Source organism: Candidatus Neomarinimicrobiota bacterium, assembly GCA_021734025.1.
GTDB lineage: Bacteria > Fidelibacterota > JAANXI01 > JAANXI01 > JAANXI01 > JAANXI01.
The window spans coordinates 1-115,343 of the sequence record JAIPJS010000010.1; the positions used below are offsets into that span (position 1 = coordinate 1).

Sequence of the window (115,343 nt, forward strand, 5' to 3'; positions counted from 1 at the left end):
CTCTGATATGACAGTTCGACCGCGTCCCGCTTGAATTGGGCAGTGAAGTGCCGGCGTGTGCTTGATATCTTCATTGGACAACCTCCTCACAAGAAATATCGCTCTTTTTGGGGTGTCCACCAAAACATAGCAACTCCACAATAGGGTCATTAGGGGGGGAATGGGTACTTCGAAATTGGCTATTGGTTATGCCTTGGTTGGATATTTATTCCCCAAACCGCCGATGTTCCTTCAGCATACACCGGTTCATCACGACGGTCAATCCGGCGTTTTGCGCCTTTTGAGCGGCTTCTTCATGTACCACCTGCTCCTGGAGCCAGAGATATTTGGCGCCGATTTCGATGGCTTCGTCAACAACCGGCATCACGTATTCAGGGTTACGAAATACATTAACGGTTTTTACCGGCTCCGGGACATCGATCAGGCTCGGATAGCAGGTTTCACCGAGCACCGAATCGTAATTGGGATTCACCGGAATAATTCTGTATCCCCGGGACTGCAAATATTTTGATACGCCATAGCTCGGCCGATACGTCTTCTCAGACAGTCCCACCACCGCGATAGTTTCGGTTTCCTGCAGAATCTCCTGAATATCGTCATCCCTGGCAAAGTCGTTCATGGCCTGCTCCCGCATTAATTCCCTACCGTCTGTTAATTTGTTAAGTGTTTTTTAGAATCCAAAGGATTAAGATAGTGTTAAAGTGTTCGAGTGTTCGGGTGTTTAGGTTAAAAACCGTGTTGCAGTGTTATCGTGTTACTGTGTTAAAGTAAAAACTGTCACGCGTGTTGCGTCCCAATTCCGTTGTCTGTTGTGCAATGTATGTTTGTAGTTGCTGGTATAGGGGGTGATGACGCTTGTTGGGCTCGCTGATTCTCTTCCTAGCAATGCCTTCGTGGTCATATTTAGCTGTTTCTCGAATGAGAAATTTTGGTTTTGTTTTAAAAAGATAAGAATAGTTTGCCGAGGTGAATAGGAGTACGACTATGATTCAGCGCTATATATACCACTCCTCCGACACTTCGCCATGACGAAGGAGCGGCGGATCCGCTGGTGTCCCTTATACCCTTTACCTCTTCCCCTATACCTTTATACCCAATTACAAACCTCAACCTTTCCGGTCGGTATGCAAATACCTTCCGGGATTGTCGGGCGATAGTGCTTGACAATACTTCACCCCCACGGTATTTTTTCTCCGAATTTGACAGGATAGCAGACACGAGAATTCGCTAGGACACAACTGCATGTATTTTAACTTTCTGACTGTTTTTTCATTCCTGATTATTGGTGCTGTGCTGCTATCGGTATTACTCTATGTCGCCAAACTCCTTCGGCCGGAAAATCCCCAGTCTCAAAAATACGAAACCTACGAATGCGGCGAGGAAATCGAGGGGCCGTCCTGGGTTCAGTTTAATATCCGGTTTTATGTAATAGCACTTATTTTTATCATCTTTGATGTGGAAATCATTTTTCTCTTTCCCTGGGCTGTGGTATTTAAGAACCTCGGCCTGTTCGCATTGATCGAAATGTTGGTTTTCATTGGAATTTTATTGGTTGGACTGGCCTATGCCTGGAAGCGAGGCGATCTGGAATGGGTACGGCTGAATCTGCCTTACGGCATCGGCCGGTATGCACGTCAATCTATGACGCTAATCGAAGAGGACTAATCTGTGGGAGTGCTTGAACATAAATTCAACGATAATGTCATCGTCGGCCAGATGGATAAACTCATCGGCTGGGCGCGGAGTAATTCCCCGTGGTATTTTCAGTTTGGGCTGGCTTGCTGCGCCATCGAGATGATGTCCACCGCTGCGGCGCGCCACGATTTCGATCGGTTCGGCGCTATGCCCCGGTCGTCACCCCGGCAGGCAGATGTGATGATCGTGGCCGGCACCGTAACCATGAAGATGGGGCTGCGTGTCAGACGTCTCTGGGAGCAGATGGCCGATCCCAAGTATGTAATTTCCATGGGCAGCTGCGCCACTTCCGGCGGCCCGTACTGGCAGCACGGCTACCACGTGCTGAAGGGTGTGGATCTTGTAGTCCCTGTGGATGTGTACGTTCCCGGTTGTCCACCGCGGCCGGAAGCGCTGCTGGAGGGCCTGATGAAGCTCCAGGAAAAAATTAAAAAGCAGAAAACACTGGCCAAAGTCGAAGAGTAAATGACCCGCAACGAAATCTACACCCGACTAATCGACCAGTTCGGCGAAGAACCGTTCGACAAAAGCGACGAAGAATTTAATGAGTTTATCGCTGTTGATACGGGACAGTGGTACCAGGTTGCGAAATTTCTCCATAATGATCCCGATCTCTATTTTGATTCGCTGATGTGCATAACCGGGGTAGACCTCGGTCCCAAAGATGACGTTATGGAGGTAGTCTACGATCTGCATTCCATGCGGCATCTCCACAAAATCACCATTAAAGTTATTGGTCCCAGGGAAGAAGAATTCCGGGTCCCGTCCGTTGAATCTATCTGGCGGATTGCCGACTGGCACGAGCGGGAGATATACGACCTGTTCGGTATCCTCTTCGATGGCCACAGGAATTTACGGCGGCTGCTGCTACCGGACGACTGGGAAGGACATCCGCTCCGCAAAGATTACGAAGTCCAGGAATATTATCACGGTATCCGCGTACCGAAAATTAAACCGAAAAAGCTGACACCCTAGATGCGCGACCTCCGAACCGAAGAAATGACCATCAATATGGGGCCACAGCACCCCAGCACACATGGTGTGCTGCGACTGAAGCTCCGGACTGACGGGGAAGTGGTGACCAGTATCCAGCCAGTGCTCGGCTATCTGCACCGCTGCTTTGAGAAACACGCGGAAAATCTGGAGTATCCCGGCGTTATACCGTTCGTGGACCGTTGCGATTATCTGGCATCAATGAATAACGATCACGGCTATTCCATGGCTGTGGAAAAACTGTTGGGCATTGAAGTAGCGGAGCGCGTCGAGTATCTCCGGATTATTTTTGCCGAACTCCAACGGATTGCCAGTCATCTGGTGGCATTTGGTACCTTTGGCCTCGATGTCGGAGCCTTTACGCCGTTTCTCTACGCCTTTCGCGAACGGGAGATGATCCTGGACTTGTTTGAGATGACCTGTGGTGCGCGGCTGCTATACAACTACATTTGGATTGGCGGACTCTCGCATGATATCCCAGAGGGATTCGTGGAAAAAACTTATGAATTTCTGGATCACTTTGAGCCGCAGATTAAGGAGTACAATGACCTCCTGACTAATAACAAGATCTTTATCGAGCGAACGGCCGATGTAGGGGTATTGCCGCAGGATGTGGCTATCAGCTACGGCGTCACCGGGCCGCAGCTCCGGGCATCCGGCGTGGATTGGGATCTCCGGCGGGATGAGCCGTACAGTATCTATGACCGGTTCGACTGGAACGTAGCGACTGGCGTTGATGACGTTGGCGTGCTTGGCGACTGCTGGAACCGCTATTACGTGAAAATTCTGGAGATGCAGGAGAGCGCCAAGATTATCCGGCAGGCGCTGGATCAGCTCCCGGTGGAGGGGGACGTACAGGAGGCGATACCCCGGAAAATTCGTCCGCCGAAGGGGTCGCTCTATTTTCGGAGCGAAAATCCCCGGGGGGAACTGGGATATTACATCGTAAGTGACGGCAAGACCAAGCCGTTCCGCGTAAAGATGCGCTCACCGGCGCTGCACAACCTGAGTGTTATCGACGAGATCGGCAGTGGCTGGCTGGTGGCAGATGTTGTAGCCATTCTCGGAAGTCTGGATATCGTACTTGGGGAGATCGACAGGTAGATCATGGACGCACTTATTACATTTTTTCAGGATCTCGGGATGGCCACAGGATGGGCTTCGGTGGTTTCCATTCTGCTCTACACGTTATTTGTTTTTGGCTTTATTGCTATTTTTGTACTGGTTGCCGTCTACCTGGAACGAAAGATTTCCGGACACATGCAGGATCGGCTTGGCCCGATGCGCGTCGGCTTCCACGGGATTCTACAGACTCTTGCGGATACCCTGAAACTGCTTTTGAAGGAAGATATCATCCCGGCCAACGCCAACCGGCTGCTCTTTATCCTTGCGCCGTTCGTTCTGTTCCTTGGAACATTTATGGTCTTCGTAGCGCTGCCATTCGGGCCGGGGGCAATCGGTGCCGACCTGAATGTCGGGCTGTTCTATATCATTGCTATCTCCTCTCTGGTGGTCATCGGGATTATTATGGCGGGCTACTCGTCCAATAACAAATGGTCGCTGTACGGCGGAATGCGTGCCGCAGCACAGATCGTGAGTTACGAGATTCCGGTTGGGCTCTCGTTGCTTATCGGCGTGATGATGACCGGCACCCTGAGTATCACCGGAATTGTTACGGCGCAGGAGGCTGGCATCGGAGGGCTCAGCGGGATCCTTGGATGGAATTTTATTCAAAACCCGTTCGCGTTTATCGCCTTTTTTATCTACCTGGTAGCCGGTACGGCGGAAGCCAACCGGACGCCGTTCGATCTGCCGGAGGCAGAGTCCGAACTTGTTGCCGGTGCCTTCACCGAATATTCCGGCATGCGCTGGGCGTTCTTTTTCCTGGCGGAATACGCCAATATGTGGATTGTGGCCATTCTGGCCACCGTGGTATTTCTCGGCGGATGGCATTCCCCCATTCCGGGCGATACGTTTATCCCGGGATTCGTCTGGCTTTTTCTGAAGGCATTTGGTGTTATCTTTGTCCAGATGTGGGCGCGGTGGACGTTTCCCCGTCTGCGCGTGGATCAACTCATGGTCACCTGCTGGAAGTATCTGACTCCGATCGCGTTTGTAAATATCATCGGAGTGGGGCTCTGGCTGGTGCTGATAGGATAATTCAAAACTTACATAAATAAATGAAACAATATTTTTCAAATATAAAAGACGCGGTTGTGACCACGGCCATCGGGTTCGGGGTGACGTTTCGCCATCTCTTCACCCGGTCGGTGACGCTGCAGTACCCGGACGAGCGATGGGATATTCCCGAGCGCTCCCGGATGCGGTTGCACATGGACTGGGAGGACTGTATCGGCTGCTATAAGTGTGCCAGGGCCTGCCCTGTGGACTGTATTCACATCACGACCACCAAGGTGCCCAAGGATTTTGATCAGCTGGGCGAAACCAAAAACGGTACCAGCAAGCGGCTTCTGGTGGAACAGTTTGACATCGACATGTCCGAATGCATGTACTGTGCCCTCTGCGTCTATCCCTGTCCGGAAGACTGTCTCTACATGACGCGGGAATACGAATTCTCCGTCTACGACCGTGACGAACTGATCTACGACTTCGCTCTGGTGCCGGAGCAGCTGAAGGAAGACGCCTACGAGGCCATCGAAGAAGAGAAACAAAGGAAAGAAGAAGCCCGCCGGCGGAAGAAAGCCGAGCGCGAGGCGAAGAAGGCGCGGGAAGCGGAGGACTCAGACAATTCGGATGAGGAGGAATAGAACGCGGGTTTACGCGGAAGCAACGAATTTATACAGATAGAAGATAAAAACTTTACCGCAGAGGCACAGAGGCCGCAGAGAAAAACAAATTTATTGGCCGCGAAGAACGCAAAGAAGACGCGAAAACGGAACTGGATTTTAACAACAAACAACTAACGACGAACAACCAAAAAAGCTATTAAGGTTACGATTAGGAATAAGATTAAGAAATGACAGAACTCGAACACATTAACACACAAACACCGTAACACGGTTTTATAATTTTATAACTCAAACACATGAAGACCGGAACACTCTAACACTATGCTTGGCGAAATAATCTTTTACATCTTTGTCGGAATCACCGTGCTCTCCGCCGGAGTAGTGGTGTTCAGCCCGAAGCTGATCTATTCCGTATTTGCGCTGTTGGGGACGTTTTTCGGTGTGGCCGGGCTGTACGTCTTTCTCGAGGCCGATTTCCTGGCGGCGGTACAGCTGCTGATTTATGTCGGCGGTGTGCTGGTACTGTTGTTGTTTGGGGTGATGCTGACTAACCGGATTGCGGATATTAATATTTCACAGGGGAATACCAACCGGATCGTTGGCGGCGTGGCATCGCTGGGCGTACTGCTGATTTTGGGATATGTTCTGTTGACTACGGTCTGGAATCCGGTGGCAACACAGGAGATTGACGAGACTGTCGGCACCATCGGTGAACTGCTGATGACCCGATGGCTGTTGCCGTTCGAGGTGGCGTCGTTATTATTGCTGGCGGCACTGGTGGGCGCTGCCATGCTGGCCCGTCGAAGCGGGGAAGGGGAGAGCGTATGACGCATCTGGAAGTCTACCTCGTGGTGAGCGCCATCCTCTTTTCGCTGGGACTGTTCGCGGTGATCTCGCGCCGGAATGCTATCGCTGTCCTCATGGGTATCGAGCTGATTCTGAACGCCGCTAACATCAACTTCGTAGCGTTTGCCAAATTTTCTTCGGTTACGCTTGACGGCCATATCTTTGCCATCTTTGTGATTATCATGGCAGCGGCTGAGGCGGCTGTTGCGCTGGCCATCGTATTGAACATCTATAATAATTATAAGACGATTAACGTTGACGAAGCATCATCGCTGCGAGGGTAATTAGAGACTGATTATGGCACTGTACGCATATCTCATCATATTATTGCCGCTGCTGGCATTCGCCATCCAGATGTTCTTCGGCAAGCGGCTTCCCCGTGGCGGCGATTTCGTCTCCGTGACCGCCGTCCTGTTGACCTTTGCCATGTCCCTGGCCATGATGGCCATGATGTTTGTACTCTACGATCCGTCGTTTACCCTCGAACACTCCTTCCAGTGGATTGACATCGGCGAATTCAGGGTCGATATGGGTGTGTTTATTGACAACGTGACCATCATTATGCTGTTCGTGGTGGCACTGATCAGTTCGCTAGTGCACATCTATTCCATCGGCTATATGGAAGGCGACAAAGGGTATCATAGATACTTCGGCTTCCTGTCCCTGTTTACCTTTTCTATGAACGGCCTGGTCCTCTCGTCAAGTTTCTTTTCCATTTTTATCTTCTGGGAACTTGTTGGTCTGAGTTCCTACCTGTTGATTGGCTTCTGGTTTGAGAAGGATTCGGCATCGGATGCCGGCAAGAAGGCGTTTCTGGTCAACCGGATTGGCGACATAGGAATGCTCATTGGGATTATGCTGATCTGGTCGGTTATTGGATCGTTCAACTTTCAGGACGTCTTTAGTGCGGTAGAGGGCGGGGCGCTCCAAGGCTCGCTATTAACCATCGCCGGGATAATGGTTTTCCTGGGCGCTATCGGCAAATCTGCACAATTCCCGTTGCACGTCTGGCTGCCGGACGCCATGGAAGGTCCAACGCCGGTGAGCGCACTCATCCACGCCGCGACTATGGTGGCTGCCGGGGTCTATCTCACTGTTCGGATATTTCCGATACTTACGGTGGATGCGCAACTGGTCATTGCCTACATCGGCGGATTTACAGCTATCTTTGCAGCGATTATTGCCGTGACCCAAAACGATATTAAACGGGTGCTGGCATACTCAACGGTTTCTCAGCTGGGATACATGATTATGGCGCTGGGTGTCGGACACTACGTGGCTGGGTTCTTTCACCTGGTGACGCACGCATCGTTTAAGGCGTTGCTGTTCTTGGGCTCCGGAAGCGTAATTCACGCCATGCACCACGGACTGGATCACGCCGGTAAGCACAATCTCGATCCCCAGGATATGCGAAATATGGGGGGCTTGCGCCACAAGATGCCGGTGACCTACATTACCTTTCTCATCGCGACACTGGCCATCTCCGGCATTCCGTTTACCAGCGGATTTATCAGCAAAGATGCGGTGCTTTCGGGATCGCTGGCGTTTGCGCTTATGAATCCCGCACATTTTCTGCTGCCGGTTTTCGGTTTCGGTGCCGCCATCCTGACTGCGTTTTACATGTTCCGGCAGGTCTTTATGACCTTCCACGGCAAGCCAGCGCACGCGGGTGCCCATGAGCATATTCAGGAGTCACCACAGACTATGATGGTTCCGTTGGGCATCCTGGCTACGCTGAGCCTCTTTATGTTTTACGTCTTTCCGTCCATCAACCCGTTTTCGTCCCACGGATGGTTCGAAGCACTGGTGGTGAAACCCGGCACTGTGGCAGGAGAGCACGCCGCGGCGCTGGCGGAGCACTTTGACCACGCACTGCATACCGCACATCTGCCGGCGATTATTATTTCCATCACCGTGGCGCTCACCGGTATCCTGCTGGCGTGGCTGTTCTACCAGAGAAAAAAACTGAGCGCAGCCGAGTGGGCAAAGAAGATGGGCCCGGTCTACCGGCTGAGTTTCAACAAGTTTTATATGGATGAAATCTACAGTAAGGGTGTGGTCAAGCCATTCCTCCGGGCGTGCCGGGCTTTGGCTATCTTTGATATGGACTGGTACGACAAGGTCATCATCGACGGATTTGCCTACGTGACCCGTGCTATTTCGCGACTTTCCAGATGGATCGATGATAAGATCGTGGACGGCTTTCTGGTGAACGGAGTGGGAAAAGTTGTTCTGTTTGCTGGTTCGCTGGTTCGGCTGTTCCAGACCGGGCGGCTTCAGCACTATGTGATCATGACGCTGTTTGGCATTATAATAATTTTTGCATTTCTCGTGTTTTAACCGAGGCGAGTGACGAGGAAAGGTAACTACAGATGCAAGGACACTTACTAACCTGGGTAACATTTATCCCGGTCATCGGGACGCTGGCGATACTGTTCGTCCCCAAGGATCAAAAAGATGTGGTCAAGGTGGTCGCCGCTGTGGCTACCGGTATCCAGCTCTGGATCGCACTGATGATCCTGTTTGCGTTCGACAGTAGCCAGTCCGGCATGCAGTTCGTGGAGCAGTACGACTGGATAGAGACCTTCAATATCCAATACTTTATGGGTATTGATGGCTTGTCCATGCCACTGGTACTCCTGACAGCGTTGCTGAGCTTTATCGGGGTGTTTGCATCCTGGAATATCAATAAGGCGAGCAAAGGCTATTTTGCCCTGTTTCTGCTGCTAGATGCCGGGATGATGGGCGTCTTTGTGTCGCTGGACTTTTTCCTGTTCTATATCTTCTGGGAAGTAATGCTCCTGCCCATGTACTTCCTCATCGGCATGTGGGGTGGCCCTCAGCGGGAATACGCGGCCATCAAATTTTTCCTCTATACCTTTGCCGGAAGCATCCTGATGCTCCTGGCCATGTTGGCGCTCTATTTTACGCAGGATCCGCATACCTTCAATATGCTGACGCTGATGGGTGGCACTTACGGGCACACCTTTCAGATCGTGGTTTTCCTGGCGCTGTTTGTGGCATTCGCAATCAAGGTGCCGGTCTTTCCGTTCCATACCTGGCTGCCGCTGGCCCATGTTGAGGCGCCGACGGCGATCTCCGTCATCCTGGCTGGAGTCCTCCTGAAAATGGGAACCTACGGATTATTAAGAATATCATTTCCGATTTTACCTGAGGGGACGCTTTGGTTCGCCCTGCCTATGGCCATCCTCGGAGTCATTAATATAATCTACGGGGCGATGTGCGCCATGGCGCAGAAGGATATTAAACGCCTGGTGGCGTATTCGTCTATTAGTCATATGGGGATTGTGCTGCTTGGCATGGCGGCCATGACCAAAGCCGGCATGAGCGGCGCCATCTTCCAGATGTTCAACCATGGCACCATCACGGCCATGTTGTTCCTCAGCGTCGGCGTGATTTACGACCGGGCGCACCATCGCGAGATTGACGGATTTGGCGGACTAGCTTCTAAAATGCCGGTCTATACCGGAATTGCCGGCGTAGCCTTTTTCGCAGGATTGGGTCTGCCAGGACTCTCCGGCTTCATCAGCGAAGCAATGGTTTTCATCGGAGCGTTTCCGGTGTACACCACGCTGACCATTATCGCTACTATAGGTATCGTGCTGAACGCCGGCTACTTCCTCTGGGCATTCCAGCGGATCTTCTTCGGCGAACTGAATGAAAAGTACAAAGATATCGCCGTTATCAACGGCCGGGAATTGTTCACTCTGGTGCCGCTGGTGGTCATCGTGATTTTTCTCGGCGTCTATCCCATGCCGATGCTGGATCTCTTCACCGCCACCGTGGATAAACTGCTGGACGTGCTAAATTTCGGCGCCAGCATGGCAATCAATTAGGAACCGCAGAGAGCGTCTGGATCTATGGATTATCAGAGTAACATAACGAGCCTCCAATATTTCATTCCCGAACTGATTCTGGCGGGCTCTATCCTGTTGGTGATTATTGCGGATCTGATTCTGAGCAAACGGGATTCCTGGCGGAGTGCGTATTATGCGTTTGCCGGCGTTGTGGCTACATTTATAGCAGTGATAGTTATGGACAACTCGCCCAGAGGATTGTTCTTCGATACGGTGGCCGTTGATCCGTTCGGAACGTTTTTCAAGGTGCTCATCCTGATTGCCACGGTGTTCACCATCGGAATCTCCATGCGCACCAAAGAACTGGAGCGCTATCGGTTCGGCGAATATTACGGCCTTATTCTCACCATGGTGCTGGGGATGTTTTTACTTGTGAGCGCGGTGGATCTGCTGATGATCTATCTGTCGCTGGAAATGGTAAGCATCCCATCCTACATCCTGGCCGGATATCTGAAAAATCGACAGCGCTCAAACGAAGCGTCGCTGAAATACGTGATTTACGGCGGCGTTGCTTCCGGTATTATGCTGTACGGGTTTTCCATCCTGTTCGGCTTGACGGGCAGCACCAACCTGACGGTAGTCCATCAGGCACTCTTGGGCGGAAATGTCAGTACCGTGACGCTCACCGTAACAATACTGCTAATTTTGACGGGATTTGGCTTTAAGATCGCCAGCGTACCGTTTCACTTCTGGTCTCCGGATGTGTACGAAGGTGCGCCGACGCCGATTACCGGTTTTCTCTCCGTTGCCCCGAAGGCGGCAGGATTTGCAATACTTATCCGATTTTTTAACGTGGTTTTCGTCGGGAATACCACGCCGAACATGACCGAATGGTTCGTGATGTCGTCTCTGCCGTGGCCGGAGATCCTGGCGGCAATTTCCGCCATGACCATGTTCCTAGGGAATCTGGTGGCTATCAAGCAGGAGAACATAAAGCGCATGCTGGCGTATTCCAGCATCGCCCATGCCGGATATATTCTCATGGGTGCGGTGGTACTGACCCAGCAGGGCGTCTTCGCCATGCTGTATTATCTATTTGTCTACTTGTTCATGAACCTCGGCGCCTTCCTGATTGTTATCATCATCTCGAACAATTACGATACTGAAACCATCGATGACTACCGGGGACTCGGATTCAAGATCCCGTATATCGGTGTGGTCATGGCTGTCTTTATGTTTGCACTCACCGGCCTGCCACCAACGGCCGGATTCATCGGAAAATTTTATCTGTTCAGTGCGCTTATCGAGGCGGGACAAGAGTTCTACTGGTTGGCCGTGGTCGGGATTATCAATTCCGTAATTTCGTTTTACTATTACGCCAGAGTCGTCAAAGTCATGTTCTTCGAAGATGCACCAGATTCACTTGAGACGGTGAAGCCCCGGGCCTGGATGACGACGCTTGTGACCCTTTTGGTAATTCCAACGATTATTCTGGGCCTCTACTGGAACTCCATCGCCGAGTTTACGCTCAAATCATTGCAGTTTTTCTAATACTTCCTCAAAAAAATTCTGATAGCACACTGACCGCCTTGGGCGGAACGCTGTAACGACGGATGACCGCGGATAGGACAACGGCTCTATGTTACCCCGGTAAAAATGACCCTTTCAGGGTCGGTGACTCCTGAAAGGGTTGTTCTCTCCAGCTGAGAGTCATTCCGACCGAATGGAATGAGCGGAGGAATCCGGTTATTTCAAGGCCCGAAAGTGAAATAACCAGATCCTTCGGCTTCGATTCTGGCGAACCTCCGCTCAGGATGACTGGTGATTTTTTTAGTTGAAAAGCTAGCTTCGACGCTTGAAGCGATCTCCATCTCCGGCAGGGGGTGTTGTTTGGAAAATCTTCGGAGATTCCGTTTGCCGGGACTCCATTCGCATTTCTCAGTCATTCCGAGCGACCCGGTGTTCAGGGGAGCCGAGGAATCTCGTAAAGTAGCCTCCGGAGTAAAAATAAAGAGATCCTTCCCCGGAGGGATCCCTTTGGGACGACTCGCTGCACTCGCTCAGGATTCCCGGTAAATTTTTTTTAGTCGAAAAATTGCCGGGGACCCCGCCACGACGGGAGGCACCGACAGGGGGGGGGACGGCCCCTAATGCGAGCAGCCCGCAAATAGTGCATCGGATTACGGGGGAGATCACTACGAATTTCCAGTTTTGTTGGCTATTACGATTATTCCGATAAAATCTCCACCGGTTTTTTAGTATCTTCCCTCAAATTGAACTTGCCATAAATTGAGGACGCCAATGAACTCAAAACCCGTCTCCGAATCCCAGGTAGAAACGATAGAACTGGTTCTCCCAAACGATACCAATCCGCTGGGGAATATCCTGGGTGGACGCGTCATGCATCTCATCGATATCACTGCGTCTATTGCGGCGATGCGCCATGCCCGTCAGCGCGTGGTGACCGCCCAGACAGACGAACTAAGTTTCCATCATCCCATTAAACTGGGACACTTTATCATTTTACGGGCTTCGGTGAATTACGCCGGAAAGACATCGATGGAAGTCGGTGTGAAGGTGTTGTCCGAGGATCCGGTCTCCGGTGAGCAGAAACACACCAGTTCAGCGTATCTGACGTTTGTGGCGGTCGATGAGGAGGGGAATCCGACTCAGGTACCGCCGCTTGAACTGGAAACGGATGAGGACAAGCGCCGCAACCGCGAAGCGAAACAGCGTCGGGAGGCCCGGTTGGAGGATCGAAAAAATATTTGAATTGCGACCCCCGGTTCAATACCTTTCTAACTGTTTTGAGATCTATCACAAGAGAAGGGACGCCAAAGCGGCATCAATATGGTTAATTTGAAAGATAGGGTGGGGGAGATGTCGCAGGAGATCCGGTGTTCTGGATTTTATCTTCAATTGGCTACTATTAACTCAGGATTATCATTCCATTCCCAGCATTCGAAATTTTTCAGGCAGTCTGATTGCGGAGAGCGGACAATTCCGTGCGAATTGGTGAAATGCGTGATATCCGGTACAAACGCAGGATGAGGTCAATCATGAGACGGTGGTTACGGAACGGTTTTTTACCGGTAATAACCCTGGCAGTACTTTTCTGGAGTATCGCGCCGGTGATGGCTACGGCACAGGATCACTCGGAAGATACGGTTGTAACCGAGCAGCAGCATGCTGACGAAGCACACGGCGAAGCAGGTCATGGCGAATCGACAGATCACAGTGCCGAAGGAGCGCACGGTGAGCATAATATTGGTGCGGAGCTGCCGGTCTGGAGTGTGATTCCATTTGTTGGAATCCTCCTGAGCATAGCGATTTTCCCGCTGGTGGCACCGCACTTCTGGCACGAACACTTTCCGAAGGTTTCCGCGTTCTGGGCAATTATCTTTGCCGTGCCGTTTTTGATTGCTTATCAGGGGCTGGCATTTTACGAGATTGCCCATATCTACCTCCTGGATTATATCCCATTTATCATTCTGCTCTGGGGATTGTTTACGGTATCCGGCGGGATTTACATTCAGGGCAATCTGAAGGGCAAACCGATTATCAATACTATCATGATTGGAATCGGAACCATCTTCGCGTCCTGGATCGGCACCACCGGGGCCGCCATGGTGATGATCCGGCCGCTATTGACGGCCAATGAAGACCGGAAGCACAAGGTACATACTGTGGTTTTCTTCATCTTCCTGGTAGCCAATATCGGCGGTTCGCTGACACCGGTCGGAGACCCGCCGCTGTTCCTTGGATTTCTGCACAACGTCCCGTTCTTCTGGACATTGACTCTGCTGCCGGAATTCGCATTTGTCGCCGTCATACTTTTAGCCGGGTATTATCTCTTCGATACGATTATGTATAAAAGAGAAGAACCCGAACTTGAAGTCGAAGAAGATCATGTCCCACTCCGGATTTTGGGATGGCACAACTTTCTCTTCCTGCTCGGCATTGTGGGCGCGGTGATTATGAGCGGTATCTGGAAGCCGGGCGACGTGACTATCCTTGGAGTACACGTAGGAATCCAGAGTCTGACCAGAGATGCTATCATCATTCTGATGGGGATTTTTTCACTATATTCGACCCGGGAAGAAATCCATAAAAAGAACGAATTTGGCTGGTTTCCCATCCAGGAAGTCGCTTATCTATTCGCCGGGATTTTTATGACTATTATTCCGGCGCTGGCCATACTGAAGGCAGGGGAACAGGGAGCATTCGCCTTTATTATGGAGGCGATGCGGTCCCCGGTGCATTACTTTTGGATTACCGGATCCTTGTCAGCCTTCCTGGATAACGCGCCGACCTATCTGACTTTCTTCAACACCGCACTGGGGAATTTCTATGCCGGCGTACCGGAACCAGCTGCAGTAGCGCGGTTGATTGCAGAGCACGAAATTTATCTCGTCGCTATTTCCATTGGGGCGGTGTTTTTTGGAGCGATTACCTATATCGGCAACGCGCCGAATTTTATGGTAAAGTCGATTGCGGAAGAACGCGGGGTGGATATGCCGAGTTTCTTTGGATATATGTTCAAATACTCGCTCATTATCCTGGTACCGGTCTTTGTTCTGGTAACGTTAATATTTTTGACTTAAATCACGGGAAGATATTGATATGAAACTCTATGAAATTGTGGTCTCCGGACAGGAAGATTTTGTTCACGGTTTGCTCCGTGGCTTTGCTTTGGGGCGCGAGAAAAACGAAAAGGTCTATCGATGCAGTGAATACAATATCGCGTCTAACCATCATAAGGCTTCAATCGCAAGTAAAATAGGCCTCGGTAAGAAATACTCGAACTATGTGATCGAAGAATCGATGCTTCAGGCTGCGACAGAGGTGCTAAAGTCATTCGAGGAAGATCTGGAATTTACCATAGAAAAGGTCCACGAAATCGCGGGGCTCACATTCGGTTTTTCGATGCAGATCTATTCAGAGAAATTCGGGGAACAGGCACTCGATATTATTCAGGAACGGGATGAGAGTATTGAACTTTCGGACTACGAATCGGAAGAGATTATTAATGAAGGGGCGGAAGGTACCGAAATGTATGCACCGGAGCACGATTACGTGCTGAAGGGAAGCGGGACGGCCGCCGGTCCATTCGGAAAAATCCTGTCATTCTATTACCGACTGCAGCAGATAGAACAGGTTGATCTCGAAATGATGCAGATACAGGTAGCGGAATAGCGCCTCAAAGACGCTTTTCCGGTGAACTTTTTAGAAGAAGATCTGTTGTAACAACCTGGAAGAGGAAAATGCACAAGTTCATAGAAAACAAAAGGGTATGTCAATGGGGCTAGCCGCAACCAGTGTAGATAACCTGTATGACCAGATGTATGAGAAGCTGAAGAAAGTAGTTCCGGAAGCGGAGCTGCAATACAAGGCGGAACTGGCATACGAAATTATTCAACTCAAGAAAGAAAAGAACGCCGTCATCCTGGGGCATAATTACATGGAGCCGGCGCTGTTTCACTCTGTACCGGATATCACCGGTGATTCCCTGGGACTGAGCCGTGAAGCGGCTAAGACACCCAAAGATACCATTGTCTTTTGTGGCGTGGAGTTTATGGCTGAAACGGCAAAAATATTGAATCCGGATAAAAACGTTTTGATTCCGTCGGATAAGGCCGGCTGCTCCCTCGCTGAAAGCATCACTGCCGAAGATGTGAGGAGTCTGAAGGAAAAATATCCTGGGGTACCGGTTGTGACTTATGTGAATACCTATGCTGATGTCAAGGCGGAGACCGATATATGCTGTACGTCGAGCAATGCAGTGGCAGTCGTAAATTCTCTGGATTCGGATCAGGTGATCTTCCTGCCGGACGAATACCTGGCAGGGAACGTGGCGCGGGAAACCGGGAAATCGATCATTTTCCCAACCAAGACCCCGAAATCCGAAAACGGGCAGTCTAACGGTCTGCAATATGATCTCGTTGGCTGGCACGGCCGGTGCGAAGTCCACGAACAGTTCACGGTAAAAGACATCGAAAACGTGCGGAAGCAGTTTCCGAATGTGGTGGTGCTCGCCCATCCGGAATGCAGCACCGAAGTCTGCGACGCGTCCGATTTCTCCGGAAGCACCTCGGCTATGATAAATTATGTCCATGACGTGGAAGCAGAGCAGTATCTGCTGTTGACCGAGTGCAGCATGGGGGACAATATCGCCGCCGAAAATCCGGATAAAGAGATGGTGCGCCTTTGCAGCGTGCGCTGTCCCCATATGAACCAGATCACCCTGGAGATGACCAGAGACGCGCTGCTGTATAACCAGTACCAGGTTGATGTGCCGGAAGATATACGCGTCCGCGCAAAGAGAGCGGTCGACAGGATGTTGGAGATCGGGTGATTTCGGCGCCAAATACTTAAATTATCTCCTTTATTCTTTTTATTAACGATATCCGAGTTTGAATAATATTTGCCCCTTTCAGGGTCGCCGACCCGTGAAATAGGGCTAGCAGCAAGTCATTCCAGGTGGAGTCCGGTGACTGCCTGACGGAGCCGAGGAATCTCGTAGAGAATCCTCCGAAGGGGAACTTGACGAGATCCTTCCCCGGAAGGGATCCCACTGGGACGACTTCAGGTCCGGTGAAGCTTCGCTCAGGATGACCTGGCTTTTTGATAGTACGCAAGCGGAGACGCAGAGAGCGATTACCGGCAGTTTGGCTACTCACCCGAAATCCCTGTAAACCTAAACTCCTTGACTTTCACGGGGCGGCCATCTACATTTTTCGTTCTTTTTGAGAACTGTATTGTCTGCTCGCGGGCTCGATCGCCGGTGACAATGCATTCAATCCTATATAAACGCGAAATCTAGTTAGGTAGTGTAGAATAAATGACTGTAAACTGGCAACCCATAGAAGAATGCCTGGAAGAGGCGAAACGGATTGTACTAACTACCCACGCCAGTCCGGACGGGGATGGTGTTGGCTCTGAGATCGGGTTATTCCATTTTCTGAGAGCCAGAGGAAAAACGGTCCACATCCTCAACCCGTCGGCTATGGGACAGGAATACCAGTTCCTCGATGAGGGCGGTAATGTTCGTGTATATAAGCCGGTGGAGCACCTCCATCTGGTACAGAACGCCGATGCGTTTATCATCCTGGATATCGGAGATTATGCCCGGTTGCAAAAGGTCGGTGATCATATCAAGCAGTCACCCGGTAAGACCATCTGTATTGACCATCATCCGCAGACCAAACACGATTTCGACCATGAAATTATTGATGTTGAATCTGCTGCCACCGGCATGATGGTATATCATCTGATTCAGCACATCGATCCGGATGCCATGAACTTCAAAATCGCCCAGGCACTCTATTGCGCGCTGATGACGGATACCGGTTCATTCCGATTTAGCAATACCACCTCGAAAACCCACCGGATGGCGATGAAATTGCTGGAATTCGACGTGGAGCCTCATAATGTGTACCGGAATGTGTATGAATCCTCCTCCGTTGAGCGCATGAAACTCCTCGGTAAAGTTATCGAAAATCTGGAGTTTTCCAGCGATCGGCGGATTGCGTATTTTCCAGTCACGCTGAAGATGCAGGAACAGGTCGGAGCCAGCCACCAGGACGTGGACGGCTTTACCGATTTTATCCGGACGCTGGGTGAAATTGAAGTCGCAGTCATGTTTCACGAACTCAATAAACAGCAGACCCGCATCAACTTCCGGAGCAAAGGAAGTGTGGTAATAAATCAGGTGGCAAAACACTTCGATGGTGGTGGACACGAATTCGCCGCCGGAGCGGTTATTGACAAGCCGTATAAAAAGGCGATCCCCATTGTCATAGAAGAGGTGGAGAAGGCAATAGACGACTACCTGGATGAACAGTATCGAAAAGAAGTGGAGCAAGCCATATCATGAGTATTAAACCGGATCACTGGATTGAAAAAATGGCCGAAGAACACGGGATGATCGAGCCGTTCGTGAAGGAAAATATCTCTGAGAGCGTGATTTCATACGGACTTTCTTCGTATGGCTATGATTTACGGGTGTCCGACGAGTATAAGATATTCACCAACGTGAATAACTCGGTCGTGGATCCCAAAAACTTCGATCCCCAGTCGTTCATTGATTTCAAGGGCGATGTCTGCATTGTACCGCCCAATAGTTTCGCCCTGGCGCGGAGCGTGGAGTATTTCCGGATACCCCGAGAAATTCTCACCATCTGCCTGGGGAAATCCACGTATGCCCGGTGCGGGATTATTGTCAACGTCACCCCGTTCGAACCGGAGTGGGAAGGCCACGTCACATTGGAGATTTCCAACACCACGCCGTTGCCCGCCAAAATCTATTCCAATGAAGGATTATGTCAGGTGATCTTTTTTGAGAGTGATGAAGTCTGCAACACGTCCTACAAAGATAAAAAAGGCAAGTACCAGTCCCAGCGCGGAATTACGCCAGCGCAGGTCAGATAGACTGAATTTCCCCTTTTATTATCCCTGAAATTCCGGGCAAGAGAACACTTGAATCGGGCGGGGAGAACACCTAATTTTCTATAATGAATCGGACTACGAGAGGAAACACAGGCAGTCATAGTGTGCGCATAACTCTGGCGAAACATGCCGGGTTCTGTTTCGGGGTGCGGGATGCAGTCGAGGTCGCCCGTGAGGCCGCCAGGGAGCACGGAAAACTCTACATGCTTGGACACATCGTGCATAACGAACGGGTGGTTCAGGAATTGGCTGACTTCGGTGTGACCGTCGTGAATTCAATTCACGATGTAAAAGGTGCACCGGTATTGTTTCGCGCCCATGGAACGCCCCCGGCAGTCTGGGAAGAGGCCAAAGCCCGTGGACTGGAGATCATCGATGCAACCTGTCCGTTGGTACATGAAATTCATGCTGAAGTCCGTAAAATGGAACAGGATGGCCGGCAGATATATATAATCGGTGATAAGGGACATGATGAAGTGGTCGGGATCCAAAGCCAGGTAGAGAATCCTATCATCATCTCCACCCCGGAAGAAGCCAGGCGACTCCGGAAAAAGAAGCGCGGCGGCGCGGTCTCTCAATCTACCCAGGAGGTGGAAAATGTGCAGGAAATTATTTCGATATTGATAATGAAAGTGAAAGATTTACAATTTGTCAATACAGTCTGTCATCCCACCCGGCAGAATCAGGTGGAACTGAAAGACCTGGCAAATTCCAATGATGTGATGATCGTCATTGGTTCGTATACCAGCGCAAATACCAAGCGGCTGACGAGTCTCGCCCGGCAGATAAATCCCAACTCGTATCAGGTGGAAACTGCCGGCGATATAGATCCGGGCTGGTTCCGGGGCACAGCCTCGGTGGGAGTCCATGCGGGAGCATCTACACCGGATAACACAATTGATGAAGTAATGCAAAAAATTCAATCGGTAACTTCGGACAGAACAGCCGAAGTGATATAAGGAGTGATATCTATGGAAAAGGGATCATTTGAAGTCAAAATCGGCCTGGCAGAGATGCTGAAGGGTGGAGTCATCATGGATGTGACCAACGCCGAGCAGGCCAAGATAGCTGAAGACGCTGGTGCGGTCGCCGTGATGGCGCTGGAACGGATTCCGGCGGACATCCGGGAGCACGGCGGCGTCGCCCGAATGTCCGACCCACTACTGATTCGGGAGATCCAGGAGTCGGTCTCCATTCCGGTGATGGCGAAGGTCAGAATCGGTCATTTCGTGGAGGCCCAGATTTTGGAATCCATGGAAATCGATTTTATCGACGAGAGCGAAGTTCTGACACCGGCGGATGAAGCCAACCATATTTACAAGCACGATTTCAAAGTGCCGTTCGTCTGTGGCTGCCGGAATCTCGGCGAAGCGCTGCGGCGCATCGGCGAAGGCGCGGCACTAATTCGAACCAAGGGCGAGGCCGGTACTGGCAACATCGTCGAAGCTGTGCGGCACATGCGCTCGGTGCAGAATGATATCCGGCGTCTGACGACTCTTGGTGACGATCAGTTGATGGCGGCTTCCAAAGAACTGGGCGCGCCGTATGAGGTCGTGAAACAGGTAGCCGACGACGGTAGACTACCGGTTCCGAACTTTGCCGCCGGCGGTATCGCTACTCCGGCAGACGCTTCGCTGATGATGCAGTTAGGCGCTGAAACCTGTTTCGTGGGATCGGGCATTTTCAAGTCCTCCAATCCCAAAGAACGGGCGGAAGCCATCGTTCGGGCCGTCACCCATTACGACGAGCCGGAAGAGTTGGCGAAAGTCTCCGAGGGACTCGGCGAAGCCATGGTTGGCATTAACGTCAGCGATATTCCGGATGGCGAACGGCTCGCCGATCGCGGATGGTAGGAAATAGATGATCGTAGGTATTCTTGCCATTCAGGGCGCATTTCATAAGCATCAACAGGTGCTGGAAAGGCTCGGCGTCCAATCCCGGTTAATCAAGCACCCCGGGGAGCTGGACGAGGTCGATGCTTTAATTATTCCCGGCGGCGAGAGCACGACTATGACTAAGGTGCTCCAGTCGGAAAAGTGGTCAGACGTTATCGAACTCTACGCCAGGGACAATCCGGTGTTCGGTACCTGCGCCGGAGCAATATTATTGAGCAACCAGGTGGACAGCGACAAGGTCAAACCGTGGCATATTATCGACATGTCAGTCTCACGGAACGCCTTTGGACGGCAAATCGAGTCATTCCTGGCAGACATTGACTGGGGAGCGGCCGGAGAGTCGGTTAAAATCCCGGCGGTATTCATCCGGGCGCCACGCATTAACAAAATCGGTGATCGCGTGGAAATTCTTGGCAGATACGAAGGCGAACCGGTGGTGGTCCGACAGGGAAACGCCATGGCCGCGACGTTTCACCCGGAACTGACGAACGATATCGCGGTTCACCGTTATTTTATAGATGAGTTATGCCGGAAGGCGCAGGCTGCCTGAGAATCCGGCACTTTTTTTCCACTCCTGGTTCAATGGAGTACACAATTGGATTATTCAATTCTTCCGAATATCGATTCTCCCAAAGACCTAAAATCGTTGGAGCGTTCTGAACTTCGGCAGGTCTGCGACGAACTGCGCGATTACGTTATAGAGGTGGTGGATACTGTTGGCGGGCACCTGGCGCCAACCCTTGGTGTCATTGAATTGACGACCGCGCTCCACTACCTGTATGATACGCCCAGAGATAAAATCGTCTGGGACGTCGGCCATCAGGCGTATGCGCACAAGGTCTTGACCGGTCGTCGGGATCGTCTCAATACCATCCGCCAGCTGAACGGGTTGGCGCCGTTCTGTAAGCGTGAGGAGAGCGAGTACGATCCGTTCGGAGCAGGCCATGCCAGTACGGCAATCTCTGCGGCGCTCGGTATCGCCACGGCCCGGGATCTCCAGAATGAAGACTACCGGGTAGCCGCTATAATCGGCGACGGCGCCATTACCGGCGGGCTTGCGTATGAAGGTCTGAATAATGCCGGAGCCATGCGCCGCCAGATGACAATCATCCTGAACGATAACGAAATGTCTATCTCACCGAATGTCGGCGCTATGCACCATCTGCTAACCAAGATGGTGACCAACCCGTTCTATAATAAAATCCGTGACGAGATGTGGAACCTCACCGGGAAGATCCCAGGCGGTTCCCGGTATGTCCGGTATATCGTCCGAAAGATGGAAGAAGGGCTGAAAAATTTCCTGACGCCGGGTATGCTGTTCGAGGAACTCGGGTTTCGCTATTTTGGTCCGATTAATGGACACGATTTGGACGAGGTCATCGAGACCTTCGATGCGGTAAAAGATCTGAAAACGCCGGCGCTGGTCCATGTCTTAACGGAGAAAGGGAAAGGATATCCCGGAGTAGAGAAAAGCCCTGTTCGCTTCCACAGTATTAAGAGCAAGGCCTCCAGAGAATCCAAGAAAGAAGACCAATTACCGTATTTCTACGAAGTGTTCGGGAATATCGTGACCGAAATGGCAGCGGATGATGAGAAATTGGTTGCCATTACGCCAGCCATGCGGGAAGGATCCGGATTGGTGAAATTCAGCGACACGTATCCTGAGCGGTACTTCGACGTGGGCATTGCGGAAGGCCATGCCGTGACCTTCGCTGCCGGCCTGGCAGCCGAGGGAATTCACCCGGTAGTGGCTATCTACTCTTCTTTTCTACAGCGGGGCTACGATCACCTGGTGCATGATGTGGCGACACAGGAACTTCCGGTGATCATTTGCCTGGATCGCTCCGGGCTGGTCGGGGGGGACGGTGCAACCCATCAGGGGGCATTCGATTATTCATATATGTTACATATCCCGAATATGGTGGTGACGGCTCCTATGGATGGTAACGAACTCCGGGATCTCATGTATACTGCGCGGCAATACGGGGCGGGGCCGTTCAGTATCCGGTATCCCAAGGATCGGGTAGTGGAGTGGAGCCCGGAAGGCGAGCCACACTTGTTGGATATTGGCTCCTGGGAGGAATTACGAGAGGGTGACAAAATCGTCGTTGTCGCTGCTGGTTCTATGGTTGATATTGGTGAACGCGCCATCGAATCCCTGGCCAAAGAAGGGTATCAAATCGGCCTCGTTAATGCGCGCTTTCTGAAACCGTTCGATACGACGATGTTGAGTAACCTCGTAAAGAGCTGTTCGCATTTGGTCATCATGGAAGAAAACAGCGTTATCGGTGGATTCGGATCGACAATTCTCGGATATGTGGAGGATAATTTCCCGGGGACGGTCAGGATTACCAGAATCGGCATCCCGGATCAATTTATTGAGCACGGTTCCAGAGAAGAGGTGCTAGCACTTGCCGGACTCTCTCCTGCTAAAATTGCGGATCGGCTCCGGGAGATCGCCAGGATGCACTATCAGTCTGCTGCAGAGGTCTCTTAAACTTCCTGGTGGAAGCATTGTATTCATAGCAGGGAAATTGTATCCAACGTGTCAGTAAACGATCAGCAGATCTTGATATAAGAAACATCCCCGGTGGATATCGATAATCTGTTTCGCCAAAAAATGGTGTAAGCCACATAACTGATTTCATCTCGCTGTACTCGTACCCTTACCTACAGATTGGTTGAATATCTCCGATGAGAATTATTGCTGTCGGAAGAGCCGGAAATGAAGCATACGGCGTGAAATAGTTGCTATGGAGTCGGTTAGTGTCAAGTCGCCGGAAATGATGAACGCAATCAGGGAATCCCGGTGAAAAATCCGGGGCTCATAAACGGGTGACCCAGACCCAATATTACATGAACCGGAAAGTCAATTGCGACAATTCCGGCAGATCTTTCTTGTCGCTAAAAATGTATGGAACAGTAATCGAGGACAGTTTTCCCTGAATGTTTTTCCCTTCACAAAAGATATGCTGGCTTTCATTTTGAATATTTCCCGGTTACAATTAACTTCGAAATTCAAATGAAGAGATAAGGACATTAATATATGAGTAAAAATAAAAAGTCTGATTCCGGGAAAGCAGGATCGGATGTAAAGCGGTCTTATCAGGAGGCAAAAAAGCAGTGGAAAGATTCGGCTGAAAGTAGTCCGGCGAGGGATTACAGTTTTGAGACCGTTTCGGGTGTCACCAACAAGCTGGTGTATGGTCCCGAGGACTTTGATGGAGATAATTTTATGGAGGACCTGGGAATGCCGGGCCAGTATCCGTATACCCGGGGCATTCATCCGAACATGTATCGGGGGAAGCTCTGGACGATGCGCCAATTTGCGGGATACGGCACTCCGAAAGAAACCAACCAACGCTTTAAATACCTCTTGAACGCCGGTCAGACCGGCCTGTCGGTGGCATTTGATATGCCAACGCTCATGGGATATGACGCCGACCATTCCTTATCCCAGGGAGAAGTCGGGAAATGCGGCGTCAATGTTACCTCGCTCAAAGATATGGAAGCGCTTTTTGACGGGATTCGCCTGGATGAAATCTCAACATCCATGACCATAAACGGGCCAGCGTCGGTATTGCTGGCATTTTATATCGCGGTGGCGAAAAAGCAGGGCGTCGATTTGGCTGATCTCCGGGGCACCCTGCAGAACGATATCCTGAAAGAATATATTGCGCAAAAGGAATTTATCTATCCGCCGGAGCCGTCCATGCGGCTTATAGTAGATACGATTGAATATTGTACCGAGAATATCCCCAAATGGAATCCGATTTCCATCTCCGGCTATCACATCCGGGAAGCGGGATCCACTGCGGCACAGGAATTAGCGTATACCCTGGCCGATGGTTTTACCTATGTGGAGTGGGCACTGGAACGCGGTCTGGATATCGATGATTTTGCGCCGAGGCTTTCGTTCTTTTTTAACTCGCACCTGGACTTCTTCGAGGAGGTTGCCAAATACCGGGCAGCCCGGAGAATCTGGGCCTGGCAAATGAAGGAAAAATACGGGGCTAAAGATGAACGCTCTATGAAGTTGCGGTTTCACACACAGACCGCAGGATGTACGCTCACCGCCCAGCAGCCGGAAATCAATATTGCCAGAACAGCATTTCAGGGACTGGCCGGCGTACTCGGCGGTACCCAGAGCCTCCACACTAATTCCATGGACGAAACTCTGGGATTGCCCACAGAGAAGGCGGCCGAAATCGCGCTCCGTACCCAGCAGCTGATCGCGTACGAAACCGGCGTGCCCAATGTGGTTGATCCGCTGGGGGGCTCGTACTATGTCGAGAGTTTGACCGACAAACTGGAAGAGCAAGCCGAAGACATCTTTGCAGAAATTGAGTCTTTTGGCGGTGTCATCGAAGCGATTCGCCGGGGGTATTTTCAAAAAGAGATTGCCCGCTCTTCGTATGAATACCAGAAGAAGGTGGACTCCGGTGAGCGGATCATCGTTGGGGTGAATGAATTTGTGAAAGAAGGGGAAGAGCTGGAAATACCGATCCTGGAGATCGATGAACAGGCGGAAAGGCAACAGCGCCAGTCAGTTCGAGATCTAAAAGATACCAGGGATCAGGCGGCGGTTGATCGGGCCCTGGAGAAACTCCGGACGGTGTGTGAAACTGATGAGAATACCATGCCATACATCATAAACGCCGCTGAGCAGTATGCCACGCTTGGCGAGATTACGGATTTGATGAAGGAAGTGTTTGGCGAATACACTGAAGAAACGGTCTTTTAATGGGATATACTGCCATATGACGCCGCATCACCACCCCAGAGCTGACTTGCACATCCATTCGCACTATTCGGATGGGACCTATACGGTGCCGGAAATTATCGAGCGCGCCAAAACGCTCGATCTCCGGGTAATCAGTATTACTGATCATGATTCGGTGAAGGGAATAGACGAAGCAAAGGCGCTTACAAAATCGGACAATATCGAAATTGTCCCCGGGATTGAATTCAGTTCCGAACTCGGTGATATTAGTGTGCACCTTTTGGGATATTTTATCGATCATCATGATGCGGAATTATTGGAGTATTTGAGCCTGTGTGAAAAACGCAGGTTGATTCGGACAGAAAAGACGGTTGACGAGCTCCGGGAATTGGGATACGACATTACGCTGGAACAGATTCTGAACATCGCCGAAGGCGGCAATCTGGGACGGCCCCACATTGCAGAAGCGCTGGTTCAGGTAAGCGAGTTTAAATCTGTCCAGCAGGTCTTTCGGAAATTATTAGTCCGTGGTAAGCCGGGATACGTGGAGAAACCGACCTTCCAGGTGGACGAAATTATCAATTTGGTGCACTCCGCGGGCGGGATTTGCAGTCTGGCTCATCCTAAAACCGTTGGGGACGATACCATTATACCGAAACTCGTAAACCGGGGCCTGGATGCCATCGAGGTTGTGCACTCGAGTCATAATTTGCATGATGTGGAAAAATATTCAGCGCTGGCGGATCAATACAATCTGGTGTTGAGCGGTGGCTCGGACTGTCACGGCAAACGGCTCGGCAGGGAAGTTATAGGCAAACACACCATCAGCACAGAGCAGGTAGAGAGATTACGGAATCGCGTACCAGATACTACGGTTAAAAATACGACTATTGATTTGCAGGAGTAAAGGAGCAGCGCAGGTTTATGCACGAAGAAAAGTTTGAAGATAATTCCCCTCTGACACTTGGGGTTGAAGAAGAATTCATGTTTTGTGACACGACGACTGGCGACCTGACCCATGTAGCGGAAGATTTTATGAATGAGGTTGATCCGGAACTCCGGGATCGATTCAGTTACGAATTATTATTAAGCGAAATCGAGACAAATACCGATGTGGCCCGCGATGTGGATGAGTGCATGGATCGGGTGATTGCCCTCCGGAAAAAGGTCGCAGAGATTTGTGATAACCTCGGGGTAATCATGGGAGTGAACGGAACGCATCCGTTCGCCGACTGGCGGGATCAGCAGTTTGTCCGCGATGAAACGTACCAGTGGGTGGCAAATCAGCTCCACTACTATGCCCGGAGAAATATTACCTATGGGCTGCATGTACATGTGGGAGTGAACGATCCGGAGCTGGCGATTCACATGAATAACGGTTTGCGCCGTTGGTTGGCGCCGCTGCTGGCACTGTCAGGCAATTCACCGTTTTTTGAAGGGCGTCCCACCGGGATGTACTCAACCAGAACCATGCAGTTCGGGGCATTTCCGCGAACAAATATTCCGCCGGCATTTCACGACTTCGCCGAATACGACGCGCTTATAAATAAAATGATCGAGTCGGGAACCATCCAGAAACCGCGGCAGATTTGGTGGAAAATTCGCCCACATGTGGACTTCGGGACTATTGAATTTCGCGTCTGTGACGTACAGAACTCACTGGAGCGTACCCGGTTTTTTGTGGCGCTCTCCCAGGCACTGGTCGGGCAGACCCTGAAAGATTTCCAGGCAGGTCAGATGGAGCCGGTACTCCAATCGGAATACCTGAACGATGCACTCTGGAAGGCCAATCGGTTTGGCCTGGATTGTGATATCATCGGCCCGAATACCGGTAATATCCTGTCGATGCGGGATGCCGTGGAGCACATGGTGGAATATGCCTCTCCCATGGCAGAGGAATTGGGGACACTGGGTTATCTTGAAACTGTCGAGGAAATTCTGGAGACCGGAAACGAAGCCCAGTATCAGCTGCGGCTCTATGAGGAGCTGGGACAGGATGTTCGGCGGGTGCACGAGAAAATGCTGCAGGACGTGAAACTTGACTTTACGGTGCCAGTATAAAATGCGATTTCAATCTCTGGGATACAGAAGTGTAAAAGGATTGACATGATAGCAGAGTGCAGCTATATTTAGCCAAAATAAGAGACTATTTTTGTCACAATTGAGGGAGTATCATGACCGGGAAACAGAAAAAATTTTTAATAAGCGGACTTGTTATTGCAGCAGCGCTCGTGCTGATTATTGCCACCGGATTCCAGGGAAATCAGGTATTCTATGTGACGGTGGACGAGTTGTACGCGAAGGCGCCTGATCTGTACGGCGAACGAATCCGGATGGCCGGGAACGTGAAAGAGGGGAGCATTGACAAGAGTGAAAATCAGCTGTTCACCCGATTCAAGATGGTGCAGGAAGGCAAGGATTTGACTATCGAATACGAGGGTATTACCCCTGATATGTTCAAAGATGGTGCAGAAGTTATTGTCGAAGGGACGTATTCCAAAGAAGGTGTGTTTCACGCGGATAATCTGATGGCGAAGTGTGCTTCCCGGTATGAAGCCGATGTGACAGACATGGAAGGGATGAAGGAGTACAAAGAAAAGAATCAGGGATATTAGCCTGTCGTTGATCTCTTGCGTATCGTATCAAACAGAATTTATTATTTTTCCGTTCTAATTATTTCCTATTAAAAAGAGGATTGAAATAATATATGGCGACACTGGGTAGCATTTCACTGCAGTTGGCCTTCATTCTGGCAATCGCCGGAGTCGGCGTCGCTATTTATGCCCGGCTGCAGCGCCGGGAAGACCTGATGGAAACCGCGAACCGGGCGGTCATCGGCGTTGGTATTCTAATAACTGTGGCGGTCGCCGTGCTGCTTCGGGAATTATTCCTCAGTAATTTCCAAATCGAATATGTAGCCCAGTACACCAGCCGGAATACCCCTTGGAATTACAAGTTAACGGCACTCTGGGCCGGGCAGGACGGTTCCCTGCTGTTCTGGAACTGGATTCTGTCCATATACGCAGTCGTCGCCGTTATCCAAAACCGGAAACGGAACCTGAACCTTCTGCCGTATGCAGTTGCGGTTATCTTGGTCGTCCAGGTTTTTTTCCTCATCCTAAATAACTTTATTGCAGATCCGTTCCAGCCGGTGCCGCCGGGATTCACTATTCCTGACGGCCAGGGATTGAATCCGCAGCTCCAGAATCCGGGGATGATGATCCATCCGCCAATGCTCTATCTCGGGTATATCGGGTTTACAATTCCGTTTGCATTTGCCATGTCCGCGATGCTGACCGGCAAACTGGATAACCTCTGGATTACCTCGACCCGCCGGTGGACGCTGTTCGCCTGGCTCTGCCTCAGCATCGGGATTACCCTCGGTGGCAAATGGGCCTATGTTGAGTTAGGCTGGGGTGGATACTGGGCCTGGGATCCGGTAGAAAATGCGTCATTTATGCCATGGCTGACCGGTACCGCATTCCTGCACTCGGTGATCATCCAGGAGAAGAAAAACATGCTCCGGGTGTGGAATATGGTTCTGATTATGCTCACCTTTTTTCTCTCCATATTTGGAACGTTTCTCACGAGGAGTGGTGTAATCTCCAGTGTACACAGTTTTACCGCATCATCCATCGGGCCGTTTTTCTCCGGATTTCTCGTCATCATCATACTGTCATCGGTTTTCCTGCTTTACAAACGAATGGATATACTGAAGACCCGGAACAAACTGGAATCGCTCTCATCCAGGGAAAGCAGCTTTCTTCTGAATAATCTCATTTTTATCGGTATCTGTTTTTCGGTACTCTGGGGGACTATGTTCCCGCTGGTCAGCGAAGCGGTACGGGGATCAAAGATTACGGTGGGACCGCCATTTTTTAACCAGGTGAATGTACCCATCGGATTGGCACTGCTGCTGTTAACCGGTATCGGGCCGCTGCTTGCGTGGCGCCGGACATCTTTCGAAAGCTTCAAGCGTAACTTTATGACTCCCATTGTCCTGGGGGGCATCGCGGCAATTGTTCTCTGGATCGTCGGAGTGCGCGATCTCTATCCGTTTATTTCTGGTGTTCTAATAGTGTTTGTCAGTTCGTCAATAATCCAGGAATTCTGGAAGGGAACCACGGCCCGGCACCGGATGACCGGGGAGAATTACGCCCGGGCTCTGGTGAATATAGTGCTTAAAAATAAGAGCAGGTTCGGCGGATATATCGTGCATCTGGCCATCGTCTTTTACTTTATCGGCTTCACTGGATCGGCGTTTAATGTCGAGGTGGAGAAGACCATTGAGCCGGGTGAGGCAATTGAGGCGGGTATGTTCTCGTTTGTCTACTCGGACTTCCAGCAGATTGACAGACCAAATCACGTAGCTCAGATAGTGGAGCTGAAGGTCCTGAAAAACGGTAAATCCTACGGGAAACTCTATCCTGAAAAGCGGATGTATTTTCGGTCGAATCAACCGAATACGGAGGTCGATATTATCCAAACCTGGCGTGAGGATCTTTACGCGACGCTTGCCGGTGTGTCCGGAGGAGAAAACAGTGCTACGATTCGAATCTTCGTCAATCCGCTGGTTCAATGGATTTGGATAGGGGGGGCAATTCTGGCCTTCGGGACGATTATTGCCATGCTGCCAACTAAACCCCGGACTATACGGAAAACCAATGATTAAAACCTATATATATACGGTTTTCACTGTTGGGATCGCCACCCTGTTTTTCATTGGAGTAATTCCCGAACAAGTGCATGCATACGACTCGGGCACTTATAAAAAGATTAACAGCAAACTGTCGTGCCAGTGTGGATGTGGTCTGTTGGTCTCCGTTTGTACCATGGATGGTTGCATGTGCGAAGGTGTCCGCAAACAGGTCGGAAATATGCTGGATCAGGGGAGATCCGAGCAGGAAATCACACAGACGATGATCAGCATTTACGGGGAACAAATTTTGGCTGCTCCGCCAAAATCCGGATTCAACCTATCGGCGTATATCCTGCCGTTTGTATTTCTGGTGCTCGGCGGAGGAATTGTGTACAGTATAGCCTCCAAATGGATGTCCGGTGACGATGAGAGTCGGGAGACAGATCCAACGCACCCAGGCAATACTGATCCCGCTACCAATTCCAACTCATTGAAACACCGGGATCAAATAGAGCAGGAACTGGAGAATATGGATCTGTGATGCTGGAGCCGATACTGACATTTATCGTATTTGTAGGAACACTCAGTTTTGTGGTGGCACCGCTTGTCAATAAAGCGGGCATTATTCGTCGCTTTACCGATGATACGGTTCTCAAAAATCTGGAGCAGGAAAAGTTTAACATCTACGCGCAGATAAAAGAGGCGGATTTCGAATATGAGATGGGGAAATTGTCCTATCGTGATTATAAATTACAGCGTCAGGAACTGATGGAGAAGGCTGGACAGGTACTCGATGAAATTGAATCGCAACAGAACGGTGAGATGCATATTTCCGGAAAGCAGACACCACAGACCGCGTCTGCGACCTGCGATTCATGTGGAGCAACCTTGCCAGCCACTGCAAAGTTCTGTAGTTCCTGCGGACAAGCCACCAGTCAACCAGCCAATGCCTGTACCGAATGTGGTACAACCAATCCGCCGGAAAGCCAGTTTTGTGCGGAATGCGGAACGGGATTGGCGCTAGCCTGAAAATTTTCACTCTGTGAATTCAGCTCTCCAGGCCGAAGCCGTTAGTAAATCGTTTAATCAGCGTCCTGTCCTGCGGGATATCACACTCGACATTCCTGAAGGCGCCTTTGTCACTCTTGCCGGGGGGAACGGCGCCGGTAAAACCACTCTGCTGAAAATCTTGGCGAAACTCATGAAGCCGGACTCCGGATCAATTCATATCTATGGAAAGGATATCTGGAAGGAGTCGGATGCCGCCCGGAGTAACATCGGCTTTCTTTCCCATCAGATATTAATGTATAATGACCTGAATGCGCTGGAGAATCTCCGGTTTACTGCCAGGTTGTTCGGTATGTTGAATTACGACGACCGGATCGTTGAAGTACTTAAACAGATGCACCTGTATCATCGCCAATATGACCCGGTGAAGACCTACTCCAGGGGAATGCAGCAGCGTCTGTCTCTGGCGAGAGCCATTTTACATGATCCGGATATTCTGATTCTGGACGAGCCGTTTTCCGGGCTGGATGAATCCGGGATAGATATTTTTACGGAATACATTGAGTCAATCAGAACTCAACAGAAATCGGCCATCCTGGTGAGCCATAATTTGCAGATCGGCTATCGTCTGGCGGATACGGTGTACATCTTGAGCAAAGGCCGCATTGGATTCCGGGCGGAAACCAAAGACGTCCCGTACGAAGTCTGCCACAGGGAGTATCGCCAGCTGCTGGAGGCCGAAGGATGAGACAGATCTTTGCCATCCTCTGGAAGGATTTGCTGGTTGAGTTCAAGAGCAAAGAATCGCTGCTCTCCATGTTCATTTTTGGCCTGCTGATTCTAGTAATATTTAACTTTGCGCTGGAGCCGACGCCTGCCATGAAGCAGTTGCTGACGCCAGGATTGCTGTGGGTGACCTTTCTCTTTACCGGCGTACTTGGCCTCAACCGATCCTTCGCGCTGGAAAAGGAAAATATGGCCATACAGGGCATGCTACTGGCCCCTGTGGATCGTGGCTTAGTCTATTTTGGCAAGTTCGGCGCGAATCTTATTGTCCTGCTGCTTGCGGAAGTCATGACTCTGCCGTTTTTTATGCTATTTCTGAATATGCCGCTCCTCCAGCATTTCTGGTTGATTATGGCCATAATCTTCCTTGGGACCTTTGGCTTTGTGGCCGTTGGCACGCTGTTTTCCGCAATGGCGACGAACGTAAAAATGAGCGAGGTCATGCTGCCGCTGTTGTTGTTTCCTGTGGCAACGCCTATATTACTTGCCTCGGTGGCGAGTATCCGGGAAATTCTGGCCGGAGAACCGTTTGCAACCTACCAAAACTGGTTCATGCTGCTGGTGGGGTTTGACCTGATTTTCATCGTGGTGCCATCGTTAATCTTTGAATACGTAGTTGAGGAGTGACCGTGGAAAGTCCGAATAAACAGGTGTTTTTGAAAGACCATCTTGGCGTAAAAATTTTGGGATATGCGCTGGTGTTTTTGATGTTTGTTTCCTTTCTGCTCATCGCGTGGTATGCCCCGATAGAATCGACCATGGGACTGGTGCAGAAAATTTTTTACTATCATGTTCCCTCAGCATGGGTAGCATTTCTGGCCTTCGGGGTGGTCTTTGTGTGTAGTATTCTTTACCTCACCTCCAAGGATCCCAAATGGGATACGTTTGCTTCATCGTCGGTGGAGATCGGTGTCATCTTTGCGTTGATTGTGCTGATTACCGGACCCATATGGGCACGGCCGGTTTGGGGCGTCTGGTGGACGTGGGAGCCCCGGTTAACCACAACGCTGATCCTGTTCCTGATTTATGTGGCGTATCTGCTATTACGCTATTTCGGCGAGAAGAACGAGCAGACGGCGAAATTCGCTGCAGTGCTCGGAATTATAGGCTTTATCGATGTGCCGCTGGTTTACCTGAGTATCAATTGGTGGTCGGCTGAGGCGCAGGTGCATCCGCAGCGTATCGGGATGGGGCCAGAGATGAAGGTGGCGTTCTTCGTATCGTTGTTTACCTTCACACTCCTGTACATTTATCTGCTTATCCGTCGGGTGCAGGTGGCCGACGCCGAGAAGGCGGTGGACGAGCTTAGAGAAATACGTGACGAATAACGGGGAGTAATGATATATGAAAAATTTCGGATTTGTGCTGGCGGCATATACGATTATCTGGGGGCTATTGGCGCTGTATCTGGGACGGCTTACTGTTCGGTTTAGCCAGTTGAGAAAAGAATATCGGCATATTAAGGAATATCTGGAGTCACGCTAGATAGTGTTCAGGTGTTTAAGTGTTTCCCGAGGGGATCCCTTCGGGGCGGGTATTCATGTAACGGCGTGTTGGTGTGTTTTCGTGTTATAGTGTTATTGGTAGAAACACGACAAGTTGAGCGCCTTTAGGCTCCAGTCTCGGGTTTTTCCACTTCTTCACTCTTCATTTTTCATTTTGCATTTTTCAATGGGGTATAGATAGGCAGGGACTTCAACATTGAAATTGGATATTCTGCGGTTCATAATTCCATTTACTTTCGTTTCAAGTATTCAGTTTTAAAATGACACAACCGTACGCCAATTTTATTGTCGATCCCATTGGAAAATTGATTCGTGAAAGAGTATACTATCCCATATGAACATAACCATACATAAACACACCGTCGGCCCCTTCGAGGAGAACGCCTGGATTGTAGTCAATGAGGATAGCGAAGAAGCGGTACTTATCGATCCCGGTGATCAGCAAGAGGTGTTCGACGCGGAGATCGAGGAATTGAGAATAACGCCAGTGGCTATTGTCAACACGCACGGCCACCTGGATCACATCGGCGCGGTGAAATACCTGCAAGATCAATATGATTTGTCGTTTCATCTCCATGCGGAGGACGAATTTCTGCTCGATCAGTATCCGCAACACGCCCAGATGTTTGGGGTGCCGATGCAAGGGATTCCGAAGGTGACAGATTACCTGAAGCCGGGAGAAACTCTATACTTGGCCAATTTGAACTTTCGCGTGATATTCACTCCGGGGCACACACCGGGAGGCGTATCATTGCTACTGGGAAACCATTTGTTCGCAGGGGATACCCTGTTTGCGGGTTCCATCGGTCGCACTGATCTGCCGGGTGGCGAGTATGACACCCTCATGCGTTCAATCGTTGAAAACTTGTTGCCTCTGGATGATGAAGTAATCGTGCATTCCGGCCACGGACCGGACACCACTATTGGTGATGAGCGGGAGAGTAACCCGTTTATCAGACAGTGGTTGGCGAAGAATTAGGTGATAAAGGGTATAGAGAAAGACCATTTGGTCGTTTCTGCTTTAGCCGGTGTTCGCATTATTAAAAGAAAAAAAATGAAGAATGCAGAATAAAAAGTGAAAATTGAAGAAGGAAAAGGTAACCACCGACTGGAACCTCATAACTCCCGGCATAGATTATACGCTGTTTATCGAATGCTTAGTTCATATGTACCATGCTCAACCAGTTAAAACAACATATCAAAGATCGCGGTTGGTTGCAGGCGGGCGACAAACTGCTCTTGGCTTGTTCCGGCGGAATCGATTCCATGGTAATGCTTCATCTGTTTTCCGGAATGGCCGAGGAGATGAATATCAAACTCGCCCTGGGGCACGTTAATCATCAATTGCGGGAGTCGGCCAAAGATGATGAGCGGTTTGTCCGCCGGCAGGCGACGAAGCTCGGCCTGGAGTGTTATACTGCATCCGCTGATGTACAGAAACGAAGTGACAAACTCGGGATTTCCATGGAGATGGCCGCCCGGGAACTTCGATATTATCATTTGGAACGAATGCGGGGAGAAATTGATGCTCGATATATCTGTACTGCCCATACAAAATCCGATCAGGCGGAAACGGTTTTAATGCGGCTGGCTCATGGCACTGGGATCCACGGGATACGGGGAATTCATGAACAGCGGGATCATCTTCTTCGTCCACTGTTGACCTTCAGCAGAAGTGAAATCCAGGAGTATGCCGTTTCGCACGCAATTGATTACCGGGAGGATCCTACGAATACAGACGTAACAATTGAACGCAATTGGATCCGCCATAAACTTTTTCCCATGTTACGGGATAATTTGAATCCTCGAATTGAAGAGGCACTGTTCCGGTTTTCCGCGGCTCAATCGGAGGTGTCGGAGTACCTTGAACACCAAGCCGCTGAGGCTATGGAATCCCTTCTGTTACGGCGTTCTGAGCGGGAGATTGTGCTTGATATTCGGGGGTTCCGGGACTACTTTACTGCACTTCAAAAACAGATAATAATGAACAGTATGGAAGAGTTGAATCCCTCGTACCAGTCCCTGACCTACCCTCAGATGCAACAATTATATCAAATATTGACCGAAGGCTCCTCGGGACAATCAATAGAATTACCGAACGGGATTTCGGTGATGCGCAGTGCTGGGAGAGTTCTCTTTTCCATGGAAGATTTGAGCGGACAGAAATCGGTAGATTTTAATCCGACAAGGCAAATACGATTCGGTCCTTGTGTAATTCACAAGGCGGAAACCCATAATGTAACGGATCAAGCGTATACGGTCTCCAACGAGTGGGAAGCTTTTTTTGATAAAGCGGTACTGATGGAACGTAATTTGTGCTGGCGAAATTGGAAAAACGGCGATAAAATGGTGCTGGCGAACGGTTCAACAAAAAAAGTGAGCGACATTTGGATCGACAATAATGTTCCGGTCTGGGAAAAACTTCGCCGGCCGCTCCTGGTAGAGGGGGACAAAGTCTATTGGATCCCGGGAGTCAAACGATCCGGGTTTGCGTGGATTACGCCGGAATCGGACTCGGTAATATATATAAAGGTGGAATCGGTATTATGAGTTTGGATTATCCCAAACAATTTGTGGTAGATATGAATAGCAAATACGACGGGTGGGTACTCGAAGAGCTGATAAGTGAGGAGGAGATAAAAAACCGCCTCAAGGAAATCGGCAGGGAAATTACCGACGCATACAAGGACAAAACACCGATTTTAATTGCGGTGCTCAACGGAAGCTTTATCTTTGTGGCTGACCTGATCCGGGAGCTGGACATCGAATGTGAGATTGATTTTATCAAGCTCTCGTCCTACATGAACGAGACCAAGTCCAGCGGCACGGTCCGGCTGGTAAAGGATATCAGCGCGAATATTACCGATCGGGATCTGATTATTATCGAAGATATTGTGGACTCCGGTCTGACTGTCAAATTTTTAAAAAGTCGGATGGAAGGAAGTGGTCCATCATCCGTGGCATTTGTCACGCTGCTCCACAAGGCAGAGATTTCGGAGATCGATTTTGAATTGGATTATGTCGGATTTACCATACCGAACAAATTTGTGGTCGGATACGGTTTGGATTTAGATCAAAAATACAGGAAACTCCCGGCAATCTATGCCGTTAAGGAGACTGTCGAAAAAGGGAGCGATTAAAAAGGGAAACTATGGCAATATTTAAAGATCAGGATGATAGATCACGGGATGAAGAGTCCAGTCGGAAAAACCGGCATCGTGATCAGGAATCCGCAAATAAAAACGACGATCAGGACGACAACGATAGATTTCAGTGGAAAAAGGCCTCCAGAACTTCACTCCTCTGGATAGCGATTCTCATCGGAACCATCATCATCGCCCAGGTCATTTCTATGAGTCAGGGGACCGAACAGGAGGTGACCTATTCTGAATACAAGCAATACCTGTCCAGCGGGCGTATTGCCGAGGCTACGATTATCGATAATGAATTTCACGGTACACTAAAAACTCCTGCCACCAAGATTGTAAACGGCCGGGAGGTCCAGTTTACTGACTTTGTCCTTATTTTGCCCTATGTGGACGAGACCATGCTGGAGTCATGGAATCAGGCTGGAGTCGACTACACATTCGAAGAAGAGTCGGTCGATTGGTTCGGTTACCTTTTGAATATGCTGCCGTGGATCCTGCTTATATTCTTTTGGTTCTATCTGATGCGCCGGATGCAGGGCGGTGGTAGCGGAGGAGGGATTTTCTCCTTCGGTAAGAGCCGCGCCAAGATGTTCGACAGCGACAATCCGCAGGTAACGTTCAAGGATGTGGCCGGCGTGGATGAAGCCAAACAGGAGATGACCGAGATCATCGAGTACCTGAAGAATCCCACCAAATTCCAGGGGCTTGGCGGTAAAATTCCGAGAGGTGCGCTATTGCTCGGCCCTCCCGGTACCGGGAAAACCTTGCTGGCGCGTGCCGTTGCCGGTGAAGCCGGAGTACCGTTTTTTAACCTGAGCGGGGCTGACTTTGTGGAAATGTTTGTCGGAGTGGGAGCATCACGGGTGAGAGACCTGTTCGAGCAGGGTAAGAAAAATGCTCCCTGTATCATTTTTATCGATGAGATTGACGCCGTTGGTCGCCATCGTGGTGCTGGCATCGGAGGTGGCCATGACGAGCGGGAGCAGACATTGAATCAGCTTCTGGTTGAGATGGACGGTTTCGATACCAACGACAGCGTCATCCTGCTGGCCGCAACCAACCGTCCGGATGTCCTGGACAACGCGCTATTGCGTCCCGGCCGGTTTGATCGCCAGATTGTGGTGGACGTGCCGGACTACCGGGGGCGCCACGGTATCCTGAGAGTGCACACAAAAGAGATACCGCTGGCGGATGATATCGACCTGGAGGTTATAGCCAAAAGTACGCCCGGCATGGTTGGCGCTGATCTGGCGAACGTGGTCAATGAAGCAGCGCTCCTGGCCGCACGCCGTGGCGCTGACAAGGTCCACCAGGAAGATTTCGAGGAAGCCAAAGACAAGGTCACAATGGGCATTGAGCGGAAGAGTCGGGTGATCAACGAGAAGGATAAAAAGGTGATTGCCTATCACGAGGCCGGACATACGCTCGTGGCGAAGTTCATGCCACATGCTGATCCGGTGCACAAGGTGACGATTATCCCGCGAGGTCAGGCGTTGGGCATTACTCATCAGCTCCCGCTGGACGACCGGTATAATTATTCCCGTAGCTATCTGAAAACCCAACTGGCCATAATGATGGGCGGCCGGACTGCGGAAGAGATCAAGTTCAACGAAATCACTACCGGGGCCGGGAACGATATCAAACGCGCAACGGACATGGCCCGGAAGATGGTCACCGAGTGGGGAATGAGCGATAAACTCGGCCCGCTGACATTCGGCGATAAAGAGGAGGAGATTTTCCTGGGACGGGAAATTGCCCAACACCGGGATTTTAGCGATGAAACGGCAATGGAGATTGATCGGGAAGTCCGGGGGCTCATTGATGAAGCACACGAAAACGCCAAGCGGATTTTAACGGAGAACCTGGAAATACTCAATACCCTGTCAGAGGCATTGCTGGAGCACGAAACGCTGGATCAGGAAGAAATCGACATTATCGCCTCCGGTGGAAGCGTCAACGGAAAGGACTCTCCCAAGGCCTCTGAAACGGAAGAGGCCGAGGAGCCTGTGAGGGAATCCCGGGATATTTTAGAAGCAGAGACCGATGATGAGGAATCGGTGACTGCCACAGATAATCCTGTTGAAGAAACTGAAGTCGCAGAATCTTCGACAGGGGATGATGGGGAAGAAGAAAAACCCTCAGAATCGTAAACCGTAGGTAACTCTGCACATTCGACAATTATAAACAGCGAAGCCCCGAACTCATCGGTTTGGGGCTTTTTTCCAATGAATATTCATTCTGATTTGCTAGCAGACGGGCATACCGCCATAATAGGGATAATAAACGTGACTCCCGATTCCTTTTCCGATGGTGGCGAATTTCTCGACGCAGACAGCGCTATAGAACACGGAATTCACCTGGAGCAGGAAGGGGCTGACATCCTCGATGTCGGTGCGGAATCCACCAGGCCTGGTGCTAAACCAGTGTCGGCGGCGGAGGAAGTCCGTCGCCTGGAGCCGGTTGTCCGCGGGTTAGCAGAGTATACGAATGCCTGGATTTCTGTGGATACAACCAAATCTACTGTTGCCAGGAAGATGCTGGACGCCGGAGCCCATATAATCAATGATATTAGTGCTCTGCAATTTGATAAATCGATGGCGGAAGTCGTGTCTGCATATGGATGTCCGGTAGTCCTGATGCACATTCAGGGTACCCCAAGAACCATGCAGCAAAATCCCACTTATGATGATGTAATTGAGGATATATTGCAGTATTTTACTGAGCGAGTTACGTATGCCAGAGATAAGGGGATCGAACCGGACCAAATTATTCTCGATCCCGGTATAGGATTTGGCAAAACCCTGGAGCACAATTACCGCATTATTAACGAAATCGCACGATTTACCGAGTTGGAATACCCGGTCTTGTTAGGTGCTTCCCGGAAATCTTTCATTGGACAAACACTGGATCTTCCGGTAGAGGAGCGTCTTGAGGGAAGCCTTGCAGTCGCTGTTCTCGGAGCTCGGGCCGGAGTCAGGCTTCTTCGTGTCCATGATGTAAAAGAAACGGTGCGGGCAGTTCGTATGGTAGATGCAATTCAAAACAGATTAAAAGCTGAATAATGGACCTCTTTCGCATCGGTTTTATCACGGTTACGCTCATAGATATCATCGATATCCTTGCGATAGCGTGGCTTTTTTATCAGCTCTACCAGATATTTCGGGGAACCCGTGCGGCTCAGATGCTGGTTGGACTAGCAGTCATTATGTTTGCTTCGTTCTTGTTTCAGGCCCTGAACTTCAGCGGAATGTCCTGGTTACTCAGGCATATTCAGACCATCTGGGTGATAGCTTTCGTGATTTTATTCCAGCCAGAGCTGCGCCGGGTACTCATATATATAGGACAGAACCAGCTGTTCCAGAAGATTATCCCATCTCAGGTCTCCAGGACGGTGGATGAAGTGGTCCAAGCAGTAGTAGATCTGTCCAAACGCCGCTGGGGCGGGTTAATCGTGATGCAGCAGGATGCCGGATTGAAGGGTATAATTGAGAAAGGCGTTCCGATTAAGGCGAACGTCTCCAGCAATTTAATTGTCTCGATATTTAATCCCAGTTCACCACTCCATGACGGTGCGATTATCATCCACGAGGATACCATTGAGGCAGCCAAATGTATTCTGCCCCTGTCAGAACGATTAGAAATCGATCCGAACCTTGGCACCAGGCATCTGGCCGCCCTGGGGTTATCAGAGGAATCCGACGCGATGGTCGTGGTCGTCTCCGAAGAAACCGGCCGGGTTTCTCTGGCACACGAGGGGATTCTGAACCGTAACCTGGATGAGGATCTCCTAAAGGCCAAACTCTCCAAAACGTTGATAAGTGAGGGTTCCTCGTAGAAACACTTTTTTATCGACTATCAAAGCAGTAGCATTACGAGACACCTTGTTTTTTTGTAGAAGACGCATCTGAGAATAAATGGCCGAAGATTGTTCCTCTCAGATCTTCGGGGGGCCAACGGAAAAGTCTGCCAATAGGAAGAACATCTTCTGTAACTGATATTGTGTCGGTTAAGATATGGAGTTGTACGAATCATCTATGCAGCGACTATTTCATACCAATCTCTGGACGATGTTGTTGGTTCTTATCGGATCATTTTTTGTCCCCCATCCAATACAATCGCAGAAAAAAAATCAACCGAAATACCAGCATGTCGATTCAGCGCCGGAATCATGGTTAACTGAGGTCACGTCCGACAGAAACCTGTACCGAATTTACAGGAATGGGAACGAGTACCGGATAGTTGTCACTGTCGATTCCATTGAGTGGAAGCAGTTTAACGCTGAAGAACGCAAAGCATACCCCGGAATACCCGGTGCCGCAATTACAATGGACGAGGGGAAGCCCGTCCTTCCGGTAATCTCATTGCCAATCGCTTTACCGCGGAATGTCCTTCCGGAAGTCCAGTTCAGCCAGGGGTCGATTCGCTCGGCAAAATCACCGGGATCCCCGGCGGTTTTTAGTGATATACCCAAGGGTATTTCCAGAAAGGATGTGAAATACGTCCGTCCGGATTTTTCGTATCCGGCAGAGAAAGTATTCGTGAAACGAATCGGGTCCTCTGCTTTCGGTGTTGTAAAAATTTTCCCTGTAACATGGAATGGTTCGAATGACAGATATGAGTGGAGCCAAAAACTCGAACTGACACTTACGTTTGCTGAATCCCATAAATCACCCGCAGGGAAAACGATCTCCAAGCATCCTGCAATACACTCGGTGATAAACCCGGAAATGGCCGAATTCACACAGCAGACAAACGGGATTCAAGTGAACCAGCAGAATGAATCGGGTAGCATCCCAGGGAATTATTATGAATCTGTACGGCTCACTGTTTCTGAATCGGGTATGTATCGGATCAGGGCATCGACATTGATGGACAGCCTGGAAGACCACACGTCCATAGATCCGCAAACACTGCGTCTTTTTCATCGCGGGAAAGAGCAACATATCTACGTAAAATCGACAACGAACAACCGGTTCCGTGGCACAGATTACCTGGAGTTTTATGCCGAAATTCCTAGGGGGACCTCTCCCGGCCAGTATTGGGATCCGTATAACAGTGAGGGTGTTTACTGGCTGGTTTGGGGGCACGAGCAGGGGAAGCGGTTCGCTGTCCAATCTGCCGAGCCGGCCGAGCCGAATCCGTATTATGTCCGATCCTACTCTCACACTATTCATTTTGAGGACGAGCGATATTTCGAGCGACTCGGGGACCTGAACACCAATCTCAACTCATACACACTGGACAATTGGTTTCATAGCAGTCCGTTGTCTGCCGGTACGATCTCGGAGTTTCCGTTTTCGCTTCCCGGAGTGGATAACAGTTCTCTCAGCGATGTCCGGTTCGTTGCTGAGTTTCGGGGTCTATCGACAGAACAGGCGGCAAATCATCAGGCGGAATTATATCTGAACGATCGGTATCTGGGTCGTACATCCCGGTTTCAAAATAAACAGACGATCACCTTTACCGGCGACTCAGGCTATCCAAATCAATATTTAGTTAATGGTACAAACAGACTCGGTATTTCTGTAACGGAGATCAGCAATGAGTTTGAATCGCTGGCATTAAACTGGTTTGAGGTAACCTATGACCGGCTGTTCGAGGCCCATTCGAACTTCATCGAGTTCACAGCCCCGGAAGATATTGTATTGAACAGGGTTTACGAGTACACCATCGAGAATTTTGCCGATCCAAATATTCATATCTATAGAAATGATGGAGTTCGGTTGGTCGACTTTCACACTAATTTCGATGAAAATTCCGGGAGCTATCGCGCGGTGTTGCAAATGAACCACCGGAATCCAGTTGCCCGGTATTATGCCGCGAGCAATACAGGTGTCAAGCCCCTGGAAACCTTGGAGTACGTCAATCTGCAGTCTGAGCAGGATGGAAGCGGCACCGCCAATTATCTTATAATTATGGCGGAAGAATATACAGAATCTGTGGACGAATGGGTAGCATACAGAGAAAGTCAGGGTTGGCGAACGAAAACGATATCATTGGAAACCATTTACCGGGAATATAACTACGGTTATCGATCGCCGAGAGCTATCCGGGAGGCCATCTCCGTCGCATATCGAGCGCTCCCGCCGGGCGAATTATTACACGTGCTCCTCATCGGTGGGACTAACACAAATCTCCGTACGGCCGGCCGCAGCGATTTACCGATGCCATTTTTCCAGACATACAAGTACGGTGCATCGGCCACCGACTATTACTATGCAAACTTAGATACGACCGATTTGTTACCGGAAGCTGCCGTTGGACGCATTCCGGTGAGCAGCAGTGAGCAACTCGAAGCAGTGTTCGCAAAGATACAAGCCTATGAAACGGAAGCCCCGTACAGCGAATGGCGTAACAAAAGTCTGTTTATCGCCGGCTACGATCAGGTATTCAAAGAACAAACGGAGGATTTAATTCGTTTCCAGGCCGGCGAAAAGATATTCCCGGAACGACTGCTGATCGACCTCACGTCGACACAAAGCCGGTTTTATGGTGGTTCGGCTGAACTCCTAAGTTACTTTAATTCGGGCGTGTACCATGTGAATTTTATGGGACATGGCGGCGGTGCCGTTTGGGCGGATCGCTCGCTGTTTCTCCGGGAAGATATTTCGCAACTCCGGAATGAAACTTTATACCCATTTGTGACCAGTATGACCTGTTTTACCGGGGCAATCGAGTCCGGCCGCGGATTAGGGGAACTCATGCTCAGAGAACCCGAAGCCGGTGCCATCGGATGGTACGGCTCATCGGGGTTAGGCTGGATCTGGAATGATTATCTGCTGATGTACGATCTGCCAAAATATCTTCAGGAAAGTCGCTATACCCTTGGAAACATTGTTAACCTGTCGCGTATCCACTATATCGCCCGCGCTCCGCGCTCCGGGTACAGTTACCTAGTCCCGACAATGATATACCAGTACAATCTAATTGGCGATCCGGCAACTACACTTGCAGTCCCGGAAAACACCGAAGATCTCACACTGGAATCGCATAATATTGAACCTGGAGACCCGCTCAGTTTTTTATCCACAGAAGCTTCGCAAACGATCATACAAATTTACGATAGTGACAATATCCCATTGTTTGAGGGCACCAGACAGATTACCTGGAACAGCACAAATGAAGGATTCGAGGCTAATATTGAAATCCCCGCATCCTTTCAATCCGGCCAGGGGCATGTCACCTACTACCAATTCAGCGAGAATGGCCAACTGAATCAACACGGGAGCCTGGCATTCTCCACCAATGCGCCGGTCGTTGATGAGATGACCACTGTACCTGCCTTTCCGCGCACCGGGGAGTCGATTCAATTTGAGTGTCGTATCCGATCGGACGCTGATATCGACAGTGTTGTTTTGGCTACGGATCGTAGTCAACGCTCTATCCCAATGGTGAATGTGCAGGATGAACTTTGGAGAACTGCGGAGTCAATGAATGGTTTTCCCGCGGGTACCCAGATTCAGTGGTGGGTGGAATTATCCCAGGCAAATGGTACGGTTATTCAAAGCCCCAGGGAAAAATTTCAGGTGGGGTTTTTGCCCGATCTATATGTGGAATCCTGGAGGATACAGCATGGAATGCAACCGACGCTCGTTGTTGTAGTTCAATCCTCTGAACCGCTCCAGTCACAGCCATCCGTGTCGGTTCGGGTCCAAGATTCAGGCAAAGTGTTGGCGACACACGAGGCTCTCATGAGTTTCGGCGAGAGTCTTCGAGATACGGTCCTTGTCCCGTTCATTAATCCGGGTAATCAACTGACTGTGGAAATTCAGGTCGACTCCTCCAACGATGTGCCCGAGGAGATTGAGACAAACAATACCGTTCATCAGCAAATTACCTCACCGATTTACGCGGTCACTCCGTCCAACGGCTTGACATTAACCGGCAATGCCACGTCTCAGTTAAATATCGATTCTGTAAAGATTTCAGTGCCCGGCGGCTCGGTTACCGAACCGAATACCGTCTCAATCCTCCCTGTTGAGATTACATACGATCCACAACAGTGGCAGATGGTAGCGTCCCTGAACAGGGAAAAACAAGCTAGAGGATTTGAAATCGATTATCCTCCGGGGACGCAACCGTTCCCGCTCCATCTTGATTATTCCGGGCTCACTACTGATTCAACCGGAAGCTGGTATGTTCGTCAGACAGGTGAGGAGGAACCGTGGTTGTATCTGCAGGAGGCCGGTGAAATTGTTACAGTCCGTGCTGGCGGTGTGTACTCGCTCTTTCGAGCCTGGGATTCGTCTCTGCCGGTTGTCTCGTCTAGTGTCGGGGAACAACAGTATCTTCCCGAGATGTACGTCGGTCCGCAGCCTGCAGTTCGGTTTATTGTTGAGGACAGCGTCGGGGTAGATGCCCGCCGGGAAACCCTGAATATTCTTATTGACGGTGAATCTGTGTCATTGGACGGCCCAGCAGTGACTGTTGATCAAAATAGTCTTCGGAATACGAATATTACGATACAACCGGAACTGACACCGGGGTCGCATACTATCGAATTCAGCGCCTCGGATATCCACGGAAACCGGAGTGAGCCAACAATGCTGTCGCTCGTCGTGGATGCGGATAACCGACTTATCGATTATGGGAACTTTCCAAATCCGTTTGGGGCAGAGACCTGGTTTTACTACGAAATTACCAGCCAGGCGAGTGCTATGACACTGGATATATTTACTGTCGATGGACGGCGAATTCGCCGGTTCTCGCCGGAAAGTGTCATATTAGATCAGGCACTGACGACACCCGGGTTTCATAAGATCCGCTGGGACGGCAGAGATCGGAACGGCCGGTTTATTTCGAATGGGGTCTATTTCTATAAAATTACCGTCAAAATGGGATCAAAAAACCACGAATCGATTGGAAAAATTGCCAAAGCCCGTTAAGCATATCATCATTCTGTGTTGTTTCCTGATCACAGCTACGCAGGTATTCGGGGGCCGGTATGCCGGTAGTATGTTCCAATTAGGAATTAGTCCCCGAACAAGCGCTCTGGGTAACGCAAGTGGCGTCTTGGTGGAAGATGGGACAGCCTTTCTGGCTAATCCGGCGAATCTGGCATATGTGACAGAGACAGAGTTCCGCGGGATGTATATCTCGCAGTTCGGCCTGGCTGATTTCAATACACTGGCGATAACCGCCCCCGTGTCCGTCAATACGGTGATGAGTATCAACTGGCTGCGGCTGAGTGTGGATGACATCCCACTTCGGCCGAATCTCAATAATTTAACGCTTTTGGCACAGCGGGACTCCGCCCGGGTACTGCAGGAAAACGGACTCGGGACATTTCAGGACAGGGAGGACGCGGTTTTTATATCTCTGGCCCAGATGTATCGCTGGGATTTAGATCTGGGGTTCCGGTACTTTAAACTGCCGGTAGAGACGCCTATTGGTGTGAACGTAAAGTACTTGAATCGGGAAATTCATACGGTAAAAGGTAGTGGGATAGGATTGGATGTGAGTGCTGCGATAAAGTTCAGCCTCAGTGAATTATTGGACGTAGATTGGATGGGTAAGCTCGGCAACGGTTTGATGATTCAGGACGTCACCGGTACGCCCGTCTCGTGGAATACGCGATCCCAGGATGTAATGCGTCCGGCCATTCTTTGGAGCGCCTCGTATGAACAACCTATCGCCTGGGAAGAGAGCCAATTGAATTTCGTCTATACCCGTTCCACCCGGTATGAGCTGGGTACGGGATACGGCATTGAATTTATATACCGGGATGTGCTGGGCCTCCAGCTCGGGCACGCCAGAAACCAATTAACCGGTGGCCTTTCCTTCCACACCCTCCTCTATGATTTTCCGCTCTCAATTGAGTACGCATTCGGGAGTCATAATCTTGGAAACACCCATAGACTCGGATTAAGTCTTTCCCTGAAATAACGTACAATTATTCTGTGATTGGGTGTTGTGCTTAGAAAACTAAATAGTTACATTACTCCAATCGGAAATATATTAATTCAGGAAAGCGGAAAGACGAAACTTTTCCTGCGCGGGTAAGTAATAAGGGGCAAACAAGGGAAAAGTGGTAAAAACGAAATGAAGAAGATCGAAGCGATCATCAAGCCGTTCAAACTGGATGAGGTCCGGGAGTCGCTGGCGGAAATCGGGATTCATGGTATGACGGTGAGTGAAGTGAAAGGTTTTGGACGACAGCGTGGACAGACCGAACTGTACCGGGGAAGCGAATATCATATAGATTTCCTCCCCAAGGTGAAAATAGAAGTGGTTGCCACCGATGGCCAGTACGAAGAGATTGTGGAAACTATTATGCAGCGGGCATCCACCGGGAATGTGGGTGATGGAAAGATATTCATCTATGAAGTTGAGGAAGCCATTCGTATCCGGACAAAAGAAGCCGGCGATGCAGCAATTGAATAAACATATAAAGAATTTAACTTAACGCGTAGCAGGAACGGAGGAATGAAATTATGGCACGGAAATTAGATGATATAAACAGAAAAATACTCACTTTACTGCAGAAAGACGGACGAATGAAGCGACAGGATGTTGCCAAAGAAGTTGGGTTGTCAACTCCGGCAGTCAGTGAACGGATGAACAAACTGCTGGAGCGTGGAATAATCGAACGCTATACAGCGGTGGTTAATCCCGAGGCAGTAAACAAGGGTATTACGGCGTATATCACCATGGGAATTGAAAACGGCACCGTCAGTAAAGATCTGGAAAAAAAGGTGGCGAACACCGCCGATATTCTGGAATCCCATGTGATTACTGGGGTCGCATCCCATCTGCTGAAAGTGAGAGTCTCCAGCATTAGCTCGTTGAATGACCTGATTAACGAGATTAAATCCTGGAAATCGGTCAACAGTGTTGAGTCTAATGTGGTACTCTCCACGATGAAGGAAACGAATATTCTGGATACGGAAAGTACTGAAGACTGACTGACAGTTACCCCTGATTACTGAACTCCGGAGTTACCGCCACCATGGTACTCCGGAGTTTTTTATGTACCTGAATTGCCCCCGGATTTACGGCTTGTTGGAGATAGGTTACATTGACAATAGCCCGCCGGTTGAATACACTTAAAGTTTAAAGAATTGAACAGGGTTAAAGTTTATGTATGACGATATACGGAGTGAATTCACGGATTTGGAGGAGCGATTTCAGCACCTCCGGAACGTGTTTGATATCGATTCGCTCCGGGAACAGAAAAATGCCCTCCAGCAGGAGACCACAGCTCCTGATTTCTGGGATGATCAACATAATGCACAGCAGACACTCCAGAAGATTAGCCAGTTCGATGAGCAATTGGACCAATGGGAGAATGTCCGCAGTGCCAGAGAAGAACTGGAAATAATGCTGGAACTGGCGGAGGAGACCGGCGACGAATCGCTGGGAGGCGAACTGGCATCGCTGCTGAAAAAGTATCGCTCAGCGCTGGGACAACTCGAATTGCAAGCCATGCTCAGCGATGAAGATGACGCCAATAATGCAATAATGACCATTCATCCGGGGGCCGGTGGCACCGAATCGCAGGATTGGGCATCAATGCTGTATCGCATGTATACTCGCTGGATTGAGCGCAAGGGATGGCAGTATAAAGTCATTGACTATCAGCCCGGAGAAGAAGCCGGACTGAAGAATGTCTCCATGGAAATTCTCGGCAATTTTGCTTACGGCTACGCCAAAGCCGAGGCGGGTATTCACCGATTGGTTCGTATTTCACCATTTGATTCTGACTCCCGGCGGCATACCTCATTTGCCAGCGTGTTCGTCTATCCGGAAGTGGATGACGAAATCGAAGTGGATATCGAGCAGGGTGATCTCCGGATAGACACCTATCGCGCCAGCGGCGCCGGCGGCCAGCATGTAAACAAGACCGACTCGGCGGTTCGGATTACTCATGAGCCGACCGGCATTGTCGTCCAGTGCCAGAACGAACGTTCCCAGCATAAAAACAAGGCGAACGCAATGAAAATGCTGAAGGCCAAACTCTATCAGAAAAAGCGGGAAGAGGCTCAGGCCGAGCTGGACGAAATGGAGGCAAATAAAAAAGACATCTCCTGGGGAAATCAGATCCGGTCATACGTTTTTCATCCCTATAGCAAAGTCAAGGATCATCGCACTGATGTGGAGACCGGCAACACCCAAGCCGTCATGGACGGCGACATCGATGAATTTGTGAGAGGTTATCTGTTGAATACAATGGCACAACCGCAATAAGGAGTTTTCGTGGCTGAGAATACACAAAACACAAGTACGCTTGAAGAATTAATCGCAACCCGCACAGAGAAGCTGAAACAGCTCCGGGAATTAGGCATTAATCCGTATCCCTACGATTATAATGTCACCCATTATGCAGAGGATATTGTAGAGAATTACGAGGAGTACGAGGAAACCGTTGACGTTCGTCTGGCCGGTCGGCTGATGGCCATTCGCCGGATGGGGAAAGCTAGTTTTGCCCATATTCAGGACTCTACCGGGAAGATTCAGATTTACGTGAAGGTGGATAATATCGGCGAAAAGATGTACGAAGCGTTTAAACTGTTGGATATCGGCGACTGGATTGGTGTGGCCGGGAAAGTGATGAAGACCCGTACCGGGGAAATCACGATTTTCACCGAGGAACTCACCGTGCTCAACAAGAGCATCCGGCCGATTCCGGTGGTGAAAGAGACCGACGACGAGGTTTACGATGCCTTCTCGGATAAGGAGCAACGCTATCGCCAGCGATATCTGGATCTCATCGTGAATCCGGAAGTGAAGGATATCTTCAAAACCCGGAGCGCGATTATAAAGCAGATTCGCCGGTTCATGGATGACCGGGGATTCATTGAGGTGGAAACCCCGGTATTGCAGCCCATCTACGGTGGCGCGTCCGCCCGGCCGTTCGTGACGCACCATCATTCACTGGATACGGACTTATATCTGCGCATTGCCGATGAACTCTATCTGAAACGCCTGATTGTCGGTGGATTTGAGAAAGTGTACGAGATCGCCAAGGATTTCCGCAACGAAGGGATGGACAGGAACCACAATCCGGAGTTTACTATGCTGGAGTGGTATCAGGCGTTCGTGGATTACAATTTCGAAATGGAGATGGTGGAAAATCTCATCGGGGAGGTGGCCTCCGAAACCGGTAAGACTGAAGTCATCTTTGGAGAGCATACCATAGATTTAAGTCCGCCGTATGCGCGGAAGAAAATGTTCGATCTGTTTGAGGAATATTTGGGCACAGACATCAGCGATTTCGATCGGGATCAACTGTTCGGGTTCGCCAAAGAGAACGGAATTGACGTAGATGATGACATGAATTACGGCAAGATTCTGGATCGAATCTTTGGTGACAAGGTGGAGCCGAACCTGATTCAGCCAACCTTCGTTATCGACCACCCCCGGGCAGTTTCGCCGCTGGCGAAAGTCAAACGGGATGGCAGCGAACGTCTAGTGGAGAGGTTTGAACTGATAATCTCTGGAATGGAGGTTTCCAACGCCTTTTCTGAGCTGAATGATCCCATTGATCAGCGGGAGCGCCTGGAGGATCAGGCCAGACTCCGCTCTGAAGGCGACGACGAAGCCCAGGTGGTGGACGAGGATTTTCTCACTGCCATGGAGGTCGGCATGCCGCCGACCGGTGGAGTCGGCATCGGCGTTGACAGGCTGGTGATGCTTCTGACAAACCAACATTCCATTAAAGATGTAATCCTGTTCCCGCAGATGCGTCCGCGCACCTCTGACTAGTGCCCGTGGGATTCCCCTGGTACATCGCCAAGCGGTATTTCATCTCCCGACACCGGTTCGGATTTATATCGACTATCAGCAGGATTTCCATCGCGGGATTGGCAATTGGAATTGCTGCGTTGTTACTCACCGTAAGTGTTCTATCCGGGTTTCGCAGTACTCTCGAAGAAAATATCATCGGTTTCGACGGCCACATCAGACTGCGACTGTTTCATAAGACGGCTATGTCGAATCTGCCCGATATGACCAGCCAGCTCAAGAGTTTTTCCGAGGTTAAGCAGTTTGCACCATACATCTCCCATGAGGCGATGATTCGTGCAGGCAGCAGGACTGATGGTGTGGTGGTGGAAGCCATGCCCGACTCGGCACTGAATTCGCTCCTGCGGGTCGGCGAATATATCACCGAGGGCTCCATTGAATTCACTGAAGTCTCAGGTCTCCCATCGCTAGTGGTGAGTCGCCGGCTGGCGCGGAAATTGGATACGGAAATCGGTGATAAAATTACGCTGTTCAGCATTGACGGGATCCCCGGCCCCCGGAACCATCCCCGGGCAAAACAATTCCGGCTTGGCGCGATCTACCACACCGGGATGAGTGATTACGACGACGTGTTCGTCTATACAAGCCTCGCAGCCGGCCAGGATCTGTTTAAATTGCCGGATCAGGCACACGGCATGCTCCTGATGCTGCACAACTCGGACCTGGTTGAACCATTTTCGGTGAAACTGCAGGAAGACCTGGGGTATCCGTACTATCCGGTGACCTGGTATGAGCGCCACGCCAGTCTATTTGCATGGCTCCAAAGCCAGCAGATGCCAATTATTATAGTCTTCGGACTTATTGCAATTGTGGCGGTTTTCAATATTGTCAGCACCTTGATGATGATTGTACTGGAGAAGAACAGGGACATTGGTATCCTGAAGGCGATGGGCAGTTCCCGGGGAAAAACATTGCGAATATTCGTCTGGAATGGGCTCATAATAGGGTTGCTGGGTGCCGTGCTTGGCACCGGACTTGGGCTTGGGCTGGGCTGGCTTCAACAGGAATTCGCGCTTATCCATATTCCGGCAGATGTCTATTTCATGAGTAGCATGCCAGTGGAATTTCATTGGGAGCATATCGTAATCATTAACGGAATTGCATTGATTCTCTCGACGCTGGCAACGGTCTACCCAGCGCTTCAGGCGGCAAAGAAAAAGCCGGTGGAGGCCATTGTCCATGAATAGCAAAGCCTTCATTAAAAAGGTGGCGTGGCGGTATTTCCGATCCCGACGCTCCGGAGAACGCCTGATAAGCGTGGTCTCTACGATTTCTGTGGTCGGAGTCGCCATAGGCTGCTTTGCGCTCGTTGTGACGCTCTCCATCCTGAACGGATTCCGTGCTGAGATTACCGAACGCATGATGCGATTCGAGCCGGCGCTCATATCAGAGCAATTTCCGATGAAGAAAGCGACAGTAGACAAACTTGCCGGGATTGCCGCGAATGACTCAGGGATTCGGAAAACGGTACCGCTCATCGAACGCAAGGCAATGGTTACCAGTGAATCCGGCACCGAAGTGGTTTATATAAAATCGCTTCAGGTAACCAACGAGCAGTACCCCCTGCGGTCAGAAATCATAGGTGGAGAATTTGATCTGGGCACGGCAGAAAGTCCCGGTGCAGTTCTGGGATTCCAGCTCTCCGATAAACTCGGTGTGACCGTCGGTGATACAGTGGCCATGATCAGCCCACTGGAGATGTCCGGGCCGTTTTATACTCCGCCGGTTGTACAGGCTGAAGTCACCGGTATTTTTCGTGCGGAACTGTTTCAATACGATCAAACCTATGTTTTTACTAATATCGCGGCAGGTCAGTCATTGTTTCGATTTGATGACAATTATACCGGCGTGGAATATTTTCTGTCGGATTTTGAGTCCGCCGGGGAAAAAGCAGCCCTGATAAAAAGCGAAGTCGGAGACGATTCGGTAATGACATCTACCTGGTATGAACGGCATCAAACTCTCTACGGCGCCATGCGTATGGAAAAGTGGGGCAGTCTGATTGTGTTAACGTTAATTATTCTTGTAGCAACGTTTAACCTCATTAGTTCGCTGGTGATGTTGGTGCTGGAGAAGATACGGGATATCGGGATACTGAAAACGCTCGGAGCAAGCGATGTCTCGGTGCGACGAATATTCTTGCGCCAGGGATGGTACGTGGGAAGTATTGGTACGGCAGTGGGCGTGGTAGTAGGAATTGCACTCGTGCTCATCCAGGAATTTACCGGAGTAGTTCCGCTTCCCGGTGATGTCTATTTTATTGATGCCGTTCCCGTTTTACTGAAGCCTCTTGATGTTGCACTCGTGATTGTGATATCAATTGTGCTGAGTGTCGTGTCAGCGGTTTATCCGGCAAAGCAGGCGTCCGAACTTCAACCGATCGAGGCTATTTCATATGACCGATAAATCTGTGCTTTTACAGGTGGTCAATCTCAGGAAAGTGTATATGTCCGGCCCAAATGAGCTGGAAGTGCTATCCGGCGTGGATTTCTCAGTTGCCCCCGGAGAGATTATTGCCCTGATGGGCCCCAGCGGTGTTGGAAAGACGACGCTTTTAAATCTCATCGGGGCCCTGGATGTGCCGACTTCTGGTAACATCTTTCTTCAGGATAAAAATTTGGCGGATATGTCACGGAACGAACTGGCGCGGGTGCGTAATCGATCGCTGGGATTTGTGTTTCAGTTCCATCATCTGCTTCCGGAATTTACTGCGGAGGAGAATGTCCTCATTCCAGGGATTATCCAACAATCGCCGACCAAAATACAACAGGAATATGCCAGAGATTTACTTGGGAAATTCGGCCTCTCCGGGCGATTGCATCATTATCCCCACGAACTGTCCGGCGGGGAAAAACAGCGGGTGGCTTTAGGCCGGGCACTGATGAACAAGCCGGCGCTGGTATTGGCGGATGAACCGACGGGAAATCTGGACAGGAAAACCGGAGCCCGTCTCCTTGAAGCCCTTATAAGTTTTGCCCATGAGGAAAACCAAACCTTCCTGATTGCAACCCACGACGAGGAGATCTCTCAACGAGCGGACCGGATCCTGCTCCTGGAAAATGGCGCTGTCCGTGAGACTACAATCACATCATGATTTCGGTGAAGTAAGTTTGCGTTGATCGTCGAGCACCACGTTTTTATATTGATTTTGAAATCAGAGGACCAGCACAACGGGGCCATGAAGAATAATTTTTCAAAACAGGTTCAACTGGTGATACAGTATGCCAAGGAGGAAGCTATCCGCCTGGGGCATAATTACATCGGCTCCGAGCACCTGCTACTGGGACTTCTCAGAGATGAAGACAGCAGTCCCGCACAGCTTCTGATTTCACTGGGGGTCGAACTGGAAGAATTACGTGTTGCACTGCAGCAAGCGGTTCAGACTTCCACCAGTACTATCACGCTTGGGCATCTTCCACTCACAAAGCGTGCGGAAAGAATTTTGAAACAAACACGTGAGGAAGCGCATTACTTTAATATGGATACGGTAGGGGGGGAACATCTCCTCTTGGCAATTCTCGGTGAAGAAACGGGAGTTGCAGCAGAAGTACTACTGAACTTTGGTGTCAACTACGAAACGATAAGAAATGAGTTGGAAGATCATATGGAAGGAAAACAATTCACAAGCAGCAGCGGAAGCGGCTCCAAAAAGAAAAAATCCAAAACGCCTGCGCTGGATCATTTCGGAACCGACATAACGGATTTAGCCCAGAATGATGAACTGGATCCGGTAATCGGGCGTGAGAATGAGATTGAACGGGTCGCACAAATATTATCACGAAGAAAGAAAAACAATCCGGTCCTCATTGGGGAACCGGGGGTCGGGAAGACGGCGATTGCCGAAGGGCTTGCAATGCGGATTGTGGAGCATCATGTCTCCCGGGTACTCTACAATAAACGAATTATTTCGTTAGACCTGGCTGCCATTGTTGCCGGGACGAAATACCGGGGGCAGTTCGAGGAGCGGATGAAAGCCATAATGTCCGAACTCCAGGAATCGAAAGGAGAGATCATCCTCTTCATCGATGAACTGCATACCATCGTGGGCGCCGGCGGCGCATCAGGTTCGCTGGATGCGTCAAACATGTTTAAACCAGCGCTGGCCCGGGGAGAGATTCAGTGTATCGGTGCCACCACAATGGATGAATATCGGAAATATATTGAAAAAGATGGCGCGCTTGAACGCCGGTTCCAGAAGATCGTGGTGAATCCGCCATCAGTAACGGAAACGGTGGACATTCTCCATGGGCTGAAGGACCGGTACCAGGAGCACCATGGCGTAAATTATACGGATGAAGCGATCCGGGCGTCGGTCCAACTGAGTCATCGGTATATTTCGGATAAGTTCTTGCCGGACAAGGCCATTGATGTGATGGACGAAGCCGGTTCGAGAATTCACCTGAAAAATATCGTTGTGCCGGACGAAATCCTGGAGCTTGAGCAGCAGATTGAGGATGTTCGCAAAGAGAAGGAAGAAGTCGTCAAGGCGCAGCAGTTCGAGGAAGCGGCCGAGTACCGTGATCGGGAACGGCGGCTCCGGGATGATCTGGAAGACGCCCGAAAACGTTGGGAAGAGGCGGAACAGGAAAATATCGTTGAAGTCTCTGAAGACGATATTGCGGACGTGGTCTCCATAATGACCGGAATTCCGGTGAACAAGGTGGCCGAGTCCGAATCCCAGCGGCTTCTGAAAATGACGGACATGTTGAAAGAACATATTATCGGTCAGGATCAGGTGCTTGAAAAATTGACCAAGGCAATCCAGCGGGCCCGTGCCGGATTGAAGAATCCGCGCCGTCCCATCGGATCGTTCCTGTTCCTTGGACCGACCGGTGTCGGAAAAACCGAGACAGCCAAACAACTGGCCAAGTACATGTTCGACAGTGATGAAGCCCTGATCAAAATCGATATGTCCGAATACATGGAAAAGTTTGCCGTGTCAAGACTGGTCGGTGCCCCTCCGGGATACGTCGGATACGAAGAAGGCGGTGAACTCACGGAGCGGGTACGCCGGAATCCATATGCGGTTGTGCTGCTCGATGAAATCGAGAAAGCACACCGGGATGTCTTCAATATCCTGCTACAGATTCTGGAAGATGGTGTCCTGACCGATAGTCTCGGACGAAAGGTCGACTTTAAGAACACCGTGATCATTATGACCTCCAATGTGGGGACGAGTCGCCTGCAACACCAGACCTTCGGATTCGGAGGATCGGACGAAGAATCGGTCTACGATTCGATGAAGACCAAGGTGAACGAAGAGGTCAAGAAGATGTTCAATCCGGAATTTCTGAACCGGCTGGACGATACGATTATTTTCCGGCCGCTTTCAAGGGAAGATCTGCTGAAGATTGTGGATAATCTCGTGGAAGAAATCCGGCACAACACCCAGTCGAATAACTTCGACGTCCAGTTGTCCGAAGATGCCAAGGAATTCCTCATCGGCAAGGGGTACAATTACGATTACGGCGCCAGACCGTTGCGGCGGGAAATCCAGCGCCACATCGAAGATCCCATCGCCGAGCGGATTCTGAAGGGTGAACTGAGCGATCACGGCACCATCAAGGTTGATGAGGAAGACGGTGAACTTGTATTCACCCAGGGATCTTTTGACGCTGAAAAGATTGCCGAAGATAAAAATCTGATGAACTGATTACGTCATTTCATCAGGATTCAAGGTATTGCCCTGCCATCGTCAAGGTGGCAGGGCTTTTTTATTTCTCTGCGTTTGTGTCATGAACTGACACATTCGCCGGTTCCTCTCCCAAAATTCTGCCAGATTGTTATACTCCGGCTTCCTGAATTGAATTGGTATAGTCCTTGTAAGTTGCATTAACAGTAATGAGAAAAAAATTTTTGAGAGGCAAGAGGAGGTAAATGAACTATGGGAAAAATTATTGGAATTGATTTAGGGACCACCAATTCATGTGTTTCAGTTATGGAAGGTGGTGAACCCAAGGTAATACAAAATGCTGAAGGGAACCGGACGACACCATCTGTGGTCGGTTTTACCAAAGATGGTGAGCGGTTGATCGGTCAGGCTGCAAAACGTCAGGCCGTGACGAACCCCGATAAAACCGTGAGCTCGATTAAGCGGTTCATGGGCCGGAAATACAATGAGGTCAGCGAAGAAATTAAGGAAGTCGCCTATAAGGTCGTAAAGGGCGAAAATAACCTGGCCCAGGTCGAAATTGATGATAAGTCATATACACCCCAGGAAATTTCGGCGATGGTGCTTCAGAAAATGAAGCAGACTGCGGAAGATTATCTCGGTGACAAGGTCACGGATGCCGTGATTACTGTCCCGGCCTACTTCAACGATTCGCAGCGCCAGGCCACCAAAGATGCCGGAAAGATCGCAGGTCTGAATGTCAAACGTATTATCAATGAGCCGACAGCCGCCTCACTGGCATACGGTATGGATAAGAAAGACGACGAAAAGATCGCCGTTTTTGACCTGGGTGGCGGAACGTTCGATATCTCCATCCTGGAACTGGGCGACGGTGTCTACGAAGTGAAGAGTACCAATGGTGACACTCACCTAGGTGGCGATGATTTTGACCAGCGCGTCATCAACTGGATTACCCAGGAATTCAAGAAAGACGAAGGTGTGGATCTGACCAAAGATCCCATGGCGCTTCAGCGTCTGAAGGAGGCGGCAGAAAAAGCAAAGATTGAACTTTCTGGCACCATGAAGACGGAGATTAATCTGCCGTTTATTACCGCTGACAACTCCGGTCCAAAACATCTGAATCTGGAACTCACACGCGCGAAATTCGAGCAGTTAGTCGAAGATCTGGTCGAACGGACCAGAAAGCCGTGTCAGGATGCTCTGAGCGATGCCGGATTGAGCGCCAGCGACGTCGATGATGTCATATTAGTCGGTGGATCGACCCGAATCCCGGCGGTCCAGGAGATCGTCCAGGAAATCTTTGGAAAAGAACCGCATAAAGGTGTGAACCCCGATGAAGTTGTGGCGATTGGTGCTGCAATTCAGGGCGGAGTCCTTGGCGGCGAGGTCGAAGATGTACTGCTGCTCGATGTCACGCCATTAAGCCTCGGTATCGAGACGCTTGGTGGTGTTTTCACGAAACTCATCGAACGGAATACGACTATTCCGACCAAGGCACAGGAAATTTTTTCAACTGCTGCAGATAACCAGACATCTGTGGAAATCCACGTGTTGCAGGGCGAGCGCGAAATGGCGCGTGATAACAAGACTATCGGACGGTTCCATCTGGATGGCATCCCGCCGGCGCCGCGTGGTACCCCTCAGATTGAGGTGACCTTTGATATTGACGCCAACGGCATAATGAACGTCTCCGCTAAAGATAAGGCGACCGGTAAGGAGCAAAGTATCCGGATTGAAGCCTCCAGCGGACTGGATGAGGACGAAATCGAAGATATGGTTCAGGACGCCAAGCAGCATGCAGAGGAAGATAAGAAGCGGCGCGAACTCATTGAGGCGAAAAACCAGGCGGACAATCTGGTGTATCAGACCGAGAAAAACATTAAAGAGTTCGACGACCAACTGTCCGAAGATGACAAATCCAAACTGGAAGACGCCAAAGATCGCCTCGCAGAAGTCAAAGACAGTGACGATCTGGATAAAATTAAGGAAGCCACTGAAGAGCTCAACGAAACCTGGAGTGAAATCTCCAGCGGTATGTACGATCAGGCAAAGGCCCAGCAGCCCGGAGCCGGAGCACAGCCGGGGGCCCAGGAGTCTACTGAAACCAGCGCCAACGGTGAGCAGCAGACGGACGATTCCGAAATCGAAGATGCGGACTTTGAAGTGGTGGACGACGAGGAGAAGTAGGAACTTCCTCGGTTAAACCACAGGTAACACAACGGAGTACAATGGAAAGGCGGCGGAAGATATTTCCGCCGCTTTTTTTTATTCAAGCGCGAAAATTATCATTAGATTCATCTGTTGATGTTTCCTATTATACGTTAATTCGATTGAATATAGACTGAATCGACGCATGAAACGCAGACTTTTATTCATCACATTCGTTCTTTTTGCGATATTTGTATTCGCAATGTTAATTATTATGCGGCCGACATTGTGGACGAACCAACTGTTATCCTACTTTAATTCCCAACTCGAGACCCGGTATAAATTGGAAATTCAGGCGGAACGGCTGACGGGAAACATCCTCAATCAATTGTCCGGTGATAACGTCTCCGTAACCACGGTCCAGGATAGTGTTCTTTTCACTGCCAACAGTCTGACGCTCCGGTACTCGCTCTGGAAGGTAATTATTGGCGAATTTGCCATTGATGCCGTCCATATTGATCAACCGGTGGTTTACTATAACGAGGGCTTGGATCTGTTGACTCAGCAGGTTGCATCCGGGGATCTCGGGCAAGCGACGCAGCGACAACCCTTTACTATTGAGCGTCTGAGTATTAATGAGGGACAATTTGTCTATGGGACAGGCAGCCAGCAGGTGAACGTGAGTAAAATCACCGGGAAAATGCATATCGATCAGGATGATGAAGCCCTCGCGATAACCGGTGACTTTAGCTCCATAGAGGCAATCCGCCCGGCGCAACAGCTGCGGAGTATTAAATTTTTAATCCATCAATATCCGGATTCAATCCAGTTTAATAACGTCGAATTTATGTATGATTCGGCCTTTGTGCTGCTCAATGGGCAACTGGATTTGGACCCCGAAACCCACCTGGAATTGAATTACCAAACCTCAAATCTGTCATTGGGATCAATCCTGCCTCAATTTGGCATTACCTATCTCAGCAATGACGAGTGGGATATAAAAGGCCGACTCGATACTGATTTCACCGAATTCGATATTACGACGGAATTTGACGGGAACCTGAATGCAAGTACACCTGCCAGCGGATTTTTTGATTTTACCGTAACAAACCAGGCTATATCTGTTCCGGCAGGTACCCTGAATATAGGAGATGGGAGCCTTCAATTTGCCGGTCAATACAATTTTGACTCAGGGGGTAATGCGGAGGTGCAGGCGGAACATCTTAATCTCCAATCGTTTCGACAGGATTTACCAACAACCGATATTTCCGGCGTATTTGACCTTAGGGAGGAGGCCGGCTCATTAACCGATCCTGCATTGTATAGTAACATACGACTCACTTCTTCAAGTGTTAAAAATTATACCATCTCAAATCTGGAAGGAAGGCTAGCATTATCCAATGACACCCTGCGCTTTGTGGACAGCCTTTCCGTGGGCTATAAAACAGCAGAATGGCTTCTCCATGGATGGTATGCACTAAATGGCGAGCTTAACCTGGAAATCGATGTCTCGACAGATCGTTTTGATTATTTGGCCAAGAGTTTGAATTTGCCGGTGATCTATGGGGAGGCAAACGGGAATTTTTCTATCGATGGCACCATTGATACCACCTCGATCGACGGTCGACTACAGCTCCGGAACTTCGGATTCCGGGAATTCCATTTTGATACCATTGCCGCGTACATCCAACTGGATGATATCCAGCGCCGCAGGGATGGTGAGATGTTTGTCGAGGCCCGGGAAGGAAATGCCTGGGGGAAAGAGGTTGCCTACGGAAACTTGTCAGCGATAAGTCAGGACGATTCCGTTGTGATCCGAAACTTTGAACTCTCGGATGGAGATGACCATCTCTATATCACGGGTGGTATCTCTGAGGCACTGCGTGGTGAGGTCAATAAACTGGAGCTACGCTACCGGAATACCTTTATACACAATAGAACGCCTCTTCCTTTCCAAATTGAAAATAATCGGCTCGCAATTTCCCAGGGGGTTATTGGTGTAAATGACGGATTGGTTACGTTTACCGGAAACGTACGGTCCGGTGATTCCCTGCGGACCCACGCCGAATTTACCAATATCGATTACGGACCGTTGAATCAACTCTTGCAGGATCCGCTTCCAGTGACAGGAGTGCTCAATGGCTCTTTTACCTATGCCGGGGCCGGAGAGCGACAGGTGATATACAGTGATCTGGAAATAGCAAACGTCGTGTGGCGAGATCTGCATTACCAGAGAATTGGCGCGGAAATCGAGTACGAAGATCAAGTACTAACCGTAAACAACGGAAAAATCCAGACGCACGAAGAGGGGGCGATATCTTTCACGGGGCAAATGCCCATTGATATTATTGGAATGGTAAAGGGGGATACCATTGACTTCACAAAAAATTTACAATTCTCCTCCAAATTAGATCTGGAAGGTATATATCTGGAGGATTATACCCAGTTTATAGATATTAATCAGTCTATGTCGGGATTAGTTTCAGGTACAATAAACCTGGATGGGATTACCGCGGATCCGAATATCACGTTTGACCTGTCGGTCCAGCACCCGGTCTTTGACCGAATCGAGGGTTATCACCTTGAAGCCAGCGGTGGATATGATTCCGGCACGATGGAGTTTACGCGACTTTATCTTGAGGAAACACGGGAAGGTGGCATATACCAGGGAAGTGGGACTTTGCCTCTAACAATCGATCTGTATACTCCGGTCATTGAATTGCGCCGGGACGATCCCATGGATCTTAAATTCCATGCGGAAACGCCCCAATTACAATTCTTAAGTAAATATATGGGGAAAGTCGATGCCGTAACAGGCGTGTTTACCCTGGATCTGTTGGTATCCGGGACACCGAATAATCCGGAACGGAATGGACAGATAACTATTGACAGTTCGACCGTTGAGGTGGCGACACTGGAAAATGAAATTACCGGTATATCCGGACGCGGGATCTTGCGCAATAACAGGATGCAACTCCGGGATTTTACCGCAAAGATGCATTCGCCGCAAGATCGGGAGATCATTGAAGGGGTCTTTCAACGGTTCCGACATTGGGTGAGTAACCTGTTCGATCGGGAAGTAGCGCAGCGAAAGCCTAACCTGGCTGTTAATGGATCGCTGGATTTCGCTCATTTTTTTCAGCCCGGGTTAAATCTCCGGATCAAAGGAGAAGATATATATATCCGGACCCTCCTTGGAGAAATTGAAGGAATAACAGGTGCCGATATGACACTAACTGGCCGGGATTCCCTGGTCATTGCCGGTGATTTGCAACCGGAAGAAGTCGTATTACGAATGAGTTTCTCCGGGAATAATATTCCACAGGAAATAGCACCGAACAGAGGTGAGGGGCGGTACGTCGAGTATAATCTTCATACGACTTTTCCCGGCAATTTCTATATCAGAAACGATCAGGTCAGCGCCGAATTTGAAGGCGATATCTGGATTGTCCGGCATGGCGACGAACCCGTGAATTTTTCCGGCCAACTTAACGTTATTCGCGGGAAATACTATTATTATGACGACACATTTACAATCCAGGAAGGGCAGATCTATTTTGACCCCGTGGAGTTTAATCCGCGATTAAATATTGTGGCAACTACGGAAATCGAAGATCAAGTGGAAGTGCAACTGACACTCTCCGGGGAACTGGATAATCCGTCTATTAATTTGGAGACTCCGGGTGAGGGACAGCGATATACCGAACAGGAAATATTAGAAATACTCACCTTTAACGAAAGAATTGAGGAAGGGATAAACACACAAGCCCTCGGGCAATCCATTTTTACCAGTTATCTGGAGCAGCAATTAGAAAACTATGGCAGCCAGCTTATCGGTCTGGAAACCTTTGATGTGGAAGCCGAAGGCCAGGGGCTCCAAAACCTGGAAAATGTCACTATTACAATGGGGCGGCGGGTAGCACCAAACTTGTATTTTACATACGGCCGGGGATTTTTTGCAGAAAATCCCACCAATACAGTTGGGCTTGAATATCAATTAAACCGATATATGTCTCTTTTGGGGGAAGTTGATGAAGAAGGGTTGTATCATTTCAAATACCGGTTAAAATACAATTATTAATATTCCCGTGCGATTCCGTACCCTGTGGATATTATTGTTTTTCTGTGCGTATCTGTTTCACCTGAATCACGGGTATGCCCAGCAGATCCTCCCGACTTCAACTTACCGGGTGCAAAGTTTGACGCTCTCCGGAAATGAGACATATGATTCGGAGGAACTCAAGGACAAGTTAAATCTCCATACCGGAAAAGTCACGACGCTTGGTATGGGAGCGGAGTTTAATAAACGGGTTCTCCGGTTGGATGTCATAACACTGGAGTCGTTCTATAAAGAACGCGGATTTATCAATGTGGCGGTACGGGATTCTTTCTATGTGAAGGGGAACCGCCGGGTGGAGGTATTCCTCTCCATTCAGGAAGGGCAGCGATTTTTTCTTAGAAAAATTGATATCCGTGGGAATTTGGCACTCTCGGATCAGCAGGTTTATAGTTATTTCAGCGACCTGGATACGGGGGCTCCGTATAACCCCTATCTCTTTCAGGAATCTATCGAACAGGTACAGCAAGCATATGAAAATACCGGGAAGCCGTTTGCCGATATCCAGTACCGCATCGATGCCGAAGGTACGAATGTATTCGCCACGATTGTCATTGAGGAAAACCAGACCGTCTATGTCGAAGATATTCGGATTAACGGGCTCTCCGGAGTAAAGCCGGACGTCGTCCGACGCGAACTGACCCTGGTGAACGGAGACCGGTATAGTGGCGAAGAGATTGAAGAAAGTCAGCGTCGGATTTTTGAAACGGGATTATTCGCTGATGTAAATATTCGGCCGGTTCCGAGTACTGTCGATTCAGAGCGAGTGGACCTGCAGGTGACTCTGCGAGAGCAGGATTTTCATACAGTCCGTTTTGATTTTGGACTAGGACAATATGAAATTACCCCAAGCGCCGAACCGACGACCGGGCTAGAGTCTTCTTTGGAATGGATGAATCGGAATCTTGTCTCATCGGGAAGACGCCTGCAGGCGTCCACCGGTTTGCTGTTTGACCTAATTAACCTGAACCCCTGGCCAGACGCTTCAATCAGTTATACTGAGCCGTGGCTCTGGAAATTCAGGGTACCAACCACCCTCCGTTTCTTCTATGAGCTGCGGACATACGATATCACGGGAAATCCAAAACGAGAATGGGGAACTGATCTTACATTCCTGCATACTCGGCGCAGACGGTTAACGTTGCGTTCAACTCTTACCTGGCAGCAGGTGACACTAATGGATGTTCCATCGGAGAGCGCGGAAGAACTGCTACGGTATCAGGATCGCCAGGAACGAAGCCTTGAGTTTCTATACCGCAGAGATGCGAGGGATAACTTTCTGTATCCGAAGCAGGGGTTCGTAATTCAGGTTGAACCGAAATTGTTCGGTGGTATTCTAGGGGGAACAGCAGATTTTTATAAGGTTGAAGTATCTCTCAGTAAGTATTGGGAGAGCTATTTTAATGGGACGCTTGCCGGACGCATTAATATTGGCAGCCTCCATAAATATAACCCGAATGATCCCGTAATCCCTGATGATGAATTATTTCGACTGGGCGGAGCTACCAGTGTCCGGGGTTTCCAGACTGATATGCTGGCTGTTCGCTATAATCAGACTGACTCGGTTTGGGTTCCCCAGGGAAAGCGGGTCAAGACAGTATTTAATCTGGAATACCGGTTCCCGCTCTTCTGGCAATTTGGTGGCGAATTGTTCCTGGATGCAGGACAGTTATGGACTGACTATTCTAACCTGGATATCCTGTCATTGCGGCATACCGTCGGCATTGGAATAACCTTTGCAACTCCTTTAGGGCCGGCACGGATAGACTTTGGAAGGAAACTGAATCCCAGGGCACACAGGGATGAAGAAACCGGCAGAATTTACCGTGACGATCTCTGGAATATTAACCTGGGATTGCAATATGCGTTCTAATGGAGATGATTTACGATGATATCGTTTGACAATATGACATTAAAGGTTCAGGAAGCGCTGAAAGGTGCGGTCGAACGCGCTGAAGAACGAGGGAACCCTGAGATACAAATCGGTCACTATCTCGATTTTGTTCTCAGTCAGAGCGAAAGTGTTATAGGTTCACTATTGCAGAAAATTGGCATTGATAGCAATGCCGTTCAAAAAGAAGCCCGAAGTGAAATCGATGGTTTGCCGAAACAACACGGGGGTGGTATCGGGCAAGCGCGCCTCTCCAATGACCTGAACCAGGTGTTTGATACTGCCCAAAAACAGGCCCGGCAGCTCAATGATGAATATATCAGTAACGAGCATGTATTATATGGCACCATTTCGGCCAGCAAAAGTAAGGTCGCTCAATATCTGAAACAACAAGGGGTGACGGAAGATGCCATTCTCAAAGCCCTCAAAGATATCCGGGGTGGGCAACGGGTGACTGACCAGTCTCCTGAGGATAAATACGAGTCCCTGAAGCGTTTCGGTAAGGATCTGAATGATCTCGCACGGCGTGGAAAACTTGATCCAATTATTGGCAGAGACGAAGAGATTCGCCGGGTTCTCCAGGTGCTGTCACGACGGAAGAAGAATAACCCGGTGCTCATCGGAGAGCCCGGCGTCGGAAAAACCGCCATTGCGGAGGGAATTGCGCAGCGCGTTGTTGAGGGCGACGTCCCGACAAATATGCAGAACAAGCGCATTGTGGCACTGGATATGGGCGCCCTGATCGCCGGTGCGAAATTCCGGGGTGAGTTTGAAGATCGCCTGAAGGCAGTGCTGAAAGAAGTGAGCGAGTCGGATGGTGAGATTATCCTCTTCATCGATGAATTGCATACGGTGGTTGGGGCAGGCGCCGCGGAAGGCGCCGTGGACGCATCTAACCTGTTGAAGCCGCAGCTCGCTCGGGGTGAACTCAGGGCCATCGGCGCAACGACTATCGACGAATACCGGAAACATATTGAGAAGGATGCTGCCCTGGAACGACGATTTCAGCCAATCACTATTTCTGAACCGTCGGTCGAAGATACCGTCTCAATTCTGCGTGGCCTGAAGGATAAATACGAGGTGCACCACGGTGTTCGCATCCTGGATGAATCGATTATAGCCGCGGCCGAATTATCCGACCGGTACCTTACCGAGCGGTTTCTGCCGGATAAAGCAATTGATTTGATTGACGAAGCCGGAAGTAAGCTCCGAAGCGAAATCGACAGCCTTCCTGCGGAACTGGACGAAGTGGAACGGCGGATTCGCCAGCTGGAAGTAGAGACTCGCGCACTGCGGAAAGAAGAGTCAACCGGGGCGAAAAAACGCCTGGAGCAGGTGCAGCAGGAGATGGCAGATCTGAGAGAACAGTCCGATGAGCTCCGGGCACAATGGAGCCACGAAAAGGAAATAATTGAGGACGTCCAGCGACTGAAAAAAATTATCGATGAGACCAAAATGGCAGCAGAACGCGCCACCAGAGAGGGTGACTGGGAAAAAGCAGCCGAGCTCCAACACGGGAGATTAGTTGAACTGAAGGAGTCACTGGAGCAGAAGACCAGGGAGCTGGATGAACTCCGCGAGAGCGGCGAAACGCTGCTGAAAGAAGAAGTGACTTCCGAAGATATTGCTGAGATCGTATCAAAATGGACCGGAATTCCCGTGACCCGCATGATGGAATCCGAGCGCGAAAAATTGCTGAAAATGGAAGAACGGCTGCACCGCCGGCTGGTGGGGCAGGACGAAGCTATTCAGTCCGTGTCCAATGCGATTCGTCGGGCCCGGGCCGGGTTGCAGGACGAGAACCGCCCTATCGGGACATTTATTTTTATCGGATCCACAGGCGTGGGGAAAACCGAACTGGCGAAATCTCTGGCCGAATTTCTGTTTGATGACGAACACGCCATGGTCCGGCTCGATATGTCCGAATACATGGAAAAGCACTCGGTCGCACGACTGGTTGGTGCGCCTCCGGGATACGTTGGCTATGACGAAGGGGGACAGCTGACCGAAGCCGTTCGGCGGAAGCCGTATTCCGTGGTATTGCTGGATGAAATCGAAAAAGCGCATCCCGATGTATTCAATATGTTGTTACAGGTACTCGATGACGGCCGGCTGACGGACAATCAGGGCAAAACGGTAAACTTCCGGAATACGATAATTATCATGACGTCCAACCTCGGATCCCAGTTCATCATGCAGAAAATGGACGCCATGACCGAGGACAATCGGGAGCTTATCTATGAAGAGATGCGGGAAGAAGTGCTGAAGCAACTGAAGCAGAACGTCCGGCCGGAATTCCTGAATCGGATTGACGACGTGATCGTGTTTGAACCGTTATCAAAATCCGACATCACAGAGATTGTGCGATTACAGTTTGGCCGGCTGCGCCAGCGGATAAAAAATATGAACATCCGGGCAGAACTCTCCGAAGAAGTAGTCGAACGGATAGCAGATCTGGGCTACGATCCGTCGTTTGGCGCCCGGCCGATTAAGCGCGTCCTGCAGAAGGAAATTATCGATAAATTGGCGACCGAAGTACTCGCGGATGAGATCCATCCCGGCGACTCCATAGTAATTCACTGGGATGGCGATGCCTTTGTGTTTCAAAAGCAGGATTCCGGATCTCCTGGAGAATCGGCCGATACAATCAATGCCGAATTTGAAGAAGTTAAGGAACTCGAATAGACTGTTAGCATTAAATGCATTTGATGCGGGGATTGTAACTGAAGACAGGCCGGATGACGGTTGTGACATCAAGAGAGGTTCACTATATTACAAACCTTTGTAAAATTTTCCATTTGGAAAAACAGGAGGATTGAATGGTTAAACGGTATGTACTGTTAACGCTGCTTTTGACGGTTTTTATTGCCTGCGGAGGGCGTGAAACGCCACAACAACTGTGGGATAATGCCAAGGATTTGACAGAACAGGAAAAATACGAAGAGGCCATGGATTTATACCAACGAGTACTGGCCCTTGAAAATACGCCTGATTCGCTGCGCGCAAAGACGATCTTCACAATGGCCGACCTTCATCTCAATCATTTCAAAAGGACCTCAAAGGCATTGCAGACGTATCAGACGGTGACGGAACAGTATGGAACCACGAACTGGGGAGCAAAAGCCCAGTTTATGATCGGATATGTCTACGCGAATCATGTCAACAATTATGAAAAAGCAAAGTCGGAGTACCAGCGGTTCCTGGAAATCTATCCTACCCACGAACTGGCTGACGCCGTTCGGTTTGAAATGAAATATATGGGCAAAGATCTGGACGAGGTCGACGATCTCGGATTCATGCAGCAAACTATGGAATCGGAATAGCGGAGACGGATTGCGGGTATGACACACGATATTGCAGAACTAAACGAACAAATTCAACGTGAGAGCGCCTTTGTAGAGGATCTGTACAACGAAATAGGCAAGGTGATTGTTGGCCAGAAATATATGGTGGAACGATTACTTATTGCTCTGTTGACGAACGGACATATCCTCCTGGAGGGCGTACCTGGGCTGGCCAAAACATTAACGGTCAACACGCTGTCTCAATCCATCGATACCCGGTTCCAGCGGATTCAGTTTACCCCGGATCTTTTACCGGCCGATCTGCTTGGTACCCTGATTTATAATCAAAAAGAGGGTGAGTTTACCACCAAGAAGGGGCCGATTTTCGCCAATATTATCCTGGCAGATGAAATCAATCGGTCACCGGCAAAGGTGCAGAGTGCACTCCTGGAGGCCATGCAGGAACGCCAGGTAACTATCGGGGAACAGACATTCCCCCTGGACGATCCTTTTCTGGTATTGGCGACGCAAAATCCTATAGAACAGGAAGGAACGTATCCGCTACCGGAGGCACAGGTCGACCGGTTTATGCTGAAGATTACCGTCGACTATCCAAACAAGGATGAGGAAAAGGAGATCCTTCGGCGGATGGCGCACACCACAGCCAGGCCTGATATCGAAGCTGTTATCGAGCCGGAGAAAATTATCCGGGCCCGGAATGTGGTCAACAACGTCTATATGGACGAAAAAATCGAGAATTATATCATAGATTTGGTATTCGCCACCAGGAATCCGGGCGAATACGAAATCGACGAACTTACTCCGCTGATCCAGTACGGCGGTTCGCCGCGCGCCTCTATTTATCTGGCGCTGGCCGCAAAGGCACATGCATTTCTGCGCAACCGGGGATACGTTACCCCGGATGATATCCGCGCTATCGGTATGGATGTATTGCGCCACCGGGTAATTGTGACTTATGAGGCAGAGGCAGAGGAAATCACCTCGGAAGATGTGATTAATCAGATCTTCGCCGAGGTAGAAGTACCATAGTAAACGATTTCGAATTAATCATGAAATGCCCAAAACGGCATTAAACCAAATTACATTACGATGAATCAGTGAACGTGTGGAACGGGTGAGTCGAGACTAACGTGATTTCCAAAGAAGTACTCCGCAAGGTTCGCCGGATTGAGATAAGAACACGGCATCTCGTTAACGATGTCTTCAGTGGCGAATACCACAGCGTCTTTAAGGGCCGGGGGATGGAGTTCGCCGAGGTCCGGGAGTATCAGTTTGGCGACGATATTCGATCCATCGACTGGAACGTCACGGCCCGGAATCAACGGCCATATGTGAAGGTATTCGAAGAGGAACGGGAACTGACCGTGATGCTGCTGGTGGATGCCAGCGCGTCCGAAGCCTTTGGCTCCGTGGAACAGATGAAAATAGAGATCGCCGCGGAATTGGCTGCCTTACTTTCTTTTGCCGCCATTAAAAATAACGATAAGGTCGGGCTCATAATGTTTACCGACCAGATCGAAAAGTATGTCCCCCCGAGAAAAGGGCGGACACACATCCTGAGACTTATCAGAGAAATTCTGGCATTTGAGCCGGAATCCACCGGGACCGATATCTCCCGGGCAGTGGAGTATTTGCTCAACGTCCAGCGGCGCCGTTCTGTCGCATTCCTGATCAGCGATTTTTGGGATAAAGGTTTCGAACAGCCGCTCCGGGTTGCCGGGAAAAAGCACGATATGATCGGCTTTTGGTTGGTTGACCCCAAGGAAGAAGCATTACCTGATGTGGGACTCCTTCGGGTACGTGATCCGGAAACCGGCGAAGAGATGGTTGTGGATACCAGCGATCGGGAACTGCGGACGTTGTTTGTTTCTGCCATGCAAAACCGGCGGGAATCGCTGAATAAACTTTTTACCTCTATGAGCCTGGATACAGTCCGGATTAATACGGCCGAGTCCTATGTGGAACCGGTGATGAAATTCTTTAAGATGCGTGAACGCCGGATGCAATAACACCAGGTATAGGGTATGAGGTATAAGGGGTGGGATTGAAAAGCATGTTGGTTTCTTGCTGGATGGAGAAATGAGGAAAAGGAAAAGGAAGAATTGAGTATTATGTAGTGCGTAATTCTAACCCCGAAATTGTATGGTACGTAGTACTCAATACTATTTCATTGGAATATGAAAAAATTCCGAACAATTAAATTTAAATACAGGTTCGTAATTCTTACGGCATTCGTACTTCTTCTGCCGCTGACCTCAGGCGCGCAGGTCCGAATGACTACGACCGTCGACACCACTGCAGGACTCATCGGAGACCTCTTTCATCTGGAGTTATCTGTGGAGCATCCGGAAGGTGCGCAAGTTTCCCTCCCGCAAGATATTCAGACGCTGGGAGAATTCTCCGTTCGGGATATTGAGACGAATCCCGGTAAAACCACGACAGACATTACTTATTCTCTGGCGGTATATGATACCGGCAGGTACACTATTCCTTCCATAAAAGTCAGCGTACAACCCCCGGATACGGGCGCGGCCCCCATTTCGCTGGAATCCGCAACCCAAGAAATCATGATTTACTCCACCGTTCCACCCGATGCTCAGGAACTCCGGGATATTAAGCCCTTGATGGATCTGCCAGCCCGGATTCCATGGCTCTGGATCGGAATTGGATCTGGATTACTCATTGCGGGGATCCTGGGATGGTTCTGGTGGCGTCGTCGGGAAACTGAAGAAGAACCGGAGATGACTCCCGAAGAGCGGCGTCAGTCGGCACACGAGCGAGCATATAAGCGGCTCCGGGAAATCGAACGGGCCGACTATCCTGGTAAAGGCGCCATGAAGCGGCACTTTAGTGATATTTCTCAAACCATCCGTGCCTATTTTGAAGATCGATATTTTATCCCCGCCCTGGAGATGACCAGCACCGAAGTACTTCGGGCGTTCCCGGAAAATCAGCTGACACCGGAAATCTACAACGAAGTGTCGGATCTTCTGACAACATCTGATTTGGTGAAATTCGCCAAATACCAGCCGTCCAAAGAAGAAGCCGACCGGGTGCTGGAAGAAGGATTTGATATTGTGGACCATACCAAGATTGAAATTTCTGAAATGGAAGAAGTAGAAGACGAAGAAGACCCGGAAGTATCAGAGAAACAACAAGATAACACTACTCAACAGCAAATCGCAGAAGTAAACAAAGGAGAGTCACCGTGATTGAAGTGCAGAACGTTTCGAAGCGTTATGGTCAGACTCTTGCCGTCGATGATGTCTCCTTCCGCGTCAATAAGGGGGAAATCGTCGGGTTTCTTGGCCCGAATGCTGCGGGCAAAACCACGACCATGCGCATAATTACCAGCTTTATGCCTGCGACCTCCGGCAAGGTAACGGTGGCAGGTTACGATGTATTTGAAGATGCAATGGAGGTGAAGACGCGAATCGGATATCTCCCGGAAAATCCGCCGCTCTATGTGGATATGAAAGTCGAGGATTACCTTGGGTTCGTCGCTGCGATCAACGGAGCGGATAAATCCGATATCCCCAGGCAGATCGACCGGGTGATGGACTTGACATCGCTGGGAACCTACCGGACTTCACTCATCCGGAAACTGTCCAAGGGATTCCGGCAGCGAGTCGGCCTGGCCCAGGCGCTGATCCACGATCCGGAAGTCCTTGTGCTGGATGAGCCGACAGTCGGACTCGATCCCAAGCAGATTATCGAGGTCCGTGAGCTCATCAAGGAACTCGCAAACGATCATACAATTATCCTGTCGACGCACATTCTGCCGGAAGTGAGCATGACCAGCGAGCGCGTCGTGATTATTAATAAGGGAAAAATCGTTGCTGAGGATACACCCGGGAATCTCATGAGCAGCCTCAAAAGCGGTGAGACCCTGCAGGTGCAAGTCGACGGCCCGTTCGATGATATTCAGCCATCGCTGGAACAAATCGACGGGGTAACGAGTGTCACGCTGGATTCCGGTGTGCAGACTGAGGGAAATATCTGCGCTCTCCGGATAGACAGTGAACCGGGACACGACGTCCGGCGCTCCGTTGCCGACACTATCGTAAAGCAAAGTTGGGGGCTCCTTGAGTTAAAACAGATTTCGCTGACACTGGAAGATATCTTCCTTGAACTCACCACGGAAGAAGATGTCCAGGAGGAGGTACAGGCATGAGAAAGACTTGGGAAATATTTAAACGCGATCTGAAATCGTACTACTCCTCGCCAATTGCCTATGTAGTCATCGCACTCTTTATCGCGGTCTCCGGGGTGTTCTTTTACGCGCTGCTGACGCGCTTCCTGAACATCCAGATGCAGGCTATGTATCAGGCACAGCAGATGGGAAGGAGTATTACCGTCAATGTGAATCAGATGATGATTCGGCCGCTATTGGCGAATATGAGTATTATTGCGCTGTTTATGATTCCAATGATTACCATGCGGTCATTTTCCGAGGATAAACGTTCGGGGACCATCGAACTACTCCTGACCTCGCCGATCAGCAATACCCAGATGATCCTGGGGAAATTCGGTGCGGCTTTCGTACTGTATGCATCAATGGTCGTCGTGGCGTTTATTTACCCGGTGGTACTGATGTTCTACGGTAATCCGGAAATTGCGCCGACGCTAATGGGGTATCTCGGACTGCTCCTAATGGGTGCAGCGACGGTCTCAGTGGGGGTGCTGATTTCCTCGTTTACTGAAAACCAGATTATTGCCGCTATCGGTACATTTGCCGTCATGATGCTGTTTTGGACCATCGGCTGGCTCGGCACGGGAAATTCCTTCTTTGCCGATCTGGCATCCTACCTGTCAATCATTGAACATATGGGCGACTTTACGAAGGGCGTCTTTGATACGAAGCACCTGGTGTATTACGCCAGCTTTCTGTTTGTGGCGCTCTTTCTGACGTATCAGTCCATAGAATCAACGAAATGGAGGGGCTAAGCCGATGGATTTACTGAAACGTTTCGGAATTTGGGTCGGTATTGCGCTGATACTGGTTGGTTTTGTGCTCAGCTGGATTCTTGGGACCTGGGGAGCACCCGTACTAATTCCGTTGATTCTTGGCGCAGTGCTGGCTGTCACAGGTGTAGTTTTCAACTGGTCGTATATCCGGGAAATTTCCGGACGACAGACGACGAAATACGGGGTCAGCAGTATTATCGGAATTGTGATTGTGCTGGTGATAGTGGTGATCGCAAATCTGATACTCAATGAGTTTAACTGGCGCGTGGATACCACCGCAGCCAAGCAGTTTTCGCTGGCGGATCAAACGGTTAAGGTACTGCAAAACCTCGAACAGGATGTAGAAGCTATTGCGTTTGATGTGGAAAGTAATCGTTCCCGACTGGAAGACCGCCTGAAGGAGTACGAGGAGCAATCTTCGAAATTTTCATGGCGGTTCGTCGATCCGGATAAAAAACCAGAAATCGCGAAGCAGTATAATATTCGGAATCTCGGGACGATCGTGGTGGAGGCCGGAACCAAAACTGAGCGAATTGACAGCTATTCCGAGCAGAACCTCACTAACGCCCTCATCAAGGTTACGCGGACCGAGACAAAGAAGGTCTATTTTACTACCGGACATGGTGAACATGCTATTGGCGATGATGGCGAATCCGGCCTCCAGTCAGCATCGGCTGCAATCGAAGAGCAAAACTATGTGGCGGAGAAGCTGTTCCTCGCCAATTTGGATTCCATTCCAGGGGATGCGTCTGTTGTCGTAATTCCAGGGCCGCAGACGGAATTCTTTGATAAGGAATTCAACATGCTGGCCCAGTATATCGATAAGGGCGGTAATGTTTTCTTCATGCTCGATCCCCAGGGATCGCCGAGGATGAAGGATTTCCTGGCCAAGTACTACTTCGAACCGGGGGATAACATCGTTGTGGACGCATCCGGAATCGGACAACTTTTTGGCGCTGGTCCGACGGTTCCGCTGGTAAATAACTACGGTGATCATACCATCACCGAGGGATTCGGACTAATGTCATTTTATCCGCTGGCGCGCTCCATGGGAGTGAACGTGCCTTCGAACGCATCCGGGTATTCCGGGAATGTTTTGGCACAGACCAGTCGTAACAGTTGGGGTGAAACGGATCTGGATCGCATCAGTAGTGCCAGTCAGGCAGAACAGGATCCTGAGGATATGGCCGGGCCCGTACCACTTGCATCAGCAATGGAAGTTCCGAACAGCAGCGGTTCGGTCAAGGGACGGTTGGTTGCCTTCGGCGACTCCGACTTTGCTACGAACCGATATTTCAACGCCCAGGGGAACGGCGACCTGTTTATGAACAGCGTCAACTGGCTCCTGCAGGATGAGGACCTGATTTCCGTACGCCCGAATGCGCCGGAAGATCGCCGCATTCAGATGAGTCAGAGTCAGGTGCGGACCGTTCTCATTCTGGTTGTGATTCTGCTACCGGTATTGATTCTCGTAGTTGGCGGAGTCATGTACTGGACGCGTCGGAGATAGGCACAATTCGAGTGATTACCGTCGTTCGGAAACGGGCGACGGTAATCCACAGATGAAAATTGAATACAGAACCTGAGTGACAAAGGGATTTTGTGATGAAACCAAAAACCACACTCACACTACTTGGTCTGTTGGCTGTGCTTGGACTGTTCTACTATTTCTGGGGTGTAAAAGGCGCCGCCGAACGGGAACAGCAGGAACAGATAGCCAGCCGAATTATCAATATTGAACCGGATTCGGTATCCCGCGTCACCCTGACCCAGGGTGAAAACATCCTTCAATATGAACGTATTGGTGGACAATGGAAAATTACGGAACCGGTCGAGACAGGAGCCAACCAGAGCCGGATCAATACGAATCTGGATGTGTTGACATCGGTGGAAAAAAACCGGACTGTGGCCACAGATTTAACAGACCTGCAACCCTACGGATTGGATTCCCCGTCAGCGAAGGTACAGATTGTCTATAATGACACCGGAAGTACGACGCTTCTGGTGGGGGACCAAAATCCGACCCAGTCCGGAACATTTGTGAAACTCACAGATGCGCCGGGAATATACACCACAGCAAATGCGGTGCGGACCCAGGCGCAAAAGACGTTGTTCGAACTCCGGGATAAAACCATTCTGGACTTTGAGCGGAGTAACATTACAAAGTTTATAGTCTCCAGAGATGATGGCCGGGATCTGACGTTTAATAAATCAGGATCGATGTGGCGGCTGGACGAGCCGCAAATACGAGTGAATTCGTCCAAGGTCACCGGGCTGTTGTCCAGCGTGGATAATGGAACGGCACAGGAGTACTACGAGGAATCGCCGGAAAATCTTCGGGAATACGGGTTAAACAACCCGCAAGCTTCGTTATCCGTATTCAGTAACGATTCCACCAGAGATGCCGTGCTTGCGGTGGGAGATCAGGTGCCGAATTCTGACCCGTTGCAATATTATGTCAGAGATTTGTCCCGACCAATGGTGTTCTCGGTGACGAGTACCATCGTGGACGATTTCTTTGATTCGGTGTTCGAATTCCAGGATAAGAAGTTGTTTGAAATGAACCGAAATCAGGTCACCGATGTGGAAATTATTTGGAACGATACGACCTACCAGGTGACCAAGATCGACACGACGTGGCAGCTGAACAGTCCTGTGGTCGCCCCGGCAAACGGGAAATGGGCCACAACGATTGCCAGGACCATATCAAACCTGCGGATGGATTCCCTCGGTAGTTATACCAATACGAATCCGGCACGGTACGGACTGGATGACCCCTGGCTGCGTATGAGGTTCAATATTGCCGGGAGCGAATTCGACGGCCTGACAGTCGGAGACGAAACCGGCGAGCGGTTCCGCTATATCAAGATGGACTCCTCCCCGTACATCTATGTGATACGGGAGAGCAAACTGAGTGCATTTCAGGTGTCCCTGGATGAACTCAGAGCAAAATCAGCCGACATGACGCTGGAATCGGAATAATAGAAAATATATTGGAGATGCCATCTTGCAAAAGATGGCATCTCTTATCCAATTCGTATCCAGTATATGTGATAAGTAGAAGTGCTCAAGAATATCACTATTTCACAAATTTTGATTCCTATAGCCCGATTTCCGGGATTTTGGAACTCTCCGGCCTCACTCGTATTATAATCACTGATAACGGAGAAACTAAGCACGGGCACGATATATGAATTATTTCAAAACGACAATTTTACTGGCTGCACTGACAGGACTGCTTATCGTAATTGGGAACACACTCGGCGGAACCAACGGTGCAGTATTTGCCTTTATTATTGCTATCGGAATGAACTTTTTCAGCTATTGGTTCTCGGATAAAATGGTACTCAAAATGTACAAGGCGAAGCCGGTAGACGAGAGCCAAGCGCCTGAGCTTTATAGAGTCGTCAGGCGACTCACCCAGCAGATGGGTATGCCGATGCCGTCGGTACACATAATTCCCATGGAAGCGCCGAATGCCTTTGCCACCGGACGCAATCCGGAACACGCGGCTGTCGCAGTCACCGAAGGGATTCTGGATATACTGGACAAGGATGAACTGGAGGGAGTGCTGGCGCACGAACTTGCCCATGTTGAGCATCGCGACATTTTAATAAGCTCCATTGCTGCTACTATTGCCGGGGCGATTACGTTGATCGCCAGTATCGCCCGGTTTGCTGCTATTTTCGGATTCGGCGGCAGGGATGGGGACAATAACCTCATTGGGACCTTGGCGATGGCGTTCCTGGCGCCAATTGCAGCTGGCTTGATCCAGATGGCAGTATCCAGGTCCCGGGAATACCATGCAGATGAAGGTGGCGCCCGGATCTCAAAACAACCGCTGGCACTGGCAAGTGCGCTGGAAAAACTTGAACAGTATTCCAAGCGAACACCTATGAAAGCTGCCAGAGAAAACACAGCTCACCTGTTTATCGTGAATCCGCTGACCAAAAAAGGTTTTGCAAACCTGTTCCGAACGCATCCTCCAACAGATGAGCGGGTAAAACGGTTGCGGGAGATGGCGTAAACTAAACTGCAAATACTGAATAGGGTAATGCAAAACATCGAATGTCGAAATTCCTGCCGGCGCAACTCCCCTCAAATGAAAAAATAAAGAATCGCGAAGCCCAAATGATGGAGTTGTGCTGTAACCATCCGTCACTCTGACCGACAAATACACAGCAATAATCTCCCCATTCAAATGGGGTTGCTAACCAAACGCTGTTTACACTAGCCACCTTCCGGGAAAAACTAGATACCCGGAAGGTGTGTTTTATTGAAGCGTAACACCCAGGGTCCGAACTCCCGTTGCACACCATCGGGAAAGTATCTAATTTACGTGCGCTTCAACATATCCAGAGAATGATAATTTTATCCGATTAAGCAAGTTGAATCCCAATGATTGAACTAATTACCGGCCCGGCGGCAAGTGGTAAAACAGAATTCGCAGTCAACAGGACAGCGGAGCGTCTTGCCACGGGAGAACAGGTCGCAGTGTTATTGCCGACTCAAGCTCTGGTCAATGACTTTCGGAATCGCCTGTTGTCCAAAGACGGGTTCCGGGGATCTCTTCGTTTGCATTTTTATACGTTTTACACACTGGTAAAAGCATGTATAAAAGGTTCAGACATTCGCTACGGAGAAATAGACGACGCAAGCCTGCATCTCATCCTTGAAAGTTATCTCGAGGCGCATGCCGGCCAATACCCTGAACTTTTACATCCCGGGATTACTACTGGGCTTTTACATGCGATTCTCGACTATTTTGGGGATCTGGCAGATGGCGGGATTACCACGGATACGGCGGGTGACATCCTGCATAAAACGAGGTCATTTTCAAACAGGAAAAGGCTCCGAGAAATTCATCAGCTCTACCGGGATTTCACCGGTTTTCTGGCGAAAAACCGCGTTGCCACCAGGGAGCAATTATTCCTCAAGGCACTGGAGTCAATCCAAACCACGAATGACTTTTCACCCCCCAATTACACCTTCGTCATCGACGGATTTTACGACTTTAATCCGATTCAGCGTCAGTTTATTGAGACTATACTCGACCAATCCGACAATGCGCTCATAACGCTGTTACGGGGTGATGAGCCTGTCTTCGGATTTGTTGAAAAAACAGAAGACTGGTTACGCCGAACCCTCAAAGGCAAAGAAGTCTCCGTGAACTCACTAGAAAATAATTCCAAAACATTTCAGGGATTTGAATCGCTTTTCCACCGGGAGACGGAGAATGCTCCCGTTCATCTGGATTTTATGGAGGCGGACAGCCCGTACCTGGAAATCCAGGATACCGTACGAAGTATAAAAAAGGACATTCTCACAGGGGAATATGACCCTGAGGATATCTGTGTCCTTTTTAGGAGCGGGGACGACTATGTCACGGGGATTGCTGAAGGATGTCGGCGTGAGGGAATCCCGATAAGTGGGAATCGCGATAAACCACTGGATACCAACCCGGCAATTAGAGCACTAATGCAATGGTATGAGGTGTTGTTTACCAATTTTGAGCGGGAACAGACGATCCAGTGGCTGCAATCTCCATACATTTGTCCCCGGGGATTTGAAGGAAGAGATACGATCGGCCGGTTGGATTCTGCTTCGGTCGCCGCTCAGGTTGTGGAAGCTCCATCGGAGTGGATTCAACGATTGACAAATGCACGGAAGCGTGCACAGAATGAAGACTCCTGGAAGGGGACAACGATTTCCGGTACGGATATCGATTATCTGAAAGAATTATTCGACGGACTCCCCCGAGAGAAGACGACAAGCCTCGATGAACATCTTGTGGATCTCCGGCAGGTAATTAGGATCGTCCACTTCCGGAAAGCGATTTCAGACTTGTCAAATAGCCGCGATCAATTGGCGGGACGGGATATCCGGGCATTTCAGGTTTTTGAAAGACTCCTGGAATCCGTTGGATCCATTGGCGCTGAATTTGATATTTCCGATATGAATTCCCGGAAATTTGTGCGGATATTACGGGAGTTATTGCGTGATTCAGAATATGCGGATGAAATTAGTGAGGAAGCCGGAATAACAGTTACGAATGTCGAACAGGCCCGGGGGCAATTCTGGAAAAAGGTATATCTGGTTGGATTATTAGACGACAAATTTCCGGTTCGGCACCGTGCGCACCCGTTGGTAAAACTCAGGGACAGGCAGTCAATCAACGATGTATTGCAGGGCGGACGGGAAGTCATTGAGCACCGTGCGGATCTCCGGGAGGAACAACTCCTGTTATACCTTGCGCTCACCAGGGCAACGGAGTCGGTACAGGTCTCAACTGTGGTCGGTTCCGAGGAGATGCTGCCATCGCCATTCTATGAAGAATTGCACCGGATTTACGGAACTGTAGATTCTGAAAACGCTGTACCCGTGCGAAGAAGTACCGCAATTGGTCTGGAATCACCCCAGCCGGAAAATTCCTGGCTCAATGTGGATCTTCTGCAGCATCTGAAGTACTTCGACGATTTCCCGGGCGACCAGATATTGGACTTCGGTCAATTTCGTCACTGTCTGGATGTCACCAGGCTCCGCGATGGCAATCGCTTTACCGAATACGATGGGCAGGTTTCTGATACAACCCTGCAGGAGGAAATCAACAGTACTTTATTTGGTGGCAATGTAAGCGCCAGCAGATTTGAGACTTTTTATGAGAGCCCTTTTCAATATTTTGCCCGGTATCAACTGGGACTGAAGGAGCCGGAGGAGGTCGTCGAAGAGTTGCCGCCGGATGTCCGGGGATTGGTTCTGCATAGAATTATGGAGCAGTTTTACCGGACGTTGCCCTCGGCGTTCAACGGGAAGGTCACCGCCGGAAGCCTGGAAGCCGGTCTAGATCATCTCGAAGCGGTGATGGCCCGGGTATTTGAGGAAACGGAATCTAAAGGATTGCCGTTGCCGGAGATGCTCTGGAAACGTGAAAAATCGCTCATAGCTCAGTACAGTCGCAATGCGGTGGAATACTTTGCGACAAATTATCCCTGGGGAACCGGCGGACTCCGCCCGGATCAGTTTGAGTTTGGATTTGGCTCTGATAAGCCGGAAAGCCATCCCCCTTTTCATCTGAAATTGAATGACAGGGAACTCCGGTTTAGCGGACGGGCGGATCGACTCGATTTGGAGCCGGAATCCGGTGTGTTTACGGTTGTGGATTACAAGACATCCCGGGGAAAACGGGTAAAGGACTTCTGGAATGGCAGGGCTCTCCAGTTACAGCTCTATGCCATGGCAGCTCAGGACCTGTTGGAGAATTACACTGAACCGCAGCGGCTCTCCTATTATTCGTTTCGGTCAGGTGAGGAAGATAGTAAAATCGATCTTACGCGAACTGAGCCTGAACAGCTCTTCCGGGTGACGAAGGAGCGGATTGGGGAAGCCGTCGAGCGGATGGAAGCCGGTGATTTCCATCCCGTGGCAGGAGAATGTTCCCGGTATTGTCCTGTGAAACAAATCTGCCGGTGTGAGGAAAATAGAATCCGACGCAAAATGGCACATTAAAGCCTCCCCGAGTGATCTTTACAATTTGGATTGTCCTGCCCAGCGTTTATATTTACAGTATCATGGATCTTTTGCTTCGCGTTTTGGAAAAACTATTTATTATCTATTTCGTCCTCTATCTATTAATAGATGTGGGACTTTTCCTGTATTCTTTTGTTGTGTTTCGGCTCTTACAGCGCAGGAAACACGAAAAAATTGATGACTGGACCAGTCACCCCGTTTCCATAGTTGTCCCGGCGTACAATGAGGAGGTTTCCATTGCTCAATGCGCCGAGATGCTGCTGCAACTGAATTATCCGGCTTACGAACTACTTATTGTCAATGACGGTTCTTCGGACCAGACTTTAGCGTCACTGCAAGAGAAGTTTGAACTGAAAGTGACGGAAGTATCAAGCTCGCTCCCGTTGGTAACAGAAGAGATCAAGCAAGTTTATCGGTCCGAGGACGGATCTCTGATAGTGGTAGATAAAGAAAACGGCGGGAAAGCCGATTCCCTTAATGCCGGGATAAACCTGGCATCAGGGAAATACATCTGTACAATAGACGCGGATTCCATCCTGGATAAGGAGGCGCTGAGGTCCGTAGTAAGACCGTTTGTTACGGATGACAGAACTATGGTCTCCGGGGGGCAACTGGCAGCCTCTAACGATGTTGTATTGAGCGACAACCGCGTCGTCAGCTCCGAAATTCCCCGCAATATCTGGGTACTCTGGCAAATTCTTGAGTATATCAAATCATTTTTGGTCGCACGGATCGGGTTGAGTAAGGTGAATGCCCTGCTGCTGATGTCTGGCGCGTTTTCCATGTTTCGCCGGGATGAATTGTTGGAAATAGGTGGATTTTTAAGTCCCCGGAATGAACATCCGTATATCGCAGAGCATGTTGGGTTGGGTCGGCAAACCGTGTGTGAAGATATGGAGATTGTGGTTCGGTTGTTTAAATACCGCCAGGACAAAGAGAAAAAAGCAAAAGCAGTATTTTTGCCTGGACCAGTATGCTGGACAGAGGTTCCGGAAGATGCTTTGAGCCTTTTTAGGCAGCGTGCCCGGTGGCATCAGGGGTTAATAGAATCCCTGAATATTCACCGCTATATGATCTTTGAACCGCACTATGGTGCAACCGGCCTGGTAGGGATGCCGTACTACTTCTTTTTTCAGATGCTTTCTCCGGTGATTAAGGTGCTTGCTATCGTCTTTATCATCGTTGCTATCTCTGTGGGAATGATACACCCCGAGTGGATCGCCCTGATGCTTGCGGTTATTATTCTCTTAACGGCAATTATCACGACGACGATTACGGCTATTGTTGAGTTCTGGAGTATGGGCGAGTCGAAAACGAACAGGGATGCTCTTCGATACAAGACTTTCTGGGATTGGACTCAACTAATTGCCGCTGGTATCCTTGGAGAATTCTCCTATTCCTTTTTTAAAATGATTGCCCAGCTCAAGGGATTCCTCAACTTCTTTGGGCGGAAGAGTGAATGGACGAAGATTCACCGGAAGGGGATCACGAAAGAGTGAGATTCATTTTATCGGCACTAGTTGTATTGGTTGGAATACAGGTATCCGCTCAGGTTTTGGATAAGGAGGCATACCGGAGCCGGGGATATGAGGCCATGGTGAATGGCGAACTGCAAGAAGCCATCGACAATTATTCGGCTATATTGGCTATAGACAGCAGCGACTATGACGCCCGGCTGGCATTGGGACGTCTACACTTCAGGAACGGCAATTGCGACTCATCCATGTATTACTACAGGATGATCTATCGGAATGACCGTACAGACGTCGAAGCCCTAAATGGATTTGTCCGCTGTTTTATTAGGCATGGAAAGATGGACTCGGCTATTCATTATGCTGAGAGAGCGGTGAACTTAATGCCAAACCACGTTCCGGAATATCTGCAGTTGGCAAAAGCCTTGAGCTATGACGGCCAGTTGGATAGGGCGATCGAGGTGTATCGGCGGGCTAACAAAGTAGATAATACCTGGTCACAGGTCTGGGCGGGTTTAGGACGGATGCACTACTGGAAGGCACAGCCCGCCACGGCGATACAATTTTATGAAAAGGCCCTTGATCTGGATCCGAAAAACACCAGCATACGTGAAGAGTACGAAAATATCAAAAACGCATTGGCGTACAATACTGATGCAACATTCCAGTATATTCAGGAAACGGAACCAAGCTACCAAATCGATGCGATAGTGCAGCAGTATAGCGCGCAGAAGCGCGTGACTGATCATATCCACATATCTGCGAATATCCTGTTCGATTATTCTTCACGGGATTATACAATAGGCTCGGACACGACCAGATGGTACGACAATTCCTGGATTAAAACGAGCTGGATAACAGACAATAACCGAGTCATCCTTAATGCGGGGGCCAGCAGAAGTGACAGCCGAATCACCTCCTATGGCCTGAGCTGGCAGTATCATACCAATATCAAAAGTGTGAAGGTGAGAAACATCCTAAGCGGCGGCTATAGTTATTTTTACTATTGGAACGAGGTCGGCCGGAATAACTTTTCCGACAACCTGAGTCTGGAATATTCGGATCTTTCCCTCTCTGTCGGCGTAAATACGGGGACGGTGGACGAGAAACAGGTTCGGGTGTATTCTTCTGATCCTTTTCAAACAGCCACCAATCCGTATTTTAATTACAGCGTATCATTGACCTGGCAAATGATTGATAATCCCCAAATTAAACTGGGAGCCAATCACTCCTATTACGATTATAAATACAATTCCCCGGCATACTATACCCCCACTGAGCGGTTACTGACCGGTCCGTCGGTAACGATGTATTACGATTATAAAAAATTGTATACCTATGGACGGTATGCAATCAACTTCGGGAGCGAGAAGTATTACTATGTATCAAGTGCGACTCCCGGACAGGGAGGGCAAGTGATAAACAGCGGCAATATCGATACCGATAACTGGTCTGCGTCGCTCGAAATCGGATACAGCGGAGAAGCCTTCTCGCTTGCCGCTGGCGCGAGTCGGTTTTACAATCCCTATTATGAAAACCTGTCAGCATTTATCACCTTGTCAGCAAAGTTCTAAATTATGAAGGGTAAAGTTCTAGTCATTTTGGGTCTGTTGGCGTTGCTGGCGTTTACCGTCTATAAGATGATACAGCACGAGACAGAAATACGGGAAGAACGCGTTGTCAGAGAATATATCTCCGATGATTCAGGCCCGCTGATTGAGCGAAAATCGTCGGAAACATTGCGCCGCATTGCGAACAGAGCGGACTATCGGTTTCGGACCTCGGGGGATTATTTCAGTAAATTGGAGGAAAATTACCCGCAAAGTGAACCGCAGTGGAATACCTTCCTGGTGAAAGGAGTGAACCTCGGATTCGCACTGCCCGGGCAGTTTCCCGCGGAGTTTGCCATGACTTACGATCACTATATGGACTGGCTGAAGCAGATCGGCCAGATGAATGCCAACGTGATCCGGGTATACACCATCCTTCCGCCGGTTTTCTACGAAGCATTCGCTAATTACAACTTACACCATCAGGACAAACCGCTGTACCTGTTTCAGGGCGTTTGGGCTACCGAACCAACTGCGCACAATTATACCAGAGAGAGTTATACGCGAAATTTTAAGCGCGAAATTATGGACGCCATAGATGTCTTGCACGGAAACGCGGTATTGGAAGAGGAGGTGGGAAAAGCATCAGGAGCCTATGCCATAGATGTCTCTGACTATGTCGCGGGAATAATGCTCGGCAGGGAATGGGAGCCGAACGGAGTACATACGACCATTCAGGAAGATTCGATTAATTATTATTTTGGCGATTTTATTTCTATGCCCGATGGAAATGCCATGGAAGCATGGTTGGCAGAGGTCATGGATTTTACCGTGTTGTATGAAACGCAAACATACCAATCCCAGCATCCAGTCTCCTTCGTCAACTGGTTGCCGCTGGATCCGATGTACCATGATACGGAAATTATTGAGAGTGAGGAAGTCAGGGAATATGACAACGATCTGGAATCCGTCGATTTTACCCGGTTTCACAGCAGCGAGTTGTTTAGACCCGGGGTTTATGCCACCTATCACGTTTACCCGTATTATCCCGATTTTATCTATCTGGAAGACCAATATGCCGGGGCAGAAATCCGGGCCGCGGAGCCGGATAATTTTATCGGATATCTGAACGATCTAAAATCTGAACACGAGGGAATGCCGCTTGTTATTGCGGAATATGGCGTTCCCAGTAGCCGGGGCGTCAGTCATATCAATCCCTATGGGCTTGATCAGGGAGGGCATTCGGAGTCCGAACAAGCGGAGATTTCGATGATGTTAACCAGGGATATCTATCACGCAGGCTGTGCCGGGGCCATATTTTTCGAATGGGCCGATGAATGGTTTAAGCACAACTGGCTTGTGATGGGGTTTGAAACCCCCTTCCATGATCGCAAACTCTGGCATAATATGGAAAATCCGGAGCAAAATTTTGGGATTCTCGCCATGGAATCCCGCCAGCGGACCATTGACGGGAATTTCACTGATTGGGGTGACGCCTGGAAGTCTGCCGGAACGATGAGATATCAGTTTCATGCAGATCCCTCATACTTCTATATGGCTATGGAATTTGACAGTCTGGACTTTACCAGGCATAATCTGCGCATCCCCGTTGATACCTATGACAGGCAAAGAGGAGATCACCGACTCCCGTTCACGGATCAGCGATTTGCGCGTGGATTTGAATTTTTGACAGAATTCTTCAGTCCCGACAGTGCCCATATACTTGTGGACGAACCCTACAGTGTGTATTCGGGGATGGAGGACGACTCGGGATTAGTCTTTACATCTGAGCCAAATGAAAACGGGTTGTTTATACCGCAAAAGCTCCTGACCAACCGTGGACGAATCTCACTGACGGGGGAGAAATTCGACTCAGTGATTGTGAACAGGAGTCCGCTACAGTTTGGAAAAAGTAACGAGCCTGAAACCTCCAATGCGAGCTGGTACTGGAATGCGGAAACCAGGCAACTGGAACTACGGCTCACCTGGCATCTGCTGAACGTGAGTGACCCCGCAAAAAACTATGTCCTGGATGATACCCCGGGAACACCGGCAATAGAATACACCGAAACCGACGGGTTCAAATTTAAGGTATTTGTTACAGACAAGAAGGAAAGTGTGCTCAAACATATCCCGGAAGATGGCTATCTGTTCTATCTCTGGGAAAAGTGGGAATCCCCATCCTGGACCTCCCGGCTGAAGCCATTGTATGACAGCCTGAAAACATACTTCGGAGAAGTTACTTCAGAAGATATCGCGAGTACTGGTTCTCAATTAACCTCCGGAGAAGAGGAATTTACGATTTGTGAATTTTACGGAAATCATTCGGGTGCTGTCTCGTTCAGTTTTCAGGGTGCGGATTATTCTCAGGTGAAAATTGGGAAGCCGGTCCTCGAGAAATACGGTACAACGGCCTCATTTGGCGTCATTCCTGGCTTTGTAAATTCGACGCCGGCACGATATCAGCTGGACAATGCCGGACAGCGAAGACGACTCACGACTCAAAATATTCAGATGCTCAGAAATAATGGCCATGTGCTTGCCCTTCAACTGAGAGAGCAGGAAGAAAGCGCCGTCTCTCAGCTCCGTACCGAACTCCGGCAAAATACGGGGATGGGGTTTAACCTGCTGTTCACCCATGATTCGGAAGTAGAAATACCGGATGGGATAGAATTCGTCCGAAACGTATCGCCCGGAATGAAGAAGTATTCAGGAACAGAATTTTATAACATAGATGGGAACTCATACTCAACAAATGCACTCGATTCTGTTCTCAGAAATAGACCTGATGAATGGATTATATTAAATTACAGGTATTTAACGGAGGATATTGAATCTACCCGTGCGCAATCCTTGTTTATGACCGGGAAACAGTTTGAATGGCATGTCAGGCTCGCGAGAAATAAACGTTTCTGGCTCGCAGACGAGTGGGATGTGTTTCGGTATCGGAAAGAACGCCAGGCATCGGATATTCGGACGTTTCGTCACAACGATAATGTATTCCTCAATATAGATACCCCCTTAAATACGACCATTTACGACCATCCACTGACAATACGATATACAACCGATGCGCCATATATACGTGTCAAAAATGCAACTGAAGAATATACGCTGAGAAACAGGACGGGAGAGGTGTATTTCAACATCATCCCCGGTAACGAAATAACGCTCACGCAGGTGCGATGATGAAAAAATACTCGATTCTATTAGTAATTATTACTGTCCCTCTTTTCCTTGCATCATGTAATAGAGGAATTGAGGCCAACCGGACGGCCTCCACTCCTGATCACCAGTTTCCTAAGGTGGTAATCCTGACAACTGGTTTTGAGGGGGAAAACGCAACGTTACCCCAGGGAATTGTCATAGCACTACAGGCGTTTAATCGGAGTGGCACTACAGTGCGGCTTGAGCCCCGGGATATATTATATAAGCCCGAACAATTGAACAATTACAATGTGATGATCCTTTCCACCGCGCCGGGATACCATGATGCCGATCAGGTATATTCGTTGTCGTACATGTCAGATTTTGAGCTTCAGAGGATTCGTGAATTTGTCGAAAAAGGCGGTGTAGTGATTGCGGGCGATAATGTCGGCCGGAACAGGCCAGACGGAACCGATAGAATTACGCTGTATAACCAGCTTGATGCAAACAATTACCCGCTCTCTGCCGCTTTTGGTGTCCAATTGGTCGAGCGGAATATGAGCGGATTTCGCATTTACGGGAATCTATCCGGTGGAAAGGAGATGAATTATATGCGTCCGGAGACCGGCGAAAATTTCTATGCGCTCATCCCCGATACCATCACCGGGAACTCCAGCGAAATTCTTGCCCGGTGGGTGAGTGAGAAAGATACCGTCCCGGCAGTAGTGAAAAACCGTTACGGAAAAGGGACGGCCTATCTGCTTGCCTCATCAGGACTGTTGCATCCTGCCAGCGAGGGCGGGTTTTTGAGCACAGCGCGGATATCGGAGTTTTATGTGTCGATTATAGAGGATTTTACCCGGCGGAACGATATTCCATTTCGATTAAACCCATGGCCTCACGGATACGATTATGCGTTTTGCGTCACCCTGAACGCAAATGGAGAACTGGAGCAGTATCAACGGGTGCTGAGGATGCTAAAAAAGTACAAAATTAATCCGGATATATTTGTCAATGGCCAGGTGGGGGAAGATGTAAGAGAATATTTAATGGAATCTGATCTGCAACTGCAGAGCAGGGGATATTCTTTCAGCAACTACCGGCAATTTAATTATTCGCAAGCCATTCGGGATATTATGCGAAATGAGCAAATGTGGGACACTGACTTTTCCGGATTCCGGTTCCCCTTTACAATGACTGGATTTTGGGGGTTTGTGGCACTCTTTGAGATGGACTATATCTTTGAAAGTGGAATTGGCGCCAATAATCTGGAGTTTATCCATGGGAGTGTTGTCCCGCACAATATTGTCGCTTCTGACCGGGGATATTATCAATCTACCGACATGATGGAAATTGCTCCGACCTATCATGACGATTATTTCTTTTTCAAAGATTTGGATGAAGAGACCGGAAACAGAGATCCGCGAGCCGTCGAAAAACAGGCCAGGCTCTATCAGAAATATCTGGAGAACTTCCTGGAATACGCGATAAAACCGTATCACGGTGCTTTGGTATATCAGGGACACCCAGCGTACGTTGCCAGGAATGACACAACGCTCGAAGCTTTGGAGAACCTGATTTCCATGGTGAAGAGTGAAAATAGCTGGATAACGACCATCGGAGAGATCGCCGACTTTCGCAGAAGCCTGCTTCGGTTACGGTTTTATGCTGAACAGAAGAATGATGCATCGATAATTACTGTATATGGTCCGGATAATACAAAAGTGGATGGGATTACCGTTGCCATCGATTTTCAGCCGGAATCCGTGCAGGCGGCACGGGGTGGTGCGGAGATGCAATCGGATTCCACCGGATACTACATCACCTTTGATGCTGAACCGGGACAAAAAGTAACCGTTTATCGGTAAGCCGGACAAAAGTCACTTTATTCCGGGTTTATGCCAGCGCCGATCAGTAGCGCGTTTTTGTCTTATACCAGGAATATTACTGCTAATGCCCCCGCCACCGTACACGCCAAATTTACTACGTCATTATTAATCAAACGGAAGCCGCGGATGTGATGGAGCGGGTTATTCCCGCAGTGCTCGGTTTTTTCGGTGATTTTATCGCAAGTTGGACATTTGTACTGCGCCTGAACGGTGGCACCCAGGATGCTGTCGACCATTGAACCGACAAGTCCTGCGAGAGTGACTATCCCGAGTGATCCCAGGGAGAATTGCGGAGAGACAATCCATCCGGAGAAGCCGAGTACTGCTGCGCCAGCGGTAGCACCCAAGGTACCAAACAGGGTGATCCCGCCAGAAGTACCCATGGCGACTGGCTGGAGTGTAAGGAGGCTTCTGGGTTGTTGACGTGAAAAGACACCAAGTTCCGTGGCCCAGGTATCGGCGGTGGCCGCAGCCAGTCCACCGAGAAAAACAAAATACAGCAGATCAGTCTGCGTATAGTGCCATATGATAGCCAGGAGTCCCGCCAGTCCACCGTTGGCCAGCACCTGCATCATATCCCGGTTGCCGGTTTTTTCATAGACAGAGTGCAGAATGTCCTTCTTCTGTTTGCCAAATTTGGATAACAGGCTGGACAGCACGAAAAATGCGCCCATGGGAACCACCCACCGGAGTCCGCCGATGCCAAAGACAAAAGTACCGAGCAGGAATGCCGCCACCGTGCCACTTAAATTCAGGACCCGCAACCGATATGCACCGAATGATAGCAGAAAGGCCACGAAAATCCAGCCCATAAACATCAACTGGGATGTAACAGGTTGCCCCAGAAGAATATCCATCGCAAGCGCCGCAGACAGCGGCAAAGTCAAGTTGTCTGAACCGCCCCAGGAGATAGACTCAGCGAAGGTGCTTACCACGGCGACAGCGATACTGACAATTATGAGGCTTCCGATCCCTGGCATAGGATGCCCGTCTATCAATCGAAGAATATACAACCCGGCGAAGGAGATAATAAAAGCCGAGATAAGCAGAGCCGAACTGCCCTGTACCGATTTCCGGTCCCGCCAGACGACAAAATTACGGGGCTTGGAAACCGTTTCTCCGACCTGAGCCGCGATGGGATCGCCGAGAGCGAGGATGAGGAAACTCACCAACAGTATCGCCGGATCCCGATACCAGAACATGACGACCAGAATCAGGAAGGTCAGCGGATAAAATACTGTTCCCAAAGATTGCCGGTCCGTCGCGTGCATACCTTCAAATCCCCCCGCAATGATGGCGATAAGATTCAGTATGATGAATACAAGGGCGATAGTAACAGCCGGAACGGGCGAGTCAAACAGAAATCGCGCCCAGAAGATCATCAGTCCGACCAGGATGTGGACTATTTTTCGGGAAGCTTCCGCCGACCACGCCAGCTTGGCTCTGGCGAATTCGGCAAGTCCGATAGCCAGCATGATGCCCAGAAAAAAAAGAGCAAACGTGAGCCATTCGCTGGCAAACGGCTGATAAACAGGGAATTCCGTAGACTCTGCAAACATATTGGATTATTTTAGGGCGCCGACCCGGTGAAATCAACGAGAATAATCATTTTTTTAAGTGAATGTATTGCGATTAATCACCGATGCCTGATAACACTCCCACTAGAGAACAAAAATTTGCCATAGCGGAGATCGACCAATCCATGCCGGTGACGGCTGGTGCGGGTTCGGGGAAGACATTCGTCCTGACCCACCGGTATTTCCAGATCCTGGCAGAGCAAAAGGCCGGACTGGACGAGATTCTGACCATTACCTTCACCGAGAAGGCTGCCAACCAGATGCGCAAAAAGATCCGTGATTTGATACGGACGCATACGAAAGGGATGGCCGACACCGGCTTTCCGCCGGTACAGAAACCGGGACTGAAGTTACCGGATCGGGAGTATTGGGGGCAGCTACTGGATGATTTCGAACAATCCTATATCAGTACTATCCACGGTTTCTGCTCCCGGATGCTCCGGGAGTCGGCCATCGAGATGGGGCTGGACCCGGATTTCTCTATCATGGACGAGCACACTACTGCTCTCCGGCTGCCTGAGATTACACGCCGGATCGTGTTCCAGATGATTCGAAACGAGAATGAGGCCGTTGGCCATTGGTTGCGGTATTATTCCGCCGGGCGGATTATCGATACTATGAAAAAAATGATCAGGAAACGGGTACAGTATCAGGGCCTGGAGGATCATTATCTTGATACCGACGGAAATCCAAAAGATCCGGAGGAGCAACTCCTGCATCTTAAGAACCACTATAAAAGAGAAGTGGAGCCGTTACTCGACCAATTTCGAAACCATCCGCTTTGGAAGGAATTGCGGACTCTTTTACAGGGATTAACTCCACTCGATAGGTCTGACGCGTTTTACCCGCACTATGAAGCCTTACTCGATATGATAGAGCAAATGGACTCCGTCGATGATCCCGTGAGGTTAGCCAATCTCTGGGTGCAGCTCCCGGACGAGTTGAAGAGCAAGGGAAGCAAAAAACGATGGGAGGGTGATTTCAGTCGCGTCAAGGATCTCTGCAAGAAATTCCGGGATACTGTTCTGGAGCCTGAACTCGAGGGTATTTCGCTTTTCGACCCGGAAATTGAATTAGAAGGGATCAGGCTGGCACAGTCCGGGGCTCAGATTTATTCGAAGGTTCTGGATCGGTACCGGAGATGGAAGCGGGAACAGAATTTTCTGGATTATGACGATTTGCTAATTGAAGCGGTCCGTTTATTACGTAATTTCCCCGATATCCGGCAGCGATACGCGCATCAGTTTCGCCATATCCTGGTGGATGAGTTCCAGGATACCAACCCGATTCAGTACGAATTGGTAAATCTTCTCCACACAACGGATGAGGATAATTCAACAAAACTCTTTGTGGTCGGTGACCCAAAGCAGTCCATTTATCGATTCCGGGGGACGGAGGTCAGTCTGTTCCGCCAGGCTGAACAGGCGCTACCGCAGGGAGAAGCGCAACTCACCACCAGTTTCAGGAGCCGACCGGCACTGTTGCAATGGTTCGACGCATGCTTTGCACCGGTTATGGGCACACAAGAGGAAGGCCGCGACGAATTGGCGCCGTATGAACAGCGGTACCAATCTTTAGAAGCATTCAGGGGTGAATTCGACGAAAAATCGACGTCGGTCACAGCCCAAATTGTTGAGACCCAGAGTGACGCAGATGAAGATTCAGTGGAAAACCGGATTCAGCTGGAGGCAGCCCATATCGCCAACTGGATCCAGGAGACCGTCGGGACGATTACCGTTGAGGAAGACGGCGAAAAGCGTTTGGCGCGTTACGGCGATATTGCGCTGCTATTCCGTCGCACGACCCACATCAAACAGTACGAGTACGCTTTCCAACTCACCGGTATCCCGTACTATACCGTGGCGGGGAAAGGACTCTTCCAGGCCCAGGAAGTCAGGGATATTCTCACCCTGCTCAAGACATTGGTGTATCCCAGCGATCAGATTTCCGCGGTGGGAACGCTGCGTTCTGCCTTTTTTGGCATGTCTGATGAGGGACTTTTTCGCCTGGCACTCAATGGCTATACTAATCGCTGGGATACGTTGTTTGCAAAAAAGGATGTGCCCGAAGAACTGGCTGAGAGCGATAAGTCAGCGTTACAATCTGCCAGAGATGCAATTGTATCGTGGCGTGACCTTGCGCAGCGGACATCTCCAGGCCGGCTCATCGATACAATCTGCAACGAGACCGGGTATCTGGGTATCGTTGGATCAGGCAGGCACGGGTTACAACGGCTGCGAAACGTGGAGCAGTTTTTGGAGTTTGCATATGAGGTCGGACGCTCACAGCAGTCATCCCTCCGGGGATTTGTGGAGTATGTGGAAACGCTCCGGGATGAAACGGAGATGGAAGAAGCGGTACTCCACACGGGGGAAACCAACGCGGTGCAATTGATGACCATTCACAAGGCGAAGGGGTTGGAGTTTCCCATTGTAATTGTGCCGAATATTGACAATACGGGCGCTTCAGGGATGCAGCAGGATTTTTATAGCACCTTTGGCTGGGCGCTGGCCTGGAACGATCCCGGCCGTCCCGCAGACGATCAGCGGGTAAAGCCGTTTCTATACCATCTGATTAGTACGGAAGAAGCCCGCCGGGATCTGGCTGAGTCCAGGCGCCTGTTTTACGTGGCTAATACCCGGGCCAGAGATAAACTGGTGCTGTCCGGAATCGCTAACGGCAAAAATGCACTGGAGAAGTCGATTGACAGGATCGATTTCGAGAAAGATAACTGGCTCCGATGGACTCTCGGGGCGCTTACGAACCTGGGCTGGTCGCCGGGAGAGGATTCAGTCGCCCTCGGCGAAGGGACGGTAACCGTACTTCATCATCAGCATATGGACGGAGAAAAACTGCCGGGGGCCGATGAAATCGTGAAATTTGATGACCCCGAAAATGGAACAACCTCTGAAGATTCCGGAAGTATCCTGTCAGGCGACGAAATTATCAGGCGATGGCGAATTCCGGAGCCCAGGAAAGTACTCAGCGAGATGAAACCAACCATGTTTCCGGTCTTCCGGAAAGATCCTGACCGGTTTTACCGGGAATACATTCTAGGGATTCCGGAACTCACCCCGGAAAATGTGAAAGCGGATGGACTCAAGGGCCCTGAGTTTGGTTCGCTGGCTCATGAAATTCTGGAGCGGTTTGTCAAAGAATCAATGCCTGAGCCTGAGCAGATGCTGGTGCAAATTCTCCCGCAAAGACAACTCGCAGGGGAGTCGGAGACAGAATCGGCCTTACGTTCCATGCTGGAGCGTTTGCAGGATTCGGAGTTAGGACAATTAATCCGTGACCATAACGCCCGGACTGAAGTAACCCTCCTGACCAGCGTGCTCGACATCCCTATGACGGGGCAGATCGACTTACTTCTTCAAACTGATGAGGATCGGTACATTATCATTGACTATAAAACCGATGCTGTAGATGAATCCGGAATTGAAGAAAAGGTCAACTATTACACACCGCAAATTTTGGCGTATGCGTATGCGGTTGAGGAATCCCTTGGGAAATCGCCGGAATGGGCCGGATTGTATTTTACACGGTTAAATGTGATACATCGTATCGATCTTCCGGATAATATCACTGGGGAAATGGAGAGACTGGTACGCGAGATGATAGATTTTCTTGAGAATAAAAAACCGTAGCGGGCAGGTTTAACATCGTGGGACAGTGTTATCGTGTTACTGTGCTATAGTTAAAACCTGCGAGTCTTGTGTCCTGAGAGCAGTCACCAGTTATCAGTTTGTGAGATGGGAGCAAAACAGTGAAAGTGTTCGATCTTTTTGATAGAACAGAATTTAGTGAAATCGATACAACGAACTACGAACAACAAAACAACAAACAGCCCCCCCTACTTTCACCATTCCCCCTATGCCCTTTACACCATTTGTTTCCGCATTAATCCGTGTGCAATTTTTATCGGGATTTAACTTTTTCCGAACTAATGTGTCTAAATAGGTGAGAAAGGGATACATGGAACCGGAACAACTCCAAAAATATCATGCTGGTGACCACAAAACCTTTAATCGTATTATGGCGGAATACCAGGAACCAATCTATTTCTTTCTCTTGCGAATGGTCGGCAACGAAGAAGATGCGCAGGATTTGACACAGGAGACATTTGTGAAGACCTACACGGAACGGAAAAAATTCAAAGGGAATTCGGCAGTAAATACCTGGATATATCGTATCGCTGCGAACCTGGCGAAGAACCATCTCCGGTGGCGATCCATCCGTAATTTTATCCCGGTTGATCATGCCGGGGACGAACTGGTGAATATGACCAATGACGAAAGCGCCGACGAATTGGAAGCAAGGGAGCAGGAACTGTTGATGCATCTGCAGTCGTTATCCAAAACCCAACGGAGCGTCTTTATCCTCCGCTATTTCAATCAACTGTCGCACAGGGAAGTGGCGCAGGTGATGGGGGTTTCGGAAGCATCATCAAAAACCAACTTCCATTATGCGGTCACTGCTCTGAAAGATCAGGTGCAGGGAGGAAAGATTTCATGACGAACCAATGTTCGGAATTTCGGGAAAAATACGTGAGATGCTGGGATGACGACGGGAACCTCCAGGCGTTCTTGACGGAGGCAACCCATCCGGAGAATTGTTCCGATTGCCGGCAGTTTCTCAGTGAATTCGGCGAATTGGATGCCTTGATGAACTCGGTTCCGGAAAGCAAGACTCCGAATTTTGGAACGATGCGTGTCAACGTGTGGGATGAGATCGAGCGGCGAACTGCCCGCCCCGGATGGCGAGAATGGGGATTGCGGGATGCGGTGGTCATTCCGGCGATTATCGCAATACTCGCGGTCTCGCTCTATTGGTTGTGGCCCCGAAACGGAGTGGAGCAGTTATCCAACACAGATACCCTCTATTCATATGTCCTGGATGAACTGGCGCCGAACGAATTGCCAGAAGAAGTAGTGCATATTATTGCAAAACAGGAAATGGGAGAGGTGGCCGGTGAGTATCTCCTGGAAAACGACGATTACGAAATCATTAACGAAGTATATCAATCCCGGGACGGATGGGATGAGGTCCTCGCCGACCTGACGGAAACAGAATTATAGGAGGTTATAATGCGAAAATATATCCCAGTGATGGTGATGGCGCTCCTGGTGGCCCATGGCATCTTTGCCCAGCCCGGCGGACCGCCGCACATGAGAAGGGGACAGACCCCGGAGCAGCTGGAAACGCTGCGCATCTGGAAGATGACGGAATTTCTGGATCTGTCCGAGGAGCAGGCCACCCGGTTTTTCCCGGCGTTTCGGAATCACAGAGAGAAGATGGGGCAATTGGATTCCGCTGTAGCCGATCTGCAGGGATCCATCGGCGACCAACTGGGACAAAATGGCGTCGATCAAAAGTACGTGGATCAGAAGCGAAAAGAGCTGAGCGATTTACGGCAGCAACAGTTGAAAGAAGAGATCCGGTTTCTGGAGGAGCTGCCGGAGTATCTGACCCCGGATCAGCAGGCGAAATTCATAATCTTTGACCGCCGGTTCAGGAGGGCACTACGCGATGCTGTCCGCCGGCACGATATGCAACCATTCAATCAATAACAACAGAAGGAGTCGTTACAATGAAGAAATCACAATGGTTTGTCACAGGTGCATTTGTTATGTTCCTCCTCCCGGCGATGGTGCTGGGCCAATTCGGCCCGAGGCACGATATGAAGATGGAGGCGCTGGATCTCTCTGCTGAGCAGCAGGAACAATTGGAATCATTGGCCGTGGAACACCATAAGGAAATGATTGCCGCCCGGGCCGATCTGAAGATAGCCCGGCTGGAACTGCAGGAACTACTCGTATCCGGGGTATCGGAGAAAAAGGTGAACAGCCAGGTTAACGCGGTTGCTGAAGCAGAGAAAGCTATTTTGCAGAACCGGATTGCTCATCAGCTGGCAGTCCGCGAAGCCCTGGGTGAGGAAGCCTTTGGAACCTGGATGCGGATGCATCACAGAGGGCAGTGTGGGAATTGCGGCCCTGGGAAACACCGTGGTATGCAGGGGCGTTCCGGAAAAATGGGCGGTCAGGGAATGCGTCAGGGTATGCAGTAGAAATACCCAGGATATACACAACAGATCCGGGGTATCAGATAAGGTATCCCGGATCAATTGTGCAACGGAAGGAAGGTATGGACGGAATCAATGTTGACAGTCTGAAGGAACGCATCGGGCTGGCGCTGGAAGAAGATATTGGCCTGGGCGATATCACAGCTGAGAGTGTAGTGGAGTATAATCCGCATGCACAGGCACAAATTATTGCGAGACAGGATGGGGTTATCTGCGGCCTGGATATCGCAAAAATGGTTTTCTCTCATAATGGTCCACCATTGGATATTCAGATCTTTGCTGAGGATGGCGATCTCGTGGAATCAGGCCAACAGCTCATGACCATCGCCGGGAGCGGTCTGACGATTCTGTCGGCAGAGCGAACCGCGTTGAATCTGCTGGGACGGCTCAGTGGTATTGCGACGCTTACGGCTGCATATGTCAGAGCAATCGATGGCACCAATGCGAGGATTCTGGACACCCGGAAGACTACGCCACTCTGGCGTGATATCGAGAAATACGCAGTCAAATGCGGTGGTGGTGTGAATCACCGGATGGGGCTCCACGATATGGTCCTGATAAAGGAGAATCATATCCGCTGGGCTGGTGGGTTGGAAAAAGCCGTGTCCCATTGTATTGGCGAAATCGGGGAAGACCGGCAGGCAATTAAGATTGAGGTGGAAGTAGGATCACTGGATGAGTTGGAAAAAGTACTGGAATTCAGTGTTGACCGGATCCTGTTGGACAATATGTCGCCGGTTACGGTGAGCCAGGCAGTGGATATGGTCCGGCATAAAATCCCGCTGGAGGTATCCGGCGGAATTACTCTGGAGACTATACGGGAATTCGCAGAGACCGGGGTGGAGTATATTTCGGTGGGTGCACTTACCCATTCGCCGGAAGTTTTCGATGTCTCACTATTGTTTGAGGATGAACTCAAGGCACCAGGCAAATCGGTGCACTAAATAAAGGAAAATGTTTATGAAGAAAATACTGATCCCCGCCATGGTTGTATTGGCAGGGTTGATAATAATAGAGTGTGATACCGTCACCGAGCCGACGGGCGAAATTCAGGAAGAAATCAGCGCTATCATCCAGGCTGAAGATTCGCTTTTTTCCATGGATGGGCTTAATGATGCAACCGGGGACTCACTGTCGCTATTCGGTGGGCCAGGCCAACGCCATCCAGGATTCGGTGGGCCGATATTCCCCCGATTTGTTCGCCGGACTATCGAGAGCACACATCGTTCTATCGATGTGGAGATCCTAACCGGCGATTCTGCTATTGTAACCGTCACCCATCAAATCGTTGGAAAAATTTTTATCGGAATCGACTCCGATACCACCGATTCCGTGCGGGTTGATACCGTGTGGGAAAAACCGTTCGATTTTACCTCCACACATAAGGCACAGATGGTAAATCGTCCATATCCGGAGGATACACGAATGCGGATGGGGAGTCGGCACAACGGATGGCGCGTCGCCGGGATGACGCCAATTGTCACGACAACCGCCGGGAGTGATCTTCTTGTGGAATATCTGCGTATACGGAATGTGACTTCCGGGGAAAGCGAGACTATCGAGGACCCGCTCAACGACTTTTTGACCTTACGCACCGCCCCCCTCTTTGATGTAGGAGATTCAGTAGTGGTGGAGATATCGGTGGAAAACGGAGACAACTCCGGGACAACGATCCTATCTCAATTCCGGATGCCACGCATGGCAGGGAAACAGGTGAACCGTTTACTTGATGACGGCATTGCTCCGGATGAAACAGCGGACGATGGGGTGTTTACCGATGGTTGGAAATTCGATCGCAGACATGGGATGCAGCACGTCACAGTGGATGTTCTGGATAACGATTTGCTCACCGTGGAAGAGACTCCCTATAACGCGGTATTCTGGCGGGTACCATTTATGGTGTTACGACGAGGCCACGGTGGTATGGGTGGGGGAATGTAAAACTCAAAAAATCACAATCGGAGCTATTACCCCCTCCGGTTTGATAGGCGCGGGCATTCCGGATAATACCGGGGTGGCCGCGTTTTTTCTGTGCCGTAGTTAATCCAGGGAAAACCACAGATTTTATCATTGATGCAAAAGGATAATACTTTTCCAACTATTCCAGAGAAATATATACCTGCGAAACCTTTTCTTCTCCCTTGGAAACAACAATCGGGAAGACCTTCCCTTCGCCGTTGACTGAATATTTTTTCCATGTTAACTGGGAAGTATCGATAGTATAGTTGCGATCTTCGCCGGTATTGACATCGGAAGGGGGAACATAGCCCTTCAGGTTCACTGTAAAAACATCACTGGAAGTATTTTCGAAGGCGATTTCCACGATTTTTAATTCATCCCCGCGTTGCAGGTGTAGCGTTTGGTCATGGAGCACCGACCTTCGGTGACCGTTGACCTCGAAGATATACGACATCAGTTCGTAATTTACCGACTCTACCTGAATATTGACCGTGCCAATGACAGTATTGTCCTTTCGGGCGAGGATAGTGGTCGGCGAATGGATGCGAAAGGCTGTCTGAAAGTCGTTCTCGGTTCCAATCCCCTGGATATCGCAGCTGAGTCCGCGGGGGTAGTTGGATTCGATGTGGGTAACCTCAATGGCATCACCCGATTTAATGGTGATGGATTTCCCTTCATCCACCATCTGGGGTGGCCCGTTATTGATGGAAACCAGCATATAGACCATTGAGGGCGGTTCATACAGGATGGCCGGATGCTCTGGTTCGATATTCATCAGCGTCAGGAATTCGTTGATGGCATAGTTGTGATAGCGGATTTTCATCTCCAGGCTGGGGAGGTTTTTGGAGGACTCGATGCCAAAAGCCGGGATTCCGAAATTCGTTAACGCAAAGCACGTCGCAGAATTCAACTGTTCCGGGAATTCCGTGTCCGGGTTCAGGGTTTGGGTGTTCATAAAGCGATACTTATGCTCTTCGACGGTAATTTTTCTGTTCATCCGGTCGATCACTTGCTGCGCCATACGTTCGAGGTCAAGTGTGTCATCCTCAGCCGAGTACTGCGCCACATCCGCAATAATAGACTGCCCAAATCGATGCGGATTGTGCATCTCGTCAATATACTCATGACGATAATATCCCCAGCCATCGTGCAAGTTTAGAAAGAGATCCGATTCTGCCATCAGGGTTTTGATGATCTCCACAATCTGATCGTCGATATCTTTTGGCTGGTCATCGTCGAACCGGCGATTCATGTCTCCATTGACGCCGCGATGGTTATGAATAATGGATTTGAAATTTGCCCGTGGAATCACAATGAGATTGCCGCGCTCCAGAACCAGGTTCGGATACAGATCTGCGGAGAGAAACCCACCGGGCTCGTCTCCCTGGATACCACCGAGAATAAATGCTGTGTTTCCATCAAATCGGCCATAGAGGCGATAGACATTCAACTCGTTCGGTGTATTTCTGAAGTACACATTATGTGTTCGGGATGGCCGCTCCACGGGATCGGCGGACAGAACCATCGCCGGGATAAGTAAAAGGAAAAGTATGGTGTATTTATTCATTTTGCGCAAGAGGTCTCCAGTCTTCGGCAATTATCTTGAGATTGTCAGGATATCCGTAAATCCGTAAGGTCTTCCGGCCGTAATCGGAGTAGTCTGCGGCGCGGTAATCCTGCTTGAATGAGACCTCCCATTCCATATCACCCGAGGAGCGATAGGTCAAATCTGAAATATCGACGGAAATATCGTCCGCTTCGCTGAGTACGGACTGTTTATAATCATACCATCCCTGATAATCATAGTCTTTATTGTGGAATGTGGAATCATACAAAGTAATGTAACGGTTAAAGTTTCCGGACTCCCATTTCCGTTCCCATTCCCGAACAAAGGCACTGAGAAATGCCTCTTTCCGCAACGTTGGTGCCGTTCTGGTATAGTCTTCTCCAATAATTTTCCAATGATGATCATTCGGGATCATCGTGAGTGTTTTAACGCCTTCGCTGTAGAAGTTCGGGCAATAGTATTCCTGGAAAAATGAGATTTTGGTTTCCGTTTCGGAGGAAAGTACAACGGCATCTTTAACATTGACTCGTTTCCAGTCATAGGTGCGTTCCAGAGATCGTTTTTTGCGCTTAAAGCCCTCCAGGTCCAATTCACCGTCCCGGAATATCGGGGAGTAGAATGAAAAATACTGTTCCGTATCTCCGGATTCCCAGGCGTCAGCCCAGGTGTCGATCTTGGACTCCCATTCCTTGATTTGCCGCTCGTATCCGCTGCTATCAAGCGGTTGCAGGGAATCTTCGATAACCACCTGGGTTTCCCTGAGCGTGATATACTGCTGCAGTTCGAGAATTTGATCATTCCGGAGTGAGACACATCCCTCAGTCAGAAAGTCCTGGATTTCCTCATCCCGACCATGTATCCAGATACCCCCACCGGTGCGACCAAATTTTCTATCAGCGAAATTGGGATAGTTCAGGACGAATGCAAGCGGGCCGTATTTCGGTAACAGATTTTCGCCGGGTAACAGGTCAATAACCCGATAAATCCCCTCGGGAGTTTTTAAATCGCCTTCGACCTCCTTATTCCCATTCACCCGGCCAGTAGTGACCCGATACGTTTTGATAATTTCCAATGCACCCGGTCGGGGACTCTTAATGAGATGCATTTCCTGATCAGTTTTATCAACAACCAGGATGTAGGAGGTGGAATCGGCAGAGAGATTCATCACGGCTGGGAAATATGCTGGCTCAGCCTGCAAGGGTATCCACGCCAAAAGTACCAACAAACTCAGTCCAGTGTGCAGTTTATTCATCGCTTTAGAAAATTAACCTATTTGTCATTATTGATTTGTCCCAATCAGTCCAAAATTATACAATAGAACCTGTAGGCAGGAAAGGAATAATTGTGCCACAGAAAAACAATCTTCATTTGAATGCATTCTCCCATTTTTTTCCGATAAAAATGTACATATATTCGTGACGTGTGTTGCAATTAGTCTCATTCGCCGATAACTTTATTGGATTTATGGATAAAATACAATTTTCCAGCATCATATTTGATTTTGACAACACTCTGACGGGGATCGAAGGGGTAGAATATCTGGCTGAAATCCATGGGGTGGGCGACGAAATCCGGGACATGGTTGACAAAACATTAAATACGTATACCGTCAGTCCGGCAATGTATGAGCAGCGTCTCGATCTTATTCAACCAACCCGTGAAGATGTTACTTCTTTAGCTGGGGAATACAAAAAGCACTTGTTGCCGGGAGTGAAGGAGACCGTTGAATCGTTGGCCAAAATGGGGAAATCCATGTATATCATCAGCGGTGGTGTCCGGAAGGCCATTGTGCCGGTTGGCGAATATCTGGGTATTCCGGCGGCCAATGTTCACGCTGTCGATGTTTATTTTGACCTGGAAGGCGACTATATCGGATTTGACAAAGATTCATCTCTGGTCACATCTGCCGGAAAGCAACAGATGATTAGGACGATTGCCCCGGAAAAACCGGTTGTTTTTATCGGAGATGGGGCAAATGATATCGCCGTTCAGGATGAGGTGGATCGGTTTATTGGTTTTGGTGGAGCGGAATATCGCCCGCCTATCGAAAAAGCCTGTGAATATTACGTGAAAGAGGAAAATTTTCAATCTGTATTACAGTATATTTTAACGACGGAAGAGTACAACACAATTGAACAGAACAACTAAACTAATGTTGCATAACTTCAGCCCAATGAGGTGACCCATGAAAAACGTACCGAGCTTATTTATCCCCGGCCCAGTAAATGTTCGGCCGGAAATTTTTGAAGCGATGTCGCAACCGATGATTGGACACCGGGCCCCGGAATTCAGCGATCTGTACCGGGATGTGGTCGAAGGTATCCAGTCTGTGCTGCAAACCGAAAACAGGATTTATCTGAGTACTAGTACTGCCACAGGACTGATGGAATCGGCGGTGCGAAATACGGTTAAAAAACGGTGTCTCAACCTGGTTTGTGGTGCTTTCAGCTTGCGGTGGCACCAAATCACTGATGCGTGCGGTCTTGAATCCGATTCCGTTGGTGTAGACTGGGGGAACGCCGTAAAACCGGACGATGTGAAAATGGCTCTGGATGAAGCTGACTACGACGTTGTAACAGTAGTGCACAACGAGACGTCCACGGGGGTAATGAATCCGTTAAAATCCATTGTGGAAACCATCAGGGAAAACTCTGATGCTCTGATCCTTGTGGATGCGGTGAGTTCTATGAGCGGCGTGAATATACCGGTGGAGGACTGGGGAATCGATATCGTGCTTGCCAGCGTGCAGAAAGCGTGGGGACTGCCTCCCGGTTTCGCAATAATGAGCGTGTCAGATCGGGCGCTGGAGCGATCCAAAAGTCAGCCCAACAAGGGCTACTATTTTGATTTCGAAGTGTTCGAAAAATACCATCAGCGAGCACAGACACCCTCGACGGCCTCGATCCCGCACCTGTATGGTCTGCAGAGGCAGCTGGAACTCATCAGCGACGAGGGATTAATGAACCGTTTCGATCGACACCTTTCGATGGCAAAACGCACCCGGTCGTGGGCTTTGGAGCACGGATTCGAGCTCTTTTCGGAGGATCCGTATCACTCCAATACCCTGACCTGCATCGAGAATACACTGGATATTGATGTCGCGGGGCTCTCCAGTGAACTGGTCAATCGTGGCTACCGGATTTCCAACGGGTACGGTCAGCTAAAGGGTAAAACATTCCGGATTGCTCATATGGCCGATACCTCTATGAATGAACTGGACGAGTTGCTGGCCACTATTGATGATATCCTGGAGACGTAATCGGGCATTCAATTCAGCAAATCTTAACTTGAAACGGCAGGTGCGTTATGTATAAAGTACTTATATCGGATGCGATTGATGAGCAGGGAATTGATCTCTTAAATGAGACTGGTGAGATCGAGGTGATTTATAAGCCCCAATCGACCGTAGAGGACTATCTGGATGTGGTTGGGGAAATCCACGGCTGGATTATCCGGAGCGGCACGAAGGTTGGTAAGGAATTACTGAACCAGGCGGATAATCTCCGCGTCATTGGACGCGCCGGGGTCGGGGTGGATAATGTAGACCTCGAAACGGCAACACTCCGGGGCGTCATTGTTATGAATACGCCAACCGGGAACACCAATGCGGCCACCGAACAGACCATGGCATTGATGCTCGCTGCCGCCCGGAAGATCTCTCCGGCACACCAGGCCCTCAGGGAAGGGCGCTGGGATCGTCAGAAATATATCGGCCGGGAACTGCGGGAGAAAACACTGGGTATCATCGGTCTTGGCCGAATCGGGCAGGGCGTTGCAAAGCGGGCTGCCAGTTTCGAGATGGATCTTCTGGGGTATGACCCGTTCCTCTCGGAGGAGCAGTTTGATGCGCTGGATATCAAGAAGGTGGAACTGGAAGAGATTTTTACCCAGGCGGATATCGTCACCGCGCATGTTCCACTCAGTGAGCAGACCCGGAATCTCATCGATACGGAAGAGATCGCAAAGATGAAGGACGGAGTTATCCTGGTCAATGCGGCGCGTGGTGGGGTGTATAATGAAGATGCCGTAGCCGAGGGCCTTCGCAGCGGGAAAATTGGCGCTATCGGATTCGATGTGTTTGCCAGCGAACCGCTAGAAAAAGATCACCCCTTCCTGGAGTTTGACAACGCGGTATTGACGCCGCATTTAGGTGCATCAACCCGAGAGGCCAAAGAGAATGTGGCGCTGGATGTCTGTAAGCAGGTCAGAGATTTTCTGCTGAGTGAAAAGGTGAAAAATGCTGTGAATATCCCGTTTGCCGATTTTAGCAAAATCAAGCAGATGGAACCGTATATCGATCTGGCGGATCGTCTGGGCTTACTCCAGATTGTCCGGGCAGATGGGGCTCCCAAAGAGGTGGAGATCCGGGCGAGTGGTGATTTTAGTGATCTGAAACCGATTACCCTCGCGGCACTCAAGGGTTTGCTTGGCCCCATAAGCGGCGATAAGGTTAACCTGATGAACGCAGCGCTGCTTGCCAAACAGCGGAATATCAAAATCCAGGAATCTTACGAATATGACGATTCCGGATATACGAACCTGATTGAAGTGGTGGTGACTACGGAGAATGGAACCAAAAAGGTCTCCGGTTCGCTCTTTGGAAAGATGCATCCGCGGATTGTACGCATTGACGAATTTCATATGGATGCCCGGCCAGTGGGCACAGTACTGATGATCCGAAACAATGATGTGCCTGGCGTCATCGGGAATGTGGGAAGTTTCCTTGGATCCCGGAATATTAACATTGCCGAGTATCGTCTCGGTCGCCAAGAGCAGGGCAATACAGCGCTGGCGATGGTAAACCTCGATGGGCCACTTTCCGAGGAAGATCTTGCTTCTCTGGAAGAGGAACCGAATATTCTTGATGTGCAACAGGTAACGTTTCCAAAGGAATAGGCGACAGATTAATCTATGCAATTTGAACCGGTTATCGGATTAGAAGTCCACGCACAGTTAGCGACCCACACCAAGCTGTTTTGCAGCTGTCATTATGAATACGGGGCGGCTCCGAATACGCAGACCTGTCCGGTTTGTCTTGGGATGCCGGGCGTACTCCCGGTCCTGAACCGGCAGGCGGTGGAGTATGCCATCAAAATGGGACTGGCCACGGATTGCACTATCCGGCCGTTTTCCCGGTTCGCGCGGAAAAACTACTTTTACCCCGATTTGCCCAAGGGATACCAGATTTCTCAATACGACGAGCCGCTCTGTTATGACGGTGGTGTGGATATCGAATATGATGACGGTGAGATTAAACGTATTGGTTTAACGCGGATTCACCTGGAGGAAGACGCCGGAAAGTCCATCCATACAAAATCCGGCGGGACTCGGGTGGACTTTAACCGATGCGGCGTCCCACTCATCGAGATCGTGAGCGAGCCGGATATCCGATCGCCGGAGGAAGCCCGGGCTTATCTCAATAAATTGAAACAGATACTCCTGTATCTTGGCGTCTCCGACTGCAATATGGAAGAGGGCAGCCTGCGGTGCGATGCGAATATCTCTATTCGACCGGTAGGACAAGAGGAGTTCGGCACCAAGACCGAAATGAAGAACATGAACTCTTTCCGCGGCGTTGAGCGGGCGCTTCAATACGAAATTGAGCGCCAGACCGAAGTTTTGGAATCCGATGGCACGATCACGCAGGATACCCTCCTATGGAACGAAACCGAAAACCGTGCCGAACGGATGCGCACCAAGGAAGAAGCCGAGGATTATCGGTATTTCCCCGAGCCAGACCTTCTGCCGCTGGAGGTCTCGGAGGAATGGCTTACCGATATCGAATCCAACATGCCGGAGCTCCCGGGCGAAAAACGGCAGCGGTTTATCGATTCCTACGGACTGCGGGATTATGATGCCGGTGTGCTCACCGACAACAGGGCCGTTGCTGCCTATTTTGAGGATGTAGCGAAGGAGTCTGGTGAGGCGCAACTGGCGGCCAAGTGGGTGATGGGCGAAGTACTCCGGGTGCTCAAAGACCAGAGCATTGCGATGGAGGAGCTCTCCCTGGAGCCCCGGCGCTTTGCTGGACTACTGGAGCGTGTCGCAGACAAAACCGTCAATAATACGGTTGCCAAGCAGATTTTCGATGATATGCTGAACAGCGCCAAAACCGCCGATGAAATCATCGAGGAGCAGGGCCTCAAGCAGGTGTCGGATACCTCAGAGCTGGAAACCATCGTGGAGGGCGTGATCGAGGCGAATCCGGACGAATACGAAAAATATAAAAACGGCAATCCGCAGCTGATGGGATTTTTCATGGGACAGGTGATGCAGGAGACGCAGGGGAAGGCTAATCCCCAAAAGGTGAAGGAGATCCTTGGTGAAAAACTCGGAAAGCCTGAATAGGCAGGCTTCAGTCTACTATCACACTTTATATTTCTAGTAAAAAATTCATTGTAGTTTGATTCAAAATCACTAATATTTTCTCTGCGAACACTTTGGAAAATCCGGGAAGCGTGGAGGTGATATTGTTCGCCGGGTATTGTACCTTGCCTTTAAGAACCGGTAAGTTTTTAAAATTAAATTAATGGAGGTATGTATGGCGAATAAACTGTGGGACGACGTGAGAAAAAGTCTTCAGGACATCGGTAATGTTGCGGCAGAAAAAGGTAAAGTCTTTTCGAGAGCCGCTGCTGACAAGGCGGAAGAACTGACCAGGACCGGAAAGATTAAACTGGATATTCTCCAGGTGAATCGGGATATCGAACGGAATTTTACGGAACTCGGTGGTAAAGTATATCACCTGAAGTCCGAAGATAAGCTTGATACGGTGGCTGATGCCCCGGATATCCAGATGCTCTTTGATAAGATTACCGTTTTGGAGGAAAAGAAGTCCGCGCTGGAGGATAAGCTCGCACATGTGGCACCGGAGGAGGCCGCAGCGACTGAACCGTCCCAAGCGGAGGAACCGGCTACAGAAGCCTCACCCGAACCGGAGGAAGGCGACGATTCGGACAAAGAAACACCCGCGTAATTTATTTGGGAGTGTAGCGTCCGGGGTCTTACTCCTGGTTTTATGCGGTGTCATAGCGCTACCGATTTCAGCCGGGGAGCCGACGAAAACGCTCCTTATTGGCGGCGATCTGATGCTCGGCAACTGGGTTACGGACCATTTGGACCGGGACGGTACCGACTATCCGTTCCGCCGGATCGACAGCCTGTTGCAACAGGCGGATGTTCGCTTTGCAAACCTGGAGGCACCTATCGGTACCGGTGATTCGCTCTCCCGGTACGACAAAACCTATACCTTCACGTTACCATCCTCTTACCGGCAGGTGCTGAAGCACAGTCGGCTGGATATCGCCGGACTCGCCAATAATCACATTATGGATTACGGTGTCCGGCTGGCGGATTCTACGGTGTACTATCTGAAGGAACTGGGCATTCGATCTGTCGGGTACGGGTTGAACCGGAGGGAGGCATCGCAACCAGTTGTTTTACCGGGGAATCCCTCGGTGGCATTCCTGGCGTATTCAATGACATTTCCCAGGGAGTTCTGGGCGACGGATTCCACCGCGGGCACAGCCTATCCGTTCGAATCGGACTTCATTCCCCGGGTAACGGCTGCCGATTCACTGGCAGACTTCACCATTGTTTCCTTCCACTGGGGGAGCGAGAACAGCGATAGTACCAAGAAGTACCAACAGGTCTTTGCCCGCCGGGCTATCGACGCCGGTGCAGATTTGGTTGTGGGCCACCACCCGCATATCTGGCAGGGAATAGAAAATTATAAAGGCCGGCTCATCGCTTATTCCCTGGGGAACTTTTGTTTTGGATCGTTTAGTCCAACGGCACTCCGAAGCGGGTTATTGGAAATCGAAATTGGCGAGGATACGGTGCGTGCCGCAAAGATTCATCCATTAAATGTGAAAAATGTCGATGTCCGATTTCAACCACGACTAATGACTGCCAGGCAGGCGGACAGTTTTTTTACACATTTGCGAACAATATCCTCCCGATTTGACAGCACAAGCACCATACAAATTCACCCGGATGGTAATTTGAGTTGGGACAGAGAGTAATGGCATCCAAACGTCATAGGTACTCCAGCAGAACTCTGGATCAGTATTTCACGGAGATTGGCAACGAAAGTCTGCTGACGCCGGAGGAAGAGATTACCTTGGCGCGACTTGCCAGAGAGGGGCAGCAAGAGGCGTTGGACAAAATTCTGCGGTCCAACTTGCGTTTTGTTGTGACAGTGGCAAAAAAATATCAAAATCACGGACTCTCCCTGGAGGACCTGATCAGCGAGGGTAATATTGGCCTGATTAAAGCAGCAAAGCGGTTTGACGAAACCCGGGGGTTCAAATTTATCTCGTATGCGGTTTGGTGGATTCGCCAGTCAATCCTGCAGGCAATTTCCCAGCAATCCAGGATTGTACGTCTTCCATTGAATAAGGTAGATGCAGTCTCGAAGATGCGGAAAATCTACCAGGAACTGGAGAAGGAATTCGACCGGGAACCGACGACGGAAGAGATCGCCGAGGCTATGGAACTAACCCGGGATGAGATTGAGGATACGATTCAGGCGGCGGAGCGGGAGCTGTCGGTAGACGAGCCCCGAGGCAAGGACGACGCTACAAATTTGTTGGAAATATTACCGGAGATGAACACTGATGAGCCTGGAGATGAACTCATCGATGAATCGCTGCATCATGAGGTCGAAGAGGCGCTGGCGACGCTGGATGAGCGGGAAGCCGACATTATTCGGCGCTATTTCGGAATCGGTTTCGACCAGCCGCTGACCCTTGAGCAAATTGGTTCGGAGTATGATTTAACCCGCGAACGCATCCGTCAGATAAAGGAGAAGGCCCTCCAGAAGCTCCGCCATACAAGCCGTACAAAAATTTTGAAAAAATATCTTGGCGAATAGGAAATTTGAATACTATATTGCGTTCGAGCAATCAATCACCAATTCAAGATTTGATAACAAGCCCGATCATATATATCTTATCAGGAATTCGTGCAATGAGTAGGGGAACACTCTTGTGAAATTACTGTTTCTGAATGATGAAGGCATACGGGAATTTACGCTTACCCGAAAAAAGATCATTCTGGGAATCGTCGCACTGCTGATTCTGGGGGCTGGATTTTCCTATCTCACAATCGATGTGCTGACGAAGAAAATGTATCAGGCCAAGATCAATAATCTGAAACAGAACAATGAGCGCCTGATCGGCCTGCTCGATAATTTGCAGTCCACAGTGCAAACAATGGAGCAGGAGTTGACAACCCTCCAGTCCAGAGATGAAGAAATCCGGACCTACGCCGATCTGCCAGCCGTTGACAGTGATGTCCGTAAGCTCGGTATTGGTGGTACCCGATACGATAAGACGATGGAACTGGATTATCTGCTGCCCACCGATGAAACCAAGGTGTCGGACTTGGTCATTGACGTCGAGCGCCTCTCACGGATGTTAAAACTTGAGCGGCTGAGCTACGAAAAACTGTACGACACGTTTAAACATAATACCGCAAAAATTCAGTCAACGCCATCTATCCGTCCGATAGAGGGGGGATATTTTACCGATGGATTCGGATATCGGCGTGATCCATTTACACATCAGCGACGGTTTCATTATGGCTTGGACATTTCTGCGCGGCGGGGCACACCGATCCATGCTACAGCCGGAGGAACGGTCAAATATGCCAAACGCCGGAGCGGATACGGGCTAGTGGTTGCCCTCGACCATGGGTACGGATATGAAACGATGTATGCCCACATGTCCAAAATGCACGCCAAACCAGGGCAAAAAGTCGAACGGGGTGATCTTATCGGTGAAGTCGGAAATACCGGGCGATCAACGGCCTCCCATTTACATTACGAGATTTTAGTGGGGGGGAATCCCGTCAATCCAATTAATTATTTCTTTAGCGGATATTTGAACAACTGACATTTATTCCAGTGATGAATTTTAGAGGCCCCGGTTGTGTCAACCGGGGCTTTTTTGTATTATTACAAACTGCTTGACATGGATTAAAGGCGGAAATACTTTAAATCTAATTGAGACTGAACAGGAAAACGAAGGCACATCATAAATGTATATGAAACCAAGAACTTATTACATCGAGACCTACGGCTGTCAGATGAATGAATACGATTCGGAACTGGTAGCAGGTATTCTCGAAGAGAAAAATTATACGTCGGTGGATTCGTACGAAGACGCTGATGCAATTTTTGTCAATACATGCGCCATCCGGGAAGGGGCGGAGCAACGCGTTATGTCCCGGCTCGGACAATATAAAACCCGTAAGGATGCCGAGCCAAATACCATCATTGGAGTCCTTGGCTGCATGGCACAGAATCTGAAGGATAAAATACTGACTGAAAAGCCGTATGTGGATTTCGTGCTGGGGCCGGATGCCTACCGGAATCTTGACCAGATGCTGGAACAGTATCACGAGGATGAGGAAACCATCATTAATACGCGGCTCAGCAAGCACGAAGTGTATGACGGTATGTTTCCGTCCCGCAAAGAAGGCATCAACGCGTGGATTGCCATAACCCGGGGCTGTGATAAGTTTTGCACCTTTTGTATCGTGCCCTATACCCGGGGGCGGGAACGCAGCCGGCCTGTGGAAAGTATCGTTGAGGAAGTCCGCCGGGTGGTAGATGAAGGATTTGTTGAAATTACGCTTCTGGGCCAGAATGTAAATTCGTACCAGTACGAAGAGCACGGATTCCCGGAATTACTTGATGCGGTGTCCGATGTGGAGGGCGTCAAACGTATCCGGTATACTTCGCCGCATCCCAGAGATATTGACGAAAACCTCCTGACCGTGATGCGGGATAATCCAAAGATCTGTAATCACATTCACCTGCCAGTGCAATCCGGGTCCACAGAGGTATTAGAGCGAATGAACCGGACCTATACCCGGGATGAATATCTGAATCTGGTGGACACAATCTATGAATATCTGCCGGACTGTGGAATTAGCACGGATATCATCGTCGGATTTCCCGGGGAAACCCATGAGCAATTTATGGAAACGGTCTCGTTGATGAAGCAGGTTCGGTATGATAACGCGTTTATGTTTAAGTACTCGGCGCGTCCGTACACCAAAGCCATCGAATATGAGGATTCGGTTTCCGATGAAGAGAAATCCGAGCGGCTGCAGCAAATTATCGCCCTGCAGAACGATATTACTCTGGAGAAAAACCGGAAACTTATCGGAACCAAGGCACAGGTACTGGTTGAGAAGAACAGCAAAAAGTCCGATGAACAGTGGATGGGACGTACGGACGAAAATCGTATTGTAGTCTTCGATAAAAATGGCGAACTTCCCAGAGATATCGTTCCGCTGCGAATCTATGATGCTCAGGGAGTCACCTTATTTGGCGAGCACGTAAAATAGATTGAAATGGAGTTACCATGGGTCTACTAAAAATTTTCCTAACTATCGTCCTGATGGCTGTCTTGTTATGGTTTCTGGCGCTCAATGTGGATCAGACCATCATGGAATTGCAGATATTCACGACGACGCTGTACGATGTGAACCTGGTGCATGTCCTCCTGGCGTCCTTTTTAATCGGTATCTTTGTTGGATTTCTGATTCCGGTATTCCAGGTGCTCAGCTCCCGTGCTGAAGTCCGGAAATACGAAAGGGAAAACAGAAAATTGAAGGCCGAACTGAACGACCTGCGCAATGTCGCCATCGACGAGGAACTAACCCAGATCCCGGAGGAGGCAGGCAGCGAATCTTCGGAGAACACGCCGCAGAAATCAGAGAACGGGTAACCCTTAACTAACCCAGTAGATTCCCATGGAAATTACTTATATCATCATCGGACTTGCCGCACTGAGTATCCTGTCCCTTATACTCTATTTTATTTTCAGACCATCCTCACCAAAACGGACGACAGAATCCCTCTATTCCGATGGTTTGCGCCTGTTGCTGGAAGGCGATTTGAAGGCCGCCTCGGAAAAGCTCAAAGAGGTGGTGCGTCGGGATACCGGCCACATCGATGCGTATATCAAACTCGGTGATATTTTCAGAGAGAATGGTCAATACGATCAGGCACTAAAGGTGCACCAAAGTTTGACGGTGCGGCGAAACCTTACTCCGGGCCAGCAAGTCGATATTTATCTGAGTATGGTTTACGATCATCGCGAACTCAACGCTTATGAGAAGGCCCTGGAATTCGCCGACAAAATCCTGACGATTGACAAAAAGAACCTGAAAGGTCTCAATGCAAAACTGGAGATCTATCGGGAAAACGATCTCTGGGACAATGCTGTTGACGTATTAAAGGCCATTGAAAAATACAGTGGTGAGGACCAATCGAAGGCTATTGCCACGTACCGGGTCGCCGAGGGACAACTACTGGAAGAAACCGGAGAAGCCAGGGAGGGACGAATCCGGTACCGCAAAGCGCTGAAATTGGATCCGGAGTGCTGTCCGGCATTTATTTGTCTGGGCAATTCTTACGATGAGGAAAACCGGATCGAGGAAGCCGTGGATAACTGGCAAAAGTTCGGTGAGCTCTGCCCGGATTTATTGTTTCTTGTTTCCGGCCGGATCGAACAGCGGTTATTCGAATTAGGAAATTTTAGTGAGGTGGAACGGTACTATCGTCGTCTTCTGGATAAATATCCGGATAATATCGAAGCTGCTGTGGGAATTGCTACGTTTTACGAAAAAAAAGGTGAAAACCAAAATGCAATTCGGGCTATAGAGAATGCCCTGGATAAGAGTCCGGATTCCCTGCGTGCTCGGATTGTACTCACCCGGCTGTATAACCAGGGGGAGAACAGGGATGGAGTGGCGGAACAGCTGGAAGAAATGTTCCGGATTGAGAGCCAGCAGAAGACTTTCACGTGCGGGGAGTGTGGATTTCAAAGCAGAGAAATGCACTGGCTCTGCCCAAATTGTTATGCAACCTATTCCTTCACTGATGATCAGGTTTAGATCCTCCATAATATTTCTTGTCCCGCTGTTTGCAATTGTACTGGGGGTCTCCCGGGCAGATGCGCAGTATGTAGACGAATATCTCCAGCAGATCAAAAACGGCCATTACGAAAAAGCGAGGGCAGCTCTGCCGCAGTTATTGCAGGAGCATCCCAACGATCCCGGTGTACTCTATCTCCGGGGCGTGCTGGAATCGGAAGGGGAACAGGCATACCAATATTTTAAGGATTTAGCGGATAATCATCGTAACCATCCATACATGGATGATGCCATAATGCAGGTCGCGGAGTATCTCTATGCCAAGGGATTGTATATCTCGGCAGAGCGATATTTGCGCCAGATACCGATTCATCATCCCCGGTCACCATATCTGGAGCGCGCATCGAATATGTTGTTGAATAGCATGGTACAGGCAGGGAAGGTGGATTCGGCCAGAACCTGGAAGCGCGTACTATCGAGGCAATTTCCGAATGTTACCATCACCAGCAGCCTGGAGGCCGGCACTGAACCGGTGAATGAAGATTCAATGGCTGCACTGGCTCCGCCGGAACCGGTGGACCTCTCAAAAGAAAATCCATATGTGGATACAGAATCTGAGGAGAGCGGGACTCAATCTGGATCCGCTGGTAGCTCCCAGGGAAATCGGCAGCCGTTTGCGTTGCAGGTCGGCGCCTATTCCACCATGGAAAATGCCCGGCAGCAGCAACAGATGCTGGAGAATTACGGTTATCCGGTCCAAATACGGCAACGAGAGCGTGGGAACCTGCAGCTTTATCTGGTTTGGGTCGGAAATTACTCCACCCGGGCCGAAGCATCGCAGGCCGGTGAATCGCTTAAACAGCGGATGAATCTTCCGTTCTTTATCGTGAAAAAGGGTAATTAGTTAAGCCCCGTTTTTGCACTTTTTTTCCTTCACGTTTGTAATTTACCTTCTCTTCGGTATAAGTGAGTATCGAGTATTACGTATTTCGTAAAAGAACCTCCATTGGACTTGTTATGAATTTTCTCAATACCTAAAGACTAACGCATTCCGCCAGATTAACCTGAACACAGTCGTTAACCCTTGCTTCTCGACCTGTGAGACATGAAATTTACGTCTGCGAAAAAAATTCGATCTGTTATTTACGGGAGTGGATGGTAGCCTGGTGGCGCCCGCGGTCTTCAAAACCGCCGGGCCCGGTGTCTCATCGGGCCGGTGGGTTCAATTCCCACACGCTCCCGCCATTTAGATATTTAAAAAGTCCATTTAGTTTTTAAAACCCCCGTGAGAAAGCCATTTCGTGGAGTTTTTGCTTTCTCGTTGGTTTTTATGAAACCAAGTAAATAGGAAAAATGTTGGTACCTAAGTATATTAATTAAACACTTTTTAGAACTTGATCGGATTCACTAGTGTCCGGTTATAACTCAAATAATTTCAATTGGTTGGTCAAGTGACTCTCTGTCATTGTGTACTCACCCTCTGTAACTAGTTGTAAAATATCAACTTTTTCGAAGACGGTCACACTGATAATCTGTAAAAAAGTGTAGAGACTGATGTCCAAATCCTGTTTTTTCACGATAATCGCCACGAGCACATACACCGATATCGCAATCCAGAGTTGCGTTTTCACGGCATTGGCTGACGTGCCATAAAAGGACTGAATTCGGAGATGCTGTTTGATCCATTTGAAGAAGAGTTCCACCTGCCAGCGGCACCGATAGAGCTGACAGATGGTCAGGGCTGGTAACGTCCGATTATTCGTGAGGAAGATAAACGTCCGGTCGGTCTCCGCATCGTAGTACTTGATGCGGCGTAGTTGATCCGGATAGCGTTGCTTCGCATAGAAGCCCGTCAGCACCCCAATTTGGTCACAGCGGAGCCCCGGCGTCTTGTCGACCGGTTGGGAATACTGCCGCCGGAACTGGAGGTTTGATTTCGCCCGAATAATGAACGAGGCATGCGCCTGATGTAACGCAGACAAGCGGAGAAAATCAAGGTACGCCCGGTCCATCAGGTACAACGCTCCCGGTTCTGGAAGCAATGTATCCAACAGGTTCACATCATGGATGCGGGCCGGAGTGATCCAGGCACTGGTGGGGATCGGGCCTCGCAGGTCCAAGAGCGTATGCAGTTTCACCGCGCTTTTTGTCTGGCGAAACTGGGCCCACGGGAACACCGAGAGACACAGATCAATCGTGGTGGAATCCAGCGCATAGACGGTCTCGTCGAGGTCGACACCAAAGTCCTCCTCCTGATAGAGGGCCCGCGCCCGGTGAATGAGGATGTGGGCGAAGTCTGCATACATACGCCAATCCCGGTGGGCATTGGCATCCGCCAACGTACTCCGGGAGACCCGGCCGCGGATGCCCATATGATACAGTTTGGTTTGCTGGGCGCGGAGACAGGCTTCAATATCCCGCAGACTCTCTCGGCCTGTCAGTTGAGCGAAGGCCATACAGCAATACTGATCCCAACAGGAGAACTGTTGGACCTTATAGTCTCCAGAATACCGGTGGACACAGCGACGGAAGGCCTTACGCGGAAGAAACGACATGAGTTGGGAAAATACCAAGGTGCCGGAATACATAGGACTGGTCTCCTCTGGTTGGTGGATTATTATGCGCCACCACCAAGGTACGAAAAGGCCGCTCAAGTCGATCCTGGTATTTTTTGTGGGATAACATATTGATATGTCGTAGGTTAATATAAATCATAAAATTCAACAACCGGACAGTAGTGGATCGGATTTATTAATTATTCAGAATATGGATTGGAAAAATAGGACATTGCAATTTTTGTTCATTATAATTCCGACTTGCTTATATAAATTAAAATAATTATAATATTGTAGAAATATCATACTACATTATATCTTATAAATATACGATATAATACACCCTTATTGAGGCGATTCCCTTGTCGAAAGTCTTCCAAAAGATTGACAACTCTCTGACGCTCAGCCAAATCGTCGTGAAGCAAATTGAAGAAGCAATTGTCGAGCGGAAATTCACACCTGGAGACAAACTGCCAACCGAACGGGAACTTTGTGAGGCATTCGGTGTAAGTCGGACGGTAGTACGTGAGGCAATGCAGATACTCAGTGCCAAGGGGTTGGTCACCATAAAAAAGGGGAGTGGTGCCTATGTCAAAGAGTTTGATGCAGAACATTTGAATAAGGCCCTTCAATTATTTTTTCAATTTAATTTTGAACGAAAGCATGGATTGCACCTTATAAGAGTTCGGCAAATTATTGAACCTTACAATGCCAAGCTTGCAGCGGAAAACCGAACAGATAAAGATGCAGAAGTTTTGGAGAATATCGTCCGTAAAATGGAAGGTGAAGAGGAATTTTACAAAGAGAGCGAACTCGATCGGCAGTTCCACATTAAAATTGCCGAATCTACGAGCAATCCAATTATTTCGATTATAATGTATCCGGTGTTTGAATTAATGCCGAAGATCAAAACCGAGGTGCTCGAACAGGTTGGCCGTGCTAAAACCTCAGCTGTACAATATCATGCTAAAATCAGCGACAGGATTCTTGCCCAGGATGGTGATGGAGCATTCGAAGCGATGAAAGTCCACCTCCAGCACGCCGAAGAACACATAAAAGAGCTACTAT

At 49.7% G+C, this 115,343-nt stretch carries 91 protein-coding genes and 1 tRNA gene (1 of these 92 running past the window's edge); 87 read left to right on the top strand and 5 right to left on the bottom strand.

Annotated elements, in window-relative coordinates:
- Positions 1-205: 205 nt before the first annotated feature.
- Complete coding sequence (locus K9N57_11360; protein ID MCF7804780.1) at positions 206-619, bottom strand: CoA-binding protein; 414 nt, start codon at positions 617-619, stop codon at positions 206-208.
- A gap of 623 nt (positions 620-1,242) precedes the next feature.
- On the opposite strand from K9N57_11360, the gene K9N57_11365 reads away from it, so the two are divergent.
- The 66 genes from K9N57_11365 to K9N57_11690 all read left to right on the top strand — a co-directional run bounded on the left by K9N57_11365 (position 1,243) and on the right by K9N57_11690 (position 87,623).
- Positions 1,243-1,665: an NADH-quinone oxidoreductase subunit A gene (locus K9N57_11365; GenBank protein MCF7804781.1), complete on the top strand. Its 423-nt coding sequence runs from the start codon at positions 1,243-1,245 to the stop codon at positions 1,663-1,665.
- Between the two features lie 3 nt (positions 1,666-1,668).
- Positions 1,669-2,160, top strand: a complete 492-nt coding sequence (locus K9N57_11370; GenBank protein MCF7804782.1) for an NADH-quinone oxidoreductase subunit B — start codon at positions 1,669-1,671, stop codon at positions 2,158-2,160.
- Entirely contained in the window at positions 2,161-2,670 is a 510-nt protein-coding gene (locus K9N57_11375) for an NADH-quinone oxidoreductase subunit C (GenBank protein ID MCF7804783.1), read from the top strand.
- Positions 2,671-3,792, top strand: coding sequence for an NADH-quinone oxidoreductase subunit D (locus K9N57_11380; protein MCF7804784.1), 1,122 nt, complete (start codon positions 2,671-2,673; stop codon positions 3,790-3,792).
- A 3-nt stretch (positions 3,793-3,795) separates the two neighbouring features.
- Positions 3,796-4,848 (top strand): NADH-quinone oxidoreductase subunit NuoH, encoded by a 1,053-nt coding sequence (nuoH, locus tag K9N57_11385; protein MCF7804785.1) that lies wholly within the window; start codon positions 3,796-3,798, stop codon positions 4,846-4,848.
- 20 nt (positions 4,849-4,868) lie between these two features.
- Positions 4,869-5,456: a 4Fe-4S binding protein gene (locus K9N57_11390; GenBank protein MCF7804786.1), complete on the top strand. Its 588-nt coding sequence runs from the start codon at positions 4,869-4,871 to the stop codon at positions 5,454-5,456.
- Between the two features lie 303 nt (positions 5,457-5,759).
- Positions 5,760-6,266 carry an NADH-quinone oxidoreductase subunit J gene (locus K9N57_11395; GenBank protein MCF7804787.1) on the top strand — a complete coding sequence of 169 codons (507 nt, stop codon included), beginning with the start codon at positions 5,760-5,762 and terminating at the stop codon, positions 6,264-6,266.
- Positions 6,263-6,568 (top strand): NADH-quinone oxidoreductase subunit NuoK, encoded by a 306-nt coding sequence (nuoK, locus tag K9N57_11400; protein MCF7804788.1) that lies wholly within the window; start codon positions 6,263-6,265, stop codon positions 6,566-6,568. The genes K9N57_11395 and nuoK overlap by 4 nt, the downstream gene beginning before the upstream one ends.
- Positions 6,569-6,581: 13 nt before the next feature.
- Positions 6,582-8,624 (top strand): NADH-quinone oxidoreductase subunit L, encoded by a 2,043-nt coding sequence (nuoL, locus tag K9N57_11405; protein ID MCF7804789.1) that lies wholly within the window; start codon positions 6,582-6,584, stop codon positions 8,622-8,624.
- 32 nt (positions 8,625-8,656) lie between these two features.
- Positions 8,657-10,141 (top strand): NADH-quinone oxidoreductase subunit M, encoded by a 1,485-nt coding sequence (locus K9N57_11410; GenBank protein ID MCF7804790.1) that lies wholly within the window; start codon positions 8,657-8,659, stop codon positions 10,139-10,141.
- Between the two features lie 24 nt (positions 10,142-10,165).
- Entirely contained in the window at positions 10,166-11,653 is a 1,488-nt protein-coding gene (locus K9N57_11415) for an NADH-quinone oxidoreductase subunit N (protein MCF7804791.1), read from the top strand.
- Between the two features lie 750 nt (positions 11,654-12,403).
- Positions 12,404-12,874: an acyl-CoA thioesterase gene (locus K9N57_11420; protein ID MCF7804792.1), complete on the top strand. Its 471-nt coding sequence runs from the start codon at positions 12,404-12,406 to the stop codon at positions 12,872-12,874.
- 362 nt (positions 12,875-13,236) lie between these two features.
- A complete protein-coding gene (locus K9N57_11425; GenBank protein ID MCF7804793.1) occupies positions 13,237-14,706 on the top strand; it encodes a sodium:proton antiporter in 1,470 nt (489 codons plus the stop codon).
- A gap of 19 nt (positions 14,707-14,725) precedes the next feature.
- The gene (locus K9N57_11430; protein MCF7804794.1) at positions 14,726-15,298 is read left to right on the top strand and encodes a hypothetical protein; all 573 of its coding nucleotides are present in this window, start codon (positions 14,726-14,728) and stop codon (positions 15,296-15,298) included.
- 103 nt (positions 15,299-15,401) lie between these two features.
- Positions 15,402-16,457 (top strand): quinolinate synthase NadA, encoded by a 1,056-nt coding sequence (gene nadA / locus K9N57_11435; protein ID MCF7804795.1) that lies wholly within the window; start codon positions 15,402-15,404, stop codon positions 16,455-16,457.
- 486 nt (positions 16,458-16,943) lie between these two features.
- The gene (locus K9N57_11440; protein ID MCF7804796.1) at positions 16,944-17,978 is read left to right on the top strand and encodes a bifunctional oligoribonuclease/PAP phosphatase NrnA; all 1,035 of its coding nucleotides are present in this window, start codon (positions 16,944-16,946) and stop codon (positions 17,976-17,978) included.
- The gene (dcd, locus tag K9N57_11445; GenBank protein MCF7804797.1) at positions 17,975-18,532 is read left to right on the top strand and encodes a dCTP deaminase; all 558 of its coding nucleotides are present in this window, start codon (positions 17,975-17,977) and stop codon (positions 18,530-18,532) included. The genes K9N57_11440 and dcd overlap by 4 nt, the downstream gene beginning before the upstream one ends.
- A gap of 122 nt (positions 18,533-18,654) precedes the next feature.
- Positions 18,655-19,509 carry a 4-hydroxy-3-methylbut-2-enyl diphosphate reductase gene (locus K9N57_11450; protein ID MCF7804798.1) on the top strand — a complete coding sequence of 285 codons (855 nt, stop codon included), beginning with the start codon at positions 18,655-18,657 and terminating at the stop codon, positions 19,507-19,509.
- 12 nt (positions 19,510-19,521) lie between these two features.
- The gene (gene pdxS / locus K9N57_11455) at positions 19,522-20,403 is read left to right on the top strand and encodes a pyridoxal 5'-phosphate synthase lyase subunit PdxS (GenBank protein MCF7804799.1); all 882 of its coding nucleotides are present in this window, start codon (positions 19,522-19,524) and stop codon (positions 20,401-20,403) included.
- A gap of 7 nt (positions 20,404-20,410) precedes the next feature.
- Positions 20,411-20,995: a pyridoxal 5'-phosphate synthase glutaminase subunit PdxT gene (pdxT, locus tag K9N57_11460; protein ID MCF7804800.1), complete on the top strand. Its 585-nt coding sequence runs from the start codon at positions 20,411-20,413 to the stop codon at positions 20,993-20,995.
- A gap of 45 nt (positions 20,996-21,040) precedes the next feature.
- Positions 21,041-22,942, top strand: coding sequence for a 1-deoxy-D-xylulose-5-phosphate synthase (gene dxs, locus K9N57_11465; GenBank protein MCF7804801.1), 1,902 nt, complete (start codon positions 21,041-21,043; stop codon positions 22,940-22,942).
- 549 nt (positions 22,943-23,491) lie between these two features.
- Positions 23,492-25,189: a methylmalonyl-CoA mutase family protein gene (locus K9N57_11470; protein MCF7804802.1), complete on the top strand. Its 1,698-nt coding sequence runs from the start codon at positions 23,492-23,494 to the stop codon at positions 25,187-25,189.
- A gap of 16 nt (positions 25,190-25,205) precedes the next feature.
- Positions 25,206-26,075 carry a PHP domain-containing protein gene (locus K9N57_11475; GenBank protein ID MCF7804803.1) on the top strand — a complete coding sequence of 290 codons (870 nt, stop codon included), beginning with the start codon at positions 25,206-25,208 and terminating at the stop codon, positions 26,073-26,075.
- A 17-nt stretch (positions 26,076-26,092) separates the two neighbouring features.
- Positions 26,093-27,229 carry a YbdK family carboxylate-amine ligase gene (locus tag K9N57_11480; protein MCF7804804.1) on the top strand — a complete coding sequence of 379 codons (1,137 nt, stop codon included), beginning with the start codon at positions 26,093-26,095 and terminating at the stop codon, positions 27,227-27,229.
- A gap of 113 nt (positions 27,230-27,342) precedes the next feature.
- A complete protein-coding gene (locus K9N57_11485) occupies positions 27,343-27,783 on the top strand; it encodes a cytochrome c maturation protein CcmE (GenBank protein ID MCF7804805.1) in 441 nt (146 codons plus the stop codon).
- Positions 27,784-27,875: 92 nt separating this feature from the next.
- Positions 27,876-29,840 (top strand): heme lyase CcmF/NrfE family subunit, encoded by a 1,965-nt coding sequence (locus K9N57_11490; GenBank protein MCF7804806.1) that lies wholly within the window; start codon positions 27,876-27,878, stop codon positions 29,838-29,840.
- On the top strand, positions 29,833-30,348 hold the full coding sequence (locus K9N57_11495; protein MCF7804807.1) for a cytochrome c-type biogenesis protein CcmH: 516 nt from the start codon (positions 29,833-29,835) through the stop codon (positions 30,346-30,348). Before K9N57_11490 ends, K9N57_11495 begins: the two co-directional genes overlap by 8 nt.
- Positions 30,348-30,836: a zinc ribbon domain-containing protein gene (locus tag K9N57_11500; GenBank protein MCF7804808.1), complete on the top strand. Its 489-nt coding sequence runs from the start codon at positions 30,348-30,350 to the stop codon at positions 30,834-30,836. The genes K9N57_11495 and K9N57_11500 overlap by 1 nt, the downstream gene beginning before the upstream one ends.
- Positions 30,837-30,849: 13 nt before the next feature.
- On the top strand, positions 30,850-31,563 hold the full coding sequence (gene ccmA, locus K9N57_11505; GenBank protein ID MCF7804809.1) for a heme ABC exporter ATP-binding protein CcmA: 714 nt from the start codon (positions 30,850-30,852) through the stop codon (positions 31,561-31,563).
- Positions 31,560-32,228, top strand: coding sequence for a heme exporter protein CcmB (locus tag K9N57_11510; GenBank protein MCF7804810.1), 669 nt, complete (start codon positions 31,560-31,562; stop codon positions 32,226-32,228). The genes ccmA and K9N57_11510 overlap by 4 nt, the downstream gene beginning before the upstream one ends.
- An 80-nt stretch (positions 32,229-32,308) precedes the next feature.
- Positions 32,309-32,929: a cytochrome c biogenesis protein CcsA gene (ccsA, locus tag K9N57_11515; protein MCF7804811.1), complete on the top strand. Its 621-nt coding sequence runs from the start codon at positions 32,309-32,311 to the stop codon at positions 32,927-32,929.
- A gap of 16 nt (positions 32,930-32,945) precedes the next feature.
- Positions 32,946-33,086, top strand: a complete 141-nt coding sequence (locus K9N57_11520; protein MCF7804812.1) for a hypothetical protein — start codon at positions 32,946-32,948, stop codon at positions 33,084-33,086.
- A gap of 354 nt (positions 33,087-33,440) precedes the next feature.
- Positions 33,441-34,085, top strand: a complete 645-nt coding sequence (locus K9N57_11525; GenBank protein MCF7804813.1) for an MBL fold metallo-hydrolase — start codon at positions 33,441-33,443, stop codon at positions 34,083-34,085.
- A gap of 194 nt (positions 34,086-34,279) precedes the next feature.
- Complete coding sequence (tilS, locus tag K9N57_11530; GenBank protein MCF7804814.1) at positions 34,280-35,656, top strand: tRNA lysidine(34) synthetase TilS; 1,377 nt, start codon at positions 34,280-34,282, stop codon at positions 35,654-35,656.
- A 32-nt stretch (positions 35,657-35,688) separates the two neighbouring features.
- Positions 35,689-36,246, top strand: coding sequence for a hypoxanthine phosphoribosyltransferase (gene hpt, locus K9N57_11535; protein ID MCF7804815.1), 558 nt, complete (start codon positions 35,689-35,691; stop codon positions 36,244-36,246).
- Between the two features lie 11 nt (positions 36,247-36,257).
- Complete coding sequence (gene ftsH, locus K9N57_11540; GenBank protein ID MCF7804816.1) at positions 36,258-38,405, top strand: ATP-dependent zinc metalloprotease FtsH; 2,148 nt, start codon at positions 36,258-36,260, stop codon at positions 38,403-38,405.
- Between the two features lie 75 nt (positions 38,406-38,480).
- Positions 38,481-39,317 (top strand): dihydropteroate synthase, encoded by an 837-nt coding sequence (gene folP / locus K9N57_11545; GenBank protein MCF7804817.1) that lies wholly within the window; start codon positions 38,481-38,483, stop codon positions 39,315-39,317.
- Positions 39,317-40,090 carry a diadenylate cyclase CdaA gene (cdaA, locus tag K9N57_11550; protein MCF7804818.1) on the top strand — a complete coding sequence of 258 codons (774 nt, stop codon included), beginning with the start codon at positions 39,317-39,319 and terminating at the stop codon, positions 40,088-40,090. Before folP ends, cdaA begins: the two co-directional genes overlap by 1 nt.
- Positions 40,091-40,289: 199 nt before the next feature.
- Complete coding sequence (locus K9N57_11555; GenBank protein MCF7804819.1) at positions 40,290-45,140, top strand: hypothetical protein; 4,851 nt, start codon at positions 40,290-40,292, stop codon at positions 45,138-45,140.
- Positions 45,141-45,210: 70 nt separating this feature from the next.
- Positions 45,211-46,140, top strand: a complete 930-nt coding sequence (locus K9N57_11560) for a hypothetical protein (protein ID MCF7804820.1) — start codon at positions 45,211-45,213, stop codon at positions 46,138-46,140.
- A 156-nt stretch (positions 46,141-46,296) separates the two neighbouring features.
- Positions 46,297-46,638: a P-II family nitrogen regulator gene (locus K9N57_11565; protein ID MCF7804821.1), complete on the top strand. Its 342-nt coding sequence runs from the start codon at positions 46,297-46,299 to the stop codon at positions 46,636-46,638.
- Between the two features lie 50 nt (positions 46,639-46,688).
- Positions 46,689-47,159, top strand: coding sequence for an Lrp/AsnC family transcriptional regulator (locus K9N57_11570; GenBank protein MCF7804822.1), 471 nt, complete (start codon positions 46,689-46,691; stop codon positions 47,157-47,159).
- Positions 47,160-47,334: 175 nt separating this feature from the next.
- Positions 47,335-48,441: a peptide chain release factor 2 gene (gene prfB, locus K9N57_11575; GenBank protein ID MCF7804823.1), complete on the top strand. Its 1,107-nt coding sequence runs from the start codon at positions 47,335-47,337 to the stop codon at positions 48,439-48,441.
- A gap of 9 nt (positions 48,442-48,450) precedes the next feature.
- A complete protein-coding gene (gene lysS, locus K9N57_11580) occupies positions 48,451-49,959 on the top strand; it encodes a lysine--tRNA ligase (GenBank protein ID MCF7804824.1) in 1,509 nt (502 codons plus the stop codon).
- Positions 49,960-49,964: 5 nt separating this feature from the next.
- Positions 49,965-51,185 (top strand): ABC transporter permease, encoded by a 1,221-nt coding sequence (locus K9N57_11585; GenBank protein MCF7804825.1) that lies wholly within the window; start codon positions 49,965-49,967, stop codon positions 51,183-51,185.
- Complete coding sequence (locus K9N57_11590) at positions 51,178-52,404, top strand: FtsX-like permease family protein (GenBank protein MCF7804826.1); 1,227 nt, start codon at positions 51,178-51,180, stop codon at positions 52,402-52,404. Before K9N57_11585 ends, K9N57_11590 begins: the two co-directional genes overlap by 8 nt.
- Entirely contained in the window at positions 52,394-53,092 is a 699-nt protein-coding gene (locus K9N57_11595; GenBank protein MCF7804827.1) for an ABC transporter ATP-binding protein, read from the top strand. Before K9N57_11590 ends, K9N57_11595 begins: the two co-directional genes overlap by 11 nt.
- A gap of 84 nt (positions 53,093-53,176) precedes the next feature.
- Positions 53,177-55,651, top strand: coding sequence for an ATP-dependent Clp protease ATP-binding subunit (locus K9N57_11600; protein MCF7804828.1), 2,475 nt, complete (start codon positions 53,177-53,179; stop codon positions 55,649-55,651).
- Between the two features lie 231 nt (positions 55,652-55,882).
- Positions 55,883-57,817, top strand: a complete 1,935-nt coding sequence (gene dnaK / locus K9N57_11605; GenBank protein MCF7804829.1) for a molecular chaperone DnaK — start codon at positions 55,883-55,885, stop codon at positions 57,815-57,817.
- A gap of 166 nt (positions 57,818-57,983) precedes the next feature.
- Entirely contained in the window at positions 57,984-61,859 is a 3,876-nt protein-coding gene (locus K9N57_11610) for a translocation/assembly module TamB (protein ID MCF7804830.1), read from the top strand.
- Positions 61,860-61,866: 7 nt separating this feature from the next.
- Entirely contained in the window at positions 61,867-63,768 is a 1,902-nt protein-coding gene (locus tag K9N57_11615; protein MCF7804831.1) for a BamA/TamA family outer membrane protein, read from the top strand.
- An 18-nt stretch (positions 63,769-63,786) separates the two neighbouring features.
- Entirely contained in the window at positions 63,787-66,471 is a 2,685-nt protein-coding gene (gene clpB / locus K9N57_11620; GenBank protein ID MCF7804832.1) for an ATP-dependent chaperone ClpB, read from the top strand.
- 134 nt (positions 66,472-66,605) lie between these two features.
- On the top strand, positions 66,606-67,109 hold the full coding sequence (locus K9N57_11625) for a tetratricopeptide repeat protein (protein MCF7804833.1): 504 nt from the start codon (positions 66,606-66,608) through the stop codon (positions 67,107-67,109).
- Positions 67,110-67,127: 18 nt separating this feature from the next.
- On the top strand, positions 67,128-68,120 hold the full coding sequence (locus tag K9N57_11630) for a MoxR family ATPase (GenBank protein MCF7804834.1): 993 nt from the start codon (positions 67,128-67,130) through the stop codon (positions 68,118-68,120).
- 101 nt (positions 68,121-68,221) lie between these two features.
- Positions 68,222-69,100 (top strand): DUF58 domain-containing protein, encoded by an 879-nt coding sequence (locus K9N57_11635; protein MCF7804835.1) that lies wholly within the window; start codon positions 68,222-68,224, stop codon positions 69,098-69,100.
- A 264-nt stretch (positions 69,101-69,364) separates the two neighbouring features.
- On the top strand, positions 69,365-70,303 hold the full coding sequence (locus K9N57_11640) for a BatD family protein (GenBank protein ID MCF7804836.1): 939 nt from the start codon (positions 69,365-69,367) through the stop codon (positions 70,301-70,303).
- Positions 70,300-71,265: an ABC transporter ATP-binding protein gene (locus K9N57_11645; protein MCF7804837.1), complete on the top strand. Its 966-nt coding sequence runs from the start codon at positions 70,300-70,302 to the stop codon at positions 71,263-71,265. The genes K9N57_11640 and K9N57_11645 overlap by 4 nt, the downstream gene beginning before the upstream one ends.
- Positions 71,262-72,038 carry an ABC transporter permease subunit gene (locus tag K9N57_11650; GenBank protein ID MCF7804838.1) on the top strand — a complete coding sequence of 259 codons (777 nt, stop codon included), beginning with the start codon at positions 71,262-71,264 and terminating at the stop codon, positions 72,036-72,038. Before K9N57_11645 ends, K9N57_11650 begins: the two co-directional genes overlap by 4 nt.
- A gap of 4 nt (positions 72,039-72,042) precedes the next feature.
- Positions 72,043-73,569 (top strand): Gldg family protein, encoded by a 1,527-nt coding sequence (locus K9N57_11655; GenBank protein MCF7804839.1) that lies wholly within the window; start codon positions 72,043-72,045, stop codon positions 73,567-73,569.
- A gap of 95 nt (positions 73,570-73,664) precedes the next feature.
- Positions 73,665-75,041, top strand: coding sequence for a DUF4340 domain-containing protein (locus K9N57_11660; protein ID MCF7804840.1), 1,377 nt, complete (start codon positions 73,665-73,667; stop codon positions 75,039-75,041).
- Positions 75,042-75,249: 208 nt separating this feature from the next.
- Complete coding sequence (htpX, locus tag K9N57_11665; GenBank protein MCF7804841.1) at positions 75,250-76,086, top strand: zinc metalloprotease HtpX; 837 nt, start codon at positions 75,250-75,252, stop codon at positions 76,084-76,086.
- Positions 76,087-76,457: 371 nt separating this feature from the next.
- The gene (locus K9N57_11670; GenBank protein ID MCF7804842.1) at positions 76,458-79,565 is read left to right on the top strand and encodes a PD-(D/E)XK nuclease family protein; all 3,108 of its coding nucleotides are present in this window, start codon (positions 76,458-76,460) and stop codon (positions 79,563-79,565) included.
- 83 nt (positions 79,566-79,648) lie between these two features.
- Positions 79,649-81,085 carry a glycosyltransferase gene (locus K9N57_11675; protein ID MCF7804843.1) on the top strand — a complete coding sequence of 479 codons (1,437 nt, stop codon included), beginning with the start codon at positions 79,649-79,651 and terminating at the stop codon, positions 81,083-81,085.
- On the top strand, positions 81,046-82,632 hold the full coding sequence (locus K9N57_11680) for a tetratricopeptide repeat protein (GenBank protein ID MCF7804844.1): 1,587 nt from the start codon (positions 81,046-81,048) through the stop codon (positions 82,630-82,632). Before K9N57_11675 ends, K9N57_11680 begins: the two co-directional genes overlap by 40 nt.
- Positions 82,633-82,635: 3 nt before the next feature.
- Entirely contained in the window at positions 82,636-85,797 is a 3,162-nt protein-coding gene (locus K9N57_11685) for a hypothetical protein (protein ID MCF7804845.1), read from the top strand.
- The gene (locus tag K9N57_11690; GenBank protein ID MCF7804846.1) at positions 85,794-87,623 is read left to right on the top strand and encodes a hypothetical protein; all 1,830 of its coding nucleotides are present in this window, start codon (positions 85,794-85,796) and stop codon (positions 87,621-87,623) included. Before K9N57_11685 ends, K9N57_11690 begins: the two co-directional genes overlap by 4 nt.
- Positions 87,624-87,685: 62 nt before the next feature.
- On the opposite strand, the gene K9N57_11695 is transcribed toward K9N57_11690, so the two are convergent.
- Positions 87,686-89,203, bottom strand: a complete 1,518-nt coding sequence (locus K9N57_11695; protein MCF7804847.1) for a DUF92 domain-containing protein — start codon at positions 89,201-89,203, stop codon at positions 87,686-87,688.
- Positions 89,204-89,286: 83 nt separating this feature from the next.
- Here K9N57_11695 and K9N57_11700 point away from each other — a divergent pair, with 83 nt between their 5' ends.
- From K9N57_11700 to K9N57_11730, 7 genes are all read left to right on the top strand, one after another.
- Positions 89,287-92,868, top strand: coding sequence for a UvrD-helicase domain-containing protein (locus K9N57_11700; protein MCF7804848.1), 3,582 nt, complete (start codon positions 89,287-89,289; stop codon positions 92,866-92,868).
- 328 nt (positions 92,869-93,196) lie between these two features.
- Entirely contained in the window at positions 93,197-93,736 is a 540-nt protein-coding gene (locus tag K9N57_11705) for an RNA polymerase sigma factor (GenBank protein ID MCF7804849.1), read from the top strand.
- Positions 93,733-94,299: a hypothetical protein gene (locus K9N57_11710; GenBank protein ID MCF7804850.1), complete on the top strand. Its 567-nt coding sequence runs from the start codon at positions 93,733-93,735 to the stop codon at positions 94,297-94,299. Before K9N57_11705 ends, K9N57_11710 begins: the two co-directional genes overlap by 4 nt.
- Before the next feature lie 9 nt (positions 94,300-94,308).
- The gene (locus K9N57_11715; GenBank protein MCF7804851.1) at positions 94,309-94,791 is read left to right on the top strand and encodes a periplasmic heavy metal sensor; all 483 of its coding nucleotides are present in this window, start codon (positions 94,309-94,311) and stop codon (positions 94,789-94,791) included.
- Positions 94,792-94,811: 20 nt separating this feature from the next.
- The gene (locus K9N57_11720) at positions 94,812-95,288 is read left to right on the top strand and encodes a periplasmic heavy metal sensor (GenBank protein ID MCF7804852.1); all 477 of its coding nucleotides are present in this window, start codon (positions 94,812-94,814) and stop codon (positions 95,286-95,288) included.
- A 77-nt stretch (positions 95,289-95,365) separates the two neighbouring features.
- Positions 95,366-96,247, top strand: a complete 882-nt coding sequence (nadC, locus tag K9N57_11725) for a carboxylating nicotinate-nucleotide diphosphorylase (protein ID MCF7804853.1) — start codon at positions 95,366-95,368, stop codon at positions 96,245-96,247.
- A gap of 16 nt (positions 96,248-96,263) precedes the next feature.
- A complete protein-coding gene (locus K9N57_11730) occupies positions 96,264-97,244 on the top strand; it encodes a hypothetical protein (GenBank protein ID MCF7804854.1) in 981 nt (326 codons plus the stop codon).
- 157 nt (positions 97,245-97,401) lie between these two features.
- On the opposite strand, the gene K9N57_11735 is transcribed toward K9N57_11730, so the two are convergent.
- Together K9N57_11735 and K9N57_11740 are read right to left on the bottom strand one after the other, a co-directional pair.
- Positions 97,402-98,829, bottom strand: coding sequence for a hypothetical protein (locus K9N57_11735; GenBank protein MCF7804855.1), 1,428 nt, complete (start codon positions 98,827-98,829; stop codon positions 97,402-97,404).
- Positions 98,822-100,081, bottom strand: coding sequence for a L,D-transpeptidase family protein (locus tag K9N57_11740; protein ID MCF7804856.1), 1,260 nt, complete (start codon positions 100,079-100,081; stop codon positions 98,822-98,824). The genes K9N57_11735 and K9N57_11740 overlap by 8 nt, the downstream gene beginning before the upstream one ends.
- A gap of 212 nt (positions 100,082-100,293) precedes the next feature.
- On the opposite strand from K9N57_11740, the gene K9N57_11745 reads away from it, so the two are divergent.
- From K9N57_11745 to K9N57_11805, 13 genes are all read left to right on the top strand, one after another.
- Positions 100,294-100,977: an HAD-IB family phosphatase gene (locus tag K9N57_11745; GenBank protein MCF7804857.1), complete on the top strand. Its 684-nt coding sequence runs from the start codon at positions 100,294-100,296 to the stop codon at positions 100,975-100,977.
- Positions 100,978-101,014: 37 nt separating this feature from the next.
- A complete protein-coding gene (locus K9N57_11750) occupies positions 101,015-102,088 on the top strand; it encodes an alanine--glyoxylate aminotransferase family protein (protein ID MCF7804858.1) in 1,074 nt (357 codons plus the stop codon).
- 47 nt (positions 102,089-102,135) lie between these two features.
- On the top strand, positions 102,136-103,725 hold the full coding sequence (serA, locus tag K9N57_11755) for a phosphoglycerate dehydrogenase (protein ID MCF7804859.1): 1,590 nt from the start codon (positions 102,136-102,138) through the stop codon (positions 103,723-103,725).
- A 15-nt stretch (positions 103,726-103,740) separates the two neighbouring features.
- The gene (gatB, locus tag K9N57_11760; GenBank protein ID MCF7804860.1) at positions 103,741-105,177 is read left to right on the top strand and encodes an Asp-tRNA(Asn)/Glu-tRNA(Gln) amidotransferase subunit GatB; all 1,437 of its coding nucleotides are present in this window, start codon (positions 103,741-103,743) and stop codon (positions 105,175-105,177) included.
- Positions 105,178-105,370: 193 nt separating this feature from the next.
- Entirely contained in the window at positions 105,371-105,805 is a 435-nt protein-coding gene (locus K9N57_11765) for a hypothetical protein (GenBank protein MCF7804861.1), read from the top strand.
- 112 nt (positions 105,806-105,917) lie between these two features.
- Complete coding sequence (locus K9N57_11770) at positions 105,918-106,853, top strand: CapA family protein (protein ID MCF7804862.1); 936 nt, start codon at positions 105,918-105,920, stop codon at positions 106,851-106,853.
- Positions 106,853-107,704: an RNA polymerase sigma factor RpoD/SigA gene (locus tag K9N57_11775; protein MCF7804863.1), complete on the top strand. Its 852-nt coding sequence runs from the start codon at positions 106,853-106,855 to the stop codon at positions 107,702-107,704. The genes K9N57_11770 and K9N57_11775 overlap by 1 nt, the downstream gene beginning before the upstream one ends.
- Before the next feature lie 115 nt (positions 107,705-107,819).
- Positions 107,820-108,725, top strand: coding sequence for a M23 family metallopeptidase (locus tag K9N57_11780; GenBank protein MCF7804864.1), 906 nt, complete (start codon positions 107,820-107,822; stop codon positions 108,723-108,725).
- A gap of 145 nt (positions 108,726-108,870) precedes the next feature.
- Complete coding sequence (gene miaB / locus K9N57_11785; protein MCF7804865.1) at positions 108,871-110,187, top strand: tRNA (N6-isopentenyl adenosine(37)-C2)-methylthiotransferase MiaB; 1,317 nt, start codon at positions 108,871-108,873, stop codon at positions 110,185-110,187.
- Between the two features lie 17 nt (positions 110,188-110,204).
- Positions 110,205-110,570, top strand: a complete 366-nt coding sequence (locus K9N57_11790; GenBank protein ID MCF7804866.1) for a LapA family protein — start codon at positions 110,205-110,207, stop codon at positions 110,568-110,570.
- Positions 110,571-110,595: 25 nt separating this feature from the next.
- Complete coding sequence (locus K9N57_11795) at positions 110,596-111,741, top strand: tetratricopeptide repeat protein (protein ID MCF7804867.1); 1,146 nt, start codon at positions 110,596-110,598, stop codon at positions 111,739-111,741.
- Positions 111,728-112,624: an SPOR domain-containing protein gene (locus K9N57_11800; GenBank protein ID MCF7804868.1), complete on the top strand. Its 897-nt coding sequence runs from the start codon at positions 111,728-111,730 to the stop codon at positions 112,622-112,624. Before K9N57_11795 ends, K9N57_11800 begins: the two co-directional genes overlap by 14 nt.
- A 243-nt stretch (positions 112,625-112,867) precedes the next feature.
- Positions 112,868-112,965: transfer RNA gene (locus K9N57_11805), tRNA-Sec, on the top strand.
- Positions 112,966-113,138: 173 nt separating this feature from the next.
- Here K9N57_11805 and K9N57_11810 read toward each other — a convergent pair.
- Complete coding sequence (locus tag K9N57_11810; protein MCF7804869.1) at positions 113,139-114,308, bottom strand: IS4 family transposase; 1,170 nt, start codon at positions 114,306-114,308, stop codon at positions 113,139-113,141.
- Between the two features lie 329 nt (positions 114,309-114,637).
- On the opposite strand from K9N57_11810, the gene K9N57_11815 reads away from it, so the two are divergent.
- On the top strand, positions 114,638-115,343 hold the 5' portion of the coding sequence (locus K9N57_11815) for a FadR family transcriptional regulator (GenBank protein MCF7804870.1). 2 nt of this gene lie beyond the right edge of the window; only the first 706 of its 708 coding nucleotides appear in the window; it begins with the start codon at positions 114,638-114,640; only part of the stop codon is in view: it crosses the right edge, with 1 base visible at position 115,343.

Coding starts and splice junctions, on each gene's coding strand:
- K9N57_11360 (MCF7804780.1), bottom strand. CDS start 619: ATGAACGACTTTGCCAGGGATGACGATATTCAGGAGATTCTGCAGGAA.
- K9N57_11365 (MCF7804781.1), top strand. CDS start 1,243: ATGTATTTTAACTTTCTGACTGTTTTTTCATTCCTGATTATTGGTGCT.
- K9N57_11375 (MCF7804783.1), top strand. CDS start 2,161: ATGACCCGCAACGAAATCTACACCCGACTAATCGACCAGTTCGGCGAA.
- K9N57_11380 (MCF7804784.1), top strand. CDS start 2,671: ATGCGCGACCTCCGAACCGAAGAAATGACCATCAATATGGGGCCACAG.
- nuoH (MCF7804785.1), top strand. CDS start 3,796: ATGGACGCACTTATTACATTTTTTCAGGATCTCGGGATGGCCACAGGA.
- K9N57_11390 (MCF7804786.1), top strand. CDS start 4,869: ATGAAACAATATTTTTCAAATATAAAAGACGCGGTTGTGACCACGGCC.
- K9N57_11395 (MCF7804787.1), top strand. CDS start 5,760: ATGCTTGGCGAAATAATCTTTTACATCTTTGTCGGAATCACCGTGCTC.
- nuoK (MCF7804788.1), top strand. CDS start 6,263: ATGACGCATCTGGAAGTCTACCTCGTGGTGAGCGCCATCCTCTTTTCG.
- nuoL (MCF7804789.1), top strand. CDS start 6,582: ATGGCACTGTACGCATATCTCATCATATTATTGCCGCTGCTGGCATTC.
- K9N57_11410 (MCF7804790.1), top strand. CDS start 8,657: ATGCAAGGACACTTACTAACCTGGGTAACATTTATCCCGGTCATCGGG.
- K9N57_11415 (MCF7804791.1), top strand. CDS start 10,166: ATGGATTATCAGAGTAACATAACGAGCCTCCAATATTTCATTCCCGAA.
- K9N57_11420 (MCF7804792.1), top strand. CDS start 12,404: ATGAACTCAAAACCCGTCTCCGAATCCCAGGTAGAAACGATAGAACTG.
- K9N57_11425 (MCF7804793.1), top strand. CDS start 13,237: ATGGCTACGGCACAGGATCACTCGGAAGATACGGTTGTAACCGAGCAG.
- K9N57_11430 (MCF7804794.1), top strand. CDS start 14,726: ATGAAACTCTATGAAATTGTGGTCTCCGGACAGGAAGATTTTGTTCAC.
- nadA (MCF7804795.1), top strand. CDS start 15,402: ATGGGGCTAGCCGCAACCAGTGTAGATAACCTGTATGACCAGATGTAT.
- K9N57_11440 (MCF7804796.1), top strand. CDS start 16,944: ATGACTGTAAACTGGCAACCCATAGAAGAATGCCTGGAAGAGGCGAAA.
- dcd (MCF7804797.1), top strand. CDS start 17,975: ATGAGTATTAAACCGGATCACTGGATTGAAAAAATGGCCGAAGAACAC.
- pdxS (MCF7804799.1), top strand. CDS start 19,522: ATGGAAAAGGGATCATTTGAAGTCAAAATCGGCCTGGCAGAGATGCTG.
- pdxT (MCF7804800.1), top strand. CDS start 20,411: ATGATCGTAGGTATTCTTGCCATTCAGGGCGCATTTCATAAGCATCAA.
- K9N57_11470 (MCF7804802.1), top strand. CDS start 23,492: ATGAGTAAAAATAAAAAGTCTGATTCCGGGAAAGCAGGATCGGATGTA.
- K9N57_11475 (MCF7804803.1), top strand. CDS start 25,206: ATGACGCCGCATCACCACCCCAGAGCTGACTTGCACATCCATTCGCAC.
- K9N57_11480 (MCF7804804.1), top strand. CDS start 26,093: ATGCACGAAGAAAAGTTTGAAGATAATTCCCCTCTGACACTTGGGGTT.
- K9N57_11485 (MCF7804805.1), top strand. CDS start 27,343: ATGACCGGGAAACAGAAAAAATTTTTAATAAGCGGACTTGTTATTGCA.
- K9N57_11490 (MCF7804806.1), top strand. CDS start 27,876: ATGGCGACACTGGGTAGCATTTCACTGCAGTTGGCCTTCATTCTGGCA.
- K9N57_11495 (MCF7804807.1), top strand. CDS start 29,833: ATGATTAAAACCTATATATATACGGTTTTCACTGTTGGGATCGCCACC.
- K9N57_11500 (MCF7804808.1), top strand. CDS start 30,348: ATGCTGGAGCCGATACTGACATTTATCGTATTTGTAGGAACACTCAGT.
- K9N57_11510 (MCF7804810.1), top strand. CDS start 31,560: ATGAGACAGATCTTTGCCATCCTCTGGAAGGATTTGCTGGTTGAGTTC.
- ccsA (MCF7804811.1), top strand. CDS start 32,309: ATGTTTGTTTCCTTTCTGCTCATCGCGTGGTATGCCCCGATAGAATCG.
- K9N57_11520 (MCF7804812.1), top strand. CDS start 32,946: ATGAAAAATTTCGGATTTGTGCTGGCGGCATATACGATTATCTGGGGG.
- K9N57_11525 (MCF7804813.1), top strand. CDS start 33,441: ATGAACATAACCATACATAAACACACCGTCGGCCCCTTCGAGGAGAAC.
- tilS (MCF7804814.1), top strand. CDS start 34,280: ATGCTCAACCAGTTAAAACAACATATCAAAGATCGCGGTTGGTTGCAG.
- hpt (MCF7804815.1), top strand. CDS start 35,689: ATGAATAGCAAATACGACGGGTGGGTACTCGAAGAGCTGATAAGTGAG.
- ftsH (MCF7804816.1), top strand. CDS start 36,258: ATGGCAATATTTAAAGATCAGGATGATAGATCACGGGATGAAGAGTCC.
- folP (MCF7804817.1), top strand. CDS start 38,481: ATGAATATTCATTCTGATTTGCTAGCAGACGGGCATACCGCCATAATA.
- cdaA (MCF7804818.1), top strand. CDS start 39,317: ATGGACCTCTTTCGCATCGGTTTTATCACGGTTACGCTCATAGATATC.
- K9N57_11555 (MCF7804819.1), top strand. CDS start 40,290: ATGCAGCGACTATTTCATACCAATCTCTGGACGATGTTGTTGGTTCTT.
- K9N57_11560 (MCF7804820.1), top strand. CDS start 45,211: ATGTTCCAATTAGGAATTAGTCCCCGAACAAGCGCTCTGGGTAACGCA.
- K9N57_11565 (MCF7804821.1), top strand. CDS start 46,297: ATGAAGAAGATCGAAGCGATCATCAAGCCGTTCAAACTGGATGAGGTC.
- K9N57_11570 (MCF7804822.1), top strand. CDS start 46,689: ATGGCACGGAAATTAGATGATATAAACAGAAAAATACTCACTTTACTG.
- prfB (MCF7804823.1), top strand. CDS start 47,335: ATGTATGACGATATACGGAGTGAATTCACGGATTTGGAGGAGCGATTT.
- K9N57_11590 (MCF7804826.1), top strand. CDS start 51,178: ATGAATAGCAAAGCCTTCATTAAAAAGGTGGCGTGGCGGTATTTCCGA.
- K9N57_11595 (MCF7804827.1), top strand. CDS start 52,394: ATGACCGATAAATCTGTGCTTTTACAGGTGGTCAATCTCAGGAAAGTG.
- K9N57_11600 (MCF7804828.1), top strand. CDS start 53,177: ATGAAGAATAATTTTTCAAAACAGGTTCAACTGGTGATACAGTATGCC.
- dnaK (MCF7804829.1), top strand. CDS start 55,883: ATGGGAAAAATTATTGGAATTGATTTAGGGACCACCAATTCATGTGTT.
- K9N57_11610 (MCF7804830.1), top strand. CDS start 57,984: ATGAAACGCAGACTTTTATTCATCACATTCGTTCTTTTTGCGATATTT.
- K9N57_11625 (MCF7804833.1), top strand. CDS start 66,606: ATGGTTAAACGGTATGTACTGTTAACGCTGCTTTTGACGGTTTTTATT.
- K9N57_11630 (MCF7804834.1), top strand. CDS start 67,128: ATGACACACGATATTGCAGAACTAAACGAACAAATTCAACGTGAGAGC.
- K9N57_11640 (MCF7804836.1), top strand. CDS start 69,365: ATGACTACGACCGTCGACACCACTGCAGGACTCATCGGAGACCTCTTT.
- K9N57_11650 (MCF7804838.1), top strand. CDS start 71,262: ATGAGAAAGACTTGGGAAATATTTAAACGCGATCTGAAATCGTACTAC.
- K9N57_11655 (MCF7804839.1), top strand. CDS start 72,043: ATGGATTTACTGAAACGTTTCGGAATTTGGGTCGGTATTGCGCTGATA.
- K9N57_11660 (MCF7804840.1), top strand. CDS start 73,665: ATGAAACCAAAAACCACACTCACACTACTTGGTCTGTTGGCTGTGCTT.
- htpX (MCF7804841.1), top strand. CDS start 75,250: ATGAATTATTTCAAAACGACAATTTTACTGGCTGCACTGACAGGACTG.
- K9N57_11670 (MCF7804842.1), top strand. CDS start 76,458: ATGATTGAACTAATTACCGGCCCGGCGGCAAGTGGTAAAACAGAATTC.
- K9N57_11680 (MCF7804844.1), top strand. CDS start 81,046: ATGGACGAAGATTCACCGGAAGGGGATCACGAAAGAGTGAGATTCATT.
- K9N57_11685 (MCF7804845.1), top strand. CDS start 82,636: ATGAAGGGTAAAGTTCTAGTCATTTTGGGTCTGTTGGCGTTGCTGGCG.
- K9N57_11690 (MCF7804846.1), top strand. CDS start 85,794: ATGATGAAAAAATACTCGATTCTATTAGTAATTATTACTGTCCCTCTT.
- K9N57_11695 (MCF7804847.1), bottom strand. CDS start 89,203: ATGTTTGCAGAGTCTACGGAATTCCCTGTTTATCAGCCGTTTGCCAGC.
- K9N57_11700 (MCF7804848.1), top strand. CDS start 89,287: ATGCCTGATAACACTCCCACTAGAGAACAAAAATTTGCCATAGCGGAG.
- K9N57_11705 (MCF7804849.1), top strand. CDS start 93,197: ATGGAACCGGAACAACTCCAAAAATATCATGCTGGTGACCACAAAACC.
- K9N57_11710 (MCF7804850.1), top strand. CDS start 93,733: ATGACGAACCAATGTTCGGAATTTCGGGAAAAATACGTGAGATGCTGG.
- K9N57_11715 (MCF7804851.1), top strand. CDS start 94,309: ATGCGAAAATATATCCCAGTGATGGTGATGGCGCTCCTGGTGGCCCAT.
- K9N57_11720 (MCF7804852.1), top strand. CDS start 94,812: ATGAAGAAATCACAATGGTTTGTCACAGGTGCATTTGTTATGTTCCTC.
- nadC (MCF7804853.1), top strand. CDS start 95,366: ATGGACGGAATCAATGTTGACAGTCTGAAGGAACGCATCGGGCTGGCG.
- K9N57_11730 (MCF7804854.1), top strand. CDS start 96,264: ATGAAGAAAATACTGATCCCCGCCATGGTTGTATTGGCAGGGTTGATA.
- K9N57_11735 (MCF7804855.1), bottom strand. CDS start 98,829: ATGAATAAATACACCATACTTTTCCTTTTACTTATCCCGGCGATGGTT.
- K9N57_11740 (MCF7804856.1), bottom strand. CDS start 100,081: ATGAATAAACTGCACACTGGACTGAGTTTGTTGGTACTTTTGGCGTGG.
- K9N57_11745 (MCF7804857.1), top strand. CDS start 100,294: ATGGATAAAATACAATTTTCCAGCATCATATTTGATTTTGACAACACT.
- K9N57_11750 (MCF7804858.1), top strand. CDS start 101,015: ATGAAAAACGTACCGAGCTTATTTATCCCCGGCCCAGTAAATGTTCGG.
- serA (MCF7804859.1), top strand. CDS start 102,136: ATGTATAAAGTACTTATATCGGATGCGATTGATGAGCAGGGAATTGAT.
- gatB (MCF7804860.1), top strand. CDS start 103,741: ATGCAATTTGAACCGGTTATCGGATTAGAAGTCCACGCACAGTTAGCG.
- K9N57_11765 (MCF7804861.1), top strand. CDS start 105,371: ATGGCGAATAAACTGTGGGACGACGTGAGAAAAAGTCTTCAGGACATC.
- K9N57_11770 (MCF7804862.1), top strand. CDS start 105,918: ATGCTCGGCAACTGGGTTACGGACCATTTGGACCGGGACGGTACCGAC.
- K9N57_11775 (MCF7804863.1), top strand. CDS start 106,853: ATGGCATCCAAACGTCATAGGTACTCCAGCAGAACTCTGGATCAGTAT.
- miaB (MCF7804865.1), top strand. CDS start 108,871: ATGTATATGAAACCAAGAACTTATTACATCGAGACCTACGGCTGTCAG.
- K9N57_11790 (MCF7804866.1), top strand. CDS start 110,205: ATGGGTCTACTAAAAATTTTCCTAACTATCGTCCTGATGGCTGTCTTG.
- K9N57_11795 (MCF7804867.1), top strand. CDS start 110,596: ATGGAAATTACTTATATCATCATCGGACTTGCCGCACTGAGTATCCTG.
- K9N57_11800 (MCF7804868.1), top strand. CDS start 111,728: ATGATCAGGTTTAGATCCTCCATAATATTTCTTGTCCCGCTGTTTGCA.
- K9N57_11810 (MCF7804869.1), bottom strand. CDS start 114,308: ATGTATTCCGGCACCTTGGTATTTTCCCAACTCATGTCGTTTCTTCCG.